The organism is Acinetobacter sp. WCHAc060033 (assembly GCF_004209125.1).
Lineage (GTDB): Bacteria > Pseudomonadota > Gammaproteobacteria > Pseudomonadales > Moraxellaceae > Acinetobacter > Acinetobacter wuhouensis.
In genome coordinates, this window is the sequence record NZ_SGSW01000005.1 from 1 (window position 1) to 115,343 (window position 115,343).

99 protein-coding genes, 3 tRNA genes, 1 other RNA gene and 5 pseudogenes (1 of these 108 running past the window's edge) are annotated in these 115,343 nt (G+C 38.3%); 49 read left to right on the forward strand and 59 right to left on the reverse strand.

Features of this window, described 5'->3' with window-relative positions; genetic code table 11:
- Positions 1 to 19: 19 nt before the first annotated feature.
- On the reverse strand, positions 20 to 613 hold the full coding sequence (locus EXE10_RS02920) for a TetR/AcrR family transcriptional regulator (protein ID WP_130112297.1): 594 nt from the start codon (positions 611 to 613) through the stop codon (positions 20 to 22).
- Positions 614 to 863: 250 nt separating this feature from the next.
- Here EXE10_RS02920 and EXE10_RS02925 point away from each other — a divergent pair, with 250 nt between their 5' ends.
- Together EXE10_RS02925 and EXE10_RS22050 are read left to right on the forward strand one after the other, a co-directional pair.
- Positions 864 to 2,090, forward strand: a complete 1,227-nt coding sequence (locus EXE10_RS02925) for an MFS transporter (RefSeq protein ID WP_068973935.1) — start codon at positions 864 to 866, stop codon at positions 2,088 to 2,090.
- Positions 2,083 to 2,217: a hypothetical protein gene (locus EXE10_RS22050; protein ID WP_264757108.1), complete on the forward strand. Its 135-nt coding sequence runs from the start codon at positions 2,083 to 2,085 to the stop codon at positions 2,215 to 2,217. Before EXE10_RS02925 ends, EXE10_RS22050 begins: the two co-directional genes overlap by 8 nt.
- 21 nt (positions 2,218 to 2,238) lie before the next feature.
- Here the strand turns inward: EXE10_RS22050 and EXE10_RS02930 are convergent, their stop codons facing one another.
- On the reverse strand, positions 2,239 to 3,177 hold the full coding sequence (locus EXE10_RS02930; protein ID WP_130112298.1) for a LysR substrate-binding domain-containing protein: 939 nt from the start codon (positions 3,175 to 3,177) through the stop codon (positions 2,239 to 2,241).
- A 107-nt stretch (positions 3,178 to 3,284) separates the two neighbouring features.
- Between EXE10_RS02930 and EXE10_RS02935 the strand changes: the two genes are divergently transcribed.
- Positions 3,285 to 4,151, forward strand: coding sequence for a pirin family protein (locus EXE10_RS02935; protein ID WP_130112299.1), 867 nt, complete (start codon positions 3,285 to 3,287; stop codon positions 4,149 to 4,151).
- A gap of 331 nt (positions 4,152 to 4,482) precedes the next feature.
- Here EXE10_RS02935 and EXE10_RS02940 read toward each other — a convergent pair whose 3' ends face one another.
- The 7 genes from EXE10_RS02940 to EXE10_RS02970 form a co-directional block, all read right to left on the reverse strand.
- Positions 4,483 to 5,373, reverse strand: coding sequence for a hypothetical protein (locus tag EXE10_RS02940; protein ID WP_130112300.1), 891 nt, complete (start codon positions 5,371 to 5,373; stop codon positions 4,483 to 4,485).
- Positions 5,374 to 5,859: 486 nt separating this feature from the next.
- A complete protein-coding gene (locus EXE10_RS02945) occupies positions 5,860 to 7,104 on the reverse strand; it encodes an NADH:flavin oxidoreductase/NADH oxidase family protein (protein WP_130112301.1) in 1,245 nt (414 codons plus the stop codon).
- A 134-nt stretch (positions 7,105 to 7,238) separates the two neighbouring features.
- The gene (locus EXE10_RS02950) at positions 7,239 to 8,834 is read right to left on the reverse strand and encodes an ATP-binding cassette domain-containing protein (RefSeq protein WP_130112376.1); all 1,596 of its coding nucleotides are present in this window, start codon (positions 8,832 to 8,834) and stop codon (positions 7,239 to 7,241) included.
- Complete coding sequence (locus EXE10_RS02955) at positions 8,806 to 9,822, reverse strand: ABC transporter permease (RefSeq protein ID WP_130112302.1); 1,017 nt, start codon at positions 9,820 to 9,822, stop codon at positions 8,806 to 8,808. The genes EXE10_RS02950 and EXE10_RS02955 overlap by 29 nt, the downstream gene beginning before the upstream one ends.
- A complete protein-coding gene (locus EXE10_RS02960) occupies positions 9,822 to 10,892 on the reverse strand; it encodes a microcin C ABC transporter permease YejB (RefSeq protein ID WP_130112303.1) in 1,071 nt (356 codons plus the stop codon). The genes EXE10_RS02955 and EXE10_RS02960 overlap by 1 nt, the downstream gene beginning before the upstream one ends.
- A gap of 170 nt (positions 10,893 to 11,062) precedes the next feature.
- Entirely contained in the window at positions 11,063 to 12,907 is a 1,845-nt protein-coding gene (locus tag EXE10_RS02965) for an extracellular solute-binding protein (protein WP_130112304.1), read from the reverse strand.
- Positions 12,908 to 12,942: 35 nt separating this feature from the next.
- Positions 12,943 to 16,233, reverse strand: a complete 3,291-nt coding sequence (locus EXE10_RS02970; RefSeq protein WP_130112305.1) for a lytic transglycosylase — start codon at positions 16,231 to 16,233, stop codon at positions 12,943 to 12,945.
- 216 nt (positions 16,234 to 16,449) lie between these two features.
- Between EXE10_RS02970 and dnaQ the strand changes: the two genes are divergently transcribed.
- The 3 genes from dnaQ to nudC all read left to right on the forward strand — a co-directional run bounded on the left by dnaQ (position 16,450) and on the right by nudC (position 20,474).
- Positions 16,450 to 17,937, forward strand: coding sequence for a DNA polymerase III subunit epsilon (dnaQ, locus tag EXE10_RS02975; RefSeq protein WP_130112306.1), 1,488 nt, complete (start codon positions 16,450 to 16,452; stop codon positions 17,935 to 17,937).
- 126 nt (positions 17,938 to 18,063) lie between these two features.
- Entirely contained in the window at positions 18,064 to 19,704 is a 1,641-nt protein-coding gene (locus tag EXE10_RS02980) for a chemotaxis protein (protein ID WP_130112307.1), read from the forward strand.
- Complete coding sequence (gene nudC, locus EXE10_RS02985) at positions 19,704 to 20,474, forward strand: NAD(+) diphosphatase (protein WP_130112308.1); 771 nt, start codon at positions 19,704 to 19,706, stop codon at positions 20,472 to 20,474. The genes EXE10_RS02980 and nudC overlap by 1 nt, the downstream gene beginning before the upstream one ends.
- 40 nt (positions 20,475 to 20,514) lie before the next feature.
- Here the strand turns inward: nudC and EXE10_RS02990 are convergent, their stop codons facing one another.
- The 4 genes from EXE10_RS02990 to EXE10_RS03005 form a co-directional block, all read right to left on the reverse strand.
- Entirely contained in the window at positions 20,515 to 21,408 is an 894-nt protein-coding gene (locus EXE10_RS02990; RefSeq protein ID WP_068974842.1) for an alpha/beta hydrolase, read from the reverse strand.
- Complete coding sequence (locus EXE10_RS02995) at positions 21,392 to 22,096, reverse strand: BON domain-containing protein (protein WP_087552934.1); 705 nt, start codon at positions 22,094 to 22,096, stop codon at positions 21,392 to 21,394. Before EXE10_RS02995 ends, EXE10_RS02990 begins: the two co-directional genes overlap by 17 nt.
- A gap of 102 nt (positions 22,097 to 22,198) precedes the next feature.
- Positions 22,199 to 22,615 (reverse strand): YraN family protein, encoded by a 417-nt coding sequence (locus EXE10_RS03000; RefSeq protein ID WP_130112309.1) that lies wholly within the window; start codon positions 22,613 to 22,615, stop codon positions 22,199 to 22,201.
- A gap of 15 nt (positions 22,616 to 22,630) precedes the next feature.
- Positions 22,631 to 23,614 carry a penicillin-binding protein activator gene (locus EXE10_RS03005; protein WP_130112310.1) on the reverse strand — a complete coding sequence of 328 codons (984 nt, stop codon included), beginning with the start codon at positions 23,612 to 23,614 and terminating at the stop codon, positions 22,631 to 22,633.
- 10 nt (positions 23,615 to 23,624) lie between these two features.
- On the opposite strand from EXE10_RS03005, the gene rsmI reads away from it, so the two are divergent.
- On the forward strand, positions 23,625 to 24,467 hold the full coding sequence (rsmI, locus tag EXE10_RS03010; protein WP_130112311.1) for a 16S rRNA (cytidine(1402)-2'-O)-methyltransferase: 843 nt from the start codon (positions 23,625 to 23,627) through the stop codon (positions 24,465 to 24,467).
- 104 nt (positions 24,468 to 24,571) lie between these two features.
- Here the strand turns inward: rsmI and EXE10_RS03015 are convergent, their stop codons facing one another.
- The 4 genes from EXE10_RS03015 to ubiH form a co-directional block, all read right to left on the reverse strand.
- A complete protein-coding gene (locus tag EXE10_RS03015) occupies positions 24,572 to 25,195 on the reverse strand; it encodes a glutathione S-transferase family protein (protein ID WP_130112312.1) in 624 nt (207 codons plus the stop codon).
- Between the two features lie 66 nt (positions 25,196 to 25,261).
- Positions 25,262 to 25,510: a hypothetical protein gene (locus tag EXE10_RS03020; RefSeq protein ID WP_068974836.1), complete on the reverse strand. Its 249-nt coding sequence runs from the start codon at positions 25,508 to 25,510 to the stop codon at positions 25,262 to 25,264.
- Positions 25,511 to 25,684: 174 nt separating this feature from the next.
- On the reverse strand, positions 25,685 to 26,935 hold the full coding sequence (locus EXE10_RS03025; protein ID WP_130112313.1) for an FAD-dependent monooxygenase: 1,251 nt from the start codon (positions 26,933 to 26,935) through the stop codon (positions 25,685 to 25,687).
- A complete protein-coding gene (ubiH, locus tag EXE10_RS03030) occupies positions 26,932 to 28,143 on the reverse strand; it encodes a 2-octaprenyl-6-methoxyphenyl hydroxylase (RefSeq protein ID WP_130112314.1) in 1,212 nt (403 codons plus the stop codon). Before ubiH ends, EXE10_RS03025 begins: the two co-directional genes overlap by 4 nt.
- A 299-nt stretch (positions 28,144 to 28,442) precedes the next feature.
- On the opposite strand from ubiH, the gene EXE10_RS03035 reads away from it, so the two are divergent.
- Positions 28,443 to 28,952, forward strand: coding sequence for a ClbS/DfsB family four-helix bundle protein (locus tag EXE10_RS03035; RefSeq protein ID WP_130112315.1), 510 nt, complete (start codon positions 28,443 to 28,445; stop codon positions 28,950 to 28,952).
- Between the two features lie 213 nt (positions 28,953 to 29,165).
- On the opposite strand, the gene pepP is transcribed toward EXE10_RS03035, so the two are convergent.
- Together pepP and EXE10_RS03045 are read right to left on the reverse strand one after the other, a co-directional pair.
- Positions 29,166 to 30,488 carry a Xaa-Pro aminopeptidase gene (pepP, locus tag EXE10_RS03040; RefSeq protein ID WP_130112316.1) on the reverse strand — a complete coding sequence of 441 codons (1,323 nt, stop codon included), beginning with the start codon at positions 30,486 to 30,488 and terminating at the stop codon, positions 29,166 to 29,168.
- A gap of 143 nt (positions 30,489 to 30,631) precedes the next feature.
- Positions 30,632 to 31,264, reverse strand: a complete 633-nt coding sequence (locus EXE10_RS03045; protein WP_087552926.1) for a UPF0149 family protein — start codon at positions 31,262 to 31,264, stop codon at positions 30,632 to 30,634.
- A gap of 64 nt (positions 31,265 to 31,328) precedes the next feature.
- Between EXE10_RS03045 and EXE10_RS03050 the strand changes: the two genes are divergently transcribed.
- The 3 genes from EXE10_RS03050 to ssrS all read left to right on the forward strand — a co-directional run bounded on the left by EXE10_RS03050 (position 31,329) and on the right by ssrS (position 32,449).
- Positions 31,329 to 31,880: a hypothetical protein gene (locus tag EXE10_RS03050; protein WP_130112317.1), complete on the forward strand. Its 552-nt coding sequence runs from the start codon at positions 31,329 to 31,331 to the stop codon at positions 31,878 to 31,880.
- Between the two features lie 2 nt (positions 31,881 to 31,882).
- A complete protein-coding gene (locus tag EXE10_RS03055) occupies positions 31,883 to 32,167 on the forward strand; it encodes a cell division protein ZapA (RefSeq protein WP_130112318.1) in 285 nt (94 codons plus the stop codon).
- A 100-nt stretch (positions 32,168 to 32,267) separates the two neighbouring features.
- A non-coding RNA gene (gene ssrS, locus EXE10_RS03060) (6S RNA) lies at positions 32,268 to 32,449 on the forward strand.
- A 207-nt stretch (positions 32,450 to 32,656) separates the two neighbouring features.
- On the opposite strand, the pseudogene EXE10_RS03065 reads toward ssrS, so the two are convergent.
- The 3 genes and pseudogenes from EXE10_RS03065 to EXE10_RS03075 all read right to left on the reverse strand — a co-directional run.
- A pseudogene (locus EXE10_RS03065) lies at positions 32,657 to 32,923 on the reverse strand (Arm DNA-binding domain-containing protein); the annotation flags it as partial.
- Positions 32,924 to 33,117: 194 nt separating this feature from the next.
- Positions 33,118 to 33,207: transfer RNA gene (locus EXE10_RS03070), tRNA-Ser, on the reverse strand.
- A gap of 98 nt (positions 33,208 to 33,305) precedes the next feature.
- Positions 33,306 to 35,339 carry an NADPH-dependent 2,4-dienoyl-CoA reductase gene (locus tag EXE10_RS03075; protein ID WP_130112319.1) on the reverse strand — a complete coding sequence of 678 codons (2,034 nt, stop codon included), beginning with the start codon at positions 35,337 to 35,339 and terminating at the stop codon, positions 33,306 to 33,308.
- 235 nt (positions 35,340 to 35,574) lie between these two features.
- On the opposite strand from EXE10_RS03075, the gene EXE10_RS03080 reads away from it, so the two are divergent.
- Positions 35,575 to 36,405 (forward strand): hypothetical protein, encoded by an 831-nt coding sequence (locus EXE10_RS03080; RefSeq protein ID WP_130112320.1) that lies wholly within the window; start codon positions 35,575 to 35,577, stop codon positions 36,403 to 36,405.
- Positions 36,406 to 36,462: 57 nt separating this feature from the next.
- Positions 36,463 to 37,278, forward strand: a complete 816-nt coding sequence (locus EXE10_RS03085; RefSeq protein WP_130112321.1) for a hypothetical protein — start codon at positions 36,463 to 36,465, stop codon at positions 37,276 to 37,278.
- Between the two features lie 58 nt (positions 37,279 to 37,336).
- Here EXE10_RS03085 and dld read toward each other — a convergent pair whose 3' ends face one another.
- From dld to EXE10_RS03110, 5 genes and pseudogenes are all read right to left on the reverse strand, one after another.
- A complete protein-coding gene (gene dld, locus EXE10_RS03090) occupies positions 37,337 to 39,031 on the reverse strand; it encodes a D-lactate dehydrogenase (RefSeq protein ID WP_130112322.1) in 1,695 nt (564 codons plus the stop codon).
- 274 nt (positions 39,032 to 39,305) lie between these two features.
- Positions 39,306 to 40,460, reverse strand: coding sequence for an FMN-dependent L-lactate dehydrogenase LldD (gene lldD, locus EXE10_RS03095; protein ID WP_068974950.1), 1,155 nt, complete (start codon positions 40,458 to 40,460; stop codon positions 39,306 to 39,308).
- Positions 40,461 to 40,462: 2 nt separating this feature from the next.
- Positions 40,463 to 41,206: a transcriptional regulator LldR gene (gene lldR, locus EXE10_RS03100; protein ID WP_087553548.1), complete on the reverse strand. Its 744-nt coding sequence runs from the start codon at positions 41,204 to 41,206 to the stop codon at positions 40,463 to 40,465.
- A gap of 61 nt (positions 41,207 to 41,267) precedes the next feature.
- The gene (gene lldP / locus EXE10_RS03105; RefSeq protein ID WP_171457607.1) at positions 41,268 to 42,938 is read right to left on the reverse strand and encodes an L-lactate permease; all 1,671 of its coding nucleotides are present in this window, start codon (positions 42,936 to 42,938) and stop codon (positions 41,268 to 41,270) included.
- Between the two features lie 544 nt (positions 42,939 to 43,482).
- A pseudogene (locus tag EXE10_RS03110) lies at positions 43,483 to 44,399 on the reverse strand (DMT family transporter).
- 358 nt (positions 44,400 to 44,757) lie between these two features.
- On the opposite strand from EXE10_RS03110, the gene EXE10_RS03115 reads away from it, so the two are divergent.
- On the forward strand, positions 44,758 to 45,612 hold the full coding sequence (locus EXE10_RS03115) for a LysR family transcriptional regulator (protein ID WP_068974946.1): 855 nt from the start codon (positions 44,758 to 44,760) through the stop codon (positions 45,610 to 45,612).
- Positions 45,613 to 45,774: 162 nt separating this feature from the next.
- On the opposite strand, the gene EXE10_RS03120 is transcribed toward EXE10_RS03115, so the two are convergent.
- Together EXE10_RS03120 and EXE10_RS03125 are read right to left on the reverse strand one after the other, a co-directional pair.
- Positions 45,775 to 46,122 (reverse strand): hypothetical protein, encoded by a 348-nt coding sequence (locus tag EXE10_RS03120; protein WP_130112324.1) that lies wholly within the window; start codon positions 46,120 to 46,122, stop codon positions 45,775 to 45,777.
- A gap of 261 nt (positions 46,123 to 46,383) precedes the next feature.
- Entirely contained in the window at positions 46,384 to 46,704 is a 321-nt protein-coding gene (locus tag EXE10_RS03125) for a hypothetical protein (RefSeq protein ID WP_130112325.1), read from the reverse strand.
- Between the two features lie 195 nt (positions 46,705 to 46,899).
- Between EXE10_RS03125 and argG the strand changes: the two genes are divergently transcribed.
- Positions 46,900 to 48,243 carry an argininosuccinate synthase gene (argG, locus tag EXE10_RS03130; RefSeq protein ID WP_068974943.1) on the forward strand — a complete coding sequence of 448 codons (1,344 nt, stop codon included), beginning with the start codon at positions 46,900 to 46,902 and terminating at the stop codon, positions 48,241 to 48,243.
- A 105-nt stretch (positions 48,244 to 48,348) separates the two neighbouring features.
- On the opposite strand, the gene EXE10_RS03135 is transcribed toward argG, so the two are convergent.
- The 4 genes from EXE10_RS03135 to icd all read right to left on the reverse strand — a co-directional run bounded on the left by EXE10_RS03135 (position 48,349) and on the right by icd (position 51,454).
- On the reverse strand, positions 48,349 to 48,585 hold the full coding sequence (locus EXE10_RS03135; protein WP_068974942.1) for a hypothetical protein: 237 nt from the start codon (positions 48,583 to 48,585) through the stop codon (positions 48,349 to 48,351).
- Between the two features lie 122 nt (positions 48,586 to 48,707).
- Positions 48,708 to 49,082, reverse strand: a complete 375-nt coding sequence (locus EXE10_RS03140) for a DUF4124 domain-containing protein (protein ID WP_130112326.1) — start codon at positions 49,080 to 49,082, stop codon at positions 48,708 to 48,710.
- Between the two features lie 342 nt (positions 49,083 to 49,424).
- The gene (locus EXE10_RS03145) at positions 49,425 to 49,985 is read right to left on the reverse strand and encodes a sugar O-acetyltransferase (RefSeq protein ID WP_130112327.1); all 561 of its coding nucleotides are present in this window, start codon (positions 49,983 to 49,985) and stop codon (positions 49,425 to 49,427) included.
- A 212-nt stretch (positions 49,986 to 50,197) separates the two neighbouring features.
- On the reverse strand, positions 50,198 to 51,454 hold the full coding sequence (gene icd, locus EXE10_RS03150) for an NADP-dependent isocitrate dehydrogenase (RefSeq protein WP_130112328.1): 1,257 nt from the start codon (positions 51,452 to 51,454) through the stop codon (positions 50,198 to 50,200).
- Positions 51,455 to 51,654: 200 nt separating this feature from the next.
- Here icd and EXE10_RS03155 point away from each other — a divergent pair, with 200 nt between their 5' ends.
- On the forward strand, positions 51,655 to 52,443 hold the full coding sequence (locus EXE10_RS03155) for a pseudouridine synthase (RefSeq protein WP_130112329.1): 789 nt from the start codon (positions 51,655 to 51,657) through the stop codon (positions 52,441 to 52,443).
- Positions 52,444 to 52,602: 159 nt separating this feature from the next.
- Positions 52,603 to 53,001 carry a hydroxyphenylacetyl-CoA thioesterase PaaI gene (gene paaI / locus EXE10_RS03160; RefSeq protein ID WP_130112330.1) on the forward strand — a complete coding sequence of 133 codons (399 nt, stop codon included), beginning with the start codon at positions 52,603 to 52,605 and terminating at the stop codon, positions 52,999 to 53,001.
- A 115-nt stretch (positions 53,002 to 53,116) separates the two neighbouring features.
- On the opposite strand, the gene EXE10_RS03165 is transcribed toward paaI, so the two are convergent.
- A complete protein-coding gene (locus tag EXE10_RS03165; protein WP_068975261.1) occupies positions 53,117 to 55,348 on the reverse strand; it encodes an NADP-dependent isocitrate dehydrogenase in 2,232 nt (743 codons plus the stop codon).
- 395 nt (positions 55,349 to 55,743) lie between these two features.
- Here EXE10_RS03165 and EXE10_RS03170 point away from each other — a divergent pair, with 395 nt between their 5' ends.
- The gene (locus tag EXE10_RS03170) at positions 55,744 to 56,130 is read left to right on the forward strand and encodes a carboxymuconolactone decarboxylase family protein (protein ID WP_068975262.1); all 387 of its coding nucleotides are present in this window, start codon (positions 55,744 to 55,746) and stop codon (positions 56,128 to 56,130) included.
- Between the two features lie 86 nt (positions 56,131 to 56,216).
- Here the strand turns inward: EXE10_RS03170 and EXE10_RS03175 are convergent, their stop codons facing one another.
- Positions 56,217 to 56,471: a hypothetical protein gene (locus EXE10_RS03175; protein ID WP_068975263.1), complete on the reverse strand. Its 255-nt coding sequence runs from the start codon at positions 56,469 to 56,471 to the stop codon at positions 56,217 to 56,219.
- 109 nt (positions 56,472 to 56,580) lie between these two features.
- Here EXE10_RS03175 and EXE10_RS21860 point away from each other — a divergent pair, with 109 nt between their 5' ends.
- On the forward strand, positions 56,581 to 57,051 hold the full coding sequence (locus EXE10_RS21860) for a hypothetical protein (protein ID WP_228256771.1): 471 nt from the start codon (positions 56,581 to 56,583) through the stop codon (positions 57,049 to 57,051).
- Between the two features lie 135 nt (positions 57,052 to 57,186).
- A complete protein-coding gene (locus EXE10_RS03185; protein WP_130112331.1) occupies positions 57,187 to 57,711 on the forward strand; it encodes a tetratricopeptide repeat protein in 525 nt (174 codons plus the stop codon).
- A 46-nt stretch (positions 57,712 to 57,757) separates the two neighbouring features.
- Here the strand turns inward: EXE10_RS03185 and EXE10_RS03190 are convergent, their stop codons facing one another.
- Entirely contained in the window at positions 57,758 to 58,714 is a 957-nt protein-coding gene (locus tag EXE10_RS03190) for a DUF4424 family protein (protein ID WP_130112332.1), read from the reverse strand.
- 53 nt (positions 58,715 to 58,767) lie between these two features.
- A complete protein-coding gene (locus EXE10_RS03195; RefSeq protein ID WP_130112333.1) occupies positions 58,768 to 59,586 on the reverse strand; it encodes a hypothetical protein in 819 nt (272 codons plus the stop codon).
- Positions 59,587 to 59,862: 276 nt separating this feature from the next.
- On the opposite strand from EXE10_RS03195, the gene ahcY reads away from it, so the two are divergent.
- The 7 genes from ahcY to EXE10_RS03230 all read left to right on the forward strand — a co-directional run bounded on the left by ahcY (position 59,863) and on the right by EXE10_RS03230 (position 70,263).
- Entirely contained in the window at positions 59,863 to 61,245 is a 1,383-nt protein-coding gene (gene ahcY / locus EXE10_RS03200) for an adenosylhomocysteinase (RefSeq protein ID WP_087553530.1), read from the forward strand.
- Between the two features lie 182 nt (positions 61,246 to 61,427).
- On the forward strand, positions 61,428 to 62,264 hold the full coding sequence (gene metF, locus EXE10_RS03205) for a methylenetetrahydrofolate reductase [NAD(P)H] (RefSeq protein ID WP_068975269.1): 837 nt from the start codon (positions 61,428 to 61,430) through the stop codon (positions 62,262 to 62,264).
- A gap of 36 nt (positions 62,265 to 62,300) precedes the next feature.
- On the forward strand, positions 62,301 to 63,011 hold the full coding sequence (locus EXE10_RS03210) for a 16S rRNA (uracil(1498)-N(3))-methyltransferase (protein WP_130112334.1): 711 nt from the start codon (positions 62,301 to 62,303) through the stop codon (positions 63,009 to 63,011).
- A gap of 819 nt (positions 63,012 to 63,830) precedes the next feature.
- A complete protein-coding gene (locus EXE10_RS03215) occupies positions 63,831 to 66,017 on the forward strand; it encodes an EAL and GGDEF domain-containing protein (protein WP_228255449.1) in 2,187 nt (728 codons plus the stop codon).
- A gap of 140 nt (positions 66,018 to 66,157) precedes the next feature.
- Positions 66,158 to 68,428: an NADP-dependent malic enzyme gene (locus EXE10_RS03220; protein ID WP_087553526.1), complete on the forward strand. Its 2,271-nt coding sequence runs from the start codon at positions 66,158 to 66,160 to the stop codon at positions 68,426 to 68,428.
- 86 nt (positions 68,429 to 68,514) lie between these two features.
- A complete protein-coding gene (locus EXE10_RS03225; RefSeq protein ID WP_087553525.1) occupies positions 68,515 to 69,756 on the forward strand; it encodes a multifunctional CCA addition/repair protein in 1,242 nt (413 codons plus the stop codon).
- Between the two features lie 60 nt (positions 69,757 to 69,816).
- Complete coding sequence (locus EXE10_RS03230) at positions 69,817 to 70,263, forward strand: GNAT family N-acetyltransferase (protein WP_130112336.1); 447 nt, start codon at positions 69,817 to 69,819, stop codon at positions 70,261 to 70,263.
- A gap of 24 nt (positions 70,264 to 70,287) precedes the next feature.
- Here the strand turns inward: EXE10_RS03230 and EXE10_RS03235 are convergent, their stop codons facing one another.
- The 10 genes from EXE10_RS03235 to EXE10_RS03280 all read right to left on the reverse strand — a co-directional run bounded on the left by EXE10_RS03235 (position 70,288) and on the right by EXE10_RS03280 (position 79,197).
- Positions 70,288 to 70,572 carry a hypothetical protein gene (locus EXE10_RS03235; RefSeq protein ID WP_087553523.1) on the reverse strand — a complete coding sequence of 95 codons (285 nt, stop codon included), beginning with the start codon at positions 70,570 to 70,572 and terminating at the stop codon, positions 70,288 to 70,290.
- Positions 70,573 to 70,602: 30 nt separating this feature from the next.
- Positions 70,603 to 70,675, reverse strand: a tRNA-Gln gene (locus EXE10_RS03240).
- A gap of 5 nt (positions 70,676 to 70,680) precedes the next feature.
- Positions 70,681 to 71,988: a hypothetical protein gene (locus tag EXE10_RS03245; protein ID WP_130112337.1), complete on the reverse strand. Its 1,308-nt coding sequence runs from the start codon at positions 71,986 to 71,988 to the stop codon at positions 70,681 to 70,683.
- A gap of 123 nt (positions 71,989 to 72,111) precedes the next feature.
- Positions 72,112 to 72,582 carry a hypothetical protein gene (locus EXE10_RS03250; protein WP_087553521.1) on the reverse strand — a complete coding sequence of 157 codons (471 nt, stop codon included), beginning with the start codon at positions 72,580 to 72,582 and terminating at the stop codon, positions 72,112 to 72,114.
- A gap of 71 nt (positions 72,583 to 72,653) precedes the next feature.
- Positions 72,654 to 73,634, reverse strand: a complete 981-nt coding sequence (gene epmA / locus EXE10_RS03255) for an EF-P lysine aminoacylase EpmA (protein ID WP_130112338.1) — start codon at positions 73,632 to 73,634, stop codon at positions 72,654 to 72,656.
- The gene (locus EXE10_RS03260) at positions 73,631 to 74,698 is read right to left on the reverse strand and encodes a 4-phosphoerythronate dehydrogenase (RefSeq protein WP_130112339.1); all 1,068 of its coding nucleotides are present in this window, start codon (positions 74,696 to 74,698) and stop codon (positions 73,631 to 73,633) included. The genes epmA and EXE10_RS03260 overlap by 4 nt, the downstream gene beginning before the upstream one ends.
- A gap of 137 nt (positions 74,699 to 74,835) precedes the next feature.
- Positions 74,836 to 75,756, reverse strand: a complete 921-nt coding sequence (locus EXE10_RS03265; RefSeq protein ID WP_130112340.1) for a GGDEF domain-containing protein — start codon at positions 75,754 to 75,756, stop codon at positions 74,836 to 74,838.
- A gap of 24 nt (positions 75,757 to 75,780) precedes the next feature.
- On the reverse strand, positions 75,781 to 76,074 hold the full coding sequence (locus EXE10_RS03270; RefSeq protein ID WP_130112341.1) for a hypothetical protein: 294 nt from the start codon (positions 76,072 to 76,074) through the stop codon (positions 75,781 to 75,783).
- A 414-nt stretch (positions 76,075 to 76,488) separates the two neighbouring features.
- A complete protein-coding gene (locus EXE10_RS03275) occupies positions 76,489 to 77,856 on the reverse strand; it encodes an MFS transporter (RefSeq protein ID WP_130112342.1) in 1,368 nt (455 codons plus the stop codon).
- Between the two features lie 429 nt (positions 77,857 to 78,285).
- Positions 78,286 to 79,197: a LysR family transcriptional regulator gene (locus tag EXE10_RS03280; protein ID WP_087553517.1), complete on the reverse strand. Its 912-nt coding sequence runs from the start codon at positions 79,195 to 79,197 to the stop codon at positions 78,286 to 78,288.
- A 355-nt stretch (positions 79,198 to 79,552) separates the two neighbouring features.
- Here EXE10_RS03280 and benA point away from each other — a divergent pair, with 355 nt between their 5' ends.
- The 8 genes from benA to EXE10_RS03320 all read left to right on the forward strand — a co-directional run bounded on the left by benA (position 79,553) and on the right by EXE10_RS03320 (position 89,342).
- On the forward strand, positions 79,553 to 80,950 hold the full coding sequence (gene benA / locus EXE10_RS03285; RefSeq protein ID WP_130112343.1) for a benzoate 1,2-dioxygenase large subunit: 1,398 nt from the start codon (positions 79,553 to 79,555) through the stop codon (positions 80,948 to 80,950).
- Complete coding sequence (gene benB, locus EXE10_RS03290; RefSeq protein WP_130112344.1) at positions 80,947 to 81,447, forward strand: benzoate 1,2-dioxygenase small subunit; 501 nt, start codon at positions 80,947 to 80,949, stop codon at positions 81,445 to 81,447. Before benA ends, benB begins: the two co-directional genes overlap by 4 nt.
- A 135-nt stretch (positions 81,448 to 81,582) precedes the next feature.
- A complete protein-coding gene (gene benC, locus EXE10_RS03295) occupies positions 81,583 to 82,599 on the forward strand; it encodes a benzoate 1,2-dioxygenase electron transfer component BenC (RefSeq protein WP_130112345.1) in 1,017 nt (338 codons plus the stop codon).
- A 291-nt stretch (positions 82,600 to 82,890) separates the two neighbouring features.
- Positions 82,891 to 83,676 carry a 1,6-dihydroxycyclohexa-2,4-diene-1-carboxylate dehydrogenase gene (locus EXE10_RS03300; protein ID WP_130112346.1) on the forward strand — a complete coding sequence of 262 codons (786 nt, stop codon included), beginning with the start codon at positions 82,891 to 82,893 and terminating at the stop codon, positions 83,674 to 83,676.
- A gap of 48 nt (positions 83,677 to 83,724) precedes the next feature.
- Positions 83,725 to 84,912, forward strand: a complete 1,188-nt coding sequence (gene benE, locus EXE10_RS03305; protein WP_130112347.1) for a benzoate/H(+) symporter BenE — start codon at positions 83,725 to 83,727, stop codon at positions 84,910 to 84,912.
- Positions 84,913 to 85,501: 589 nt separating this feature from the next.
- On the forward strand, positions 85,502 to 86,446 hold the full coding sequence (gene catA / locus EXE10_RS03310; RefSeq protein WP_130112348.1) for a catechol 1,2-dioxygenase: 945 nt from the start codon (positions 85,502 to 85,504) through the stop codon (positions 86,444 to 86,446).
- A gap of 89 nt (positions 86,447 to 86,535) precedes the next feature.
- Entirely contained in the window at positions 86,536 to 87,795 is a 1,260-nt protein-coding gene (locus EXE10_RS03315; RefSeq protein ID WP_130112349.1) for a GTPase, read from the forward strand.
- Complete coding sequence (locus EXE10_RS03320) at positions 87,792 to 89,342, forward strand: dynamin family protein (RefSeq protein WP_171478482.1); 1,551 nt, start codon at positions 87,792 to 87,794, stop codon at positions 89,340 to 89,342. Before EXE10_RS03315 ends, EXE10_RS03320 begins: the two co-directional genes overlap by 4 nt.
- A 79-nt stretch (positions 89,343 to 89,421) precedes the next feature.
- Here EXE10_RS03320 and catM read toward each other — a convergent pair whose 3' ends face one another.
- A complete protein-coding gene (catM, locus tag EXE10_RS03325) occupies positions 89,422 to 90,339 on the reverse strand; it encodes a cis,cis-muconate-binding transcription regulator CatM (protein ID WP_130112351.1) in 918 nt (305 codons plus the stop codon).
- A 116-nt stretch (positions 90,340 to 90,455) separates the two neighbouring features.
- Here catM and EXE10_RS03330 point away from each other — a divergent pair, with 116 nt between their 5' ends.
- The 6 genes from EXE10_RS03330 (at position 90,456) to pcaD (ending at position 95,671) form a co-directional block, all read left to right on the forward strand.
- Positions 90,456 to 91,562: a muconate/chloromuconate family cycloisomerase gene (locus EXE10_RS03330; RefSeq protein WP_130112352.1), complete on the forward strand. Its 1,107-nt coding sequence runs from the start codon at positions 90,456 to 90,458 to the stop codon at positions 91,560 to 91,562.
- A gap of 17 nt (positions 91,563 to 91,579) precedes the next feature.
- Positions 91,580 to 91,870, forward strand: coding sequence for a muconolactone Delta-isomerase (gene catC / locus EXE10_RS03335; protein WP_065992825.1), 291 nt, complete (start codon positions 91,580 to 91,582; stop codon positions 91,868 to 91,870).
- Positions 91,871 to 92,071: 201 nt separating this feature from the next.
- Positions 92,072 to 92,755, forward strand: a complete 684-nt coding sequence (locus tag EXE10_RS03340; protein ID WP_130112353.1) for a 3-oxoacid CoA-transferase subunit A — start codon at positions 92,072 to 92,074, stop codon at positions 92,753 to 92,755.
- 20 nt (positions 92,756 to 92,775) lie between these two features.
- Positions 92,776 to 93,426 carry a 3-oxoacid CoA-transferase subunit B gene (locus EXE10_RS03345; RefSeq protein ID WP_130112354.1) on the forward strand — a complete coding sequence of 217 codons (651 nt, stop codon included), beginning with the start codon at positions 92,776 to 92,778 and terminating at the stop codon, positions 93,424 to 93,426.
- Between the two features lie 206 nt (positions 93,427 to 93,632).
- Positions 93,633 to 94,838, forward strand: a complete 1,206-nt coding sequence (pcaF, locus tag EXE10_RS03350; RefSeq protein WP_130112355.1) for a 3-oxoadipyl-CoA thiolase — start codon at positions 93,633 to 93,635, stop codon at positions 94,836 to 94,838.
- 53 nt (positions 94,839 to 94,891) lie between these two features.
- Positions 94,892 to 95,671, forward strand: a complete 780-nt coding sequence (gene pcaD / locus EXE10_RS03355; protein WP_130112356.1) for a 3-oxoadipate enol-lactonase — start codon at positions 94,892 to 94,894, stop codon at positions 95,669 to 95,671.
- 464 nt (positions 95,672 to 96,135) lie between these two features.
- Here the strand turns inward: pcaD and EXE10_RS03360 are convergent, their stop codons facing one another.
- The 3 genes from EXE10_RS03360 to EXE10_RS03370 all read right to left on the reverse strand — a co-directional run bounded on the left by EXE10_RS03360 (position 96,136) and on the right by EXE10_RS03370 (position 99,398).
- The gene (locus EXE10_RS03360) at positions 96,136 to 97,380 is read right to left on the reverse strand and encodes a hypothetical protein (RefSeq protein WP_130112357.1); all 1,245 of its coding nucleotides are present in this window, start codon (positions 97,378 to 97,380) and stop codon (positions 96,136 to 96,138) included.
- A 234-nt stretch (positions 97,381 to 97,614) separates the two neighbouring features.
- A complete protein-coding gene (locus tag EXE10_RS03365; RefSeq protein ID WP_130112358.1) occupies positions 97,615 to 97,899 on the reverse strand; it encodes a hypothetical protein in 285 nt (94 codons plus the stop codon).
- A gap of 353 nt (positions 97,900 to 98,252) precedes the next feature.
- Positions 98,253 to 99,398, reverse strand: a complete 1,146-nt coding sequence (locus EXE10_RS03370) for a helix-turn-helix transcriptional regulator (protein WP_130112359.1) — start codon at positions 99,396 to 99,398, stop codon at positions 98,253 to 98,255.
- Between the two features lie 200 nt (positions 99,399 to 99,598).
- Between EXE10_RS03370 and EXE10_RS22120 the strand changes: the two are divergent.
- Positions 99,599 to 99,752 (forward strand): annotated as a pseudogene (locus EXE10_RS22120) (transposase); the annotation flags it as partial.
- A 62-nt stretch (positions 99,753 to 99,814) separates the two neighbouring features.
- A pseudogene (locus tag EXE10_RS03375) lies at positions 99,815 to 99,997 on the forward strand (IS5/IS1182 family transposase); the annotation flags it as partial.
- Between the two features lie 65 nt (positions 99,998 to 100,062).
- Here EXE10_RS03375 and EXE10_RS03380 read toward each other — a convergent pair.
- From EXE10_RS03380 to EXE10_RS03400, 5 genes are all read right to left on the reverse strand, one after another.
- On the reverse strand, positions 100,063 to 100,839 hold the full coding sequence (locus EXE10_RS03380) for an energy transducer TonB (protein ID WP_171478483.1): 777 nt from the start codon (positions 100,837 to 100,839) through the stop codon (positions 100,063 to 100,065).
- The gene (gene tolR / locus EXE10_RS03385) at positions 100,836 to 101,282 is read right to left on the reverse strand and encodes a protein TolR (protein ID WP_130112360.1); all 447 of its coding nucleotides are present in this window, start codon (positions 101,280 to 101,282) and stop codon (positions 100,836 to 100,838) included. Before tolR ends, EXE10_RS03380 begins: the two co-directional genes overlap by 4 nt.
- A 12-nt stretch (positions 101,283 to 101,294) precedes the next feature.
- Complete coding sequence (gene tolQ, locus EXE10_RS03390) at positions 101,295 to 101,993, reverse strand: protein TolQ (RefSeq protein ID WP_068974782.1); 699 nt, start codon at positions 101,991 to 101,993, stop codon at positions 101,295 to 101,297.
- Positions 101,994 to 102,095: 102 nt separating this feature from the next.
- Positions 102,096 to 104,075, reverse strand: coding sequence for a phytase (locus EXE10_RS03395; RefSeq protein WP_130112361.1), 1,980 nt, complete (start codon positions 104,073 to 104,075; stop codon positions 102,096 to 102,098).
- Between the two features lie 79 nt (positions 104,076 to 104,154).
- Positions 104,155 to 106,641 carry a TonB-dependent receptor gene (locus EXE10_RS03400; RefSeq protein WP_130112362.1) on the reverse strand — a complete coding sequence of 829 codons (2,487 nt, stop codon included), beginning with the start codon at positions 106,639 to 106,641 and terminating at the stop codon, positions 104,155 to 104,157.
- A gap of 323 nt (positions 106,642 to 106,964) precedes the next feature.
- On the opposite strand from EXE10_RS03400, the gene EXE10_RS03405 reads away from it, so the two are divergent.
- From EXE10_RS03405 to EXE10_RS03430, 6 genes are all read left to right on the forward strand, one after another.
- A complete protein-coding gene (locus EXE10_RS03405; RefSeq protein ID WP_130112363.1) occupies positions 106,965 to 107,891 on the forward strand; it encodes a diguanylate cyclase domain-containing protein in 927 nt (308 codons plus the stop codon).
- On the forward strand, positions 107,888 to 108,889 hold the full coding sequence (locus tag EXE10_RS03410) for a helix-turn-helix transcriptional regulator (protein WP_130112364.1): 1,002 nt from the start codon (positions 107,888 to 107,890) through the stop codon (positions 108,887 to 108,889). Before EXE10_RS03405 ends, EXE10_RS03410 begins: the two co-directional genes overlap by 4 nt.
- 321 nt (positions 108,890 to 109,210) lie before the next feature.
- On the forward strand, positions 109,211 to 110,626 hold the full coding sequence (antA, locus tag EXE10_RS03415) for an anthranilate 1,2-dioxygenase large subunit (protein WP_130112365.1): 1,416 nt from the start codon (positions 109,211 to 109,213) through the stop codon (positions 110,624 to 110,626).
- Positions 110,627 to 110,628: 2 nt separating this feature from the next.
- Positions 110,629 to 111,120 (forward strand): anthranilate 1,2-dioxygenase small subunit, encoded by a 492-nt coding sequence (gene antB / locus EXE10_RS03420; RefSeq protein ID WP_087514449.1) that lies wholly within the window; start codon positions 110,629 to 110,631, stop codon positions 111,118 to 111,120.
- 11 nt (positions 111,121 to 111,131) lie between these two features.
- Positions 111,132 to 112,163 (forward strand): anthranilate 1,2-dioxygenase electron transfer component AntC, encoded by a 1,032-nt coding sequence (antC, locus tag EXE10_RS03425; protein ID WP_130112366.1) that lies wholly within the window; start codon positions 111,132 to 111,134, stop codon positions 112,161 to 112,163.
- A gap of 570 nt (positions 112,164 to 112,733) precedes the next feature.
- On the forward strand, positions 112,734 to 113,792 hold the full coding sequence (locus EXE10_RS03430; RefSeq protein ID WP_130112367.1) for an AraC family transcriptional regulator: 1,059 nt from the start codon (positions 112,734 to 112,736) through the stop codon (positions 113,790 to 113,792).
- Between the two features lie 19 nt (positions 113,793 to 113,811).
- Here EXE10_RS03430 and EXE10_RS03435 read toward each other — a convergent pair.
- From EXE10_RS03435 to greB, 3 genes and pseudogenes are all read right to left on the reverse strand, one after another.
- Positions 113,812 to 114,405, reverse strand: a pseudogene (locus tag EXE10_RS03435) (dienelactone hydrolase family protein); the annotation flags it as partial.
- Between the two features lie 645 nt (positions 114,406 to 115,050).
- Positions 115,051 to 115,140, reverse strand: a tRNA-Ser gene (locus EXE10_RS03440).
- Positions 115,141 to 115,230: 90 nt separating this feature from the next.
- On the reverse strand, positions 115,231 to 115,343 hold the 3' end of the coding sequence (greB, locus tag EXE10_RS03445; protein WP_130112379.1) for a transcription elongation factor GreB. 382 nt of this gene lie beyond the right edge of the window; only the last 113 of its 495 coding nucleotides appear in the window; the start codon falls outside the window, past its right edge; it ends in the stop codon at positions 115,231 to 115,233.

The following is a 115,343-nucleotide window of genomic DNA, read 5'->3' on the forward strand; positions in this document are numbered from 1 at the left end:
TATTACTGCGGAACATCCGTTATTCTGTCGTTTGAGATTGAATCAAAAAATCTTTGACTGTATCCAAAATATTCAACGCCAAATCATGGTCAACAGATCTAGCCAAAGTCAGTGCACCAGACAATAAACTGAGCTGAATAATCGCTTGTTCTGAAAGTTGAGTATTTTCATGCTTAGGATCATTTAATGTTGTTAAAATTTTTAATAAAGTTTCAACACCTTGATGAAATGTTTGCTTGACTGCCTTTCCCTCCTCTTCTCTTGCTACATCCATTGACAAAGAAGATAGAGGACAACTTTTTCCTGGATCTGCTAAATTTTTTTCAGATAAATATCGCGTAAAAATTAGATTAAGCGCCTCTTGTTCAGAACCTGTCTCCGCAATAATACTGTTCCACTTTTGTTCAGATTGCCGAAAAGTATCTTTGCAAGCAATGTCAATTAACTCATCTTTATTTTGAAAATGTTTATAAAAACCGCCATGTGTTAACCCAACAGCTTTCATAAGATCAGAAACACTCACAGAAAAACCTTTATCACGGATTAACTGAGAAGATATATTTTCAATATTTTTACGATTTTCTTGCGCTAATTGCTTTGAGACACGAGGCATAGTCACTATTCCCAATCAGAATTTCATTTACTCACTGAGCCAATCAGCTTGAGCCTGTACATTTTTCAAATAAAAAAATGTATTTTTATTATAGATTATGATTATAATCTATTTACTGTATTTTTGTATAATCAGTTTCAGAATTGCTCCATAAAATATTCCTACCTATTATTCAAAAACCATCAGTTGATTATCAACAATGTCTAAAAATGCTTAGTTTACAATGTATCAGTCACATAAAAGGTAATATATGGAAGCAACGCAACAACAGCAAAAATTTTCTAAGCCTTTGATCTATATGTTGATTGGCAGTGCATTTATTTTAGCACTTTCACTCGGTGTACGTCATGGCTTCGGGCTTTATTTAGTTCCAATGAGTCATGAGTTTGGTTGGAGTCATCAAGTATTCAGTTTAGCGATTGCTTTTCAAAACCTATTGTGGGGCGCTGTACAACCATTTACAGGCGCTTTGGCAGACAAGTACGGTAGTAAGAAAGTTGTTGCAGTCGGTGGTGTGCTCTACACCATTGGTCTATTACTGATGTCGATCAGTTCAAATGCTCTCCTGCTTGATTTTAGTGTTGGATTGATTATCGGTTTAGCATTATCAGCAACATCATTTTCTGTATTACTTTCCGCAGTTGGGCGAGCAGCTCATCCAAGTAAACGTAGTATGGCAATGGGGATCGCAAGTGCGGCAGGCTCTTTCGGTCAGTTCATCATGTTGCCAACAACCTTACTCCTAATTAAAAACTTTGGATGGTCTTCTGCACTCATCATCACTGCAATTCTCGTTGTATTGATTGTGCCTTTAGCGTGGATGTTAAAAGCACCGATGTATGTCGCTCCCAATGCAGTTAGTCAAGCAACTCGTCCAAACTTAAGTTTCAAAGAAATTCTAAAAATCGCATTTAATCATAAACCCTTTTTATGGCTTGCTTTGGGTTTCCTTGTATGTGGTTTCCAAGTGGTATTTTTGGGAATTCATTTACCTGGATATTTAATCGATCATGGTTTTGATGCTTCAACAGGAACTGTCTTCTTAGCACTGGTCGGGCTTTTTAATATCGTGGGAACTTATGCGGCTGGCTGGCTCGGTGATAAATATTCTAAACCACATCTACTCATGGGCTTATATGGCTTACGCGGTGTCGCCATCGTCGCATTTTTAATGCTACCCCTCAGTATTTGGACAGTCTATGCCTTCGGTATCGTGATGGGTATTTTATGGCTCTCCACAGTTCCGCTCACCAACGGGATTGTTGCCAATATGTTTGGAGTCAAATACCTGACCATGCTCAGTGGGATTGTGTTCTTTACCCATCAAGTAGGTTCTTTCTTTGGTGGCTGGCTTGGTGGTCTCAACCATGATATAACAGGGAACTACAATATCATTTGGGCGCTATCCATTGCGCTCAGTGTCCTTGGCGTGTTGGTACATTTCTTTGTTAACGAGGAGGCTGTCGTCGATGACTAATACATTTTCATGGCTAAAATGTAGCATCTGGATGGGGCTGATTCTACTTTTTGGATTGTCGATGCTGTTGTGGTTGAACACCCCTGAATTATTTGAATACTTCAATATGGCATTCTGCGCACATTAAATAATGTTATATGCCAGTGCCTTAATCATGTTTAGGGCACTGCTTGCTGATCTCGTCGAGATTTAATTGTTTAAATTGTTCAATTAAAAATTCTAAAAATTTACGTACCGCAGGCAACATCCCTAACCGAGACGTATACACCACATAAATCACGCCTTTAGGTAAATAATATTCAGGTAAAATTTCAATCATTTTTCCGTTTTTTAATTCCTCATAGACATAAACCTTCGGCAATGATGCAACACCAACCGCTTTTAACACGGCGGATTTCATCGCATGAAAATTGTCTGTGCGTAGTTTTGGATGATGTTCAATATCATGAAAAACATTCTGTTCAGTACGCTTTTGTAACATCCAAACTTGTTTCGGTGTTTGAAAACCAATACTTGGCAATTGCTTTAAATCATCCAAATGCGAAGGTTTGTTATAATGTTTGAATAGTTCTGGAGATGCCACCAAAACATGTTCCCATGCATCCAATTCACGAATGATTAATTCACTGTCTTCCAAAGGCGTACTTACCACGCGAATGGCTAAATCAATCCCCTCTTCAATCAAATCCACTCGACGATTGGTTGATAATAAATGAACTTGAACATCAGGATAGTGGTGCATATATTCTGCGACCATTTCCCCTACAGGCGTATTCACTAATGCTACGGGGCAAGACAATCGAATTAAACCTGAAGGTTCATTGCTCAAAGTATGCTGAATAAAGTTTTCGGCTTGATTGACATCATCTAAGATTTTTAAACAATGTTCATAGAACTGTTGTCCAACCTCAGTGACCGCAAATTTACGAGTATTACGCTGGATTAAACGAACCTCTAAACGACTTTCTAAGTCAGAAATACGGCGTGAAAGCTTAGATTTTGTAATACCCAACTCTTCACTGGCTTTGGTAAAGCCCTGATATTTCACAACTTGAACAAAATAGTAATAATCATTGAGATTCTGCATCATTGTTCCATTTTTAGAAAAATCTGTTGTCTAATTTACGCTGTAATCCTGCATTTATACCTCAATTAATACAATTAAGCGAAATAATAAATTTGAGGAATTAAAATATGAATGCAATTGAAAAAACCTATACCAGTAACCGTAGCACATGGGTAGGTGATGGTTTCCCGACCAACTCTATGTTACCTATGGAAGAAATGGGCAATCAAACCAGTCCGCTTTTGGTCATGGGTTATACTGAACAATATCTTTTCAGTCCTAGTGATGAACATCAACGTGGTGTTGGGATGCATCCACACCGTGGTTTTGAAACAGTGACCATAGTTTATGATGGCGAACTTGAACATCATGATTCTAAAGGCAATAGTGGCACGATTGGTAAAAATGAAGTGCAATGGATGACTGCGGGTCGTGGCATTATGCACGCAGAGTATCATTCCAAAAACTTTGCTCAAACAGGTGGAAATTTGGACATGATTCAGCTTTGGGTCAATCTACCAAGCCATGCCAAAATGACGGAGCCTCGTTATCAGGAATTAACTGAACAGAATATTCCTGAAATACAACTTGAACATGACCAAGGGATTATTCGTGTGATCTCAGGCACATATTCAAATGGTAATCGCACTGTTAAAGGTCCTGCACAGACTTTTAGCCCGATCAATTTATTGGATATTCGTCTAAATAAAGATGCCAAACAGCATTTTGAGTTAAATCCTACGTGGAATAACATCATCTTTGTTTTAAGTGGTGAAGTGAAAGTAGATGGTCAGATTTTCCACAACCTACAAACACTTTATTTAAATCATGATGTTGATCAGGTTGAAATTGAGTGTTTGCAAGATGCTAAGTTATTGATGATGAATGGTGAACCTTTGAATGAGCCTATTGTCGCGCATGGTCCATTTGTCATGAATACTCAGGCTGAGATTCAGCAGGCTTTTGTTGATTTTCAAAATGGCCAGTTTGCTTAAATATGAGTAAATCATTATTGAATTTCAGTAATGATCATAAATAGAAATCACAGTGATGTGGTTTCTATTCTTACAAAAGTGATTTATCAAAATTTAACTGTCTGATTGATAGACATCAATTCAGTGATCGCGGGATAATTCAAAAGCCTGCACGATCTTCATAACAAATCGTTTTTAAATCACTTGATCATGATTTATGTGAAACAATGAAATTTCATGTAAAAAGCCTAGTTTAAGAAAACTAGGCTTTTTTGTGGATTACAACTTATTGAAATAAAATAATTAACGTAACCGATTTCGCATAAGGTGTATTATGTTAATTTTAGAAATACTAATCAGAGGCTTTAGTTAAATCAAAAAGGAATTTTTCGCCATCTTCGTAAAAAATTGCTGATACAACCCTATAAACCTCTGTCTTAAGACCTTTAAACTCAAAAGGAATAATTTCATCATAAACGATGTCAAAAGAGGGTAATTTATGGGATGAAATCTTAATCATTTTATCTAAATATTCAATTGTTATCTGAGTACTTTTACTTAATTTATTCAGAAAATCTTTTTCAATAAAAAAACCATTTACTACAAATCCTGCTTTTGTTCCTTGAGAGTCAATTGAATAAGCCTTAGCAAAAGCCGTATTCATCTGAAATTCAGCTGGGTTATATAAGTAATTCTGTTTTAACATTTTTTCTGTAAATGGACTAATCTGTTCAGCATTATAATGGGATATAGAGTATCCAGTTTTTTCGTTATAAGAGTATTGGATTCTTTCTCCACCAGCTACGACTGTTCTAACACCTAATCTATATTTTTTTGTGATCGTCAAAAGATGATAATGAGCAATAAGTAGTTCCTCTACATATTTCGAAATGAAGATTCCATCTGTATGTTCTAAATTAGTTAAATCAACTGTTTTAGCAACCCCATCATTTATAATAAGAGTTGTTTCAAATGGAAATGGCGGTACGCCTATCCAAAATGGACTAGATAACCTCAAATAAACAGAACTTAATAATTTTAATAAATGCTGATCTTGTAATTCTCTAAGACTCCAACCAGCTTTTTCTAATTCAGATCCAAAGCCACATATATCAATCCAAGCAGCTACACAAGGTTGTGGGGTCAAATTATTATTTTGGGCATTCTCATACCATTCCATACTTTTTTTATACTCTGGATGGTCAGATGGGCTTTTCATAGGATTATCATCGACAGGATTCATAATAGACATGCAAATTTATAGGGAATTAATATTATCTATCTGTTATAAAAAACAATGAAGTAGCTACCAAAAATAATTCCATATTTAATATAAACAACGGTTACCCCCACTCCGAAATGAACTCAACTTACTCTAAGAGCAGTCGAATAACTCCTATTAAAGTATTGCAGATCTTCCTAATATTTTCGCTTCGGAGCCACGTATCTAGATCGTATCTACACAAAGGGTAATATTGCTTTCCCTTATAGACTGAGATTTCGATTTCACACACTGCTTCGATACACTACTAGATCTCAGTCTATTTAACATAATGGGCGTTATGCGAAATTGAATTTAAATAGTTTATATTTTTCAATAATTTATTTAATTTAAAAAACGTCACTCATCCTCAAAAAGAGCAACTCAGAAACAAGTCGCTTTCTTTTTGAGCAATTTTGATACATTTTGCAACTAAAAAATGGCTTTTGATTTTAATCCATCAATGTTTCAAGCCGACTTACGTGAATTGACACGACCTTGAATCACAGCTTTAACATTATTCTTGGCATAATTAAAGAATACTTTTAAAGGCGACAACTTAGGATTCGGTTTCTTCCCTTCACCAATCGCTTTGAATTGTGCTGCATACCAAAGAATTTCCATAATCGCCATTTTATCGACAAAAGGAATACCTGTTTTAATTTGCTCAACTGCATAACGTACATCACGCCCTGCAATAAGATTATTGGTTACATCGGTTTCAACAGCCAAAGGACGTGCAATTCCGATAAATTCACATGCCCCACTATCTAAAGCAGCATTCATGCCTTGTGCGGTACGGAAACCGCCTGTCACCATCAACGGACACTTCACTTCCTTACGAATTTTCTCAGCAAAATCGAGGAAATAAGCCTCGCGCGCAATCGTACTTTCCTTACGCTTATCAGCTTTCGCCCCTGCCATTGCAGGTGCTTCATACGTACCACCTGAAACTTCGATCAGGTCAATACCCGCTTCATCAATTGCTTTAAACACTTGAATCACTTCTTCTTCAGTGATGCCACCACGTTGGAAATCTGCCGAATTCAGTTTCACGGATACAATGAAATTTTCAGAAGTTTTGCCACGTACAGCTTTATAAATTTCTAATAAGAAACGCATACGATTTTCAATCGAACCACCCCATTGGTCAGTACGCTTATTGGTCAATGGTGAAAGGAATTGGCTAATCAAATAACCATGCGCACCGTGTAATTGCACACCTTCAAAACCTGCTTTTTCACAAATACGTGCTGACTCAGCAAAACGCTGAATTAAATCTAAAATTTCACTTTCTTCAAGTGCACGTGGTGTACCAAATGTAGAAGCCAATAATGGACTAAAAGGAACAGCCGACGGTGCAACAGTTTCCGCATTTAAACCACGCGGACACTGACGTCCTGGGTGTGAAAGCTGAATTAACTGTACCATTTTGTGCTTTTTACCGACATTTGCCCACTCAGTCAATTTTGCTAAATCACGTTCAGTTTCAACAACAACAACACCTGGCTCATTCTTGGCACGAAAATCCACCATGACATTACCAGTGATTGCACAACCTAAGCCACCTTTGCCCCAAGCATCGTACAAACCTAGATGTAAATGATTCGGTTGACCTGCATGATTGGCAAGTGCTTCACTCATTGCACCTTTGATGATGCGGTTTTTAAATGTGGTCTTTTTTATATCGAATGATTGTGCAAGATGGCTCATGATCAAATCTCTTTTTAGTGATTAGAGTTTTTACTCTAAATTAATATTATCCTAAATCAAGAGTAATTTTGACAATGCATTTTGTCAACTTTGTAAGTGAATATAAAAAAGAATATTGAGGAAATGACCCAGAATTAATATTGACTAGCTGCGATTAATCTTTTTGTATAATCGTTCAAAGGCTTATCAAATAAGGCTTGTGTATCCTGAAACTCAATCATTTTTGATTCTTTTAACACTAAAATTTTCTGACAAAGAGCTTTTACAACTTGTAAATCATGACTAATAAATAAATAACTGATTTGATAGTCACGTTGCAATTGGCGCAATAATTTTACAATTGTTCGTTGTGTCGTTCGATCTAATGCTGAAGTTGGTTCATCTAAAATCAGCAATCGTGGCTTTAATGCAACCGCTCGAGCCAATGCCACACGTTGTCGCTGCCCTCCTGACAATTCATGCGGATATTTTTGCTTCACTGTGATCGATAATTCAACTTTATTCAAAATTTCATTCATTTGAATAATAATATCTGATTCTTTTAATTTCTGAAGTTCCAAACCTTCACGGATAATCTGTTCAACAGTCATGCGAGGATTCAGACTACTATAAGGATCTTGAAATACGATCTGAAAACTGGAACGTAATGGGCGAAGTTTGCGTTGACTTAAACGATTTAAATCTTGATTGAGTAAGACAATATTCCCAGAGCTTTCAATCAATCTCGCAATTGCCAATGCTAATGAGGTTTTTCCAGAACCACTATCCCCAACAATTCCAATGGATTCTGCACGATGTAAACGTAAATTTATTGGTTCAACAGCAACGAAATACTCATTTTTTCGACTGAATATCCCCTGCTGAATCGGAAATTTAACCCCTACCCGATGCAAGGATAAAACCAAATGGTTTTCAGAATCTGACTTATTCGCTTCACCAAAATCTTGATTCAATAAAAACTTGGTATATTCAGCTTGAGGATTGTTAAAAATATTTTTAACCGCGCCTTTTTCTTCTACTTTCCCTTGATTCATCACGATCACATGGTTGGCATATTTACGCACTAAATTTAGATCATGACTCACTAAAATCATTGCCATATTGTGATTGAGAATAAGCAATTGTAATAAATTCAGTACTTGTGATTGAAGCGTTACATCGAGTGCTGTCGTTGGCTCATCAGCAATGATAATTTCGGGTTTCTGTGCCAATACCGAAGCAATTAGAACACGTTGTCTTTGCCCGCCAGATAACTCGTGTGGATAACGATCTAACTTTTCCTCGGGGTCATCCATTCCCACATCACAGAGTAAATCATAAACACGTTTTCTGACTTTATACTTAGACATTCCTTCTAAAAGCAAAGCTTCGCCTACAATTTTTTCAACTTTGTGCAAAGGGTTCAATGCTGTCATGGGCTCTTGGAAAATCATCCCAATTTTTTTACCCCGAATATTGAGTAAAGCATTGGAATCTAGATGTAAAAGATCTTGCTCATGGTAAACTGCTTGACCCGTGACTTTTAAATTTTCAGCAAGCAACCCCATCAGTGCCAAACCACTAATCGACTTCCCTGAGCCACTTTCCCCTACAATCGCGACCGTTTCACAGCGATGTAAATCAAAATTGAGGTTTTCCACCAATACCGTTTTTTGCTCATTTTCAATATGTAAATTTTGAACTGAGAGCAACAAATTTGGATCATTTTTGGCGTCTTGGATCGAATGCATCACGTGTTGCCTCCCCAATGTAGATCAATAATGAAAGCACCAAAGCCAAACTAAAAAAACCAGATAAAGCCAGCCACGGCGCGTTTAAATTATTTTTCCCTTGCAATAATAATTCACCTAGAGAAGCAGCATCTGGTGGTAAACCATAGCCTAAAAAATCCAAAGCTGTCAGTGCAGTGATATTTGCAGTAAACATAAAAGGAAGCTGCGACAAACTAGAACTTAAGACATTAGGAAGAATATGTCGGAACATAATCATCAGATCACTCACACCCAAAGCCCGTGCAGCACTGACATACTCTAACTTTCGGGCTTTTAAAAATTCGGCACGTACAATGCCAACTAAACCTGTCCAACCGAAAAGCAACATGATCAGAAATAACCAATAAATACTGGGTGTAAATATGCTGACGAGAATCATCACCATGAATAAAGTCGGTAATCCCCCCCAGACTTCTAATATTCTTTGACCGATTAAATCAACCCATCCACCGTAATAGCCCTGTATCGCACCAACGATGATTCCAATCACCGAAGCAAACAACGTTAAGACAAGTCCAAAGAGTAATGAAATACGTAGTCCATATAGAATACGTGCTAAAACATCACGCCCTTGATCATCTGTTCCTAACCAATTTTGTGTTGTCGGTGGCGATGGGACTGGTACGCTTAAATCCAAATTTGGCGTTTGATAGGAATAACGTAATATCGGCCAAATTGCCCAACCTCTTTCGTCAATGAGCTGCTGCACTACAGGATCACGATAATCTGCTTCAGTCTCAAATACACCACCAAAAGTTGTTTCCGGATAGACGTTAAATACTGGCGCGTAATAATGTTGATTATATTTCACCAATAATGGTTTCTCATTTGCGATTAACTCTGCTGAGAGAGAGAGCACAAAAAGAATGATAAATAAAATAAAAGAGAAGTACCCTAATCGATTGCTTTTAAATTTTTTTAACCGTGCGCGTAGGATCGGTGACATTATTTCGCACCTCGCGATTCAAAATCAATTCGAGGGTCAATCACACTATAAATCACATCACAAATCAGTCGTAAAACCAGCCCAAACAAAGTTAAAAAGAACAATGTCCCAAAAATAACAGGATAATCACGCTGTTGAATTGCTTCAAAACCAAGTAACCCGACTCCATCTAAATTAAAAATAATTTCGATGAGTAAATTGCCAACAAAAAATACGCCTACAATCACTTCAGGCAAACCTGCAAGAATCACCAATATTGCATTACGAAATACATGTCTATACAGCACATAATTTTGCCCAAATCCCTTAGCGCGTGCGGCTAAAACATATTGCCGTTCCATTTCTTCCATAAACGAGTATTTGGTCAGATAAGTCAAACTGGCAAAACCACCCAATACCATAGCCAGTAAAGGCAAAGTCATATGCCAGAAATAATCAAAAATTTTGCCCCATAAACTGAAACTTTGAAATTGTTCAGAAACAAAGCCTTGCAATGGAAACCATTGAAAATAAGAACCACCTGCAAAAAACACGATCAACAAAATTGCAAAAACAAAAGCAGGGATCGCATAACCGACTGCGAGCAGTAACGAGGTCGATTTATCAAACAATAAACCATGTTTTTTGGCTTTTTTAATTCCAAGTGGAATCGAAATCAGGTAAATCAGTAAGGTGCTCCATAAGCCCAATGAAATCGTGACTGGCATTTTTTCTAATAATAATTGCGTCACGGCTTTATCTTTAAAAAAACTGTTTCCAAAATCAAAAGTTAGATAGCTTTTTAACATTAAAAAAAATCGTTCATGCGCAGGTCGATCAAAGCCATATTGTGCTTTGATTTTATCGACCATCTCCTCACTTAATCCCTGAGCACCGCGGTATTCTTGACGATTGACTGAAGTAGATAATCCCGCCGTCGTTCCATCAACACCTTGAAAGTTTTCAGCTTGCTGAATCGCTTGTTCAACAGGGCCGCCTGGCGCAATTTGCGTAATCGCAAAATTGATCAATAACACAAAGAACAATGTTGGAATGATCAAAAATAATCTTTTGAGTATATATCTGCCCATTAAAACATTGTTCCTTATAACCTCATTACAGCACTGTATAATTGTATTATTTTATAACACCAATAATCCAATGATGCTGATTAATACCTATACACAATTATTCTTCTAAACATTGATTTATACAAATTTCATTGAAAAGCACCATGATTTTAAATCATCAACTTTTTAAATCACCTATTTTTTAAATAATGAGCCACTTTATTTGTTTGAGTAGAATCTGACCACCAATATTCTAAACCTAAAGATAACTTAGGTTTAATATCAGGTTGACGATACATATTCCAATAAGCATACCAATTTTGATCATTGCCATAGGTCAATATCTGGTAATAACCCGCTCTCAAAACACGATCTAAAGCACGCGTATGTAGTACCAATTGCTCTCTACTCGGTGCACGAATAATCTGCTGTATTAATTGATCCACAACAGGATTTTTAATGCCTGAATAATTATAATTGCCTATCTCGTCTGCCGCTTGACTCCCCCACATTTGCGCCTGTTCAGCCCCTGGGCTTAAAGACTGTGGCATATTCATCGGTGTCATTTGAAAATCTAAACGGCGCATGCGCTCCGTATATTGTGGCGTGTCCACTTGACGAATCGTCGTTTGGATGCCTAATTTTTTTAAATTGCGAATATATGGCAACAGTGTTCGTTGTATACCATCTTGATGAATTAAAAATTCAATTTGAATTGGATTCCCTTTACGATCTACCAATTGTGCGTTTTTAAACTGGTATCCTGATTTGAGTAAAATTGAACGTGCAATCAACAAATTTTGGCGATTAAAACCACTGGCATCAGAAACTGGATATTTCCAATTGCTCAACGTGCCTTGACGTTGTAGCGGATTAAGTTGGTGAAGATAAGGTTTGAGAATATCTAACTCTTTAGCACTCGGCGCACCAGTCGCTGCCAATTCACTATTTTGAAAATGGCTTTGCAGACGAATATTTTGACCATAGAGCAATGCTTTATTGATCCATTCAAAATCGTAGGCATAGGTTAAAGCTTGTCTAAAATGAATATCATTGAATGGCGCTTTTCGAGTATTAAAGACCAAACTTTGTGTGAGGGCTGGTGTTTCAATTTTCGCTGTGTATTTCTGTACCAAACCCGATTTAACTGCGGGGAATAGATATTCCGCGACCCAGTTCCGTGCATTTTTTTCTTGGTAAAAGCTATACTGTCCAGACTTGAATCCTTCAAATGCAATCTCAGGGCTTCGATAATAAACAAACTTCATTTGATCAAAATTATAGCGCCCACGATTTACCGCTAAATCTTTCCCCCAATAATTTGGATTTCGCTTATAACGAATACTCCGTCCCGCATCGATCTGATCAATCAAATAAGGTCCTGAACCTAAAATTGGTTGTAAAGTGACTTTGGTATAGTCTTTATTTTTCCAATCTGCTTTTGAATAAATCGCAATCCTAGCCAAAATCAGGGGCATATCTGGATTATGTTCAGATTTGAACGTCATTTTAACTTGGGTTTGAGATAAAACTTCGGTCTTGGCTAAGTCCGATAAATACATTTGGAAACCAAGATTGGCTTTGCTCTGAATCGTATCAAAAGTAAATTTAACATCTTCAGCGGTGACTGCTGTGCCATTACTAAAACGCGCTTTTGGATTTAAATGGAAAATCACAAAATTGGTTTTTTGTGGATCAAAAGTGACTTTCTCTGCCAATAATGGATAAAGCACGCCCGCCTCATCTAAAGAACTATCCATCAAAGTATCAAACAGATAGTTAATCCCTTCAGTTGAACTACCTTTACCATTCATACTATTGAGATTATCAAAAGTCCCTAAGCTGGAAGTGCTGATATAACCGCCTTTGGGGGCATTAATATTGGCATAAGGCATCGCCTGAAACTTGGCATAATGAGGTGTATTGTGAATGGCAAGATAAGCTGTTGTCTGCACAGCAGCATGCAAATGCATCGTTGCCATGCACAAGCCTAATGTAAGCCCGATTGGACTTACATAGATAGAATTTAGGTACATTCCCCTAATTTCCTTTATTTAGAATAAGCTGTTAATTAAAGGCTTGGAACTTTAATCACGCTACCAATACGCAAAGAAGCTGTAGGTTTAAGATTATTCATTTCCGCAAGTGCGCTTGAATCAATACCATATTTACTTGCAATACGAATCAAAGAGTCGCCACTTTTCACTTTGTAATCCGATACAGTTTTTGGAATACGAATGGTTTGTCCACGTTGTAAACCCGCACGCGATTTTAGATCATTTAAATCAGCCAATTCTTGCACAGACAAACCGACACGACTTGCAATCGCATTCAACGACTCACCTGATTTCACCGTATAACTTTCAGTGTCTTTACCTGTCAATTTTGCAACCGTTTTGGCAGATGCTTTGACATCTTCACGATCTTTTGCTTCTTTAATTTGATTGGTTTTCGCAGTTTCACCTTCTAGCTTCAAATGTTGACCAATATTCAAAGATGCATTACGCGATAAACCATTTAAATCAGCTAGATAAGAAAGCTGTAGCTTATATTTTCGTGCAACACTTGCCAAAGTTTCACCTGATTGCACGACATGTACATCTTTGCTTGCAGCTTGAGCTTTCACTTCATTTTTAGAATGTGCTTTATCTTTTACTGTTGGTTCAGGTGTACCTGTGAGTTTCAACTTTTGTCCAACAAATAAGCCCGATGTAGTGTTTAAACCGTTTAAATCTGCAACCTGACTGACTTGTAACCCATATTTATTGGCGACAGCGGTTAAGCTATCTCCTGCTTGAACAGTGTAACTGTCTGGTGTGGTACTTCCTTCTGGAATCTTAATCGTCTGTCCAACAAGTAAGCTTTTTGACGGAGAAATTTTATTCAACTCTGCCAATTCAGAAAGTGTTAACTTAGACTGAGTTGCAATACTGGATAATGTATCCCCACGCTGAACTTTATAATTTTCAGTCTTGTACTCAGTTTCAGCTTTCACATTTTTAAATTTACTTTGATCAACCACTTTAGATTCAAGTTTTGAATCAATTTCTTTTACTTCATTGACTGGTACATTAATTTTTTGACCAACATACAAACTCCTAGAAATATCGAGTCCAGGGGTTAAATCAGCAAGTTCATTTACAGATAAAGCATAACGATCAGCGATTACTTTTAAGTATTCACCGCGCTTAACTTGATAAGTCTTGGTTTTGATTTTGGCAACAGGTTTAGATGTATCTGCACGAACCACAGTTTTATTAATTTCAGACAATTTATCTTCAGCAGAATCTTTCAATTTCAACTTCTGCCCAACAAATAAATTACTACTCGTCGTCAAGTTATTGTAACTCGCCAATTGCGAAACAGATAAATCAAACTCGTTTGCAACACTGGTTAAACTGTCATTCGGTTTTACAACATAGGTTGTTGGTGCTGTATCTGTAGATTTTTTTGTAGGTGCATCAACTTGAGGTTTCGCATCATATAAATATAAAGTTGCGCCAACAAACAAAGTACCATTTGGATCAACTTGGTTCCATTTGGCAATATCTCGCCAATTCACACCATTTTTTAAGGCAATCGTCGCTAAAGTATCACCAGATAATACAGTGTAAGTACTACGTTTACCTTTTGGTGGTTCAACTACAACTTCGCTGTCAGTCTTTTTAAAGTTTTTATCTTTATTTAATTTTGCTTCTTCAGAATTGGCTGGCGTTGTATCCGCTAAACCTTTTGGATAAGCAAAACCAACCGTATTTTCCTTACCTTGTACATTGGCAACAGATTGACTGGTTTGAATTGCCGTTAACTTAATTTTGCCATCGTACGGATCTAAAACTTCCGTACCTTGCGGTGCAATGGCTTTAATCTCATTCACAACTTCTTCTTTCTCGGCTTGCGTTGCTTGAGGTTCTAAAACTTGTTTGACTGTTTCTTTCTCTCCTTCAGCTTTTACGGCTGCAAGAATTTGCGCTTTTTCATTGGCTGAAATTGGTGGTTCAATCGCAACTGGCTTGACATTCGTAGCAGGCGTCACTGCCACAGGAATACGTGGTGCGCTTGGAATGTCTGCATTGGTCGCAAATTTTGCTAAAGCATCAGCATTCGATGGTGTTGTTTTTAAAACACTTAACGGACTGGCTGAACTCGACGATGAATAAGATGTCGTTGGTTTAGGATTACTTGTTAAGACTGGTGGAACCGCTTTTGCAGGGGTAATAGATTGAGTAACACCAGAAACCGTTGTAGGAGACAAGGTTTGTGTTGCTGTCGATGGACTATTATTACTCGCCCATAAACCGCCATCATAGCTTGATTTAAGTGCTTTTAACTTACTGTCAATGGTTGGACTTAAATCAGCAGGAATTAATACACGTAAAGTACTATTTGGATCAACTGCTTCACCACGATGCCCTGGATTCAGTGCATACAGTTCAGCACGACTTAATCCAGTAATCGAGGCAATTTGATTCAATTGCACACCAGGTGGTACAGCCACTTCTCTAAAGTGTGGACGATTGGCAATTGGCGGTAAAGAAACACCATATTTAGAAGGACTTTTAATAATTTGCGCTACAGCCAAGAATCTTGGCACATAGTTCATTGTTTCTTGTGGTAAACGTAAAGACCAATAATCTGTAGGTAAACCCGCAGCTTGGTTACGGTTAATCGCTTGTTGAATACGACCTGGTCCTGCATTATAAGCAGCCAAAGCCAATTCCCAAGAGCCGAATTGATTGTATAAACTTCCTAAGAACTCATAGGCTGCACGGGTAGACTCAACTACGTCACGACGTCCGTCATATAAACTGGTCTGTCTTAATCCGTAAATTTTCCCTGTACTTGGAATAAACTGCCACATCCCCGCTGCTGCCGCACTACTCGTCGCAGCAGGGTCATAAGAACTTTCAATAATTGGCAATAAAGCTAATTCTGTTGGTAAACCACGACGTTCTGCTTCTTTTACAGTGTGGTATAAATAACGTGATGCACGCGCACTCACGCGGTCAATATAAGGTTGACGTGCAGCAAACCAACTCCGCTGTGCATCAATCCTCGGATCCCAGCGGTCTTCATTCATTTTAAAACCGACAGACATCCGTTTCCAAACATCACCATGCTTTAAGATCAGTAAACGATCACCCTCTACTGCACGCATATCTGTTGCAGAAAGTAAATCTTCGAGCGAATCTAAACTATTCGCATCCAACATTCCTGCGGTTGATGTTTGAACTTTTGACGATGTTGGCGTAGAAGAACACCCAGCAGTCAAACCTAGTGCCGCGAATGCAGATGTTAATAATGATAATTTAAAGAAAACAGACGCAGTAGGTTGCCACACCATTGTGGTAGGTTTAAACATAAGGGTTCCGAACAACATATTAGTAAATTATTTTATCTTTGCCATTTTAGTAGAGCTATACGCGCATACAAGGCAAAATTTGAATGCTTATTGCATACAAATGTTACAAGAAATTAAAAAAATCTCTGTTCATGCGTAGAAAACGCCGATTTGCGTATACAATAAATTGTTCACCTACGATGTTCAACGCTTAATTCACTTTCATTGGTTATATCTATGTCGCAAACACTCACCCTTTATGTCGATGGCGCTTGTAAAGGCAATCCTGGTCCTGGTGGCTGGGGAGCATATATCATCACGCCAAATGAAGAACATAAACTATGTGGTGGCGAGTTAGACACAACCAATAATCGTATGGAACTTACCGCAGCCATCGAAGGTATTGCTTTTTGCCCTATTTCTGAAAAATTGATCATTTGGACAGATTCTAACTACGTTAAACGTGGTATTACTGAGTGGATCGAAGGTTGGAAAAAGAAAAACTGGAAAGATGTCAAAAATCCAGATCTCTGGAAAAAGTTAGATGCTACATGCCAAGGTCGTGAAATTGAATGGAATTGGATCAAAGGACATGCAGGACATCCAGGTAATGAGATGGCAGATCAGTTAGCCAACTTAGGTACTGAGCAAAGACTTGCAGGTAAAACGACAACTTCCATTACAACTAGTCCAAAAACTGGCAGTCAGCAAGATTCGATTGAACAACAGAACCCTATAGAAAATGATAAAAAAAAAATTGAAAAAGATTGGTTACTAGATGACCCTTTTGGTTTTGATTTCGTAGATTCTGAGGATGAAATGATGTCAAATGAAGAAAACCAGTCAACAAAAAATATGTTACAGAAAAATCTGCAAGTTGACGAACAAGCAGCTGTTCAAGTTGATAATGAAAACAATATGGTGAATGATCAAGTCATGGGCTTAGATATCGAACAGAACGAAACACTTCATGTAGTAACGAATATTCACCCACAAATCTTCATTACGCCTGCAACCATAAAATTACATGGATCTCGTCAATTTATTCTCGATACAGAAACCACTGGTTTCTACTATCAGGATAGTGACCGTATTATCGAAGTCGGTGCGATTGAAATGATCAATCGTAAACTCACAGGTAGTTCGATTCATATTTATATCAATCCTGAAAAACCTGTAGGTGACTCTGAAGCCATCCATGGTATTACAGACGAATTCTTAAAAGATAAACCTAAATACGATGAAATTGCACAAGTGCTTTTTGACTACCTAAAAGGCAGTGAAATTATTGCGCATAACGCAAGCTTCGATATGAACTTCTTAGATATGGAGTTCAAACGCAGTGGTTTACAAGCACTGTCTGAAGTCTGTGAAGTGACAGATACCTTGGCAATGGCGAAAAGCAAACATCCAGGACAGAAAAACTCTTTGGATGCATTAGTGCGTCGTTATGAAATTCCGCAACGTGACCGTACCTTCCACGGTGCATTACTCGATGCAGAGATTTTATCTGACGTCTACTTGGCAATGACTGGTGGACAAGTATCCTTTGACATGGATGCAATTTCTGAACATACTGAACAAGCTTTGGGGAATACCGCACGACAAAAAATCGAAATCGAAGTTCCTGTTATTTTAGCTTCAGCTGAAGAACTTGAAGCGCACGATAACTGGATCAAACAATTCCAAGAAAAGCATGGGGAAGCTTGCATTTTTGCAAAATAATTTTTGACATAAATCATTATTTTTTTATGTAAAGATTCTGTTCTTCAGCTATATTAAACTTAGAAAATCGAACTTCTTTGAGAGCTCGATATAGAACATTTAGATACCCAGGATAGGTGCAGATCAATGTCTTACCAAACCTCTATACATTTTGATCCGACAGCATTACTAATTATTAAAAAAGAAGTTGATAATTCAATTTTACAAGTAGAATCTGCTGTCAGTAGTTTAGTTGAAGATCAAACATTACCTTTTGGTATTGATGATGCATTACTTCAATTTGAACAATGTGCCCATGTACTGATGTTAATTGATATGCCACAAGTCGCAAAAATTACCGAGCTTGCGGCATTATTGATGCGCAAAATCATGCAAAATCCACGTGAAGTAAATACCCAAAATGTGATTGCATTGAGCGAAGGGACAACCATGCTCAAACGCTATATCGAGTTTATTTGTTTACGTGAAGTCAAGGTACCTCAATTCTTACACGACACACTGAATCGTTTAGAACTCGCTCTAGGTTTAGAACTCACACCTGAAGGGCAAGCGATTGCACCACTTCTTGACTGTGTAACACCGAATTTCACTTTGCCACAACCTCCAGAATTGGAAAAATCAGTTTATGTGCATAAACTGTATAAACTCAGTTTGCATAAACTTCTGAAACAACAAGAAACTGAATTAGATTTACAAGCAATTAAACTGGTCGGTGCATATCTTGCCAATGAAGCGAAAGACCAAACCAGTGCTCAATATTGGGCATTAACTTCTGTAGCCTTCAATCAAATTGACAATTTAATTCTCAATGATACACGCCTGAGAACCTTAATCAGTATTGAAACTAATATTTCAACTTTCTTCAAAAATCAAAATGATTTCAAAGCATCATTAACTGATTTAGCCAATATACTGAGTCTTTGTATTAGCCAAGAAGATGAAATTTCACAACATATCCGTGATCAAATCAATATTGGTGAAGATATTCTCACAGATACACAACTACAAATTTTTAGCCGTCATTTGTATGGCCCTGATTTCAATACTGTGCATAGCATCAGCCAGCTCATTACAGATGAAATGTCACAGATTCGTAATGATATTGAGTTTAACTATCAAAATATGAGTGATGAAAAAACTCAAGAATTGAAAACTAAACTGACTGATCTTGCACATGTGTTTAAGGTCTTGAATTTGAACGAAGCATATATTGAACTGAAACAACAAGCTGATCTTCTTTCTCAAGACAATATGCTAAAAGATGAAAACTATGCGCAACAACTGATGAATAGTATTCTTTCTGCGATGAATTCTATTGGTATTCTTGAGCGAAACTACACCTCGAATCGTTTACAGCTTAAAGTGAATAATTTACAAATTTCTTTAGATCGTTTAGATGAGGCACATGATGCCCTACTGACTGAAACGAAAGCCTTGGTAGATTTGAGTGCGCAATCACTGGTGCAATACCTACAAGAACCACAGACCAATCTAGAATCTATTCCATCGCAATTCCGCGAAATCGGCGGTGCGCTGATCTTCCTTGCAGCACGTGATGGTCAAAAAGCTCTACTTCAATCTGCTGAATTTGTTCAAAAAAGCTTAGAGAAAGAGCAAGTATTGAACAAAGAACAAGTTAATAAACTTCTCGATGTCTTGGCAAGTGCAGATATGATGATTGAAAACCTACAAAACAAACAACCTGTTTTGCAGAAAATGTTTGATGTCGCACCAACAAGTAGTCAAAACTTAAAAACGGTAGCTTAATGTCTGACCAAAATTCAGAACTATCACTTGCTTATATCTTCCACCATCATCAACTGTTGGTGGATGAAAACCTACAACTTCCTAAAGTTGAAAAGTTAGCAAATGATCTTAGCTTTAACTCGGGTGATCAAATCATTGCCCGAGATCTTTTTATTGAAGATCAAATTCCGGCAGGCTACCAACTTATTCCGATTCGTCAGTTGATCTCACAATGGACAAAAACTGAATTTGAACAAGCCAGTCGAGCTTTACAACTGCTTGAATGGCGTCGAAATCATAAATTTTGTAGCCATTGTGGGCATGAAACAGAAGTCCATCCTACTGAATATGCTATGGTTTGCCCTGCTTGTCGTTATCATCAGTATCCACGCGTACAACCCTGTATTATCACTGTGATTACCCGTGGCGATGATGAAATTCTTTTAGCAAAAAATGCGAAAAATAAAGGCAGTATGTATGGACTGATTGCAGGTTTCGTTGAGGTTGGGGAAACACTTGAAGAAGCTGTAAAACGAGAAACTTTGGAAGAAGTTGGTTTAAAAGTTAAAAATGTCACCTATCTTTCTAGCCAACCGTGGCCATTTCCAAGCAATCTCATGCTGGCGTTTAAAGCTGAATATGAATCAGGTGAAATCGTACTGCAAGAAGAAGAAATTAGTGATGCACATTTCTTTAAATTTGATAATCTACCTGAAACACCATTCTCAGGTAGTATTGCACATGCCATGATTGAACATGTCATTCACAATACACCTATGCATCAAGAATGAATGTATTACTCAAAAAATAATGTTCAAAAAAATCCCCAATTTATTGGGGATTTTTCATTTCACGATCCAAAATTTGAATAATCTCAGAACGTGTTTTAAAGAAGCGACTAAACAGGCTTGAGACACTACCCATAATTGAAATATGACCTGTTTTGGGAATAGTCACAATTTCACAATGATTACCTTGTGCAATAAGCTGCTGTTTAAAGTCCAAAGAATTTGTATCTTTCACGATTTGATCATTCTGTGCCAAGAATAAGTAATGTTTCACCTCATTCTTTTCGACAAAATAATAAGGCATCACTTGTTGATAGGGTACAGCTTGATCAAAAGCATCTTCTGCTAATGGATCACCTTTATAATCAAAATGATAAGGCCCAGCAATGCCAATTAATGCTTTAATATTTTGCTTTATCGCCAATGAATAATGTTGCGGGTGATAGAGTAAGGAGGCAATATTAAAAGCACCAGCTGAATGCCCAATCAAGGCAATTTTTGCCGTTGAAATCCCCAATCGAGACTGTTGTTGCTCCAAAAAGTTTAAAGCAATCGCCAGATCATCAATATAACTTGGAAATTTATGTGTTGGTGCTAAATGATAATTCATCACTGCAACATCATAACCAAAACGACTAAATGCCTCACCAACAAATTTATACGCTGTCTTATCACCATGACTCCACGCACCACCATGTACAAAGACAATTAATGGCTTAAGTTGAGTTTGATTAGAAACATAGAGGTCTAAACGCTGTCTTGCTTTCAAACCATAAGCAACATTGTGTTTAATGGAATAACCCTTTTTCGGAGTTAATCCATTAATCGTAATGCTGCCTAAATCGTATAAACGAAAATCTTGGTACTGCGACTTTAATACATCAAACTGTTTAAGGAGTTTCTTTTTTAAAGGCTGTAATTTACTGCTGAATAACATTATTTGATGGCTCTGCCGCATTCGGATCAATTGCAACTGGTGTTTGTACATCAGGTTGCTGCACATTGCCGACTACCGGTGCTGTAAAAGCTGAAGGCTGAAGTGAATTATTGGCTTGTTCGATATTATCAATCAAAGTCACAATTTTAGTCACATTGCCAACCTTTTGTAAAACATCATTTAAATCATTAACTTCAGCATTATTCAAACGACCCAATATGTATAGCACCCCATCTTCAGTATGTACAAGAACCTTATTATCTGAAACTACAGGCGCTTTCATGATCAAACCACGTGTATTTGCAGTCACTGTAGCATCTTGCATAATGGTGCTATAACCAATTTGGCTACCGACAGTAATATAATTATGTACCGTCTTAACATCACTCATTGCACGTAAGTTATCTTCAGCCAATTGTTTTAAATGTGCATCTGGAACTTGCCCAGTGAGTAAAACATTACTATGAAAACTATTGATATTCACTCGCGATTGCTTAAAGCGAACATCTAATTTATATAAGTTAATTTTAGCAGTACGTTCAATAGAAGAATCAATAAAAACTTGCCCTAAAGATCTCACACCACTTTCTGTTCCGACTGGTGCAGAACCTGTACCACCGGATATAAAACTTGCGCAACCAGACAAACTTGCTACACACATCATGGTGATGACAATACGCTTTAACACTCAGCAAGACTCCTATTGATTTTAGCCTGTATAACAATGCTTTTATATTGTTAACATGCTGGAAAATATCTTATTTTTTAAATAACTGTGCCTAAATATACATCACAGATTAATCAAGTCTGCATCTAAAGTAAATGCATTTTCAATCCAAGATAGATCATAAGAGATTTTACTCAGGTCTGGCTGTACGTTTTTTGCAATTTTATGATGTAAATCAAAACCAATTACATCAAAACGGCAATAATATTGTGCAAATTGTGGATACTCTTGTAAAAATAGCAGTGCTGTTTTCAACATTTTCCGTTGTTTAGATAAACTCACCACTTCAAAAGCATGCCCCATCTGAGTGGGTGTTCTTGCTTTCACTTCAACAAATACCAGATCTTGTGCTAATTTAGCAATAATATCAATTTCACCAAAACGTGAAAAATAATTCAATTTTACAACTTCATAATGATGCTGAATCAGTAGTTCGACTGCCTCATGTTCAGCCCACGCTCCGAGAGAAAAAATCGTCATTTCAAACTAATTTAACTATTTCACATCTTTCGATCTTTCGAAGAACATATACAAAGGCACCAAATTCGCTTTTGAACGTTCAAAGCATTGTGGAATACGTTCAACACGATTTCCATCAATTTTAATTTTACCCGTTCGACCATTGAAGCTTAATGTTTTAATTTGTGGGTCAAGTACAAATTTTTGCGCGATATACCATGCATCGCCACCAAATGCGTACAATCGTTGATACGCTAGAGATTTAGGTAATTCTTTATTTGCCTTAACGACCTCTTTCCACTCTTTTTCATAAATTGCAGGAACATCACAGAACTTCATGCCTTTTGGTAAAGTCTTTTGTTCTTCGATTGCAATGGCTTGTGTATAAATACGCTTTTCCTGTAGTCGAGGTATACTCGACAACCAATTATTGGTTCCAAGCAACAATATCCCCTCATTTCTTCCAATGACTTTAGGCATTTCATCGATAGGATCAACCTCACCAGAGAAGTTAGAAAAAAGTGCATTGAGGAAGTTAATGGATTCGGTTTCTGTACCTTTTTCACGAACAATATAGAGTTTCGTCACTTTATCATTTTGGATAAAGTCTAATAACGCCAAAGCATCATCATTTTTGGACAGGCTGAATTGCCACACATTCTTATCAGACTGATATACTTCATTTAGCGCTAAAACAGGAATTTTAGGTTTTGTACTCACCAAAACTTCAACATCTGGTCTCGCCAATGGTCCAATGATCATCTCGGTCTTTTTATTGACCTCTTTCTTTAAAATTGATTTTATCGGAATTTGATCAGAATTGACGAATTTCAACGGAATTTCATTTTTTGATGCTTGTGAAGCATTCAATATTCCTTGTTTAATCGTTAATCCAGCTCGCGACATAGGGCCTGTTTCAGGTAAAATGACCAGAATCTCTGCGTGAAGTTGGACGGCAAATCCAACTATTCCCAATAGCGCCACTCTTTTTATACTGTTCAATACTAATTTATTTTTCATGGAGACCTTTATGAGTGCTCAATTATTTGTCGTAGCGACCCCAATTGGGCACTTAGATGATATGACTTTTCGTTCTATTGAAGTATTAAAGTCTGTTTCTATTATTGCGGCAGAAGATACACGTCAATCTGCTCAATTATTAAAGCATTATAATATATCAACTCCGCTCACAGCGTGTCATGATCATAATGAAAGTAACAAAATTGATATACTTGTAGAAAAACTAAAAAATGGTGCGGACATTGCTTTGGTGAGTGATGCAGGTACACCATTAATCAGTGATCCGGGGTTTAAATTAGTTCGTGCTGCGCAAGAGAATGGTATTCGTGTGATTCCTGTACCTGGTGCTTGTGCTGCAATTGCGGCATTGAGTGCGGTCGGTTTACCCAGCGATCGCTTTAGTTTTGAAGGCTTTTTATCATCGAAACAATCTCAACGATTAATTCAGCTCGAGAAGCTTCAACATGAAACCCAAACCATGATTATCTATGAAGCGCCACATCGTATTTTAGATAGCGTAAAAGATATGGCGAAAGTGTTTGGGGCGGATCGTCCTGTTGGTTTTGCACGTGAAATTACCAAAACTTTTGAAACCATTAAAAAAATGACTTTGGGTGAATTGGTGACTTTTATCGAAAATGATCACCATCAACAAAAAGGCGAAATTGTTTTAGTGATTGGTGGTGCACCAGAAGAAAAAGATATGGATCAAGAGAAACTCGATAAGCTACTTAATCGTTTACTTGAAGACCTTTCCGTAAAAGCTGCTTCTCAATTGGCTGCAGATTTAACTGGGATTAAAAAGAAAGTTGCGTATCAACGTGCTTTAGAATTAACACAAAAAGAAGACTAAATTCTGAGCTATTCAGGCTAAAAATGAATTAAATCGTATCTTTAAAGTGGCTGAGTTTAAAAAAACTCAGCCACTTGTTACATAATTTATGATGTAAACATTTATTAATTCTGACCATTATTTCCCCAACGGAGATAGGCAGGTCGTTGACTGAGTAGATCATAGTATTTTTGAACATTGTCTAAAACTGGATGTTCAAGTGGTGTGAGTAGCCATCGTTGAACAGATAGACCAATAGGAATGTCGGCTAGTGTAAACTCATTGCCTGTAACAAAGGCTTGGGTCTTTCCTAACTGAGCATCCAATATTTCCATATTTTTTGTCCAAGCTTGGATACTATTTTCCACTTGAATCTTGTCCTGATGCAATGGTGAATCTCGCACTAAATGCATCAATGCATAAGTCCAACTGTTATTCAGTTCAATGCCCTGCCAATCGATCCATTGATCAATCAACGCCCGTTTTTGAGGATGCTCTGAATACAATTTTTCCCCAGTATATTGATTCGCTAAATAACGAATAATGCTATTCGACTGCCAAAGAACAAACTCTTGATCAATAAGAACAGGAATGGTTGCATTTGGATTCAAGTGTATAAATTCAGGTGATCTTGGAGATTGGAACCCTCGTCCCCAGTCTTCTCGTTCATACGCTAAATTCAGTTCATCACATAGCCACAGGACTTTTCTAACATTAATTGAATCAGCACGCCCTAAAATTTTAAGCATTATCCAACCTCATTTTTCCAAATAAAAAGCACCACTAGTGTGATGCTTCATTTTAAAATTTTATGACTATTCAGCAGACTCATCTGGTGGAACTTCTGTTATTTTTCCACCACGTGCCAAAAATGCAGCCACTTCATCTTCTAGGGCTTCACGTTGTCTTTTCTTAGCTGTTACTGTCAAAGTTTCAGCCTCGGCAAGATCAGAATCACTTACGGTAGAATCACTAGCAGCAGCACCTTTTTCGGCAGCTTTTGCCTCATCATCATCTACAACGCTGTCTTCTGAATTATCATCATAATCATTTGAATCTGTCATCTTGCACTCCCCATCAATGACTTTGATATACCAACTGAAAATTGGTGATCTTTAGCAAGAAATGTATCAAGCTCTTTCCGATTCGACTAGTATCTAAATGCACAAAAGTGAATTTTTTTTAATCAAAATCGTAATTTTATTTAAGTGATTGTTTAAAAAATATCACCAATAGATTTAAACTGCATATTGAGTACGATTTAACGTTGCCAAACCATTTGCCTGAGCCATAAATTGGTCTTTCAAAAATGGTTGTTTCTCAACTTGTTTCAAACCAAAATTACGTGCCCACACAAATGGGAATAGTTCAGCAGACTCTAAAAATCCAATCGCAGACATACTATGCATCATGGCATCGTTCTGCCCTTTACGCTGATGTTCATAACGTTTTAAAGTTTGCTCATGCGCCCAAACACCGCGTTTTTTATCTTTTAATAACACATCGCATAAAACAGCCGCATCTAAACAACCAATATTGACGCCTTGCCCTGCCAAAGGATGAATCACATGTGCGGCATCTCCGATCAATGCCAATCCATCTTTCACATAACGTTGCGCTGCTCGTGCTTTAAGTGGGAATTTAGCTCGTGGAGTCGCTTCTAATACCTCACCGAGCATGTGGTGACTTTCACGTGTTAATAATTGACAAAAATCTTGATCATTTAAACCTGAAAACTCATCTGCATAATCATCAGGTAATGTCCAAACAATCGAAATCCAATGTTCCGCTTGTTCAGGCTTTAAACTCGCCATCGGTAAAAATGCCAAAGGCCCTGTCGGGTGGAAAATCTGACGTGCCACATACTGATGCGGTTGAGTAGTCCGAATCGCACATGTCAAACCTGCTTGTTTGTAATCTAGAACATCTAAATCAATGAAAGCTTGTTCACGAACAAACGAATTTGCACCATCTGCACCAATGACCAATTTAGTTTTAAGCTCAGTACCATCCGCTAATTTAATGATCCAACAACCGACACCTTGTTCCACTCGAACCACTTTAACTTGAGTACGATAATCTTGCAGTTTTTCCAGCATTTGTTGCTGAATTACTAGATTCAACAAACTTGGCTCAACCATTGAACCTAAAGCTTGTTCAGCAGTTGGAAATTTTTCAGAGGCTTGTCCGAAGTTAATTTCACCATAACCATTTTTATTCCAAACTTGCATGCCTGTATACGGCATTTGACGAGCAAGTTTATCCCAGACATTGACTGTTTTAAGTAAATGGATCGTGGCTTGACTGAGCGCTAAAACACGTGGATTTGCAACGGATAATGTCTTTTCAGCATCCAAAATTGGCGCAGCATCTAATACCGTCGCTTGAACCCCACCCTGTGCTAATAACAACGCAGTGAGTCCACCGACTAAGCCACCACCAATGATGACTACATCGAGTAAATTTGCGTGTCGATTTAAATCACTCATGCTTTTAACCCCATCGCATAGTTGGCAACAAGTGGTTTAATGCCAGGAATCACGTCAAAAGCCACTAAACCTGTATTACGTAATAATTTCAGCATCGGGTTTTGATTACTAAACCCACGCACGACTGAATCACAGAATTTAATCACACGTCTTTGATCTGCTAAACGTGACTGCTCATAGGCTTTAAGCATTTCAGGTTCGCCAATATCATCGGATTTGGCAATCTGTTCAATGATATAACGCACTAATACATCTGCATCGCGCATACACAAGTTAAAGCCTTGCCCTGCCACTGGATGAATGGTATGTGCCGCATTACCCATTAGGATCACACGTCCAACTGCTTGTTTCTCTGCCAAAACTTGTGACAATGGGAAACTAAAACGCTTACCTGTTTTTTGGAACTTCCCTGCGCGGTCGCCATAGGTTTCTTGTAAAGCATCTAGGAAATGTTGATCATTTTCATCACCTAACCATTCGCCTTCTGTGCCTTTTTGCACTGGCCAAACCACAGAACGACGACATTCACCAGGTAATGGTAATAATGCCAATGGACCTAAATGGCTAAAACGTTCAAAGCCAACCTGTTGATGTGGTTTAGAGGTTTGTACTGTAGTCACAATTGCAACTTGGTCATAATCATGCACATCGACACCTACACCAAGTGCTTGACGACAGAATGAATCTCGTCCATCAGCAGCAATCACCAATTTTGACTTGAGTGAATGGGTATAGTCGTCATTTCGGGTTGCTTCTACATAGACAAAATCACCATCTTGTTTTAATGATGAAACTTGCACGCCATCGATCAATTCAATTAATGATTGTTGACGAACTTGTGTAAGTAACACGCGTCCTAACCAAGCATTTTCAATCACTTGACCAAAGCTTTCGACTTTTTCTTCATCAGCTTTCAAACGTGCTTTACCAAAGCTTCCTTGTTCGGTGATATGTACTTCAAGGATTGGGGTCGCATGTTCTTGTAAGGCATCCCACAAACCTAGTTTTTGGTAAATTTGTACGGTACGGCGGGATAATGCAGTATTTCGTGCATCGAAACTTGAATGATAAGGTGCAACAGTTCCATCATCATAATTTGGGTATTTCACAGCTTCTAAAAGTTTTACTGCAATATTGGCTTTTGCCAACATCAGAGCCAAACTCAGCCCAACCATTCCACCGCCAACGATGATGACTTCTTGTTGCATGCTTTGATCCTTTCTATACACGATTCAGCGAACTGAATCCTTATAATCTTGATTGATTTCATCTTACATGAAGCACGATTATTTTTGTATGGAAAATCAATATTGTTGTTTTGAATTGGTACACAACCATCAATTTTCGCATAAAAATCATCTGAATCCTTTTTATAGAACAGAGCAATTTCACAGAAAACTAAGTTTGAGTTAAAATCAGTTTTGAATAGATACAAGCTTTTGAAATATCTTAACAAACACGTATATTTCGCATAAAGTGTTTATGTTAATTTTAGGAAAAGTTAAACATGAAGATTTATGAATCCAAAGAAGAATTAATAGATGCGATTAGAAACTCGTTTAACAAATATTTAGCAGAATTTAGTCATGTTTCAGAAGACGATAAAAATAAAATAATTAATGGTGTTGATAAGACTCCTTCGCAAAATATTTCCTACCAATTAGGATGGGTCAATTTACTATTAAAATGGGAAAAGGATGAAAAGGCAGGAATACAAGTTATAACGCCTAAAGAAGGGTTTAAATGGAATAATTTAGGTGCTCTATATCAAGAGTTTTACCAAGAATATGGTCAGCATTCTCTTGATGAAAATACAGTTTTATTATCAAATAAAGTAGATGAGGTTATAGATTGGGTTCAAAGCCTAACAGATGATGAATTATTTTCAATCAACCAAAGAAAATGGGCAACGACACCTGCTCAATGGCCTGTATATAAATGGATTCACATAAATACAGTTGCTCCTTTTACTAATTTTAGAACGCAAATTAGAAAATGGAAAAGACTTCAAAAATAACCACCCTCTTGAATACAACGAGCATCATGAAAAATATTAATTATTTTAAATTAGTAACTTATAGCAAAGAAATAATTGATTAGATTCTTTCATTTCATGTTTCTTAAACTAAAGTTTCCCAATTTTCAATTTAAGAAAGCTCAAATAGTATAATACCAATCAATTTCTAAACTGACTGGTATTAAATCTATGGCTAATTTCACAACTCAAAACTTATTTTGACTGTGCCATCAACGCTTCAATATCATCAACTGACTTCACGACATTTTTGGTCAATACCAATGGACCATGTGCAGTCGCAACAACATCATCTTCGATACGAATACCAATCCCACGCCATTTGGCATCTACAGTTTCATCATCAGGTGCAATATACAAACCAGGTTCAACCGTAATCACCATACCTTGCTCAAACAGACGAGCATTGCCATGCCGATCTTTATAAGCACCGACATCATGCACATCCATACCCAGCCAATGCCCTGTGCCATGCATATAAAACTGACGATAACTTTCAGATTCAATGATTTGATCGACATCACCATGCATAATGCCAAGTTTGACTAAACCCTCAACCATGATTCGTACAGCGATGTTATGCGGTTCTCTATAAGAATTATCGATTTGAATGGCATCAATCGCAGCAAGTTGAGCATCTAAAATAATTTGATACAGTGCTTTCTGCTCAGGGCTAAATTTCCCATTCACAGGGAAAGTTCGTGTGATGTCTGAGGCATAACATTTATATTCACAAGCCGCATCAATTAAAACCAAATCACCATCTTTGAGTGATTGATTATTTTCAACATAATGCAGAATACAGCCATTTTTACCACCACCAACAATACTGTTGTACGACGGCACACAACCATTCTGACCAAACACATAATTCAATTCAGCTTCGAGTGCATATTCCATCATATTTGGACGGACGTGTTGCATGGCACGCGTATGCGCTTCAGCACTGATATTTGAAGCGATTTGCATCAATTCAATTTCTTGTTCAGATTTATGCAAACGCATTTCGTCGAGTATTTGATCGAGTTGAATCAATTGTGTAGGTACACCAAAACCACGACTCGCATCATGTGCTTGTTTGATCCAAGCACTGACTTTGGCATCAAATTCTGTGCGTTGCCCAATTCGATAAAATAATTTTTCTTTATTTAAAATTTTGGCAATAATTTCTTCATCAAGCAGATCAATTGCATAGGCTTCATCTGCTTCATAATCATCCACAGCACCATCTACACCTGCACGGTAACCATTCCAAATTTCCATCTCACGGTTACGTTCACGACAGAATAAACTATAAATATATTCTTCACCGTCAGCATCGGTTTCAATCACTGCAACGGCTTGAGGTTCGGCGAATCCTGTAAGATAGAAAAAACTACTGTCCGCACGGAATTTATAATCTGCGTCAGCATTTCGCATCACTTCAGGACTGGTTGCGATAATGGCAATACTATTGGGACCCATTTGCTCTGCGAGGCGGTCACGACGTTCCTGAAAATCGACTTGAGTCAGTTTCATTCTAGATCAGCTTTTGTTTTAAATTTGGAGTAATAAGGCAATATTTAACTTACATCTGCATGATGATGAATGCAAATATTGTCCTCATTTGTGGTTTACACCTCTCACAGATGCGAAAGGTGTAATAGAAGAATGTTCAACAATTAACTTGGACGATGCGGAGTAAACATTTCCACAACGCTGTTACTTTCTGTGGCATCAATTGCTTGTTTCATCTTGCCATGAAAGTTTTGCAATAAAGGGCTTTCCGCAACAGCAACTTTTTTACGCCCCATTGACAATGACACCGGAATTAAACGCACAAATTCGTATAATTCTTGATAGCTTTCTTCGCCTTCTTCATCATCGTCAGATTCATCAAATTCGACAGAAGCCACATCTTGTAAACTTTCAATCAATTCTTGTTCATCTGAACGGATATGACCTGAAGCCAGACCAAAACCTAGTACAACACCTGCACACCAATCTGCGAGCGCTTGTACACGTTCTGCCAATGTATGTTCATCATCTGGCAGCATCGGTAAATAGTCCAATTCATCTTCTGAAAGCGCATGTGAAACATCTTCTGTTTCATCTGCTAAGATTTCTAAAGCTTGATCGGTTAATTTTGGTACATCGAGTGTAGATAAAATTTGTAACCATTCATCAGGGGTTGGTATTTCTGTAACACAAACTATACCTGTCAACAAACCATGTAACTCACTCGGGCTTGAAATTTCTTCAATCCCTTCAAAATTTTGCTTCCAATCTGACCAACCTGAAATATCGTCTTGCATTCGCTTATCCAATCTCTATACTTCTCTATATATTACCTTTGATTGCAAATCTGTGCGACCCGTTATGTTAGAACAATTACAGCGTCTACAGACGCATATTGGTGTTTTAAAAACACGAATCGAAACACTTGAGAAAGAAAATGCATCGTTGTTAAAAGAAAAAGATAACAGCGAAGAGCAAGCTCACTCTCAAATTAGTCATAAAAACAGCCTGATTACCCAAAAACAAGATGAAATTGAAAATCTGACTGAACAACTAACACAGTTACAAAATCAGCATGCTTCCCTAAATACTGATGCTACGGCCTTGGCTGAACGTTATGCTCGTTTAGAAAAAAGTTGTACTGATCTAAAAAATCGTTTTCAGGAAATTTTAGCTGAACGCAATGAATTACGTGTCATCAAAGAAAAGATGGCAAATGAAACCCGCCATCATTTACACGATATTAAAAGTCTTCAAGATGAACGTGAACGCTTAATTCAGAAAAATGAACATGCGAAATCTAAGGTTGAAGCGATTATTCAACGTTTGGCTATTTTAGGCACTGAACAAGATCATCATGCGCAAGAAATTCAACAGCTTGCCCATCCATCTGAAAGCAATGAGGAAGTTTAATCATGTCAGAACAAGTAACTGTGGAGCTTCGTCTGATTGAACAAATTTTTCGTTTGGCAACGACTTCAGATAAAAAGCCTGATTTGGAAAAAGCTGGACAATTGTTGAATAATAAATTTCAAGAATTTCGTCGTAAAGCTCCGAATGTTGAACATAATAAATTGGTGATCATGGTTGCTCTTGAACTGATGCAAGAAGTGCTGACCATGAATAAAACGTTACAAGAATATGCACAATGTGAACGTTTGCTTGAAAGCATGTTGGAAGATGTTGAAAAAGCGGGATAAACCGCTTTTTTTTCATGCAAATGATATGAGTTTTCGCTTCAATATTATGAAATATGGGTACTAATGATTTGCCTCATCCCTCAGATTATGTATACTTAATATAACTCTGGGATGTTCGCCAGTACGTCTATTCCCCTGCCGATACTTAAACTTACGGATGCGTTCTGTGTATTTTGAGTGTATGCCCACCCCGAGTGGGAAACCCATTAAGTACGCGTCGTGTCCACCTTGAACTCATCGGGTTCAGGGTAACGACCATGCAGCGGCATCTTCGGAGTGTTTTATTTTAATAAATAACAATAAGTTAAGAATAATAATTTTAAATCTAACTAAACATTCACCTAAAATAAATCCTGTAACCAATATGTAACCTTTAGAAATATCACATAATATTCTAATGTATGGTTTCAGTTATTATAAAAATAATCCAAAGATTTAAACTCACGAAAACTTTTTAAAATAACCTTCCTTTAGAAAAATCAGGTAAAAAGGCTTTATTGTAATTCTTTTTTGCTTTTTATACTCATCACGAATTTCTCTTGCCTGTTCTAATGTGATTTCAGGATATGTCCCAAGAGATAAGTCATTTTTTCCCGTGGACGGTCGCGTGTAATTAAAGATCCAATATTTGCTACCATTAGAATCTATTCGTAAATAAAGACTCCCACCATCTGAAAGTTTTATCACATTCTCAGAATCAGGTTTCGACTTCTTTACTTGTAACGCAGTTAATTTATTTATTGCACGCGCAACCATAAAAGTACACACATAAAAAAGCAGTAAGAAAAATCTTACTGCTTTTTTACTACTTTATAACGACCAATTGTCACGGTTTGACAAACCACAACACAAAGTATTCCCTAATTTTAATATTGAAAATGATCATTTTTCTAGCATAGAAAAAACTCAGGTAATAAAAAGCCCTTGTTTACACAAGGGCTTTTTGAATTTGGCGGAAGCGGTGAGATTCGAACTCACGGAGGACTCGCGCCCTCGTCGGTTTTCAAGACCGGTGCATTAAACCGCTCTGCCACGCTTCCATGTGCGCCATAATACGAAGCTTTTTCGATTATGACAAGTAAAAATTACAGCCAAAGCATTCAAATGCATAATGTTTCATCAAATGCCTCAGTTTTTCTTAAAGTTTGGCTGCTATTTCAGCACCTTCACGAATTGCACGCTTTGCATCAAGCTCACCGGCTAACTTCGCACCACCAATAATATGATACTGTGCCAAGGTTAATTCACCCTCTTGCGGCATTAAATCTTTTACAGATTCCTGTCCTGCACACACCACGATTGTGTCTACACGAAGCAATTGATCATGCCCATTGGTTTCGATCCATAAACCTTCATTGGTCACTGCTTTATACTGCACACCACGCATCATACGGACTGCATGCTTTTTCAACTGCGCACGATGTACCCAACCTGAGGTTTTTCCTAAGCCAATACCCAATGGTGTGGTTTTACGTTGCATCAAATAAATCTGACGAATTGGTGCTTCAACTTCAGCAGGCACAGAACCGCCTTCGGTCATATAGTTTGGATTTGGGTCTACGCCCCATTCACGTTGCCAATCTGCCAAAGGCTGTGGTTGCGGCTGATGTTCAGGCTTTAACAAAAACTCAGATACGTCAAAACCAATCCCACCTGCACCGATCACAGCAACACTATGACCCACAGGCGCACCGCGCAATACTTCTGCATACGACAACACTTGTGGTGCATCACTGCCTTCAATTTTCAAACCACGCGGTACAACACCTGTTGCAATCACCACTTCCTCAAAACCTTCACGTTCCAATTGTTCACGATTCACTTTGGTATTTAAGCGTAAGTCCACACCTGTTTTTTCGATTTGAACTTTAAAATAACGAATAGTTTCATGGAATTCTTCTTTGCCTGGCACAACTTTCGCCAAATTAAACTGCCCGCCCACTTCACTCGAAGCTTCAAACAAAGTCACTTGATGGCCACGTTCAGCTGCCACAGTTGCCGCAGACATCCCTGCAACACCACCACCAACAACTGCAATTTTCTTCGGTTTTTTAACTTTTAAATAAACCAATTCAGTTTCATGTGCTGCACGAGGGTTCACTAAACAACTTGCACGTTTATTTTGGAATGAATGATCTAAGCAAGCTTGATTACAGGCGATACAGGTATTAATTTCATCAACACGATTGGTTGCTGTTTTATTCACCCAAAATGCATCGGCAAGTAATGGACGTGCCATTTGCACCATATCCGCTTTGCCTGCTGCCAAAATTTCTTCAGCAGTTTCAGGCATATTGATACGATTCGATGCAATTACAGGTACAGAAACATGCTTTTTCACTTCTGCGGTGTAATCAACAAATGCCGCTCGAGGTACCGAAGTCACAATCGTAGGAATGCGTGCTTCGTGCCAACCAATACCTGTATTTAACAAGGTAATGCCTGCTTTTTCCAAAGCCTGCGCAACAGTAATCACTTCATCCATGGTGTTGCCATCATGGACTAAATCAAGCAATGACAAACGGAAACAAATAATAAACTTTTCACCGACTTTTTCACGGATCGCTTTCACGATTTCCACAGCAAAACGCATACGGTTTTCAATCGAACCACCCCAACGGTCTTCACGCTGATTGACATGGCGACTTAAAAATTGGTTCAGTAAATAGCCTTCTGAACCCATGATTTCCACGCCATCATAGCCTGCTTTTTTCGCTAAACTCGCTGTTTTTGCATAATCATGAATAGTATCCAAAATCAGACTATCGCTCATTTGACGTGGTTTAAACATCGAAATCGGTGATTTTATCGGGCTTGCAGACACCACAAATGGCTGATAGCCATAACGTCCTGAATGTAAAATTTGCATCAGAATTTTAGCGCCATGCTTATGTACTGCATGCGTCACGAGGCGATGTGGTGCAACATCACCCAAGGTATTCATCGTACCACCTGCGGGTAACAACCAACCTTGGCGGTTTGGCGAAATACCACCTGTGATGATCAAGCCAACGCCACCTTTGGCACGTTCACCAAAATAGGCTGCAAGTTTTGGATAATTATAAAAACGGTCTTCCAAACCTGTATGCATCGAACCCATCACGACACGGTTTTTAATGGTCGTAAATCCCAAATGCAATGGTTTTAAAATATGTGCATAGCTAGTTGTCATGATGAATCCTTTTAGTTTGGCTTTGCAACTTGTTGCATATTACTTTATCGAGTTTTAAAAATTTTGTGATGACTATTTATGATATTTTCATGGTTGATTGTGTCAATTCAGCCAATCCTGTCAAGTCCAATCGCAGTCTTTTCAAAGAGATCAATACAGCTTTACAACAATCACATATAAAAGTTCAGTTAGGCTAAACACACGAATAAAACTTAGAAATGAGACGATTTTCCCGATGAGCCATCCTGTTTTTTTAACACATTCAATCTTTAACCACATGCCAATGGGCAGTGAAAATCAGTGGCATGAATTTTTTCATACTGCTTCCTTTGAATTGGAAGCTGATGCTTTTATTCCGATTTTATGGTTAATGCTATTTCGTCAGGCAAATTTAAAATGGGCAAAATATACGGATGAATTTGATATTTCTAATGCCGATGTTCAAGTGGATTTAGCAGAATACCACGATCAATTTGGCGATGCACAATATGCCTATTTGGTGATTGATCAACAACAAGCTTTGGCAAATTTAACTGAACAAAAATCTGTATTTATAGAAATTTTTGGTGCTGAGAATATTGTACATTTTGAACAGTTTAAAACACTCATCGAACAACATTTCCCACAATATATTTTACTTCGACCAAGTGGTTTGGCTTTAGATTTAAATGATGCTGAATTTTTATTGCAACCTTTACAACAACTTGAATATTTTCAGCAAGATCCATCACAGCACTTAGGTTTTGCAGAGTTTCAACGCCAAGATTTCGCTCGTTTTGATGATCATCCTTATTATTTTTATGGCTCAAATCCGATGGAGATGATTACACCCTCTCTCAAAGAAAATGTTGATGAATTAAAAGATATTAAGGATATTAACACCACGACTGAATCATCAAATTGGGCGATTTGGATCTGCACAGCAATTGTTGTTTTAGCCACTTTAGCCGTTTATTTTACAACGCATTCAGTGCTTTACTCGGCTGTTGTATTTTTTGTCAGTGCATTTATTTTAGGTTTTATTTCATCGAAAATAGGGAACAAAGAAAATTCATCCAAAACATGAGAACGTGATTCGAAATAAACTCAATGTGAATTTCAAAATCAATATGAGAATAATAAGATGGGATTGTATGCATTTTTAGACAGCTGTGAATTGGATCATATGCCAAATGGCAGTCTGAATGAGTGGGATAGCTTAAAGCCGAATGCATTTTCATTGGAATGTAAGTCTTTTATTCCACTGATGTGGTGGTTACTCTATCAACAGAATAGTATCCAACATGCACGCTATGTCGATGAATTTGATATAGATGACCCACAATCCGATATGGCTCGTGAGGAATGTATCGAAGATTACGGTGATGCAACCTATCCCTATTTTGTTATTTCTCAATCTCAAGCCTTACACAATCTTATACGACGTAAACAGGGATTTTTAAGTATTTTCGGGCAAAATTTCTCTGCATATTATGATGATTTTTATCAGCTCATTGAAATATATTATCCGAACTATATTTTATTCAGACCTAATTATTTAGATTTATCTGAGCAATCAGAACAAGAGTTTCGAGATAAACTTTCTATTTATGAAGCCTTAGAATCCATGCAGATCGAAGCTCATCAAAATTATTGGGACACAGTTCAAACTGATCTATCACATTGGGAAAGCGATTTAAGATATTTTCTGTTAGGTACACGCTATTCAGGCGAAGAAATCGAGCAACTTCAATATATTCAAAACCAATATTATATTGAACCTGCATCTAAAAAGAATGAACTGCCCGAATGGTTATCATGGCTACTCGCTGTAATCATAGCAATCCCTGCCATCTTCGTTTGGTTCAAAACCCATTCTACTTTTTTTACTGTTATGGCTTTTAGTGTGAGTGCATTCCTCATCGGTATATTACTCATCCGATTTTCATCACATAAATAAAAAACAGTCTGATTAATCAAACTGTTTCGACTATACACAAACAAATATTAATGAACGACTATTTCCAATTTTTTAACTTCGATGTATACCCAATTCCCACATTAAAGCTATTGGTCGGATCGAGTTTCTGATAATGATTTTTCAGTGCAGGTTTCGCCACATATAAATGTCCGACATTATGTTCCGCAGGATATTCCGCACCACGATCATCGAGCAAATTCCACATTTCATGTTCCATTGCCAAAGGATCAACACCTTTTTGCACAATATAATCCTGATGAAACACATGACACAGAAAATGTCCGTAATACAATTTATGAATGATTTTTTCATCCATCGCTTTAGGCAAAGTTTCTACCCATTCACGGTCATTACGGCGTAGTGCAATATCAAGCGCGACAATATCTTCCACTTCGGAGCGATGCGTATCACGATAACGAATTGCTGCGCCTGCTACCGCAAAGCGATGTAAAAATGCTTTGCGTCCTTCTTCATCGGTGCATTTAAAATAATTGCCTGAAGTTTTATCGGAAAAATAAGTTTTTAAATATTGCTCAACCTGATCAACATCCTGATTTTCAATACGAATCATCAAATGATGTTCATACAGATCACGAAATTCATTCATACGCTGTGGTAAATGATTCGGTAACATTTTGGTGACTATCTGCAAAACCTTATCAGATAAACCACGTAAACCTACTTTCTCCAGATAGCCATCAACTTTATCTTTCATGGCAAATGCAGCAGGCACTTTTGCTGTACCGAATTTCTCAATGAACATAAAACTGTCTTTGCCGTATTCCGCACCTATGTCATAAGCAACACGATGAATATACTCACCAGCAATCGGCAATCGTGGCAAATCTTTCAATAAAAAACGACGAATTTCGGTCAAATCATCCTGTGAGTTTGTGCCTACATAAAACACCTGACTTGGAATCTTTTCAAAGGTATCCAGACGCACTGCAAATACACAGACTTTCCCTGCCGAACCTGATGCTTCGAATAGGCGTGATGGATCTGCATTAAAACGTGCAGGAGTATTTTCATCGACCTGTTTCACATCATGTGAATAACGTTGATCGGAAGCACAGCAACTTGAATTGTTAATAATGTCATGGCTTTGATAATTTTTATTTTCAAGCGCAGTTAAAATTTGCTCAGGTGTTTCACCCAAATTTACACCTAAATGATTTACTAACTCCAGTTCACCTGAATCATTGACTCGTGCATATAAAGCCAGTTCTGTATAAGCAGGACCACGGCGTACCAATGCACCGCCTGAGTTATTACACACTCCACCAAGCACCGATGCACCAATACATGAAGAACCAATCACTGAATGCGGTTCACGATTAAACGGTGCTAAATCTTTTTCAAGTTTATCCAGTGTCGCGCCAGGCAAGCAGATGACCTGTTTGCCTTCATTAATGACCTGAATCCCCACCAATCTTCGGGTACTGATCAACACCACAGGGCGGTCATAGTCATCACCGAATGGCGTTGAGCCACCAGTCAGCCCTGTATTGGCAGCCTGCATGATCACCACACAATCCGCTTCAACAGCCGTTTTTAAAACCTGCCATTGCTCCAGTAAACTGCCAGGTGCAACAACAGCAAGCACTTGCCCTGCACCATAACGACGACCTTGTCGGTATAGGCGTGTATCAGTATCGTCGGTTAAAACATGTTGTTTTCCAACGATGAGAATAAGGTTTTGAATTGTGTTTGAAGCTGATTGGGTTTGCATATTATTTCCTGCCCATTGATTTTTAGGCTTTTCAATAAAGCTTTACTTTTAAATAACACACTAATTGAAACTGAATTAATCACTATAGTTGCTATCGTGTGGCGGCATGGATGCCGCCGTTGGGCGGGGGTATAGGACATACCCCTCGCCCAACAAAGGATTTTTGTTACTTTTGATCCGTCAAAAGTAAGGCATAGCCTACACAAATCAATTTAAACTTTTAATACTACTTGGGGCAGTGCAAGCCAATAAAATTACAACTTATAGAATCAGATTATTCAGCTAACTCTTTCTCTAACTTCACCAAACAATCCTCAGTAATATCTGCAATTGTTTTCGCACCTGTTAAAGTCATCGCTACACGCATTTCTTTATCAATCAAATCCAATAGATTGGAAACGCCTGCACCACCTGCAGCACCTAAAGCATAGACAAATGCACGACCCAACATACAAGTATCCGCACCTAAAGCAAGCATACGCACCACATCCAGACCATTACGAATACCTGAATCCGCTAAGATTTTAATGTCACCTTTGACCGCATCCGCAATTGGAGGTAACGCACGTGCAGACGATAAAACACCATCCAACTGACGACCACCGTGATTCGACACCACAATACCATCTGCACCAAAACGCACCGCATCTTTAGCATCTTCAGGGTCAAGAATACCTTTGATCACCATTGGACCATCCCAGAATTCACGGATCCACTCAAGGTCTTTCCATGAAATAGAAGGATCAAAGTTATTACCTAACCAACCGATATAATCTTCTAAACCCGTTGGTTTACCGAGATATTTTGAAATATTACCCAAGTCATGCGGACGACCCATCATGCCGACATTCCACGCCCAATGCGGATGGAAACACGACTGCATATAACGGCGCATAGCTGCATTTGGACCACTCATACCAGAGTGTGCATCACGATAACGTGCGCCTGGTACAGGCATATCAACAGTAAATACCAATGTTGAACAACCCGCTGCTTTAGCGCGTTCCAAAGCATTTTTCATAAAACCACGGTCACGCAGCACATACAACTGGAACCACATTGGACGGTTAATTGCAGGGGCAACTTCTTCAATTGGACATACAGATACAGTTGATAAAGTAAATGGAATACCTTTTTTATCTGCTGCAACTGCCGCCTGAACTTCACCACGACGTGCATACATCCCTGTCAAACCAACTGGTGACAAAGCAACAGGCATCGACAAAGTTTCATCAAAAAGTTTGGTTTCTAAACTGAGCTGTGACATGTCATTTAAAACACGTTGTCTTAACGCAATTTTTGATAAATCTTCTACATTACGCTTTAAGGTATATTCAGCATAAGCACCACCATCAATATAGTGGAATAAAAATGGCGGTAAACGACGACGCGCGGCTTCACGGTAATCATTCGCAGAAGAAATAATCATAACTATATCCTGTTCAATCGGCTGGCACGCTGACGACGGGCTTCTTCCTCATCAATCATCCGCACCTGCTGTACTACAAATTCTATATGCCCACAGACTGCATTCCGCGCAGCTTCTGGATCATGACGTTCAATTGCATCCATTACCTGAAAATGTTGATCACGTAACTGATCATAACGACGTGCTTCGGTATAGACTTTGCGTCGTCCCAAAACCACGTTAAATTGCAACAAATCAAATAAACCACGCATCATCTGAATCAGCACCAGATTATGCGATGCCTCAGCAATAGCAAGATGAAACTCTGCATCCGCCATTGAGGCTTTATCATCATCACCCAGAGATTGGAAATGGGTAATCTGATCATAGCAATAGCGAATTTTTTCCAGATCCTGCTCAGTTGCCCGCTTGGCGGCATACCATGCTGTTCCACCTTCCAGTACCATTCGAGCTTCCTGCACATCAAAGCGATAAGCAGGATCTTCATCAATCAAATTACTTAATGGCTCAACAATTTGATTCTGTGACCAGTTCACAGGCAATTGCTGTAAAAAAGTCCCCGCTCCGACTTTGCTGACCAGCATGCCCGTACTGGTCAGTTGCGAAATGGCCTCTCTCAAAGAGGAACGGGATACACCGAGTTGCTCACACAACTTACGTTCCGCTGGCAGACGATCTCCGACTTGCATATTGTTTTCTTCAATCAACATGCGAAGGTTTTGTACCACTTTGTCGGAGACTTTCATCTGCTGTCCTCAGTTTTGCATCAGGTTTGTGCAATACCGTGAAAATTCATAATCATCAAGATCATGGAATCATCCACGGGAACACATAGGCTTGTAGAGTAATGATAATACCAATCATCACGGTAAATGAAATACTGTGTTTTACCGTAAAACGGAATAAATCAGACTCTTTACCCACTAAACCTACTGCCGCACAGGCAATTGCAATTGACTGAGGAGAAATCATTTTTCCTGTTACCCCACCACTGGTATTGGCAGCAACAAGTAATACTTCTGGCACACCGATTTGCTGTGCAGTGGTTGCCTGTAATGCTGAGAACAATGCATTTGCAGAAGTATCAGAACCTGTCAGGAACACCCCTAACCATCCTAAGAATGGCGAGAAGAAAGTAAACGCCTGACCTGTATGGGCAAGTGCCAAAGCAAGTGTTGCTGACATCCCTGAATAGTTTGCGATGAAAGCAAAAGCCAACACCATACCAATAGAATAAATTGGAATTTTTAACTCATTTACAGTTTCGCCAAATGTTACGATTGCTTCTTTTGGCTTCATTTTGAGGAAAATAATCGTGATAATCGCTGCAATCACGATTGCTGTACCAGTCGCAGAGAACCAGTCAAACTTATAGATCGCGTCGTAGTCCTTAATTTCAGGAACCACAGGCGGCATCTTTTGCACCATCTGATGCAAAAATGGCACTTTGATCGAAATCACCAAGTCAGCTAATGCACCATCTTTAGCAAATAAATCTTTAAATGGCTTAATACTCCAGACCGTCACCATTGCCGTTAAAATTGCAAATGGAGACCATGCTTTCGCGATTTGTGCGATGGTGAATTTCTTCTTACGTTCTTCAGCTAAATCAATCGCAGGCGTGCCTTCTTCATTTTCAAAACGGAAAATGTGTTTAGGCTGCCAGTATTTTAAAAGAATCGTTAAAGATACCAGTGATGCAATCGCAGCAGTAATATCTGGAAGTTCAGGACCTACAAAGTTCGAAGTTAAATACTGCGCCAAAGCGAAAGAACCACCACCCACAATCACTGCTGGCCACGTTTCTTTTACGCCACGCCAACCGTCCATAATCGCCATGATCCAGAACAATACGATCGGCACCATGAATGGCAACTGACGACCCACCATCTGACTGATTTCCATGGTGTCTACACCAGAAACCTGCCCTGCGACAATAATTGGAATACCCATTGCACCAAAGGCAACTGGCGCTGTGTTCACAATCAGACAAAGACCCGCAGCATAAAGTGGCTTAAACCCAAGTCCAACCAATAACGCAGCAGTAATCGCAACTGGCGCACCAAAACCTGCCGCACCTTCAAGGAAAGTACCGAAAGCAAAACCCACGAACAGCATCTGTAAACGTTGATCTTCAGTAATCGACATGATCGAAGAACGAATGATATCGAACTGCCCTGTTTTTACCGAAACTTTATACAGGAATACTGCGCCGATAATGATCCATGCAATTGGCCATAGACCATAAAGAAAACCATAGACCATTGAAGCCAAAGCCATTGCGATTGGCATTTGATAGGCAAAAAGCGAAACCAATAAAGCCAATACAACTGTAATTGTTCCCGCAACGCTTCCTTTCATGCGGAATACAGCAAGGGCTAAAAAGAAAAATACAATTGGAATAAGTGCGATGGCACTGGATACCCAGATATTGCCCATCGGATCGTAAATTTGTTGCCAATGTTGAAGCATTGTCATCTCCTTGAAATGCTTGCTAAAACGTCGAATGTGGTCTGATCAGCCAAGTATTTCACAACAATTGGTATGACCAATTAAAAATTTAAAACAAAAAAATAGCACTATGTGCGCCTTAATAATAAAATCTGGCATTTTAAAGATCAACAAATTATTAAAAATAAAATATTGGTCAGACCAATAAAAGTGTGTTTTTCGCCTATTTAATCACTATTTTTAATTGGTTCTGAACTCAACAAGTACTAAAAACCACTGTTTTTGTTTATATTTTCTATTTAAAGCAAGTTTTTATAAAACTTTAGTCGTATCTGGCTATTTTATTAAACAATTTTATAATGTGCTAAACATATTTCAAAGACTTAAAACTCAATAGCAATAAAATATTGGTCTGATCATTTAAAAAATCACACCAATCTTATGACATTCAACGCATTTAGAAATTAAGTGTAAATCTGCCAAAAACTGCTAGCACCAAAGTCCTAAGCAGTTTTTGACAAAAAATAAACTGGTCTAAAAATAATCCAAAACAGCTTTCTACTTAAACTCATCAATGTTGATGATCCAAAGATATCGTTTGAACTTTTTGCTTGGTTTTGAGCTTAAATGAACTCAAAATAATGCCTAGGCAAATAAAGACTGCACCAATCATAATATTCAAGGTTAATGGTTCATCCCAAAACACATAACCAAAGAACAAACTTAAAATTGGAATACTCATGATCGAAATTGAAGCAACAAAGGTATCAACTTGAGTGACAATCCAATTCCACAATGCAAAAGCAGCACCTGTACCTATGATTGAAACATAAAATAAAATCGAATCATTGAATGGATTCACCCAAATATGCAGATCAATAGGCTCAACCAGTAAAGCGCCGAATAATATAATGATGCCACCAATCAACATTTGCCAAATCGTCAGTTTCACTTTGTCATAAGATGCAAAATTTTTCTTGATATAGATCGTGGTCGCCGCCCACATAAAGCCAACAAAAATCAGCCCAAGTTCACCAAGTAATGTAACATTCATATGAATATCATGTAGCTGTGTCCAAAGAATTGAAACTAATCCCAAAACACCAAAAAACAAACCTACAATTTTCTGGGCATTCAATCGTTCTTTCAAAATGTAATGTGCCAAGACACCAATGAAGATCGGCATGGTAAATACCAATACGGCTGATAACCCTGAATCTACGAATTGCATGGCAAAAGTTTGAGTTGCATAAAAGCCAACACATAGCATTAAGCTAGAAATCAGTAATTTCCCCCAATCGCCTTTCTCAGGCAGGATTGATCTGTTTAAAAGCCGTTGGACAATTAACAATGTTAAGGCAGCGATGATTAAGCGTACTGAGATAAATTGAAATGGTGGGAAAATATGTAAACTGAACTTAATCAATCCCCATAAAGATCCCACACCAGACACAACACTGTGATTGCACTCACAACTCGAATGTTCATTTTTCTGTACTCTACAGATGGAATGTTTCTCTAGTGTAGAAAATTAATGACATCATGAATAATGCTATGTTTTAATAGATACATCATTTTTTTTGATGTAGTTTTTTTCATTTTATTAGCCGTCTTGCGTAAATGTTCAAATTTTCGATTAACAGGCTTATTCAAAAATGTATCGGAAGTTTCTTCTCTTGCGCCATATATGGCTCAGGGATAAAGAGGTAACTCCGCGAGAGGATGAGGGATTTTTAAATAAAAAACCTCTCCCTAACCCTCTCCTACAAGGAGAGGGAACATTTTAAATTGACCTAAATCAATCTGAAATTAACTTTTGCAAGAAGTCCATTGTTGAGGAGTTCACATGAATATTGATATGAGTGATATCCGTTCATTCATTACTGTGGCGGAGATGAAAAGCATTACAGCAGCAGCCAATAAGTTGAATTATTTACAGTCAAATATGACCGCTAAAATTAAAAAAATTGAAAATCATTATGATCGTCAAATGTTTATTCGCAAACCGAAAGGCGTTGAACTCACTGAGTCAGGGATCAATTTATATCAACAATACAAAAAAATGATGTTTACTTGGGAAGAAACTGAAAACAAAATTCATCAACAAGAAAAATTTTTACGTTTTGGCACCAATACCAGTTTAGGAGGCATGCGCTTCTACCCTTCAATCAGTCAGTTATATACAACTTACCCCGATTTATCTTTTTCCATCAAAACTGGTGCTACAGGCTTTTTGGAACAAGAGGTTTTACAGGGAAATATTGATTTTGCTTATGTACTCGGACATCCCGAACAAAAAAATCTACAATATATTCAAAAAGGTAAAGATGAATTGGTGCTTATTGGCAAAGATGTCATCAACTATGAAAATTTATATGAAGCATTGAATCAGCAAAATTTATTATTTACCTCATTAGAATGTTGCTATTCGACGATGCTTGATCAAATTTATTTAGATCACACATTAAATAAAGGTGAAATGATTCATATTAATGATTATGAAGCGCTGGTGAATTTCACACAGTTAGGCATGGGAGTTTCTTTGGTCACTCGTTCATTGGCTCAGAAATACAATGTTCAATATAAGATGGAAATTCCTGAACAATATCGCCACATAGGACTATATCTGATTGCGAGGAATGAGCATGTATTTACCCCAATTGAAAAACAGTTTATTGGGTTAAATGATCAGATAAAATAAGGCTTAACAATGATATTTTACGCCCTACTCAAAAATTATTGATCATGTTCAAAAGCAGACTTCAGCAAGCAACTCTGTCTGAATAAAACAAGATTCAATTTAGCCACTTAGCAAGCTAAAAAAGTTCACTTAATATCACTTGAATCATCTTGAACAACACCATCATTGCCATTGGGTCTTTGTGGTTTTCCATAAAGAAAACAATCCCAATAAAGTACCGATCGGAAATGATGGCAACATCAAAACAGCCATCACGCGAGATAAAATTTTCCCTTGATTATTGCCTTTTTTAACACGAATACATGCCAGAATATTTAAACCAAACATCAACAACATGATGGCACTCAATCCCCATAACTGCATTTCTGCCATGGTCTTCTGTTGATACTCTAAATACCAAACAATTGCTAAAGCACAGAACAACAAGCCTGCATAAATGCCATGAATTAAACTCAATGTTTCATTTTTACTTTTCGGTAATGTATATAACGGTGGTGGAGAATAATTCATGATTTTCCTTCAATTAGGATTCAGGCTAAAGGTCTATTGCTATCATAGATTTAAACGAAGATTGATCATCAAATCGTTTTTGAAAATTATAGGCATAATTTAATAAAGACTTTATTAAACATAAGAAAAATCAAGATAAAATTCAAGTTGAATTATCTTTTATCCGCTTATTGCAAATGTATTCCCCTTAAATCAAGAGCAATAAAGCGTCATGTTATTGTTAAAATTTATATTATTATTCACCTGTTTTTTTAAGAATCGTTAATTCTTCTCCCATTTAAAAATAGAGAAAAACAACATGAAAATACCAATTACTGTTCCAATCGGAAATGCAGCTAAGACAAATAATGTGAAGAAAATAGAGGCTATACGCCCAATCGTACTTCCATGTTGCACTTCTCTCGAACACATATAATGAATAACAATAAGGCAAAGCTTACCAACCAAGCCACCTGTTAAATAAGCTGCATCTTGAACACCATTACTGATGGACAGGTAAATTAAATAAAAAGTATCCATCGCCACGATCACAGCAACAAGAATATGCAAATATGAGAGATATTTATTTTTAAGATTGAGCATCAAATTTTCCAAGGATTATTTTTATCGTAAAAACGTATATTTCAGCGATATTAATCTAATTTTCAAATGAAAAAAAATAATTTCCATTCAGAACGTGAAAAAAATTGCTGTGAGAAGTGCTATAATACTGCGTTTATAAAATTCTTTCGGGCGACCCGCTTTTGTGGTGCCTATGTTAAATAGTTAGGACTAGCAATGACTGATAATGCAACGATCTTGCAGAATGTACCAGTAGGCAAAAAAGTTGGTATCGCCTTTTCTGGTGGTCTAGATACTTCAGCAGCTTTATTGTGGATGAAACAAAAAGGCGCAGAACCTTATGCTTATACAGCAAATTTAGGTCAACCTGATGAAGATGACTACGATGCAATTCCACGTAAAGCTGAAGCTTATGGTGCTGTTAAAGCTCGCTTAGTTGACTGCCGTTTACAACTTGCATTAGAAGGTATTGCTGCGATTCAATGTGGCGCATTCCATATCAGCACAGGTGGCGTTCCTTATTTCAACACGACTCCATTAGGTCGTGCAGTAACAGGTACGATGCTTGTTACAGCAATGAAAGAAGATGACGTAAACATCTGGGGGGATGGTTCTACTTATAAAGGAAACGATATTGAACGTTTCTATCGTTATGGTTTATTGACCAACCCTGCGCTTAAAATTTACAAACCATGGTTAGATCAACAATTCATTGATGAATTGGGTGGTCGTGCGGAAATGTCACAATTCCTTATCGACAATGGTTTTGACTACAAAATGTCGAAAGAGAAAGCATATTCAACTGACTCGAATATGTTAGGTGCTACACACGAAGCAAAAGATCTTGAGTACCTCAATGCAGGTATCAAAATTGTAGACCCAATCATGGGTGTTGCATTCTGGAAAGACGATGTAAAAATCGACGCTGAAGAAGTTTCAGTGACTTTCGAAGAAGGCTTCCCTGTTGCATTAAACGGCAAACGTATCGAAGATCCTGTTGAGTTCATTCTTGAAGCGAACCGTATCGGTGGTCGTCATGGTCTAGGTATGTCTGACCAAATTGAAAACCGTATCATCGAAGCGAAATCTCGTGGTATCTATGAAGCTCCAGGTATGGCACTTCTTCATATTGCGTATGAACGTCTTGTGACTGGTATTCATAACGAAGATACCATTGAACAATACCGTATCAACGGTTTACGTTTAGGTCGTTTATTGTATCAAGGTCGTTGGTTCGATTCTCAAGCATTGATGCTTCGTGAAACTGCTCAACGTTGGGTTGCTAAAGCAATCACAGGTACTGTGACTTTAGAACTTCGTCGTGGGAATGACTACACGATTATGAACACTGAATCTGAAAACCTCACTTATGAAGCTGAGCGTTTAACGATGGAAAAAGGTGATTCAATGTTTACACCTATGGATCGTATCGGTCAGTTGACAATGCGTAACCTTGATATTACGGATACACGCGCAAAACTTGGTATTTATACAAATTCAGGTTTATTGGCTGTAGGTACAGGTTCTGCTGTTCCTCAGTTAAAAGACAAAAACAAATAAGTTCTAACTTTTAGAACAAAAAGAAAACCGCCAAATTGGCGGTTTTTTATTTTCAATGTGAAAAATATATTCAGATTAAAAATCAAAAGAAATGAGAATGATAAATTAACTTTGATTTTGAGTATCTTCTAGCAACTTAGCTTGTTCATTTTTTCTTTGCTCTTGCTTGCGAAGTTCTACTTTGGCTTCTTGCTCTAAGCGTAACTTATCGTATTCTTTCTTGGTTTCAGCATCACTTTTAGCAGCAAAAAAAGCCATCGAGAGTATAAATATAGGAATCAACAAACCCAAAGTTGCTAAAATAAACAACTTCCTCTTCTTCTTTGCTTCTACTTGCGTCATCAGCTTCTGTCTTCAATCAATCACCATTTCGACTAATATAACAGAAGTGTAATGACAAAGCATCGCGTTGTTTAACCTAGCAATGCTTGTTTTAAAATAGCTTTAACTATATTTGAGGTCTATTAACGATTTTTGGTTTTTTGATAAGCATCTTGAGCAAGTGCCAAACTCTTCTTTTTACCTTCAACACTATCTGGAATCTGATTGCTTGTACCATTATCTGAACGGCGTTGTAGATGTTGTGATTGCGAATACTGATGTACAGGTTGAGCCTGAGCTTGATTCAACTTTTGGAGTTCACGCATTTTTGCATTTTGACTTGCTGTTCTCTGCACCAACTTTTGTTGCATTTGTTGTTGCTGATTAGGCGTAATGGTTCCAGCACATGGACGTGATTGATAAGTCACAGAACCATTCACAATACATTTATGCACATCTTTTGCAAAAACACTGTGTGAAAAAGCCAAACTCAAACCAATGAATAATATTTTTTTCACTGCCGAAACTCCCTATAAGTTTCGTCAAAATATCAAAAAATAGACTAAGCTGCTATTTACATTATTCTTTTTAATTTTGACTAACAATATGTGAGTTAAAATGACTTTTTTTGGCAACTTAGGCATTATTTTGTCATAAAACTTTTTATATCAAATAAATAGCACCGATGTTGAGAGGTCTATTTTACACTCAAGCAAAACACTTGGATAAAAAACCAAAGTACCTGAATAAAACCATCCAACCGTTCAATTGTAAAATCAATCATTATTTGAACACTTGATTCTGCTATTCGTTTAAAAATTTTCTTTAAGATCCAATCCTTTTAAACAAATTCTTTTATATCAACCTTCTATTGCTCGAATCACTCTGCAAGGGTTCCCTACAGCCACAACTTTTGATGGTATAGATTTAGTCACAACACTACCCGCTCCTATCACAGTATCATCACCAATTGTCACTCCAGGCATGATTGAAACACCCGCTCCAATCCAAACATTATTTCCTATGCTAATTGGATAGGCATATTCCAAACCTTGATTTCGCTGCACTTTATCAATTGGGTGTCCCGCTGTGTAAATCCCCACATTGGGCGCGATGAAAACATTGTCACCTATCGTGACTTTTGCACCATCTAAAATCACCAAGTTTACATTGGCATAGAAATTACGACCAATTTCAATATTGAAACCATAATCACAATGAAATGGACCTTCAATAATAAAACCATCCTCAATTTTCCCCAATAATACTTTTAAAATTCCCTCTCTTTCATTCTTTTTTTCTGGGCTTAAATAATTAAATTCATGCAATTTCACTTTAGCTTGATGTCGCATTTCTAATATAGGAGCATCATTATTTGCATCATAAAGAAGCCCAGCTGCTGCTTTTTGCATTTCATTCATAAATTAAACCTTGAACATACTTTTTAAACTTACAACTATTTCATCCTACCTCTACTGGATCAATTAGGGTATCCATTTTTAATGGAATAGTATCTTAATTTATCTTGTATGTTGATGTACTTCTAAATATCCTACGTGCTATAACCCGATCAATAAAAAGGCTTGCACATCGCAAGCCCTAAAAAACCATGATATTAAAATCAATATTTTAATCAATCTTCCATATGCTGAATTATGGCTTGTCCAAACTCAGAACAACGAAGCAATTTAGCACCTTGCATTAAGCGTTCAAAATCATAGGTCACTGTCTTTGCTGCAATTGCACCAGAAATACCTTTAATAATCAAATCAGCAGCTTCAATCCAGCCCATATCACGTAGCATCATTTCAGCAGAAAGAATAATCGAACCTGGATTTACTTTATCCTGCCCTGCATATTTAGGCGCTGTGCCATGTGTCGCTTCATAAACAGAAACAGCTCCGCCAATATTTGCACCCGGAGCAATACCGATTCCCCCAACTTCAGCAGCAAGTGCATCGGAAATATAATCACCATTGAGATTTAATGTTGCAATCACAGAATAATCCACAGGACGCATCAAAATTTGTTGTAAAAAAGCATCAGCGATAACATCTTTAATTACAATATCTTTGCCTGTTTTTGGATTTTTAATTTTCACCCAAGGACCTCCATCAATCAACTCGCCACCAAAGCGATCAATTGCAAGCTCATAGCCCCACTCTTTAAATGCACCTTCCGTATATTTCATGATATTACCTTTGTGAACCAACGTCACAGAAGGCTTATCATTATCAATAGCAAATTGAATAGCTTTACGAACCAGACGTTGCGTCCCCTCTTTGGATACAGGTTTAATCCCGATACCACAGTTTTCTTCAAAACGTATCTTGGTAACACCCATTTCTTCTTTTAGAAATTTGATCACCTTTTTCGCTTCAGGAGAATCCGCTTTCCATTCAATCCCTGCATAAATATCTTCAGAATTTTCTCTAAAAATCGTCATATCAGTTTGTTCAGGATGCTGTACAGGTGATGGAACACCTTTAAACCAACGCACTGGACGCACACAAACATAGAGATCTAATTCTTGTCGAAGTGCAACATTTAGCGAACGAATACCCCCACCGACTGGTGTGGTTAATGGCCCTTTAATTGACACAACATATTCACGTAAAGCTTCAAAAGTTTCTTCTGGCATATAACTGCCATATATTTTATCGGCTTTTTCACCACAATAAACTTCCATCCATTCGATCGAACGTTTACCACCATAAGCTTTGAGAATTGCCGCATCGACTACAGTTTTCATTGTTGGAGTAATATCTACACCTATCCCATCGCCTTCTATAAAAGGAATAATCGGATGATTGGGGACATTCAGTGATAAGTCTGCATTTACAGTTATTTTAGTTCCATCTGCAGGTACAACGATCTTTTGATAACCCATTGAGTAGGCTCTCCCTTTTATTATTGCTGGCTCATTCTAAAAAATATTTACCAATTCACATTACTTTCGACTGTACTTCACGCATAATAGTCTAATCGAATTCTAGTATTGTTTGAGATTTATACAGGGAATAACCACATTTCCCTTTTGAATAAAACTCAACTTACACCTTTTTTATGTAATTTAAGTAGTCATTTTTTATGAAAATCGTCATTCTCAATAAACCATACGGAGTCCTCTCCCAGTTCCGTAAAGACGAAGCACATATGACAATGTCTGACTATGTCAATGACTCGACTTTGCGTTTAGCGGGTCGTCTAGATATGGATTCCGAAGGCTTAGTCTTTTTAACAGATCATGGTGGTTTAAATCAGTTTATTACCAATCCTGCCAATAAAAAGTTTAAAACTTATTTGGTTCAAGTTGATGGTGATGTGACTGAAGAAGCACTGGAACAACTACGTAAAGGCATTGAACTTAAAGATGGTATGACACTTCCTGCAAAAGCAGAGAAAGTTGAACAACCTGAATGGTTATGGGATCGTGATCCTCCTGTTCGTTTCCGTGCCAATATCCCGACATCTTGGGTTGAGATCTCAATCTGTGAGGGTCGTAACCGTCAAGTGCGTCGTATGACAGGTGCTGTTGGTTTCCCTACTTTACGTTTAATTCGTACCAAAATTGGTGCAATCGATTTGGTTCAAATGGGTTTAAAACCTGGTGAAACTAGAGAAATTGAACCATTACTTTACCCAGACTTCCAAAATGTGCCTGCCGAAGAACCTTATCGTTCACGTTCTTATGTGAAAAAACCAGGCGGTACTGGTGGTAAGCCAATGGTGCGTAAGAACAAAGATGGTTCTGTGAAAAAATCTGGTACTAAACGTATTTGGCAGATGGATGACTCTGAGAAACCGAAACGTCGTACCAATGGTACAACTCGTCCAAATACCAAAGCACCGCGTGGTCGTGGACGTAATGGTCGTTAAGCCGAAATATTAATAGTTATTGAATGAAGCTCACGAAAGTGGGCTTTTTTATTGCTAATCAAAATTAAATAAAAATCTTGCTAAGTCTTTTCCAAAATGATAATTATGATACATTATTTTATTAAATAAAATATTTAAGTATCAATAAAAGGATTTACTATGACGCAAGATTTACAACAAGCTATTTTTGACAATGATACCGTAATGCAAAATTTAGGTATCCAACTCGATCATTACTCACATAAAGCCGCGCAACTTTCTCTTACAGTTACTCCTGCACATACCCAAGGACATGGCACTTGCCACGGTGGTGTTATTTTCACCCTTGCTGACGGTGCTTTTGCCCTCGCCTGCAATTCAGAAATGACAGCTGTTGGACAACATTGCAATATCAGCTATATCAAGCCTGGGAAAGTGGGTGACACATTAACTGCCAAAGCCATATTTAAAGCCCCTAGTGGGCGATCGGAAATTTATGACATCACCGTGACGAATCAAAATGCTGAAATTATTGCTGAGTTCCGAGGTGTCTCACGAATGATTCCAAATAAAATCTAGGCAATTTTTCAAAATAAAAAAAGCCGATGCATTTGCATCGGCTTTTTCGTACATCGGTAAAGTTTCTTAAAACGGTTACTTTACCAATGCCTTTTTAAATTTAAACTGAGTCAGCTTAGATTGCTTCAAGTGCAGTGTTAAATGTTGCACTTGGACGCATAATCGCGCTTACTTTCGCAGTATCTACTGCATAGTAACCACCGATATCTACTGATTGACCTTGAACAGCAGCAAGCTCTTCAAGAATTTTAGCTTCGTTTTCATCTAAAGCTTTCGCTAAAGGTGCAAACTTCGCTTTCAATTCAGCATCTTCGTCTTGAGCAACAAGTGCATCAGCCCAGTATTTCGCTAGGAAGTAATGGCTACCACGGTTGTCCAATTCACCTGTACGGCGTGATGGAGATTTATCATTATCCAACAACTGACCAGTTGCTTGATCTAATGTTTTCGCCAACAATTTCGCACGTGGATTGTTTTCTTTGATGCCCATTTCTTCTAAAGAAACAGCAAGTGCCAAGAACTCACCTAAAGAATCCCAACGTAAGTGGTTTTCTTCAACAAGTTGTTGTACATGTTTAGGCGCAGAACCGCCCGCACCAGTTTCGTACATACCACCGCCCGCCATTAACGGAACGATAGACAACATTTTCGCAGAAGTACCTAATTCCATGATTGGGAACAAGTCTGTTAAATAGTCACGTAAAATGTTACCCGTTACAGAAATCGTATCTAAACCACGCGCTACACGTTCAAGTGTATAACGCATTGCACGTACTTGAGACATGATTTGAATGTCTAAACCAGCAGTGTCATGCTCTTTCAAGTATTTTTGTACTTTCTTGATCAACTCATTTTCGTGTGGACGATACGGGTCAAGCCAGAAGATAGCAGGCATACCTGAGTTACGTGCACGAGTTACAGCAAGTTTCACCCAGTCGCGGATCGGTGCGTCTTTCACCTGACACATACGCCAGATATCGCCTTCTTCCACGTTTTGTGACATTAATACTTCACCAGTTTCTAAGTCAGTGATGTTCGCAACACCCGCAGCAGAAACTTCGAAAGTTTTGTCATGTGAACCATATTCTTCAGCTTTTTGAGCCATCAAACCAACGTTAGGTACAGTACCCATGGTACGTGGATCGAAGTTACCATTCCATTTACAGAAATTGATCATTTCTTGGTAAATACGTGCGAATGTAGACTCAGGCATGACTGCTTTACAGTCGTAAGGTTTGCCGTCAGCACCCCACATTTTACCACCACCACGAATCATTGCAGGCATAGAAGCATCTACAATCACGTCGTTTGGTGAATGGAAGTTGGTGATACCTTTAGCAGAATCAACCATCGCTAATGCAGGACGGTGTTCTTGGCAAGCGTGTAAATCTTCGATGATTTCTTCACGTAAAGATGTCGGTAAAGTTGCGATTTTTTCGTATAAACCAGCCATACCGTTATTTACGTTAATGCCAAGTTCGTCGAACAATTTACCGTGTTTTTCAAAAGCTTCTTTGTAGTAAATTTTCACACAGTGACCGAATACGATCGGGTGTGAAACTTTCATCATGGTTGCTTTAACGTGTAAAGAGAACAAAATGCCCGCTTCTTTACAATCATCTAATTCTTTTTCATAGAAGTCGCAAAGTGCTTTTTTGCTCATGAACATTGAATCAATCACTTCGCCATCTTGAAGTGCAACTTTTGGCTTAAGTACGATTGTTTCGCCAGCAGTTGTGATCAATTCCATTTTCACGTTACGCGCACGATCAAGTGTCATTGATTTTTCGCCATGGTAGAAGTCACCTTCGTCCATGTGTGAAACGTGAGTTTGAGACCACTGTTTCCATTCACCCATAGAGTGTGGGTGTTTTTTCGCATAGTTTTTAACTGCAGCAGGTGCACGACGGTCAGAGTTACCTTCACGAAGTACAGGGTTTACTGCTGAACCAAGACATTTGCTATAGCGTGCCTTGATTTCTTTTTCTTCTTCAGTCGTCGGATTTTCCGGATAATCAGGAAGCGCATAACCTTTTGCTTGAAGCTCTTTGATACAAGCAGTCAATTGCGCTACAGAAGCACTGATATTTGGAAGTTTGATAATGTTTGTGTCTGGATCTTGAGTGAGACGACCTAGCTCTGCGAGGTTATTTGGAACCTTCTGCTCATCACTGAGGTAATCTGTGAATTCTGCGAGCACGCGGATAGCAACAGAAATATCAGTTTTGACAATTTCTACGCCAGCTGGTTTAGTAAAGGTCTCAATGATCGGCAGTAGCGAGTAAGTCGCCAATAATGGCGCCTCGTCAGTCAGTGTGTAAATGATTGTTGACTTTCCACCAGCCATATATAGCCCCTTGCTTTGAGTATGTTGAGAGGACAGAACTTGTGATCCCATCCCTTACGAACCGAATTGCTTAAAATTAACCCTGAGAGTATCAGCCCTCAACGTTTCACAGTCAACGTACGATCTGTGATAACGACATTTCGAAAAAAAATGGTACATCATAAATACTGCACATTTATGATCAAAATACTCACAATTCACATTTATTGTGAAAAAAACTGCATTTTTAAGTCTTATTCTGTTTATTTGGTCAAATGCATGAAATTTCAAGCCCGCATTCTACACGGATTTCATCATTTATTTACAAACAATATAGACTAATCACTGATACGCGACTGAAAAAATCAGGTTTAGACTACTTTCGACATCATCAAAATTTATTTAGAGCACTTAATATGTCACAACAAGATTATGAAAATGGTTTAAAAGTCCGTACAGAAGTTATGGGCGAAAGTTTTGTAAAACGTGCGCAAGACAATACTGTTCCCTTTACCCAACCGCTACAGGACTGGATCAATGAGCATGCGTGGGGTTCAACTTGGCAACGTGAAGGCGTTCTACCTCGTAAATATCGTTCACTCATTACCATCGCATTTTTAACTGCACAAAAAAGCCCAACAGAGCTAAAAGGTCATGTTCGTGGCGCTTTAAATAATGGCGCTACTGTAGAGGAAATACAGGAAGTGCTTTTACATAGCCTTCCCTATTGTGGTGCGCCTGCAACACAAGAAGCATTTCGTGCTGCGCTAGAAGTGATTAATGAATACCAAAAGGCTGAATAACTTTTAAAGGTATAAACATAAATAGGAAGTTCAACTTGAGCTTCCTATTTTTCCAACCAAGATTAATTTTCAAACGAAGATTAGGATCAATTCCAAAACACATTAAATGTATAAAAAAATTCATCTACTTCAAATTTGATGTGATACCCCAATTGAGTCAACTCAGCAGATAATGCACGAATATCTTCGAGTGCTAAATGCTTCGGTAAAACCGTAAAGACTGCCGTATTGCCCTGATTGGCATTTTCAATAATTAATTGAGCTAACCGCGTTTTATAAAGTTCAATGTCTAAATTAGAATTGGCTGCCATTTTTTTAGCCTCCAAAGCATGAATGAACATAAAACACCTATATAATTTATTTTTGATTTCTTTCAAGATATAAACAAAATTCAAAAGTTAATGTACATTTTATGTACTGTTTTAGCATCATTAGATATGAGAAATAATAATGAAATTTACAATACCCACCTTATTTAGCCTTGCATTATTACCACAGTTAAGTTTTGCATTACCTGCTTTCAAAAATTATCCCGCTGCACCATTTACAGGAAAATACAAAGCGATAAAAATCGACCGTTCAAACCAGCTCTATAAATCCTTCTTAACTGAATTAAAAAATGAAAAGATCAATTTTGCAGGAAAATATGTATTGTCTCCTATTGGTTGTGGGGGCGGTTGTTCGAATATAGCTTTTTATAATGCACAAAATGGTCATGCCGGCTATTTTAAACAAAGCTTTTCAGACTGCTATTCTGAGAAGCATGGTTTTCAAATGAATGATTATGAGTATCAAGCTAACAGCCAGTTACTGATCGCCATGGGTCGTCGTTCAGAAAAGATAGAACAATGTGAAAAAGTTTATTATTTGATGAAAAATGATCGCTTGGTTGAAATTGCCCATCATCCTGTGTGGAAGTAAATCTCCATCCATCGAAGACAACTTATATTTTTAGTTTCGTTGATGATTATTTCAAAGCTTTCATTGCAAAATAGTGTTTTAAAATCAGCTATACTCTAAGTGTCTTGTCACTGTTTTGATTTTATTGGTACGTCTATGTCTAAACCACTTTCTATTTCTCCTGCACTTCTCAATCGTGCTGCAATGGGAAATTCTGCTGCTCAGTTTGAATTGGCTGAAATTTATATGGAAAGTGATGATGAAGAATATGTTCAACTTGCTGAAGAATGGGCGCTCAAAGCAGCTCAATTGGGGCATGTTGAGGCGATGTATTGGTTGGGTGAAGGTTATGCCGTCTATGCCAAAGACATTTTAGAAGAAGATCCTGAAGAAGCAAAAACCTACTTTGAACATGCGCATCGTTGGTTAGAACAAGCGGTCAAACATCAGCACCCTGCGGCAATTTTTGAATTGGCAAATTTCTACCGTCGTGGTGACGTGGTTGAAAAAGATGTAGCTAAATCCATTGAAATGCTTGAACAAGCAGCTAAATTAGGTGAAGTCCAAGCTATGCGTGATCTTGTTGCAATCTATGAACATGGTTTAGGTGTAGACGTAGATGAAGAAAAAGCGGATTTTTGGGCGGAAAAAGCAAATACTGCTGAAGACTCTACCGAATAATATAAATGCATCAAACTTATATTAAATGAGTTTGATGCTCACTTCTTTAATTGCGTAAGTTTACATAAATAATATCTAAGTCCTGTTTAGGAACAAAGTTCTTCTCCACCATCTGAAACTGTGTTGGACTAATTTTACTGACTTTCCCTTTCCAACAAAATGACACCAATTCTTTTGGATCACGTTCAATGGTTAATTTAAAATTTTCAATCGGTTTTGCCCAATTCGCCCCTGTCGTTAAAATATAGCCCAACGCACTGAATGAGGAATTTTCTGACTGCGCTTTTTTCAAACCTTTTTTAAAGTTAGCATCCATACAATATTGTTGATTATATTCATCTTCATACAATGCAACTGAACCACCAACCAGTGGTTTGTATTGATGCTTCACTTGTGTAACTGAATTGGCTTTAAATGTTTGCTTCCAGCTATAAATGACTTGCCCTGTCCAATAAATTTCCTGATCTTTTGTATAACCTTGTACCAGTTTTTGAATTTTTGGCATTTTACAATTAAAAATTTTAGATGAAAAAAACTTGCTTTCAGAAGCATCCATCCAAGGCGTCAACAAATCTTTTTCAGAAAAGCCACAATGCTTAAATTCATCAGTCACATCTGTTTCTTTTGCACGCTCATCGACTTCACCATTTTTCAATGGTTTCATAAACGCTCTGACATGCATTTGAGGCACTACAGTTTTTCCATCGACTTGAACTTTAAAACTTTTTAATAATTCTTCGGTATGAGCAAAGTCACCATCACGATAATTATCTAACTGAGGCAATGGAAATAAGATGGTTTCTGTCACATCCTGCTTACTGAGGTTTTTAAACTGATAATCAACTTTAATGATTTTTTTACTGATAAATAAATCCTCACTCTGCATCGCAATATTCTTATTTTTTAGATATTCGATTCCCCCTGTACTGACATAGCCAGTGGAATCATTGGCAAGTGCCAAAGTTGAAAAACATAAGCCTGAGAGTAAAATTATTCTTTTCATGATCATGTTCCATTTTTTTAATTTCAAATATTAACGCATTTAAAATACTAAACTTAAGGTGCATTTTTAAGATACATAAATAAAATCCAACCCGCAAATAAAACACTCCATGTGATGATAAAGAATATAGCAATAAATAAATATCTTTTAGGTTTAGACCATGTTTGAATCGTATTGTGTGGATTCACTACTTTTTTTACCGCAAGTCCAAACACAACCAACACAGCACCTGCTGACACTAGTTGTAAACCCCATAAGATTTTGGCTAACCATGAACCACGTAAATCAAACCAACGTTGTGAATAAAAATATATAGATTCTTGAGGACTTTCAGCATTCACTAAAACCACTGCTTGACCATTTAAAAACTCATTTTTCAGCTTATACGCTGACAGTTGACGCAAGACAGCAGGTTCATCTCCCAGCAATTTCAAAAAATACTGTCGCACCAAATCACTTTGTTCAGTCGAATACGTTTTACCTTGATATTCATACTGATAAATCACATTCATATAAGCATAACTGACACTACGTGAACGCCGATAAACTTCTGATTTTGTATCTACAAGTTGAACCTGACTGGCAGGTTGCCAATGCGGATGCGTCCACTCAAACTCTTTGAATTGTAATTTAGGCGAAACTCCCCAAACAATTTGTAAAAGCACATAAGCAATAAAAATAGAAAAGCTGTGCAATAAAATTCGATGGGTTTTAAAATATTTTCGAAGCAATAACAGATAAATAGGCAAATATAATACGATGGCATAAATCACCAAACATAGATTTTCTCTATAAAAAAATAATAAACCTAGCCCCAAAATTGCAAGGATTCCTCCCAATACAAAAACTAAGTTTTCTTTTAAATTATCCAACTTTTCATCCATCTATTGATTTCAGCTTTATTTTTATCGCCTGAGCAGTTTAAGGCATCATCCTGCTCCTGAATACAGTTGATACTTTTTAATACAATCTACATTGGAACAAAAGCAAAATGTCGGTACAATAGCTCGCAGTCGAGGGATGCTGCGACTTTCTTACAGGCACTAAATGGTAAGATCGCTAGGCTCGACCATCGGTATTCTGTTCAGAATCACCAACAACGGCATCCGCGAACATAATGATCAATTATCTATTTTAAGGAGATCGTGATGAACGCGGTTAATGCTTCATTTACAGATTATAAAGTTGCCGATATTTCACTTGCTGACTACGGCCGTAAAGAAATCAAACTTGCTGAAGCAGAAATGCCAGCTTTGATGGGTCTTCGTAAACGCTATTCTGCTGCGAAACCACTTGCTGGTGCAAAAATTTTGGGTTGTATCCACATGACAATCCAAACAGCGGTTCTTATTGAAACTCTGGTTGAATTAGGCGCAGAAGTTCGCTGGACTTCATGTAACATCTTCTCTACTCAAGACCATGCTGCTGCTGCAATCGCTGCTGCGGGTATTCCTGTATTTGCGTGGAAAGGTGAAACTGAAGAAGAATACAACTGGTGTTTAGAACAACAGATTAATGTAAATGGCACACCTTGGGATGCCAACATGATTCTGGATGATGGCGGTGACTTAACTGCACTTGTTCATGAAAAATATCCTCAAGTGATTGCTAAAATTCACGGTATTACTGAAGAAACCACTACAGGTGTTCAACGTCTGTATGAAATGCACCGTGACGGTACTTTAAAAGTGCCTGCAATCAACGTAAATGACTCAGTGACTAAGTCTAAAAATGACAACAAATATGGTTGCCGCCATTCATTAAACGATGCCATCAAACGTGGTACAGATATGCTTTTATCTGGTCGTCGTGCGCTTGTAATCGGTTATGGTGACGTAGGTAAAGGTTCTGCTCAATCACTTCGTCAGGAAGGCATGATTGTACGTGTAACTGAAATTGACCCAATCTGTGCTATGCAAGCATGCATGGACGGTTATGAAGTTGTTTCTCCATACAAAAATGGCGTACAAACAGGTAAGAAAGAAGACATCAATCTTGACCTTCTTCAAAACACTGACCTGATCGTAACAACGACTGGTAACTATCACGTATGTGATTCTGCAATGCTTGATTCATTAAAAGCAGGTGCAGTGGTGTGTAACATCGGTCACTTTGACACTGAAATCGATACCAACTACTTACGTGGTTACAAGTGGGTTGAAGTTAAGCCACAAGTACACCAAGTGTATCGTACAGAAAATGAAAACGATTACTTAATCCTTCTTTCAGAAGGTCGTTTGGTGAACCTTGGTAATGCGACTGGTCACCCTTCACGTATTATGGATGGTTCATTTGCCAACCAGGTATTGGGTCAAATGCACTTATTTGCTGAGAAATTTGCTGATCTTCCTGAAGATCAAAAACAAGCTGCGATCCGTGTAGAACTTATTCCGAAGAAACTGGATGAAGAAGTTGCCGCTGCAATGGTTGTAGGTTTCGGTGGTGTCTTGACTCAATTGACTCAAGTACAAGCAGATTACTTAGGTGTAACTGTTGAAGGTCCGTTTAAGTCTGAGTCTTATAAATATTAATTGATATTAACCCTCTCCCTAGCCCTCTCTTGCGCTGAACTTTAAAGCAATGCTTAAAGCACGCTCAGGAGAGGGAACATTCATTATCAAATGTATGTCATCGAGGGTAAGTCCTCTCCTTTCAGGAGAGGATTTAGGAGAGGTAAAATCAATCAATAATATTGATAAAAAAGGATTTAACCATGACCAAACGTGTCCCGATTTCTTTTGAATTTTTCCCGACCAAAACCGATGCAGGTGCGGAAAAGCTTAAAGTTGTACATCAAGAACTTCAGTTACTGAATCCTGAATTTTTCTCTGTAACTTATGGTGCGGGTGGTTCTACCCGTGAACGCACCTTGTCTACACTGGACGATTTCAACGGCAAAGGTACACCTGTTGCGCCTCACCTGTCTTGTATTGGTGACAGCAAACAACGTATTGCTGAATTGCTAGATTTGTATAAATCACAAGGCATTGACCGTATTGTAGCGCTTCGTGGTGATTTACCTTCAGGTCAAGTTGGTTTAGGTGAATTGCCTTATGCAACTGATCTGGTTCGCTTTATCCGTGAACATTCAGGTGATCATTTCCATATCGAGGTTGCCGCATATCCTGAAATGCATCCGCAAGCCGACAGCTTTGACAAAGACATTCAACGTTTTTGTGATAAAGCCCGTGCAGGTGCAAATGCAGCACTGACTCAATTCTTCTTTAATCCAGATGCATATTTCTACTTTGTAGACCGCATTCAAAAAGAAGGCATTGATATTCCAGTTGCACCAGGGATCATGCCGATTACCAATGCAAGCAATCTGATTCGCTTTGCTGATGGTACAGGCGCAGAGATTCCACGCTGGATTCGTAAGCAACTGGCTACCTATGGTGATGATTCTGCAAGTATCAAAGCCTTTGGTCATGAAGTTGTGGTGAAGCTATGTGAACGCCTGATTGCAGGTGGTGCGCCAAGTCTGCACTTCTATACCATGAACCACACTGAACCAAACCGTCAGCTTGTACTTGACCTTGGTTTAGCATAATTCAAAATTAAATCATCTATTTGCGAGTAAGACTGAATGCCCCGTTTTTATATTGAAACTGATTTAGCTGTTGATACTACGGTTGAACTGACTGAAACAGTTTTCCATCACTGGGTCAAAGTCTTACGTGCACAAGTCGGTGAAAAAGCCACTTTGTTCAATGGACAAGGTGGTGAATATGCAGTGACTCTGGCAGATGTTACGAAAAAATCTGCTTCAGTACATGTTGACACCTTTAATCCTGACAACCGTACACCACACTTCACTGCGCTACTTGGGCAAGTGATGAGTAAAGGTGACCGTATGGATTATGCAATTCAGAAAGCAGTTGAACTTGGCGTTTCCAAAATTCAGCTGTTGACTTCTGAACGCTGTGAAATGCGTTTAAAATACGACCGTGATCAGAAGAAAATTGATCATTGGCAAGGGATCGCAATTGCAGCCTGTGAACAATGCGGAATGAATATTGTTCCTGAAATACTTGCACCACTCAGTCTTGGGCAATGGTTACAAACAGAATTACCTGTAACAAAACTGGTTCTTGCACCTGAAAAAGAACAGACTGATGTGCTCAAAGATGCAAGCCAAGATATTGTGCTATTGATTGGTCCAGAAGGTGGACTCAGTGAAGCTGAAATCAGTCAGGCGAATGATTACGGATTTAAAAACTGGTGCATCGGGAACCGTGTATTGAGAACTGAAACAGCTCCAGTTGTCGCATTATCCATTTTGAATTATTACAAATAAAAAAGTAAAACAAGTCACATATCACTATTGCAATCTGATACATTTCACGGTATTTTAGCTTTAAAACAGCCTATTGATTAATAAAACTAAAAAATAAATTATTATTTCAATGCTTTTCTTAAAATGACAAAGGTGTAATGATAAATGAATGATGTTCAGGAAGAGCTTCTTTCATATGGTGTCAACTCATCCAATATAAGAAAGATCGCAAAACAGCTTAGAATTTTTTTTCTATGGCTACTTTTTAGCTGTGTTTCTGATGTATTCATTTATTTTTGTCTATTTCATAAAACGTCGAGTGCATTAACGATTTGGTTGGCACTTTCAAGTTTTTTTATTTTGTCTTTTTTTATTTTTAATACTTACGTCACATATCAATATAAAATAAAAAAATTTAAACATATCAATACATTATTTCAGGTTTTTTGTTTAATTTTAGGTAGTCTACTGGGTTTAGGTATTTATATACTTAACTTAGAAATCTCGTTGATGCCAAATACAGTTGCTCCTTTTTACTCTTTTCTATTATCTGGATTTTTATTAAGTTTCCCATCCATGATGGCTATGAACTTTCTAAATCAAAGATTCAGCTACTTTTTAGCTTTTTATATCCCTGCTGTTACCCCAATTTTTAGTGTGCCGCTACTTTTTCCCACAAATACAAATGAGATCTACAGTACAATTTTTATTATATGGTTCTTACTTTTATTTTTTTGCGCCTATGTCTCACATAAAATTTATATTCGTGCAGAAAACCTAAACACTAAAAATAAATTTCTGTTTAAACAATCACAGGAACGACTTGAAGAATCACAATATTTGCAACAACAACTCAAATCAGAGATTTCAAAAACTCAAGCAATGAAAGATGAATTGCAAATGCATAATCATCTACTTGAACAAACTGTGAAAGAAAGAATTTATGATTTTAAGCAAATCAATGACCGTTTGGAGAATCATCAAGCCAATTTATCTTTTGCACATGAAACGGCTGGAATCCACTCATGGGTGTGGAATATTGAAAAGCGCACCTTTGAAATTGCCAACTCAAAAAGTGATGTAGAGTTTAGACAATTAAATCTAAAACCAAATAGTATCAATGACTATATTCATCCTGATGATATTGCGAACTATAAAACCTTACTCATCCAGCATCTCAAAGGAAAAAGTGGGCGTTTCGAAGCTATTTACCGTATTAAACATGATGATCAATGGTGTTGGGTTCAAGACATTGGTAAAGTCGTTTCTAAAAACTCAAAAAATAAGCCGCTAAGAATGGTTGGCATTCAACGTAACATTCAAAAAGAAAAAACAGATCAGGAAAAATTAAAACTTGCAGCGAATGTACTAGATCAAGTTGCGGAAGGTGTTTTTGTTTTAGATAATAACCTATGTTATTTAGAGGTTAATCCTTATTTCGAAAAACTCTTAAATTATAAAGAAGAAGAAGTTATTGGACGACATCTATTTGATATTACAATAAATAACAACCCGAAAATTCAACAAGAATATACCCTAATCACTCAAGAATTAATCCGCGATGGAGAATACGAGTCTGAAATACAGGTCGATTTCACTTCAGGTAAAAAAGTCATTCTGTGGGTTCATATCAATGCGATTTATGATGAAAAAAATAAAGTTGCCAATTATGTTGGCATTATTACTGATCTAACTGATCGTAAAAAACAAGAGCAACGGCTATCATACTTAGAACATTATGATATTCTGACCGATTTACCAAATCGTTTTTATTTCAAGCAACAACTCCACAATTATCTGACACATTATTCTGATTCATTTAAAAGCTTTGCTGTTTTACGAATCAATATCGACCGTTTTAAACTATTTAATGAGTTTACAAGTCACAAAGATGGAGATGAATTACTCAAACAAGTTGCCAATCGTTTAAGACTCAGTTGTACTCACGCGTCCTTAATTGCTTATCTGAATAATGATGATTTTGCAGTTATCTATAATCTAAGTAGCTGTAATATTGATATTCACCAACAAACTCAAAAACTATTAGAAGATTTTAAACAACTCTTCGAAATCAATGGACAAGAACAGATTATTACCATTTCTATTGGTGCCGCTATTTATCCAGAACATGGTCTACAGTTAGATAGCTTAAATGGGCATGCTGAATCCGCACTGAATGAAGCCAAGCGTTTAGGTGGAAATACTGTTTATTTCTATTCAAACAAGAAAACAGCCATTCATAATCAAGAAGTCAACTTAGAAAATGAATTGCGTAAAGCCATAAAAAACAAAGAGCTTGCAGTACATTATCAACCTAAAATTTGTATTCGAACCAATAGAATATACGGCTTTGAAGCATTAATTCGCTGGTTACACCCTATTCATGGTTATATTTCACCCGACATCTTTATTCCGCTTGCAGAAGAAACCAGTTTGATTTCAGACATTGGGCTTTTCGTACTGCATGAAACTTGTAAGCAAATTCAAGAATGGCAAGGCTTAGGTTTTGATCACTTTAGAGTTTCAATCAATATCGTTGCGCAACAAATTTATCGTGGTGAGTTAGTCGATGAAATTGATTATGCACTTCAAAAATATAATATTTCTGGGGACATGTTAGAGCTCGAACTGACAGAATCTACATTATTTGATAAATCAGAGGATGTAAATATTCTTCTACAGCAACTCAAAGAACGCCATATTTCTATTTCTTTGGATGATTTTGGTACAGGCTATTCATCACTCGCCTATTTAACCAGTTATCCTTTCGATATTCTCAAAATAGACAAAGCATTCATTTCAAAGATTGGGCAAGAGAAAGATGAAGCGATCGTAAATGCAATCATTGCAATGGGCAATGCGATCGGGATTACTCTTGTTGCAGAAGGTGTTGAAACTAGAGAACAAATGTTGTTCCTAGAAAAACACGGTTGCTATATTTTACAAGGCTTCTATTTCTCTAAAGCGCTGTCCTCTGCGGATAGCACGAAATATTTAGAACAACATAAACTTATCACTATTTGTTAGGATATTTAGATTTCAAAGCTATAACTTTGTTTGAAATAAGCACATTTTGACTGTCGATATTGCTCAACAAATGGTATATTCAAGAAAATTTAGCCAAAATCACCAGCGCCCGCTGGTACATTGTAACAAACGAGATGTAAATGGACGATCAATCACTAAAACAGCAAGCTCTGTATTATCATGAATTTCCAACTCCAGGAAAAATCAGCGTCACTCCTAGTAAGCAACTCGTTAACCAACATGATCTTGCACTTGCCTACTCCCCAGGTGTTGCTGCGCCATGTTTGGAAATCGAGAAAGACCCATCAAAAGCGGCTCTTTATACAGCACGTGGTAACTTGGTCGCTGTGGTCAGTAATGGTACTGCTGTTTTAGGTCTTGGAAATATTGGTCCTTTAGCTTCAAAACCTGTTATGGAAGGTAAAGGCGTATTATTTAAAAAGTTCGCTGGTGTCGATGTATTTGACATCGAAATTGCTGAAAATGATCCAGATAAAATTGTTGATATTGTTGCAGCATTAGAGCCTACTTTTGGCGGTATCAACTTAGAAGATATTAAAGCACCAGAATGTTTCTACATTGAACAAAAACTTCGTGAACGCATGAATATTCCTGTGTTTCACGATGACCAACACGGTACTTCAATTATTGTTGGTTCAGCGTTAATCAATGCTTTGCAATTGAATGGCAAAAAAATTGAAGAAATCAAAATCATCGCTTCAGGTGCAGGTGCTGCGGCCCTCTCTTGCTTAGATTTACTTTGTGCGATTGGTGCGAAGAAAGAAAATATCATCGTGGCTGACTCACGTGGCTTATTGACCACTAAACGTGAAGGTTTGGATGAGTCTAAAAAGCGTTATGTGCAAGACATCGAAGGTACTCAACTTGCAGACGTAATCGCAGGTGCGGACATGTTCTTGGGGCTTTCTGCGGCAGGTATTTTAACCAAAGAAATGGTTAAAGTGATGGCAGCTGATCCGATTATCTTTGCATTGGCAAATCCAGATCCAGAAATTTTACCTGAACATGCACATGAAGTTCGCCCTGATGTAATCATGGCAACAGGTCGTTCTGACTATCCAAACCAAGTGAATAATGCACTTTGCTTCCCATATATCTTCCGTGGTGCTTTGGACGTTGGTGCAACCACCATTAATGAAGAAATGAAGATTGCATGTGTACATGCGATTGCACGTATGGCACACGTTGAAGCAGACGCTGCATCTTATGGTGAAAAATCTGCATCTTTTGGTCGTGACTATTTAATTCCACGTCCGCTTGATCAACGTTTGATTCTTGAAATTGCCCCTGCTGTTGCACAAGCTGCAATGGATTCGGGTGTGGCAAGTCGTCCGATTACTGATTTCTCTGCATATCGTCAACGTCTTTCTGAGTTTGTTTATAACTCAGCATTGATGATGAAGCCTATTTTTGCCCAAGCGAAATCTGCTCCTAAGCGTATTGCATACGCTGAAGGTGAAGATTTGCGTGTACTTCGTGCAGTTCAAATTGCAGTTGATGAAGGTTTAGCGCATCCGATCCTTGTGGGTCGTACTGCTGTAATTGAAGCAAATATCAAAAAATTAGGCTTACGTCTTGAAAATGGTGTGAATATCACCATCGTTGATCAAGAAAATAATCCTGATTATGAAAAATTTGCTGAAGATTATCACAGCATTATGCAACGCAAAGGCGTAACACCTGAGTATGCTCAACGTGAATCACGTCGTCGTTCTACTTTGATTGCTGCAATGTTAGTTCGTCACGGTCTTGCTGATGGTATGTTATGTGGTACCTATTCAAGCTATGACATCCATTTGGATTTCGTTAGCAATGTAATCGGGCTAAAAGAAGGTCGTAATAACTTCTTTACCTTGAATGCATTGATGCTTGAAGATCGCAATTTATTTATTGCTGATACCTATATCAACCGTAACCCAACTGCTGAACAGTTGGCTGAAATGACTATTTTAGCGGCTGAAGAAGTACGTCGTTTCGGTATGACACCGCGTGTTGCATTATTGTCTCACTCAAGTTTTGGCTCAGATCAAACTGACCCTAGCGCTCAAAAAATGCGTAAAGTGTTTGAAATTTTGTCTGAAATTGCACCTGAACTTGAAGTTGAAGGTGAAATGCATGCGGATGCAGCATTGGATGAAAATATTCGTCATTTTGCATTCCCGAACTCACGTTTCAAAGGTTCTGCAAACTTGTTGATCATGCCAAACCTTGATGCGGCAAACATTTCATTCAACTTGTTAAAATCTACATCTGGCAATAATGTGACCATTGGTCCAATCTTGCTAGGTGCTTCTAAACCAGTTCATATTTTAACACCGACTGCAACAACTCGTCGTTTGGTGAATATGACTGCATTAACAGTTGCTGAAATTCAACAAGCTGAAAGTTAATACATGAATCTTTAGTAAACTAAAGATCTGTACTTGAGAAAACCTCTATTCTGTTGCATGATGGCATTAAGAATAGAGGTTTTTTCATGCAAGTTTATTTAGTAGGCGGTGCTGTCAGAGATCATTTACTCGGTCATCCCTATCACGAAAAAGATTATGTTGTTGTGGGTGCAACACCTGAACAACTTCTTGCCCAAGGTTATCAACCTGTGGGTAAAGACTTCCCTGTTTTTTTGCATCCTGAAACCAAAGATGAATATGCACTTGCCCGAACCGAACGTAAATCTGGGCATGGTTATCATGGCTTCGAGTTTTATACCGATCCTGCGGTGACCTTAGAAGAAGATTTAATTCGTCGTGATTTAACCATTAATGCAATTGCTATGGATGCCGATGGTCAAGTGTTTGATCCCTATCATGGTCAGGATGATTTAAATAATAAAATCCTGCGTCATGTATCTATTGCCTTTGCTGAAGATCCTTTACGTGTACTCCGTGTTGCCCGCTTTGCTGCACGTTATGCGCAATATGGGTTTTCGATTGCTGATGAAACTTTGGCATTGATGCGTCAATTGGCGGAATCTGGTGAATTAGAAGCACTCACACCTGAACGTGTTTGGAAAGAAACCTCACGTGCCTTGATGGAAGATCGTGCTGATGTTTATTTTGAAGTTTTACGTGAATGCGGTGCTTTAAAAGTTTTATTCCCAGAAATTGATGCGCTGTTTGGTATTCCGCAACGTCCTGAATATCATCCTGAAATTGACTGTGGTATTCATACTCTGATGTCTTTGCAACAAGCTTGTAAAGCTAATTATTCTTTGGATGTGCGTTTTGCTGTCTTAGTTCATGATTTGGGTAAAGCTTTGACGCCTGAAGCAGAATTACCGCGTCATATCATGCATGAAGAACGTGGAATTAAGCCTGTGACTGAAGTCTGTGATCGTTTAAAAGTTCCTACGTTAACCAAGCAACTTGCTTTGGCAGTGTGTAAAGAGCATTTGAAATGTCATCAAGCTTTTACTTTAAAAGCAGGTACTTTATGGCGTTTGTTACAGCGTTTGGATGTATTGCGTCGTCCTGAGCGTGTTGAAGCTTTTGTGCAGGCGTGTGAATGTGATGCGCGTGGTCGTTTGGGTTTAGAGGATCGTGATTATCCTCAAGCGCAATATGTATTGGATGCAATGAAAACCGTTCGTACGATTAAAGCTTCTGACCTACCGCCTGAAATTCAAGGTGCAGATATTGGTGAGATGTTGATTCAGAAAAGGATCGAAGCGATTGGTCATTTGAAGCATGAGTTAGGTCATCATACACATACAGCATAAATGAAACATCCTCTCAAAAATGGGAGGATTTTTTAGGATACAGAAAAGTGGGAATCTAGCATGAATTTTATTTTACGACCTATAAATTTAGAACAAGACATTGAAGATATTACCAACCTCACTAAACAATTGGGCTATCCAACCAATGCTGAAAATTTATATGACCGCTTCAAAATAATCTCATTTGATAAAAATTATCATACTTTAGCTGTTGAATTTGATCATCATATTATTGCTTATACTGGTTTCATCCGTCTAAAAAGTTGGGAGATTGATGGAGAATTCATCAAAATTCAAGTTTTTGTCGTTGATGAAAATTATCGTAGTCAAGGTATCGGTAGATTGTTATTAAATGCGGTTGAAAATTTTGCAAAAGAACATCAAATTTTTAGGATTCTATTGAATAGTTCAAATCGTCCTGAACGTGAAATTGCCCATAAATTTTATAAAGATTTGGGTTTCGAAGCGAAAAGTATTGGTTTTCATAAATGGGTTAAGTTTTTATAATAATCATAATAAAACCCAAACTCATTATTCAAAACTGAGTACTAAATTTGAATCCAATTCAGATAATTTTTTTAAATCATTTCCACTTATTTTATCTACATTTTCATGCCATACAACCCACAACTCGATAAATCCCGAGCCTGTAATTGTTGAATCATCATGAAGTGTTGCACGTGTCAATGCACCATCTTCTTCATCTTCACCTTCAAGCCAATCAACATATTCAACATAAGGAAAAATTTTTTGAGGTGTTAATATACAATATCCTTCGCCAATATTTTTTAGAATGACTTTTTCAATAATACTCATAATTTATTACACTTTATTAAAATATATGGTCGATAGGTGCAGGGCTCGAACCTGCGTCCATTCGGTCCCAGAGCCGAACGTTCTACCACTGAACTAACCTATCAAAATTTATAATTTACCTGAAAAATATTTATTCTTTTTTAGATAATACGCTAAAAACGGATTATCAACCTCAACACCATTTACAAGTTCAGGTGTAGGTTTGAATTTTACAATAGCATGAATTTTAGGTGCTATCCAACCTGATTTTTCAGGATCTAAGTTTGCCAATATGCACTGTTGCACTACATCTGCCTTTGTACATACAACTTTATTCTGAAAAATTTCCCATGGAAAAGGAAGGTTACGCCATACAAGTGTATTAGGATCGAGCTGCCCTCTTGAATTAAAATGCCAAGCAGCCGCATCCCCCGCCATTAACCTAAGTACTTTACCAAAGCAGATATCATCAAGTAATGCTTCCAACCCCATTGCATAAATAAGTTGCATCCATTGATCTCTAGCTTTATTCCATGCACCCGCCACATGGTTCCATGTTGATGAATCATTCCCACGTTTAACAATCATTGTTTGCCTATTAATTTGATTGTTATTCCAAAGTTCCTCCAAAAAATTTGCTATATTTTCAAGAATGTTTGTCCATCGTCCTAATAAAGCTCCCTTTTGAAGATCTGACAAATGCCCCAAAACCTCTTGAGTCATATAAATTTGTGCAATAGCCCACCAATTCGTACTTTCATTATGCTTACAACGATTGAATAACATGTCACAAATTTCATCAAATGGGCGTTCTTGAGATTGATTTGTAAATACACTACGTAAATTACTCCGTGCATTAAAATACGCAATAAAACAGGCACTACTTAGGTCACTTGTAAAGTTGTCATATACGATATGGTGAGCTAAGCCATGCTTTGCAATTTTTTCGAACTCATTCTTCTCAAGTTCCTTTTGCACAGTCTTTTGCTTTTTTTCCAAACGCTTTGCTAGTCGCCATCTTTTATTATACTGCCGTTTGGACAACTGCAAATTTAGTAAATTACGCTCACTCTTATTCAGACGATCATGTACAAAATCATTCTTGCCTATTCGTTTTAATGAGGTATTTTCAATTTTTATTAAAACTTTTTGAATATCTTTGACATTACTATCATCTAAGTCTTGAAATTTTGAAAACTGAAATAATTCATTTACTTTCAAAATTTGTTTTTTTGCTCCAACGACATCTCTAAAATTTTGAGACATAGACGAATAAGAAATATTTCTACGAGAAAGTGCACCCTGAGCTGCTTTTTCTAAAATGATTTTTTCTTTACTACTTAATTGATCAGAAATAAGCTTTCGTATCAATTCTGCAACATCTTCAGGACGCATTCTCTTATCTAAAGAATAATATAACTCATCTACAAAATTCATTTTTATCCTTGTTCTACGAGTTTTATTCTGATAATAAAATCATATCTTGCCTAAAAATTTAAGCAAGATTTATCAAGATCACGATTTATCCGTGGTAAAACCCACTACCTTTTCTACTTCACCTTAAATAACTTCAAAATGTTCTGCTATCCAAGCTTGCGCTAATTCATCAGACTCAAATTTTTTAATCGTGACCTGATCTGAGTCAATATACACAATTTCAAAATACTGCAAAATATAGTTTTCATAGATTGAGTTGATATGCGAAATCTTATCAATATCTAGAGAGGTATGAATTTCTGTATTAATCAATTCTGACTTTTCAAAAACATATAACTCTTCATTTTCACAATTAAAAGTATTTCCAATCTTTTTGAAATTTTGAAATACTTGTAAAAAATTTTTCATCCATTCCTGAACTTCGTATGTATCAATATTTTTGATACTTTCAAGATTGCCAAATGTTTTTGCTGATTTAATAGCAGTAAATACAAAAAAAGACCCTACATTTGAAACTCTTACAGTAAAAATATCAAATAAGTATATTGGATTCAGATAATTCCCATCATCATCTTTGATAAAGTAAGGTTTCATTTTTCTCATTGCCTTTAATTATTTTATTAAAAATCATGCCCAATATCATCAATCAGGCATGTTCTAAGCCCTCATGACACATCTGCCGTAAAACTCACCACCTTTTCCAACTTCATTTGGTTGGTCACAACCATCAACAAACGATCAATTCCCAAAGCAATCCCTGAACATTCAGGCATATTTGGTAATGCGGCAAGCAAATACTCATCTATCGGCATCACATGTAAGCCCAACTTTTCACGCTCAGCATTATCCGCTTCAAAACGACCACGCAATACATTTGCATCAATCAGTTCATCATAAGCATTGGCAAGTTCCAAACCTTCGATGTACAACTCAAAACGTGCCGCAACCAATTCCCCATCTTCATCAATGCGTGTTTTGGCAAGTGACGCCATTTCAGGTGGAAAATCGGTTAAAAATACAGGTGTATCAAAACCCAAACTTGGCTCAACCATATGTGAAAATAAAAGGTCGATATAGCCTAAACGGTCATCGCCCAAATCCAAATTTAAACCCACACGGCGACAAGCATCTTTTAACTCTTTTAAAGTCGCTTGCAATGGATTTAAATCCAAACGATCCATAAATGCATGTTTATAGCTGTAAATGGTTGGACGAACTTCACCAAAACGCTCAGCCAAAACCACATTGAGTAAATCGGTCACTTCCAACATTAAATCTTTCAGTGAAAACTCAGGGCGATACCACTCCAACATGGTAAATTCACTATTATGTTTACGCCCATGCTCATCATCACGAAAGACTTTGCAGATTTGATAAATTGCCCCACTGCCACTCGCAAGCAAACGCTTCATGGCAAATTCAGGTGAAGTCTGTAAATAATGGATTTGTTTTTTGCCTTGTACATGACGCTGTGCCTGCACAGAAGCCAAATGCACATCGGTCACGCCCGCTTGAGAAAGTACAGGTGTTTCTACTTCCAACACATCACGCTCCGCAAAAAACTGACGAAGCTGTGCATACATTTTGGCACGAGCTTTTAAGGCTTTTAGATCACAGGTCGGCTGAAATTTTACAGATTCACTCATGCTTTTGGCCCACCATGTGCAGCCCATTCACGGCGCAAAGGATAAGTTTTACGGAGATAATCAAAAGCTTTTTGATCAACCTTTCCGTCTTTTAAACATGCTCGTAGATTTTGGTCATCACGTGAAATATTATAAATATCAGACAAATGATGCTTCAAAGTTTGTTTAATGCTATTACCATAGAAAAATTGGGCACATGCTGGAAGTTGCGACTCAAACTTTTTATGCGCAGGATAATCAAAGGTTTTACAAAAGGCGTCGTAAATCATTTGCGTACCACGTGCCTTCCCTTCCAAACTATAACCTGCAATATGTGGTGTAACTAATGTAATTAAATCGAGTAATTGTTGTGAGATTTCAGGCTCATGCTCAAATACATCTAAGACCACTTTACGTTGTGTATTTAAAATGTCCTGAATTAGCGCCACTTCTTCAACCACAGCTCCACGTGCTGAATTAATCAAAATTGTTTCAGGCTTCACCATTGCCAAAGTTTCTGCATTGATCAAATGATAAGTTGGATACTCACCTGATTTCGTTAATGGCACATGTGTCGTAATTGCATCTGAATCTTTTAATAATTGTTCTAATTCTACTTGTTGAATATTTTCATGCTGTACAAATGGATCATAACCGATGACATTCCAACCCAAAAGTTGCGCCATATAAGCTAAACGTGAACCAACATTTCCAAGACCGATAATCCCTAAAGTGAATTGTTTCCCTTGATCTAAAAACTCAGGATCTATGTGTAATAAAGCTGTGATGACGTACTCTGCAACAGCCTGAGCATTACATCCGGCTGCATTTGACCAAGCAATTTGCTGTGCTTCTATTGCTGATATTTCCAGATGGTCAGTACCAATCGTGGCACTGCCCACAAATTTAAGTTGTGTATTTTGAATAAGTTGAGGATTTACTTTTGTGACTGATCGTATCAATAATGCTTCAGCATCTCGAACATCATCATGACTTAAACTACGCCCTGCTTTTTGCTGAATCTCACCAAATTCTGCAAAAAAATAATCGGTAAATGCTAGATTTTCATCTGCAACAATTTTCATAGTGTAGTCCAAGGTATTGATGCAACTATGATACCGCGTTGTAGTTTTGAAAACTATGAAGAAGCGATGTTCTTCTAAAATCGATGCTGTAATTGCTCTGATTTTCTACGAATAAAAGTGTTGAATATCATATCCAATTAAATTTCTAAGTAGGTCAAACGATCTCGACCTAAACGCTTTGATTCATACAAAGCATTATCCGCGACATTTAAAATCTCATCATACGCCATCTGTTTATTTTTATATAAGGTCATACCAATACTTAATGTTAAGTATGCAGAAATTTCTGATTTCTCATGAACTATTTTTTGGTCTCGTATGTCTTGTAAAATGTTTTCAGCAATCTGTTTTGATTCTTGTAAATTCGTATTCACCAAAACAATGACAAACTCTTCTCCTCCATAACGAATCGCCAAATCATCTTCTGAAATATGTCTTTTTAAGGTTTGAGCAACACGTACTAAAGCCAAATCCCCCTGTTGATGCCCATAGACATCATTAAACATTTTAAAAAAATCTACATCAATAAATAGTACAGCTAAACTACTCTGAGATTGCTGTGTCCATTGAATCATTTCTTCCATTTGATACTTAAAACTACGCCGATTTCCCAATAATGTTAAAGTATCTTGTTGACTAATCGTGGTTAGATGTTTATTTAAAATTTCATACAATTTTTTATCTAGTTCAATAATTCGTGACTGTAAAAAGCGTACTCGTTCTGTTGAGACCGTTAAAATAGCAAGCCCTAAGCCCACTAAATTTCCCAAGATCATGACATTAAATAATACCCATGGCGGGACATGCTTAGCAGTCAATCCCAAAACAATACATGTCAAAACCGCGGCAATAATCCCTGCAACAAAAGTATGTAATGGTCTTAGCCCAGAACACATATAAGCAAACATCAACGCGAAAATGATAATCAGCGTACCACGCCATGTCATAGCCAGTGATTGCGTTAAAAATAAAACACTTTGAACGATAGTTAAACTGATACAAATGACGGTACTCACGATAGCACTATAATTATTTTTCCAGATCGGATGCTTCGCCATGATATAAATGCACAACAAAGCCACCTATCCTGTTGTATATGAAATCAAGGTCATGAATACATCATGATTTCTAAATTGTGCTTCAGTGGTAAAATAATTGATCGGTAAACTAATGATTTCAAAAATCAAATAAAAAATACTGGCTGGAATGAATGCACTAATAATCAACTTACAAATTCGTGCTTGTCGATCATTCCAGAACTTTTCTTCTAATTCTTCTGAAAATTGTGATGCGATTTGTTTTTTTTGATGACCCAATAAAGTTTCAAATTCATGTCGCTCTTTCTGAATATCTTCAACTTCATTTTCTAAGGTCATATTCTTCGCTATTGAAAGTTTAATGATGTGCGAAAAATTATTATAGACAATTCGTTTTAATTTAAAACAATTTTATAAAATATATATTTGAATAATAATGTTTATATTTAATATTAACTAAACATAATATTAAGTTGTTATTTAAAGTAAATGGCACACTCGACTAGATTTTCTAAGTTATTCAATCACTCATAGAAACATTTTCAATCAGAGTCTTGTACCGTAAATAACTCATACTTTGAAATTTTGTGATACGTTTCTGTGTATCAACTTTTCAGAAAAACCTAATTATTGAATTAATATTACTGCAGAACATCAATTCAATAATATTCTATTTTATAATTTTGGGGGCAAATCATACTTCAAATCAATATCATTCAGACCGCCAAATTCACACTGTTTTTTAATGGCTAATCAAGACAACTCACTCACTGTTCTTTTTGAGTAATCTATGCTTTCAATTGTCTGCTTTTCGACTGAAGCTTTTAAATTCACCAAGAAAATTGCGAGTGCTGCGATAAAACCAGGAATTGCAATCACTAAAAAATTCATTTGATGTGGTAATTGTAAAGTCAATAAAGCACCAGTTAGGACAGGTCCAACGATTGCACCGATACGACCAATGCCAGAAGCCCACCCCATACCTGTTGAGCGTACTGCTGCTGGATAAAATTGTGCGACAAAAGTGTAAAGTAGTATTTGTGATCCAATCGTTGCAGCCCCTGCAATCGCAATCAGGCTATACAATAAAATTTGGTGGCTCTTAAATCCGAGTAAAATTAACGCCACAGCACCCACACTAAACATAATGGTTAATACAGGTTTTAAATGGAAACGGTCGGCCAAAACACCACCACCAATCGCACCAACCATGCCACCAATATTTAAAGCGAAAAGGAAAAGCATACTCGCGCCGAGTGAATAGCCTGCTTGGATCATTAGTTTCGGTAACCAACTTCCAAGCGCATAAACCATTAACAAACACATGAAGAATGCCACCCAAAACATCATGGTGCTAAAAGTGCGACCTTGTTGAAATAAAGCTTTGAGCGGTGCTTCATTTTCACGACTTGCTTCATTTAAACTAAATTCAGTACTTGTTGTTATAATCTGCTGTGGTGAAATTTTTTGCACGATTTCAGCGACTTTATCTCTTTCACCCTTTTGGGTTAAAAACATCAATGATTCAGGTAAAAATTTCCAAATCAAAGGTAAGCAAATCATTGGAATAGCGGCAATATAGAACATGATCTTCCAACCATAATCCGCAACCAACCATGCACCTAATAATGCAGAAGTCATGCCCCCTATCGCATAACCGCTAAACATCACCGCAACCAAAGTGCTACGTATTTTTTTCGGTGCATATTCAGTCATTAAGGCAACGACATTCGGCATCACACCACCAATTCCAAGCCCTGCGAGAAAACGTAAAATTCCAAACTCAATTGGTGTAGAAGCAAATGCACCCAGAAAAGTAAAACCGCTGAAAATAGCGACACAAATCATAATGGTCTTTTTACGCCCCAATTTATCTGACAGCGTCCCAAAACTCATTGCACCAAACATCATGCCAAATAGTCCTGTACTGGCTAGCAATCCCGCTTGAACTGCTGTTAATCCCCATTCTTGCATGAGTAATGGCAAAGCGACTCCATAAATCACCAAATCATAACCATCAAAAATAATGATCATTAAACACCACAACAAAACACTCCAATGAAATGGTGTAAATTTAGCGTCATCCACGATGCTATTTATATTTAATTTATTCGTTTGCATAATCAGCCTCCTGCTGAGAAACGTGATAAAAATTTCCCAAACAATGGATGAAGCCCTTTTTTTTGTCCAAAACCGATTACATATAAATCCATACCTTAAAGGTCGGTTTATTAAAATTAATCGAATAAACAATGTCTTAAAACTTATTTATACATAATGTTGGCGGATATTTTTCTTTAAGTTTTTTTAAAATGATTCTGGAAAAGAGCTTTAATCGTGTTTTTATTTAAAAAAAGAACAGAAGTTTCTAATTTTCAATACATTACTTTTCACATTAATTTTATTTATCTAACACCAATATAATGCTAAATCATCATTATCAATATCACTTTTAAGTCATGATATTTAATCATAGAATTAAATCAATCAACGATTAAATATCTCTCATTTCAATATTGATTAGCAAAATTTTGACTTACGCACCCATCTTCAAATACTCGCTCGATCATATTGAAAGCCTTCCAAATCGTAGACTTGGTAAATGCAATCAAATAAAGAATGAATATCCTCGCTTTCATCCATGCAACGAATCGCCATAAAAATAGGACTTTTCGCAGAACTATCTAATAGTGGTATATATTTCAAATTTGGCAATTGAATGGTTTTTGCACTTTCAGGAACGATACACATGCCTTCACCTGCGGCAACTAGTCCCAAAGCCAATTGAATTTCACGAACTTCTTTTAAGTTTTTAGGGTCTAAACCATGTTCAGAAAATAAATTGCGAACTTGAGTAGAAAAGTTCGGCTTAGGATGACTCGGATAGAGAAATAAATTTTCATCCTCGATATCGGCAAAATATGTACCTTTTGAATCTGCTAAAGAGTGGCTGGTATGCACTGCCAACATCAGTGGTTCTTCTCTGAGCAATACTCGACGTACCGCAGGATCTGAAATTTTTAAGCGTCCAAATCCAACATCAATCCGTCCTTCTTTCAGTGCTTGAATTTGATCTTTCGTGCTCATTTCCACCAATTCAATTTTGAGGCGTGGTTGTTGCTGACGAAACATATAAACAATTTTGGGCAATAATCCATACAACAAAGACCCGACAAAGCCCATGGTCACCGTCTTTTCAATCAGTCCAATGCGCTTGGTCATAGTTTTGACCTCTTCCGCATTAGACAAAAGTTTAACTGCATGCTGATAGAAAAATTGCCCAGCTTCAGTGGTTTTTAGCGGGCGGCTTCCTCTCTCAAATAATGAGATTCCAAGCTCACTTTCAAGGTTTTGAATCTGTCGACTGAGTGGTGGTTGCGCGATAAAAAGTTTTTCAGCAGCTTTAGTAAAACTTTGCTCTTCCACAACAGCAACAAAATAGCGTAAATGCCTGAGTTCCATCTCAACACCATACCTTTAAGATATAAAAAAATGCAAATTTGATCTTAGACAGCGACCATCCATTCTTTTAAGGTATATCAAACACAAGATGTAAATCAAGTTTGTTCGTAGTCGATTGCTCCAGTCTGAGAATTAACGCTGAAATATGACTCAACTAAGTAGCATTCGAAACTGAAAACCTTATGTCTTTTAAACAGGGATGCGTTATTTGCTCGCTACACATCATCCGCTAGCAAAATAACGATACTCACAGAATTTAAGTCGTGAAAGCATTTAACAAAACTCAAAGCGTTGTCAATTCATCGTTCAAAAAATCCTTTGAATTGCCCACCACATGGATAGTCGGAGAACGGACATGCCTCGTATTCCAGTGATAAACACCAGTCACCTTGATCGTATAGATGAATTACTTGTCGATAATTTTGAAACAGGTGAATTTAAATTACATCGTTCAGTATTTACAGATCAAAGTCTGTTTGACCTTGAAATGAAATATATTTTCGAAGGCAATTGGGTGTATTTGGCACATGAAAGCCAAATCCCAAATAACAACGATTACTACACCACTTATATGGGTCGCCAACCGATTCTGATTGCGCGTAATCGCAATGGTGAACTGAATGCCATGATCAATGCATGTTCACATCGTGGTGCGCAGCTTTGTCGTCATAAACGTGGCAATAAAGCAACCTATACTTGCCCTTTCCACGGCTGGACCTTTAACAACTCGGGTAAATTATTGAAAGTAAAAGACCCTGCTGATGCAGGTTATTCAGATTGTTTCAATAAAGATGGTTCACACGATCTTAAAAAAGTGGCTCGTTTTGAAAACTATAAAGGTTTCTTATTCGGTAGCTTAAATCCAGATGTACCAAGTCTAGAAGAATTCCTTGGTGAAACAACCAAAGTGATTGACATGATTGTTGATCAATCTGAACAAGGTCTAGAAGTTTTACGTGGTGCATCGACCTATACCTTTGAAGGCAACTGGAAACTGACGGCTGAAAATGGTGCAGATGGTTATCACGTTTCAGCAGTACATTGGAACTATGCAGCAACCACGCAACAGCGTAAAGAAAAAGAAGCCGGTGACAATGTTCGTGCAATGAGTGCTGGTTCTTGGGGCAAACAAGGTGGTGGTTCTTACGGTTTTGACAATGGTCATATGTTGTTATGGACTCAATGGGGCAATCCTGAAGACCGTCCTAACTTTGCCAAAGCGGATGAATATACAGAAAAATTCGGTGCGCCAATGTCGAAGTGGATGATCGAACGTTCACGTAACCTTTGCTTATATCCAAATGTATATTTAATGGATCAATTCGGTTCACAAATTCGTGTGGTTCGCCCGATTTCTGTCAACAAATCTGAAGTCACAATTTACTGTATCGCGCCAGTTGGCGAAGTACCTGAAGCACGTGCACGTCGTATCCGCCAATATGAAGATTTCTTCAATGCTTCAGGCATGGCAATACCAGATGATTTAGAAGAATTCCGCGCATGCCAAGCGGGCTATGCAGGCATCGAATTGGAATGGAACGACATGTGTCGTGGTTCTAAACATTGGATTCAAGGACCTGATGATGCAGCCAATGAAATTGGTTTAAAACCTGCAATTAGTTGTATCAAAACGGAAGATGAAGGGCTTTATTTGGCACAGCATCAGTATTGGTTAAAAACCATGAAACATGCAATTTCTGCTGAAAAAGAACTGGCTGAATTAGAAGCGACAACACAAGGAGAAGTGGCATGAGTACACAAGATAAAACTTCTTTGGAGAATATCTGTCAATTTCTCTATCGTGAAGCTCGCTTTTTAGATGATGAACAATGGGATGATTGGTTGGCTTGTTATGCACCAAGCGCGTCATTTTGGATGCCTGCTTGGGATGATGATGACAAATTAACAGAAGACCCACAGTCTGAAATTTCACTCATCTATTATCCAGATCGCCAAGGGCTTGAAGACCGTGTGTTCCGTATCAAAACTGAACGCTCATCTGCAACCATGCCTGATACACGAACTTCACACAACATTGCCAATGTAGAAGTGATTGAACGTGATGGTGATAAAGTGACGGTACGCTTCAATTGGAACACGCTCAGTTTCCGATATAAAAATTCGTACAGCTACTTTGGTACCTCGAAATACGAAATTGATTTTTTAGGTGAACAACCAAAAATCCTCAGTAAATATGTCGTACTGAAAAATGACTACATCAATCAAGTGATTGATATTTACCACCTCTAGAATTCGATTCTTCTCAAAAGTCGATTCAAAAACCACCTCTAAGACTGGGTTGATCAACTCAGCAAGGTCGCCGTTCAGCCATATGGAAATTTGACTGGGCGGCAGAAGATTTAGATACATTAAAAGGATTCTGCCATGTCAAACCATAATGTTGCACTTCAGTTCGAAGATGGCGTCACTCGCTTTATTTCCGTTGCACAAGATGAAACCCTTTCTGACGCAGCGTATCGTCAAAAAATCAATATTCCACTGGATTGTCGTGATGGCGCTTGCGGAACATGTCGTGCATTTTGTGAATCTGGTAGCTATGACATGCCAGAAGAAAATTATATTGAAGATGCACTTACACCAGAAGAAGCTGAACAAGGCTATATTTTAGCTTGCCAATGTAAACCGACTTCGGACGCGGTGTTTAAAATTTCGGCATCATCGGATGTTTGTAAAACACAAATTCACCAATTTCAAGGCACACTCTCCCGTGTTGAAAATCTGTCTGACTCAACCATTACTTTTGATATTCAGTTGGATGAAGATCAGCCAGACATCAATTTCCTTGCTGGTCAATATGTCAATGTCGGCATTCCTGGTACAACAGAAACACGTTCATATTCATTTAGTTCTAAACCAGGCAATCGTTTAACTGGTTTTGTGGTACGTAATGTACCAAATGGAAAAATGAGTGAGTTTCTGAGTAAAACGGTTAAATCAGGCGACAAAATGACCTTTACAGGACCATTTGGTAGCTTCTATTTACGTGATGTTGCGCGCCCTGTCCTCATGCTCGCAGGCGGTACAGGTATTGCCCCATTTATGTCAATGCTGCAAGTTCTTGAAGAAAAAGGTTCAACACAACCTGTACGTCTAGTTTTTGGTGTGACCAATGATTTTGACTTAGTCGCGATTGAAAAACTCAATGTACTTCAAGATAAGCTTCCATGGTTTGAATACCGTACTGTGGTTGCACACGCAGATAGCCAACATGAACGTAAAGGCTATGTCACAGGTCATGTTGAAAATGAATGGTTAAACCAAGGTGATGTCGACATTTACCTATGTGGTCCAGTACCAATGGTTGAAGCAGTCCGTGGTTGGTTAGATACCGAAGGTGTTAAACCGAAAAACTTCCTCTTTGAAAAATTCTCTGCGAATTAAATAGAGTCATCCCAACAAACCCCGTTTTCATAGAACGGGTTTTTAGATTGATAGATTGGACCTCTTGCGTAAGACAAAACTGATCATGAATTGACAATAAAATGAATATTGCAAGTCCCTCCACCTGTGCCATAGATGTTTTGAAATGAGAGGATTGTAAAGGTGAAATTTTTTTCCAAATAAATCCGCACTCTCTTGCGAAATCCTATTTCTCATCCTTTAAAAAGAGAGGAAATTTTCATTGTTCAGTAATCAACTTCCGCATGCGGTCTATAAGGAATGGAGCATAAAATGTCAGATCGTCAAAGATTTTTAAATAAAGTGGTTATTGTTACAGGTGCTGCACAAGGCATTGGTCGTGGCGTTGCCCTACAAGTCACCGCAGAAGGTGCGCAAGCAGTACTCGCAGATCGTTCTGAATATGTTGAAGAAGTATTAACAGAAATCAAAAGCAACGGTGGCAATGCAGTTACGATCAATGCAGATCTCGAAACCTACGCAGGTGCTCAAGCCGTTGTCGAAAAAGCCATTGCGACCTATGGGCATGTTGATGTACTCATCAATAATGTCGGTGGTGCTATTTGGATGAAACCTTTTCAGGAATTTACTGAAGAAGAAATCATTAAAGAAGTCAATCGCTCTTTATTTCCAACCATGTGGTGCTGTCGTGCTGTCTTACCTGAAATGATCAAGAATCAACAAGGTACGATTGTCAATGTATCTTCAATCGCGACGCGCGGCATTAACCGTATTCCCTACTCTGCTTCTAAAGGCGGCGTGAATGGTTTAACCGCGTCATTGGCATTTGAACATGCCAAAGATAATATCCGTGTCAATGCGATCGCGACTGGTGGCACAGAAGCACCGCCACGTAAAGTTCCTCGCAACAGTAATCCAATGTCTGAACACGAAACGCAATGGATGCAAGAAGTGGTTGATCAAACGATTGATCGTACTTTCTTAGGTCGTTATGGCACAATCCAAGAACAAGTGAATGCAATTACTTTCCTTGCTTCCGATGAATCTTCATATATTACAGGTACAGTAGTTCCAGTCGGTGGTGGTGATCAAGGTTAATTCATCTATTTAATCAATCACTCAATCCATTACGCAAGGATGCATACAATGGCAAATCTTTTACAGACTTTAAAAGAAGACTGGTCACTATCAGCCACAGTTGCAGGATTTTTAGCAGTTCTGATTTCATATTCAGGACCTCTGATTATCTTCTTCCAAGCCGCGCAACAAGCCCATGTTTCAACCGCCATGATGATTTCATGGATTTGGGGCATTTCGATTGGCGCTGCGATTGCGGGAATTTATTTATCAATTAAGTTTAAAGTTCCTGTGATTACCGCATGGTCTGCGCCAGGTACGGCACTGTTGGTCACACTCTTTCCCCATGTTTCATTGAATGAAGCTGTCGCGGCTTATCTCACGACCGCCGTTGTGATTTTCATCATTGGGATTACAGGCTATTTTGATAAATTATTGAAATGGATTCCTCAAGATGTTGCCGCAGGAATGATGGCAGGGATTCTATTTCAATTTGGTCTTGGACTATTTAAAGCGACTGATAGTATGCCTTTGATCGTCTTTGGCATGTTATTGGTATTTTTGATTGCCAAACGCTTTACACCACGCTATGCCATGCTATGGGTACTGGTTTCAGGTATTACTCTCAGCCTAATCATGGGCAAAATGAATCCTGTTACGGTTGATTTGAGCCTTGCCATTCCACAATTTATTGTGCCTGAATGGACATTGAACTCTACCTTAAATTTAGCCTTGCCTTTAATCCTTGTGAGTTTAACAGGGCAATTCCTACCAGGTATGGCGATTATGCGTTTGAGTGGTTATGACACACCTGCAAAACCCATCATTGCAGTAACCAGTATTGCATCCTTTGCGGTGGCATGTGTTGGAGGAATTACCATTGTATTGGCATCCATTACAGCAGCCTTATGTATGGGCAAAGATGCGCATGAATTAAAGGACAAACGCTATATTGCAGGCATTGCCAATGGAGTATTTTATATTTTAGGGGGTTTATTTGCAGGCAGTATTGTCATGCTGTTTAGTTTATTACCCAAAGAATTGGTAGCAGCATTGGCTGGCTTGGCTTTACTCGGTGCAATTGCGACGAATATTTCAGTGGCAATGAAAAATGAAGCGCAACGTGAAGCTGCGCTGATTACCTTTTTGGCGACTGCATCTGGAATGCATTTCCTAGGACTAAGCTCTGTATTTTGGGGCATTTGTATTGGTGTACTTGCACATTTGATTTTAAATAAACGCCATGCTTCTTCCTAAGTCTTTCAACATGCTTGTAATCAGTCAAAAAAATCATTACATCTATAAGTTATTTCTAGTGGTGTTTATTGATTAATTTCAATTCTCACTGCTTCTCATGGTATTAGTAATTTTCAATAAATCACCAAACCATATGTTTGATTTTTTGACAGCCCTCTTACGCCCCACCACGTCAAATTTCTACGATTGTATTCAAATCTGTGCAATATACTGTTTGAACTTTCCCTAACTCTCCGATTTTTACAGGTCGTAAATCGTCCTAGAATCATTAAATTCTCAATAATATCTTTTACTTTTAAATCTGATGAATTGTTTAAATTTAGATCAGGCATCATTTTTATGTGACATTGGTAATACTTTACTCTTCGAGCATTATCACAAAGTCGTATAAATCGCTAAATTTCACAACAATATACTTTTTAAGTATCTAAAGATACCGAATTCGGACTGGTTAAGGATATTACATTAAATTAAGGTATATATAACGATTATTCACAAAGCAATATCAGGATTAATGCTGAACAAACGCATAAGATGATTTTAAAAATATGACGTGAATCAGCATTATGGCAATATTAAGGAGATAGCCATGACAGCCAACAATGTTAGAATTTTCGAGACGGAAGAAGTACAAAACTTCATCAACTTGCTTAGTGGACTTGAGCAAGAAGGTGGAAACCCACGTACTAAGCAAATCATTCATCGAGTGGTTTCTGACTTATTTAAAACTATTGAAGATTTAAACATTACTTCTGATGAATATTGGGCTGCGATTGCATATCTAAACCAATTGGGTACAAGTCATGAAGCTGGTTTACTTTCTCCAGGTCTAGGTTTCGACCATTTCCTTGATCTACGTATGGACGCTGCTGATGCTGCTTTAGGCATTGACAACCCAACACCACGTACAATCGAAGGTCCTCTTTATGTTGCAGGCGCACCTGTTGCACAAGGCTTTGCTCGTATGGATGATGGTAGTGATCCAAATGGTCATACTCTGATTTTGCACGGTACAATTTACAATGCAGATGGTCAGCCTATTCCAAATGCGCAGGTTGAAATCTGGCATGCCAATACTAAAGGCTTCTATTCACACTTTGACCCAACTGGTGAACAAACACCGTTCAATATGCGCCGCACCATTATGACAGATGCGCAAGGTCATTATCGTGTACAGACAATTTTACCAGCAGGTTATGGTTGTCCTCCAGAAGGTCCAACACAACAATTGCTTAACCAATTAGGTCGTCATGGTAACCGCCCAGCACATATTCACTTCTTCGTGTCTGCAGATGGTCATCGTAAACTTACCACGCAGATTAACGTTGCTGGCGACCCGTACACTTATGATGACTTTGCTTATGCAACGCGTGAAGGTCTTGTTGTAGATGCGATTGAACATACAGATGCGGCAGCAAGCCAAGCGAATGGTGTTGAAGGTCCTTTTGCTGAAATGGTATTTGACCTTAAGCTGAGCCGTCTGGTTGATGGTGTAGATAACCAAGTGGTAGACCGCCCTCGCCTAGAAGTTTGATATTCTCAAACTTGATCTGTTGAATATTAAAATCAGGCTGGCTGTAACGGTTTAGCCTGATTTTATTTTATGGAAAGATAGAAAATAATATGGATATTCATACTTTCGATGCTGCAACCCACGATATTTTAGCCATTCTCCCAGAATACGATATGCCATTGGCTCGGTTGCGTGCCATATTACAGGCAGGTCAGATCCCAACAGTTACCGTCACTGGCAAATATAATCATGGTAAAAGCCGACTGTTAAATGAACTGATTGGTAATGATATTTTCTCTGTGGCAGATAAACGAGAAACAGTAAATCTCTCTGAACATTTGCAACATAATATCCGCTGGTTAGATGCACCTGGCTTAGATGCCGATGTAGCAGCAATTGATGATCAGTATGCTCAGGATGCCATGTGGAATAAAGCGGATATTCGCCTGATGATCCATTCTGTGCGTGAAGGTGAATTTGATCCTTTTGAATTACAGTTATTTCAACAGTTCGAACAGGATGCAGAGCAAACACAACGCCAAAGTATTTTGGTACTAACACAAATTGACCAAATCCCAGATCAAACTGTCTTAGCTCACATCATTGACAGTATTCAAAAACAAGCCCCTGCTGCAACTATTTTACCTGTATCTGCGACACGCCATCGTCAAGGTGTAGAAAACTCGAAACAGCTTTTAGTACAGCGTAGCGGTATCCCTGAGTTACAACAGAAACTCAGCAATCTGGTAAATAAAGTTCCGACAGTACGCCAGTTTGAAAAAAGTAAGATTTTTGCAGATCTCAAAAAACAACTGTCACAGCAACGAGAAACCACTGAAGCAAATATTCAGCAACTCAACACTACACTTCAACAGCAACGCCAGGCTTTTGAACAGGATCTGAATCAGATCCTGGATAAAGTACGTCAGGACTTACAACCCATTTTGTATATTTCTGGACAGGATAACTCATTAGAGCCTGATTCATTTGCCAATATGTATAAGTTGACTGCGGGCAAGCGTGATCGAAACCGCATTCAAGTGGCTTACTCCCGTGCATGTATTGAAATCAACAGTCATCTGGTGCGTTATGGTGTGGTGGGTTTACCTGATACACAAAAAAGTAATGTGCGTAGTTTAGACACGGTCATGGTTGCAGTACTGGGTATCTCAGTCAAACTTCGTAAGGACTTAAAGCTCATTTTTGACGATGAATCCGGACGTGAACGTTTACGCCGTGAATTTGCCCATTATTTTGAATTATCCACCGATCGAATGCATCTGAAACAGCAATTACAGGATTTACAGCAACAGCTTCAACGCATCATGCAAGCTCAACAGGCATCAAAGATACTGGAGCAAACATCATGATCCATAACTCAATTCAAACTTTCATTCATGCCACCGAAGCCTTTGATCAGCCTGAAAAAGATATTGTTACGCATTTAGATAAAATGCATACCTGGCATCAACAACTGGCGCGCAATCTCAATGATCAGCGTTTAAACAGTCATGGGCTAACTTCAGAAAGTTCGATAGCGCTCGATATTGCGACACTTAATGCCCAACTTGACCGTTACCTCAACCATTGGGAAACTCAGTCAGATACCTTGCATGCTGCCCAATCCGTCGCAGATCACTTTGACGACAAAATTATTTTGCTGATTTTTGGAAAATTCAACGCCGGTAAAAGCTCTTTATGTAATGTATTGGCAGAATGTTTTCACAGACATCAGCAAAGTGTTGAGTATTTTTATCTTGAAGATGGAAAAATTGTTGAAAGTCAGGATCGTTTTAAAGAAGGTGCAACTGAAACTACTACACGTTTACAAGGTGTCTGTTTAGGTAAGAATTTAATCCTATTAGACACCCCAGGATTACATTCAGTAACACCTGAAAATGCAGACCTGACCCAGCGCTTTCTGGACAGTGCGGATGGCGTACTCTGGTTAAGCAGTTCATCTTCACCTGGTCAGGTCAAAGAGTTAGCCGCTCTGGGACAGGAATTACGTCGACATAAACCTTTATTACCTGTGATCACCCGTAGTGATTATTTTGAAGAAGATGAGATTGATGGTGAGATCTGCCAGGTCTTGTGCAATAAAAATGCTGAGCAGCGCGATTTACAGGAAAATGATGTACATACCCGTGCAACAGATCAACTCATTGAAATGCACGTTGATCCGAGCCTGCTGCAATCCCCGATTTCCACATCCTCACAGATGCTAAAAAATGCTGACTTTAATGATCAAGCAATGCAAAGTGCTGGTTTCGATCGTTTATTTAATGCATTAATGCATTTGATTCAATCTGCTTTAGCTTATAAGCAACGTAAACCCGCAGAAGCTTTACTCCACCATTTGCAAGAACAGATTTTAACTCCATTACAGGTGGAAATTGTCCCTCAATTGCATCAATTACAACAAAATCTGAACCATGCTAGTGATACATTGGTGCAAAGCAAAGAGCAAATCATGACCCAAACTTGGCGCGGTATGATTGCAACGCTACCAAGTCTATTGGAACAATTTGCTGAACAACAGGCTGTAGATGAGCTTTACAGCACTTTGACACAACAGGCGGAACAATCTCTGTCTCAACAGATTTCAGATACCTTAGTCGATTATCAACTGCAGAGTCTTCCATTTGAACCACTAAAATTTGCTAAGCATCTCACCTATGAAGTCATTTATGCTGATGATACAAAAGAAATCTTAGCCATTGGACATGACCGTTTGTACGCTGAAATTTCACAAAGCTTATGGCAAAAACTAGATGTGCATACAGATGAAGTTATTTCACAATGCCAAAAAATACTGAACAACATTCAAACGCAAATTGAGGTTATTCAGCAAGGCTTAAATGATGATGAACAAGCCTTACAACAGATTGCTCATTGTTTAAGAATGAAGGATTAAAACGAATTTAATCACGATGTAAAAGATGATCATTATTGAGTAAATATCATCATGAACTTATTCAACTCAATGAACTGTATTAATCCTCATTGAGTTGAATTGGCATATCATTTTCTTCAAATACTTGCTTAATGCACTCTAAAATATCGGGAATATATGCACTTTGATCCATATTTCGAACCGATAAAGAAATTGGACTGTATGCTTCTAAATCCAGTATTGGGATATAAATTAAATTTTTCATTCCAATATCACTAGCACTCTCAGGAATTAAGCAAATTCCCTCCCCCGATGATACCAATCCAAGTGCTAAATGAATTTCACGGACTTCTGTAAACTTTTTCGGCACTAATCCCAATTCTGTAAAAACAGACTGAATTAATGTTGAAAAGTTCGGTTTAGGCGTAATTGGATAGGAGAATATCGACTCATCTAAAATCTGTGATAAATACACACCTGTATCAATAGACTCTGCCAAATGATGATTTTTATGTACAGCAAGTTTAAGACGTTCTTTGCGCAAGAATAAACGCTTAATGGATGGATCCGTTAATCTCAATCGACCAAATCCAATATCAATTTTTCCTGCTTTTAAAGCTTCGATTTGATCTCGTGTCCCACACTCAATAAGTTCCACATGAATGTCTGGGTGTCGCTGTCGGAATAAATAAATTATTTGGGGTAATAAGGCATAAAGCAACGAACTAACATAACCAATTCGTACCGTTTTATCTACCGCATTAATACGTCGAGCCATTGAAGTTGCTTGTGCAGTATGGGTCAATATTTGCACAGCATGTTCATAGAAGAACATCCCTGCCTCAGTAGTTTTAACTGGGCGAGAACCTCGTTCAAACAAGGTAATACCTAATTCTTCTTCTAATTTTTGAATTTGTCGACTTAAAGGCGGTTGAGCAATACACAACTTTTCTGCAGCCTTGGTAATACTTTGCTCTTCAACAACAGTAACAAAATATCGTAAATGTCTTAACTCCATGACTAGAACCCCTTTATATACCTTATAAGTATCTAAAAATACCATTATCAGCCTAGTTAAAGATATTACATTAAATTAAGGTATATAAATAGTTAAACACTGAAGAAAAATTTGCAATGTATACATCCATAGAAACATTGCTTGTTGAGATTCCAACCATCCGTCCGCACAAGATGGCGGTTGCAACAATGCAAACACAAACCTTAGTACTGGTCAAAGTAAGCACGGAAGATGGCTTTATCGGCTGGGGTGAAGCGACCACAATCGGTGGCTTAGGCTATGGTGAAGAAAGTCCAGAAAGTGTTAAAACCAATATTGAAACTTATTTTGCGCCCTTATTAAAAAGCTTAAACGGCTTAAATGTCGCACAAACGATGCAAATGATTAACCGCAATATCAACGGCAATCGTTTTGCAAAATGCGCAATTCAAACAGCACTACTCGATATCCAATCACAACGATTAGGTCTACCTTTAAGTGAAGTCTTAGGCGGACGTTTACGTGACAGCATTTCAGTCCTTTGGGTTCTTGCCTCTGGCAATACTGAAAAAGACATTGCTGAAGCGCAAAAAATGATTGAAAGCAAACGTCACAATGTCTTCAAACTAAAAATCGGCTCTCGTCCTGTAGAACAAGATGTTGAACATGTTTTAGCGATTAAAAAAGCATTGGGCGATGACATTTCAATTCGTGTCGATGTCAATCGTGCTTGGTCTGAGTTAACTGCGATTAAAGGTATTCAAATGCTGCAGGATGGTGGCATTGATCTCATCGAACAGCCTTGCGCCATTCACAATATCGATGCAATGGAACGACTGACGCGTAAGTTTGATATTGCCATTATGGCTGATGAATCTTTAATGGGACCACAAAGCGCTTATGAACTGGCTAAACGCAATGCGGCTTCTGTTTTTGCAGTTAAAGTTGCACAGTCTGGCGGTTTAATTGAAGGCTGCGAAGTTGGGAAAATTGCCAATTTAGCAGGGATCGACCTTTACGGTGGCACCATGCTTGAAGGTCCTGTGGGAACAATTGCATCGGCTCACGTATTTTCTACATTCAGCAACTTAGCTTATGGCACTGAACTTTTTGGTCCGTTACTGCTCACTGAACAAATTTTAAAAACACCACTTCAATACGAAAATTTTGAGCTCAAAATCCCAACGGGTTTAGGCTTAGGTATTGAATTGGATGAAGACAAAATCGACAACCTACGTCGCTAATAATTGAAGGAGTCGTCATGCTTTTCCAAGTAAAAATGGATGTTCATATCCCACTCGATATGCCAACTGAAAAAGCCAATGAAATTAAAGCCGTTGAAAAAGCATATTCTCAAGATTTGCAACGACAAGGAAAATGGCGTCACATCTGGCGCATAACGGGTCAGTATTCCAATATCAGTATTTTTGATGTTGAAAGTAATGAAGAGTTACACAATATCTTACAAGGCTTACCCCTCTACCCTTATATGGATATTCAGGTGACTGCTTTAAACCGTCACCCGTCTTCTATTCGTGAAGATGATACCTGATCAGAAATCAAGCCACTCTAGCATCTTAGGGTGGCTTGAACCCACTTTAGAACGTAACGTCAGTTGAGTGATTCAATAACAATGCTTCCGATTTAAGGCTTAATTTCTAAAGTTATCGCAACACCACAATTTCTACGCATAACTATTCAGAAGCGATATTTATGCATAGAAATTCATGAAAATGCAGATAAGGTTAATCACATGATTGATAAAAGCACACTTGCACTTAAGCAAGTTCTCTCGCAGATTAAAGATGGCGCAACCATCATGATTGGTGGGTTTGGCACAGCAGGACAACCCGCTGAACTGATTGATGGCTTGATCGAACTGGGTGTGAAAGACCTTGTCATTATCAATAACAACGCAGGCAATGGCGATTACGGTTTAGCCAAACTTCTAAAAGCAGGTGCTGTGCGAAAAATCATTTGTTCGTTCCCACGTCAGTCAGACTCTTGGGTGTTTGATGAACTGTATCGTGCAGGAAAAATCGAACTCGAACTTGTACCACAAGGCAACTTAGCTTGTCGTATCCAGGCTGCTGGCATGGGTTTAGGTCCAATCTATACGCCAACAGGTTTTGGAACAATGCTTGCTGAAGGCAAGCCGACCTTAAATTATGAAGGCAAAGATTTCGTTTTAGAAAATCCAATCAAAGCTGATTTTGCTTTAATCAAAGCGCATCAAGGTGATCGTTGGGGCAATTTAGTCTATAACAAATCTGCACGTAACTTCGGTCCAATCATGGCAATGGCAGCAGATGTGACGATTGCACAAGTGTCAGAAGTGGTTGAACTCGGTGCGCTTGATCCTGAACATATCGTTACTGCTGGGATTTTCGTTCAACATGTTGTGGCTGTCGGTTCTACTGACAATAACGCACAGTAATTGGATACGGAGAAATTAAAATGAGTTATACAAAACTAAGCCGTGATCAAATTGCTGAACGAGTAGCCCAAGATATTCCAGATGGTGCTTATGTCAACTTGGGCATAGGTTTACCGACCAAAATTTCAAACTATCTCCCATCTGACAAAGACGTATTTTTACATTCTGAAAATGGTTTACTGGCTTTTGGTCCCCCACCTGAAGCTGGACAGGAAGACCCAGAACTGATCAATGCTGGTAAAGAATTTGTCACCATGCTCACAGGTGGTTGCTTCTTTCATCATGGTGATTCATTCGCCATGATGCGTGGTGGTCACTTAGATATTGCTGTTTTGGGTGCATTCCAAGTGGCTGAGAATGGTGATCTAGCCAACTGGCATACAGGTGCACCTGATGCAATCCCTGCTGTTGGCGGTGCAATGGATTTAGCGGTTGGGGCAAAGAAAGTGTTTATTACCACTGATCATGTCACTAAAAAAGGCGAACCGAAAATCGTCGCGGAACTGTCTTATCCAGCAACAGGTTTGAAATGTGTAGACCGTATTTACACCGATCTTTGTGTGATCGATGTGACTGCTGAAGGTATGAAAGTCATAGAAAAGGTAGACGGTTTAAGCTTTGACGAATTGCAGTCGATGACGGGTGCAAAGTTAATTGATGCAACAGTTTAATTACCTCCCTTAATCCCTCCTGAAAGGAGGGAAACTTTCATTACAAAACTATTGAATGCAAGTTTAAAAGATTGTTAAAAATACTGAATTAATAATGGAAGTTCCTTCTCCCTCAGGGAGAAGGCTAGGATGAGGGGATTCTATAAACATCCTCTCCCTAACCCTCTCCTTCAAAGGAGAGGGAACTCTAGGAAAAGAGAACCTCTATGAAAAACGCATACATCATTGACGCCATCCGTACCCCATTCGGACGCTATGCAGGTGGACTCGCCCCTATTCGTGCTGATGACCTCGGCGCATTACCAATCAAAGCTCTAATGGAACGTAATCCAACAGTGAACTGGGAACAGGTCGATGACGTGATCTACGGCTGTGCCAACCAGGCAGGTGAAGATAACCGTAATGTTGGACGGATGTCTGCACTTTTGGCAGGTGTTCCCTACCAAGTGCCTGCAACCACAGTAAACCGTTTATGTGGTTCATCACTTGATGCTGTAGCAATGGCAGCCCGTGCAATTAAAGCAGGTGAAGCTGATTTAATCATTGCAGGTGGCGTAGAAAGTATGAGCCGTGCCCCCTTAGTCATGAGTAAATCTGACAGTGCATACGGTCGTAGCCAAAAACTTGAAGACACCACTATGGGTTGGCGTTTTATCAATCCAAAGCTGAAAGAAATGTATGGTGTTGAAACCATGCCACAAACGGCTGAGAATGTAGCTGAACAATTTAATATCAACCGTGCAGATCAGGATCAGTTTGCATTAACCAGTCAGCAACGTACCGCAGCTGCACAAGCCAAAGGTTTCTTCGAAAAAGAAATCATTGCTGTCACAATTCCACAGCGTAAAGGCGAAGCGATTGTGGTGGATATCGATGAACATCCACGTGCATCAACCACACTTGAAGGTTTAAACAAGCTTAAACCAGTCGTCAAAGCTGATGGTACTGTCACTGCGGGTAATGCGTCAGGTATTAACGATGGTGCTGCTGCACTTTTGATTGCTTCAGATGAAGCCATTGAAAAATATGCTTTGAAAGCTCGCGCTAAAATTATTGGTGCAACTACTGTTGGTGTTGAGCCTCGAATTATGGGCTTTGGTCCTGCACCTGCAATCAAAAAGTTACTTGCACAAACAGGCTTAACTTTAAGTCAAATGGATGTGATTGAACTCAATGAAGCTTTTGCAGCACAAGCTTTAGCAGTCACTCGTGATCTAGGTTTAGAAGATGGTGCAACGCACGTCAATCCAAATGGTGGTGCAATTGCGATTGGTCATCCGCTCGGTGCATCAGGCGCACGTTTAGTCACAACCGCATTGAATCAACTTGAAGCGATTGGTGGCAAATACGCCCTATGTTCAATGTGTATCGGTGTCGGTCAAGGCATCGCTTTAATTATTGAAAGAGTTTAAAACAATTAATAATCCCCTCCCTTTTATAAAGGGAGGTTGGGAAGGATTTATACATGCCAAAATTTACATCCGACGATGCCGAAATCAATTACCAAACTTTTGGTGATGCGAGTAAACCTACGATTGTATTTTCAAATTCTCTAGGTACAAAATACAGTATGTGGCAAGTGCAAATTGAGCATTTTCAAAAAGATCATTTTGTAATTTGTTATGATACACGTGGTCATGGACAATCTTCTGCCCCTCAAGGTCCATACACCATCGACCAATTAGGGCAAGATGTAGTGAATCTTTTAGATCACCTTAATATTCAAAAAGCAGACTTTTGCGGAATTTCAATGGGTGGCGTAACTGGACAATGGTTAGCGATTCATCATTCTGCACGATTTAACCATGTGATCGTCTGCAACACTGCTGCAAAAATTGGTCAGGAACAAGCATGGTTAGACCGCACCAAACTTGTTCGTGAACAAGGCTTAAAACCAATTGCAGAAACAGCAGCATTACGTTGGTTTACAGAACGCTTTATCCAAAGCCAATCAACAATTGTAGAATCCATGAGTAACGACCTCGCAGCTGGCAGCGCAGAGGGTTATGCAAGTTGTTGTGAGGCTTTGGCTAAGGCGGATTTACGTGAAGATTTAAAGAATATCAGCGTGCCTGTTTTGGTGATTGCAGGTCTGCAAGACCCAGTAACCACAGTTGCTGATGGACAATTCATGGTCGATCGTATTGCCAATGCAGAGCTATTTGAAATAGATGCTTCTCATATTTCCAATGTAGAAAAGCCTCAAGAATTTAACCAAGCTTTGGAAAATTTCTTAGCTAGATAGTCTCTATCCGTTCACGCTGTACAATAAATGTAAGGTACTGAATTGTACGTAAAAGGCTTATTCATAACTCTCTATGAATAAGCCTTTTACATTATTTTCTCTTATTGAAATTAAAAATGTATTTACAGAATCGTTTTAGATGAAAGATGTCCGCAAAATCTATATGAATTTTTATTATAAATCTTAAATAACAATCATTTTCCAAACAGTCATTCACAACTTAAATCTATCAATAATCGCTTAAGCCTATAAAACAGTCCCAAAACTTTAAAATTAAGTTTTCAAATTTCTCTTTTATATTTATACGATGAATGGCCATTTCAAAAAAAAGGCCACATTGAGGATTAAATGTAGCCAAAAGCACATCTTAAGTTTTAATTAAAGATTCAGAATACAATCAATGATGTATCCTGAGCCTGATTAAAATTTATTTTTGAAATACAAAGAATAGACTTCTTCAAAATTTAGAAAGTATAGCCTGCATTAACTGTAAAACCTCTTAAATCTTTGTCTGCATAGGTATAAGTAAAACCGATACGATATTCATCAATCCAAGCTTTTGGCTTCTTATTTTTAAACCCTATAGAGCCAGAAAAATCATGTGACAATTCAGAAAATAGTTGATCTCCGCTAAAATCAGTACGTGCATATGCAAGTTTTGCAATCAATGGACTACCTGCAACTGACTTATGCAAAACATGACTATATTCTACGCCATTACGCAAAATGGTATTCTGCAAATCATATCCACTGTCAAAATCACCGACCTTGATTGAATCAGTTTTATAATAAGACACCATATTGATGATTGAAACTGCTGAATTTTCATTTAAAGGGAATTGAGCATTACTACTTAAACCACCACCGTAAATTAATGCCGCTGTTCCAAAATCTTCAGAACCAGTTACACCACCTCTAATTTGTGGCATGAGGTACCAGTTTACTGATTCAGTTGATGCTAATTTAAAATTTAAACCAACACCAAGATTTAAACTTCCTGATAATGCCCCATCCGATGTTTTAGAAACAGTAATCGGTAAATCTAAAACTAGACCTGTTTTATTTGATTCAAACCAATGTGAATAAGTCAGTGGCAAGTTATAGACATTAATATCATGTCCTTGCTGAGTATAACGTCCGAAACGAGGCATCATGCCGAAATTTGATGAAGAGTTTTCTTTTAGTCCATACATTTGATCAGATGCCATATCCGATAAATTATCGGTCATTGAACCTACCATCATAGAAAGTAAACTGGTTGGGTTGCCTGCAACTGGATCAATCGGTGAGTTTTTCACCCATTCTGCAGTAAGTTTCTTTAATAATTCTTTATCTTCGCCTTTTAACGCATCAAGGAACATGTCCTTACTTTCTTCACGAGTTGCACCTGTATAAGTACGTTCAATACCAAGTGACGGTATTTTAAATGTTAAAGTCGAAGAGTTTTGTGCATAGCTTAAATTCACAGGTACATCACGTAAATTGACTTTTGCATTTACAAATGAAGTTTCTGTATATGTTGGGAACATAGCTTTCATATTGTATGAATCATACTGATCAGCCACGTCAGAAATACTACTATAACCAAGCACCTGTGATTGGTTATCGACTTGGATTTCAGATGTAAATACATCTTTTGCATATAAATTCATTGAGCTAAACGTAACTAAAGCCATCCCCAATTTAATGATTAATTGTTTTGTATTCATTTACTTGTTTCCATTGTTTGTTCATTATTTCTTGTTTGTAATTTTATATTTATTTTTGTAATTAAAATATTCCTCAGATGAGGAGTTGACTTTTATAAAATTTTATTTTTACGAATAAGAATAAATACTCTTAGTAAAGTTTTCATCATCCTCAGTTTAGCTGTTACTTAGTTTTCTTTGCTTCAACAAAAAAACTAATTCTTAACTAGATCATCTGGATATGTAGTCTATCTTTCACAAGCGACACGTATAAAATAACCATGATTTGAAGGCTGATCGAGCTTGGTTCGGGTTATAGAAAAGAATAACTGCGTAGATTTCTAAAGGCTGTCCTCGAACAATATTCAAATTTTGGGGTGTAATTCTCTTCCATTCTGAAGGCCAAATACCTGTTATAACCGCACAGCCTGTCAAAACGCTAAAAAAACCACAAATTGTAAAAATACGGATAATGTACTGTCTTAAAAGTTTATTTTTGAACTTTTGAATATAATTGCCAACATCTGATTTTTTATTCATATTACGTTCCTTTAAATAGTTATTTTCAAATCCATCATTGATATTTTTAAAAACAGTATTAATTAAAATATATATTTATATCAGAAAGATATAACTTTATTCCAATTCCAAAAATGGAATTATGAACTACCTTTTTCATTGATTTTTGTAGTGTTGCGGAATATCACAAGTATATTCACCATGCAAATTCTCAGACACTCCCAAATGGGAATGTCATGCATAAAAAAACATTGCTACAGTACTTAAGACTAAATTCTTTTAGTTAAGCAGTATGCTATTCAGCATTTCCCCCACATGAATACATACTGCGCTTAATATCAAAGCTTTAAGGAAAATAATAAAATGAGAAAAGGTTAAATATGCTCAAAATCAAGTGTAAGTCCCATGAGCAACTGCATCAGTTCAGTCTGAGAACTACATGCTGTTTTGGCGAAAATATTTTTAATATACATTCTAACCGTGCCATAGGTAATATTCATTTGAAGACTGATTTGCTCAAGATCCATACCATTGACAAATAAATAGCAGACTTCTATTTCCCTTTTCGCCAGTTTATATTTTTGTTGTAAATAGTCTTCTGCCAAACGTTGTGGTTGATCTGTTTGTGTTATAAAAATAATCACTTTTTTAGGATGATGACTGATATTTATTTCCGAGAACGGCAATATACTCAACATTAATGACGCTGTATTATTATGATCATAAAGTGCCAAAACACCACCAGACTCATGAGTTACATCGCCTATTTCGAATAATGAACTACGAATCAAATCAGCCAATTTTTGTTGAAATTCTAAGCACGTTTTTAAATGATTCTTTTGATCAAGCTGTAATAAGCTTGAACGTTCCAAAATTTTTCGAGCAATGGCATTACTATAACTTAGACCATAATCTTGATTTAGCAGAATCACGCCTACTTTAAAATGATCTAAAACATGGTAAATATTATCTCGATCATCTTTCAAAAACGTCATTTGACGATAAATCTGCAATGCACGTCGCATGTGGATACCTAATCTCTTAAGAATCAGGTCTTCTGTTTCACTATATTCTTTTAATTGTGGCGCACGATGTACAGCCAATACAGCCCAACTGTATACGCTACGCTCTAAAAGTACTGCAGCTACATGACTGACATTGGTCGGTTTGGCACATTTCTCATAAAAAAGAAACTCATCTGTCCCCACTGGCATATTTGCATAGCGCGCAAAGGAGTTCAGCACCGTATCCCCTAACGCTTTTTCTGCCCAATACGGTGCATGTAAACGTATGTCCAATACTTTCACTTGTTCGTCTTGATACGCATGCATGCTTTCAATAGGTATATTATGTGTAAAAACAAAGTCATAATTTGGACTGAGCTGATCCGTTGCAGTAAATATAGCCGTCGTACTTTTTGTAAAATCTGCAATTTCAGACAAGACATCTTGCCACAACATCGGATTAAGCGCGGCATCGTAAATCATGCCGATGATTTTATTCTCATGTTCTGCCAACATTTGCATTTCCCCACAAAATTGCAAAGTTATTGGCTTATATTATCGAAATTGTATAGCTTGCACATATTCCCATATGGGGAGGGGTTTTTAGTTTTTTATGCTTTTAAGGGCCACTAAATTTAATTGTACTAAGCATATGGGACATGAAGTCTTCTAAAAGACTATATCTACAGACGATAAATATAAGGATAAATATACAGAAATTGTTTGAGCGTTTTTTAGATTTTAGAAATGAAATTGGGGGCCGTCATTTTGGGCAAGAGGTTATTTTTGTGTTACCTCGGGTATAGTACAAAAGAGATGATAAAGAATTATTTTGGGCCTAAAGGGGATGATAATTTTTGGACGGAGTAACCTGACAGACGTTTGCCCCGTATCCAAACTTTAGTTCTTATTTCACCCCATCTGTTTTAGAAACAAAAGCTAATATTCCAAGGAAATCACATAATAAACATATAGTTTGGCATTTATAAAAAATCAGACACTTAGTTAAAAATGCATTTTGTGGGTTGAAGCAATTCAGAGGAATTGCTACTAGATATGATAAGCTAAAATATAGTTATAAAGGGGGCTGTTGCATTAGCAACATTTTTATTTGACTCATTTTCACGGGTAAATTCTATGCTTAAAGTATCAATGCCCCCTGAATATTCATTCAATAAAATTAACTTTCAATACGATATTGGAAGGTATTTTTAACATTCGATACGCTGATCGGTTTGCCATCGACTAAACGAGGCTGATATTTAAAAGCGAGCGCAGCCTGAATCGAAGGTCGTACAAACATCGGATGACAGTCACCTTGTGCCTTTGGATTTTCTACCCGCCCTTTTTCATTCACGCTGTACACCACTGTACAATCCCCCTCCAGCTTACGATCCAGTGCCGATTCAGGATATGCAGGTGCAATTTTTGAAACAGGTTGATAATTTTTAATATCAAATGATTCAGGCTGAGTTTGTGTTTTAGGTTCTACTGTTTTCTGGGTCTTCGTCTGAGTTGAGGTTTCTGTCTTCGCATGGCTCTCAACAACTTTCTTTGTTTCCGTCGTTGTACTTTGCTCTTCCGTCACAACTTGCTGCGATTGCTTTTTGGCTGTCTTTGTAGCTGTAGTGACACTTTTGTTGCTCTGCGACTCTACAAATTTTTTTGGGGTTTTCTGCTGGGCTTCGGCAGGCATTTCTTTCTGTTTTTGGAAGGCAGGCTTATTTACAACTTTTTCTTCAACCATTGGTTCAGTCTTTTTAGGTTCAGGTTGTTGTTTGGCAGGAGGTGGTATTTGCACAAATTGCAATTGAATGGTTTTCGGCTTGGGTTCCGCCAATGTTTCATGCATCTCAACCGTACATAACCATGCAATTAACGCAATATGCAATCCAGCCGTGACCGAAAGTGCCAGACCCTGATCACGGAACCTGATTCTGGAGAGGGTTGCCATCATGATTGTGGTTCCTCTGTCACTAGCCCTAGGTCCGTTACACCACTTTTTTGCAAGGATGCAATCGCCTGAGCAACCAGTTGATAATCAGCATCCTGATCAGCACGTATATAAAACTGCAGGCTTTTATCTTTTTGAATCATTGGAATCAGCTTTTGTTGCATACTGGCTAAATCAATGGCTTGATCTGTAACTTTCTCAGTGTTCACTTCTGTACCAATATTCCAGTAATACTGACCATTGGCCTGAATCGACAATGTCACGATACGCTGCTGTTGTGACGCAGGCATGACACTGGCATCGACTTTGGGTAAGTCAATCTGAATACCTTGTGTCAGCATTGGCGCAGTCACCATAAAAATTACCAACAGCACCAACATGACATCTATATAAGGAACGACATTCATTTCAGCATTGAGTTTTAATTTTTGAGGACGCTTAATCATGGCTTTTGCTCCTTAACGCGAAGTGCGCTCAGTGTGCCCCAGCAAGCGATAAATACGTGTCTGCAATTCATTGGCAAAACCGTAATAACGACTGGAAAGCTTGTCAGCACGTGCCGAAAAACGGTTATATGCCACCACCGCAGGAATAGCGGCAAATAAACCAATGGCTGTTGCAATCAGCGCTTCTGCAATCCCTGGTGCAACTGTATTTAAAGTCGCCTGTTCAACACCAGACAGTCCAATGAAAGCATTCATAATGCCCCAGACTGTTCCAAACAGACCAATATAAGGGCTGACTGAACCCACTGTTGCAAGAAAGGTCAGATTTTGCTGAAGCTTTTCTTCTTCTTCACTGATGCTGCTGAGTAAGCGTCGCTCTACTCCATCAATCACATCACTCGTAGTGAGTTGTTCATCTTTAATCAATTGGTTGTACTCATCCAGACCATGATGAAAAATGCTGACAACACCTTTTTGCTGTTCAGGCTGCTGGTAATCCTGATGTAAAAGATTAAGATCTTTCTGCTGTCTAAAATTTTTTAAAAAGCGGTTCCAAAGCTGTTCCTGCCCACGAAGTAACATGCCGTGACGCACAATCAGATACCAGCTTACGACTGAGGATAAAACCAAAATCAACATCACCACTTTAACCAATACACTGGCATGGCTGATCAACATCCAGACTGACATTTGATCCATTGTTGCTTGCATAACGCACTCCAATTTTTTACTGCATTGTGCAGCACATATATTTTTAAAATGGGCTGAGATTCTTTAACAGCCCATATACTCACCTAGGTACTGAAGCGTTATTCAGTCCAGGTTCAGGGCTTGAGCGATTTTGTCCCACGGCACATATTTGAAGTTCTGATTGGTTTCAGGCATACGTTTACGTCCATCCTGTACCACCAATATGCCTTGCTTCCATTTGCCACCAAAATTGTGTGAACTTACATCCAGCCCATCTGTTTCAGACACAGCATCAATGCCTTTGTCGGTATTAATCCCGATACGAAATACACCACGAACTGTATAAGGCGCATCAGCATCCATCACTACAAAACTGTCATTGCCCTGGCTTGAAACCACCAGATAACTTTGGTTTTTGCCGTGATAAAGCCCCATGCCTTCAATGTCATCATGCATCACGTCTCCAACAGCAATTACCTTTTGCATTGGAAGCTGAGTTTCTGGATTGAGATCTTTTACCCACACCGCGACATCTTCTTCACCTAAGAAAATGCGTCCTGTAGCATCATCTACAACACAACCTTCCGGTTGGGTTTTCACTGAAAAGCGTTGCACTTCTTCAGCGCTTAATTTTTGTTGTGTTGCCGTAATATGGTACTGAATGAAAGTCCCGTTTTTATCGTTTGGAATCGCATAGATTTCACCCTGAGCATCGCGGTACATGCAAATGCCATAGATATCTTCCAAAGTGGTTGGAAGCTCGCCAAGCACAGACACCTTGCCCGTTTTCGGTTGAATCGCAAAAACATGCAGGCTGTTATGATCTCGGTTTGATGCCACCGCCAGATCGATGGTTTGATTACCCCATTTAAAACCGTGGCGTACATCAACATTATTCAAGCGCCCTACTGGCAAATACTGAACAGTTTTACCCTCTAAGTCATTCACCTGTAAGCCACCTTGTTTATCTGTGGCTAAAATGCGCGATTGACTCGGCTGCGCTGCGTTATGCCAAATCGCAGGGTCGTCAGCTGCATCACCTGTACTTGGCACACCTTCCGTCTGCACTTCCGCAGGAATGGTGATGATATTTTTAGACTTCGTAGTTGCCTGTGTTTCCCACTCTGCCTCTGTCACTTTTACAGTTTTGTCGTCCAAAATCAGCAGGGATTTATTGCCAAAATCACCTTGAATACTAAGCGTCTCTGCTTCTTTTAAATGATCCAGTTGCAAAGGAGTTAAAGCTTTCCAGTGCTGATCCTGCTTTTGATAACGGTAAAGCAAAGGTTTTTCTGCATCCAGTACTGCGATCTGATTATCTGTGATTGCAATTGCAGACGGTGAACCCTGAGTCGAACCAAAAGGTTGCACGAGATCCACCGCTTGACGCACCATGTCAGCTTCAGAATGCGCTGGATATACCCAGACGCCAGTATTCTCTTCATTAATAAACAGCTCAGCAGTGGCATCATTCACTTTGCACACAGTACTGGCAGGTGGAAAACTGAGACGACGTACCAACTGTGGTTGAGCCAGAACTTTTTCCTGCTTTGCTACAAGCCACTGTTCTCCAATGCCTTCTTCACCCACTAGAAAAGCAAAACTCAGCCCCTGAGTATCGGTATACAGACAGACATCTTCAGACTTAAATGAGCGTTTTGGGATGAAGCCTGGTTTATCCCATGCTTTATTTTTTAAATTCATACTCATCAATCGAATTTGCTGTTGTTGCAAATCCGATGCAGCAATCAATAAATGCTCCGAACCGATCCGATAATCAAAGCGTCCGAACTGACCCTGAATCTGATGAAGTACAGTCTGTTCACTATCTAAAAACTGTAGTCCTTTGTTCTTACTACTCAGTAAGACTGAAACTTCTGTCCATGCACTCAAGCTCAACCATTGTACATCCTCAGTTTTCGCCCCATTCGTGTCAATTTCACGCAATTGCAGCTTAGGTTCGCTCGGCAGGTCAATCTGCACTTCAGCGGATGTGAGCGGATGACTGCCCTGTGTAGCTTGAGGCATATTGTGTTGACTACATGCAGTCAACAGCAGTAAACAACTGCTTAAAATAGACAGTTTAAACAATGAAACATTCATAGAGATACTCAAAATCTGGCAAAAAATCCTCAAGGCTTTCTGCTGGAGAGAAAACCTGAGTACTGAAATTTAATTCGGTTTAAAAGTGGGTATAAGTCAGTGCCAGTTTGTAGGCTGGACCATATTCTTCATATTGCGAGTTATGAGCTTTAGAACCCGCATAGTTGTAATAGTGTTCATCCGTGATATTTTGCACATCAAACTTAAGCTGTAAGTTTTTCGATAAATTCACATGGCTACTCAAATCGAGGAATACCTGATCATCGGTATAGATGTCTTTTTCAGGTGTATCAATGTCACCCAGTTCATATAAATAATTTGATTTATAGTTTGCTGAAAGACGGACACCAAAGCGTTCATTTTCCCAGCCAATCATGGCATTGCCCACAATATCTGATTGATTTGGCATATGAATACGACGGCTCAATAATTCACCATCTTTCATTGAATCAATATCTGCTTCTGACTTACTGAATGTCGTATTGAAACCTAACAGAAGACCATTCCATGGCGCGCTTAAATGCTCAAACTTTTGCGAGTAAGCAAACTCCATTCCATACAGTTTGGCTTGATTACCATTTTTATAGGTAATTGCCTCATCAAAGTCAGCCCACTGCCCCGTGCCTGCAATATTGGTACTGTAAATAAAGTGATCAATATCTTTATAGAATGCATAGAAGCTCACCATGCTGGCTTTGCCAAAATACTTTTCTACCCCTAAGTCAAAATTGGAAGACTCAAGTGGTTTCAGCATTGGATTACCAAATTCTGCTTCATCACCATCTATATAAACACCTGGCGCACTTTGTGCGAAATTTGGTCGCACGACACTGTTTGTCCATGCCGCACGAAGATAGGCGTTATCTGCCAGCTGATAGCGTAAATGTAAGCTTGGCAACCAGTGATCATAGTCATTTTCATATCTGATTGCGGTAATCACATCATCATTAAACTCAAACCCACGTGCTTCAAAACTGGTGTTTTCATAACGCAGACCCGCAATCACACGCAGTTGATCAAAATCAACCGTATTCATGACATAAGCCGCCTGAATATCTTCATTTGACTTAAAATCGTTAATGATTGAGCCGTCTGCAACAACATAGTCGTTTGGATTTAATCCGCTGATTTTGTCTTTGATGGCATTTTCGTTAATCGTGGGACCAAACTGACCCAGTTCATAATGACTGTTGTGATTAAAGTCTGAACCGGATGTACTTAGATCTTCATACTTCCACTCATCAGTATTACTGGTTTTTTCACGCTGACTGATCTTGCCACCGAACTTCAATGCAGCAGCATAATTTCCTAGCATATAGTCTTTTAAAAAATCTAATTTACCGTTGTATTCTTTATCGGTAGTTTTAGACTTTTCCCACGACACCGAATCCAGCTCATAGTTGGCAGCATCATAAAAGTCCTGATCTGCAGTAATAACAGGTTTTTGGGTATTGTTAAAACCGACATTGCTGAATTCACCTTTATATTTTGCTCCAGAAATACCACCTGGATTTTCTTCCGATGCTTCGCTATAACCAAGCTGACCTTCTACCGTCCATGTGCCAAAACCTTGTTTGCCGCCTAGAACAAAAGACTGTATTTCTTGCATTTCGACACGGCTTTTTAAAGCACGAGCGGCTTCGGCATCACCCTGTTGCCCTGCGAATTGCGGATCGGCAAATTCAGCAGACACTTCCTGACGCGATTCGGTATCTTTAAAACGGCTGTATAAAGTTCTTAAATAGTATTCGCCTGTGTCATTCGGACGGTAGTCAAAGTTTAAACCCGCACCAATGCGCTCTCGCTCAATGTCATACTGACGCATTGCGGTTTCTTCAAGTGCCTCCCCATCCCAGGCACCACCTGTCTCGACATTATCTGAGCCAAATTTTCGGTTTTGATAACTGAGCGCCAGTGCGACCCCAAGATTATCTTTTCCCTCACCGACACTGAAACGGTTACTGATGGCACCAGATGCTTTCGGGCTATATTTTTCCCGTTTTTCATCATAACCACCTTCAACCGTTCCTGTATAAAACAAACCGTCATGGTCAAAAGCCGATAAACTTTCGACCTGAACCGTACCACCCAATGAATTGGCATCCATATCAGGTGTCAGTGTTTTCACCACAGCCAAAGACTGCACCAGCTCTGAAGGTAAAACATCCAGTGCCACGCCACGGCGGTCACTTTCAGGCGCAGGAACCAAAGTACCATTGATGGTTACTGCATTCAGGTCTGCCCCTAAACCACGAACCGAAACAAAACGTCCTTCACCCTGATCTCGTTCTGTAGAAACCCCTGGTATCCGTTGCAGAGCTTCTGCGGCATTGTCATCGGGTAACTGTCCTATGCCATCGGCATGAACCACACTACTGATCTGGTCAGCACGTTTCTGTTCTTTGAGTGCTTTATCCATACTTGCAGCTTGACCAATGACCTGTACATATTCCACCGCGTTATCTTCGGCATACAGTTGAGTCATGCTGAGCATTGACAGAACCAGTGTGCTCAGCTGGAAAGCCGCACGTTTATTTCTCACTGAACGGTTATTCGCATTTTTCATTTTGTGTATCCCCTCAAGCCAAAGTGGCATGGTTTGGAGGCACAATAAAAACTGAATATGAATATGATGTGACAGTCAAAATTTAAACCCTTCAATTTGCAGGTTTTCGAGACTTTCTTCTGGGTAAATGAGCTGATTTGATCTGTACAGAGAAAAAATTGAGCTGACTGAATACTGCATATTTACCGTAAAGGCAGGGTTTTTCAGCATTTCTCCCGACCAGAATTAAAAATAGTCTGATCTGTTTTGACTCCAGTCCTTGCCATGAAACTGTCATCTGAATCTGTTTAGCTTGGGCGAAAATAAATCATTTCCCAAATGCTATGCCTAAATACTTTGCTTACTACCGCTGGCCTCTATGCTGTATAGCGATTGCCTGTAGCGTATCGCTATGGCTATTTATCCTGCTTGGTCAGGTCAAATCATTCGCAGAATGGAACTGGGTCGATATTTTAGGTGAAGGAGGGGCAACTGTTTTTATTGGCATCTGGATTTTCTTTATTATTAAAAGCCGTCCTTTGGGTCGTGTAACTAATTATATCTTTTATGGATTATGTTTTATTTTTTTCCACATGTGGATGGACAGTTTAGATGAATTTATTCGCATGCCCAAAGAAATCATGTGGGATGCATGGCTTGAGTCCATTCCTTTTCCAATTGGACTGTTCCTGTTTACCCTTGGGATTTATTTCTGGCATCAGGAAGAACTGGCAATTTCCAGACACATGCAAAAACGGGAACGCATCTATCGGGATCACCGTTTATTCGATGCACTCACTCCTTTGGCAGATGCACATTATTTTAAAACCCAGCTCAAAGTGGCAATCGAACAAAATCTGCATGAACCAGCCGATATGTCCGTTGTTCTGCTGGATATGCATAATTTTAATCAGATTAATCAAACATATGGATTTGAGGAAGGCACATCTATTTTACAGCACGTTTCACAATTGATCAGTCTGAACTTACGCCCACACGATCTGCTCTGTCGCTTCGCTGGGGATCGTTTCATTATGCTTTTACCGGAGACCAGCCTTCAGCAAGCTGAAAAAATTGCTACACAGCTTGAGCGCATGCTGATGGTCAGTGCTTATTATCAGCGGGATTTATCGGTACAGATTCCCTTAAAAGCGATCACAACCTGTTGTTCAGTCGAGCAATATCAGTCTGTTCAGCAATTGTTAAGTACCTTAAATCAGCAATTGATCCAGAAGAAACAATACTATTCACCTAAGCGAGCGATGGTATGAACTTCGAATGCGACTACAGCTACATTCCTGCACATCATCAATTATCTATTTTAATTGATTTAGCAGCCAGCCATGAAGTCGATCATCATATTCTACTCAGCGGTAGTGGTATTTTCCTGGAAGATATATTTTCAGGACAAAAGCTGATCAATCAGCAACAGTTACAGCAGGTTTTAAAAAATGCGGAACTGCATTTCCGCAATCAGGACATCAGTTTTTTATTCGGTCAGCGTAGCTTAACCACCCCCTTTAATGATGCGATTAAGTCCATGCTCTATGCATCGACCTTCGATGAGGCGCTTAGCCGTTATTTAACATTTTCCGCATCCGTTTCACCGTGGTTATGCCCCCGACTCATGTATAGCCAAGACTATGTTCATATTTACTGGTTAGATGAAAACAAGCTTGAAAATCGCTTTTCAATCGAGAGCGCAATGAGTGCAATACAGGCGTTTAGCCGTCAACTGTACCAGGCCAAATTAGCGTGGAAATTTGAATTTAACTTTTCTGAACCGGATTATATTGAACAATACTGGACGCATTTAGGCAGTACATTAGAGTTTAATCGCCCGATCAATATGATGAGCCTTCCCCGTGACATCATCCATGAAAAACTTCCCAATGCTTCTTCTACCTTAGCTGCAATCAGTTATCAACACGCGCTGAAAGAAATGACAGCCCAGAATATCCAGCAGAGTTTTTTGCTCAGTCTGTATCAATACTTAATGCAGAATATCCAGAATAATATTCAACTCGAACAAACAGCTGACTATTTTCAGATGAGTTCAGCCACCTTAAAGCGAAAACTGAAAAAGCATCAGACCCATTTTCAGGCCCAGCTCGATCAAAGCCGCTTACATACCGCCATCATTTTATATCGTGTACATGGTTTTAAAACAGAACAGATTTCTCAGCATTTACAAATTAACGATGCCACCAATTTTCGACGTGCGTTTAAACGCTGGAGTGGTTTAACTGTACAAGCTGCACAGTCCTAATTACTTATTCTGAAGTACCTCAATCACTTAATTTCTCAATATATATCCAGATTAAAACAATTCAAATTAGAAAATCTGGCAATTTACTCACACAGGTTATAACAGCACTTATTCAGGATTACGCTTAACCCTGTAAAACTGTATATAATTGAATTTTATTAAATTTAAATTAAAAAACTCAAAAAATATAAGCTCCTTATTTTACAACTTGGCTGTAACAAACTGCATAAAGTGGATAAAGACACGGAAAATCTGGATAGAGCCCTTCTCAGATTCGCGGTTCAATCAGACAAAAGCACTGATTGGATAGAGGAAGATCCCATGACTGCACGTAACCTCGCCGAATGGCAAAATTTTGTACAGGGTTGTCTCGATTTTCGCCCAAATGATGGAGTCTATCGAATTGCTCGCGATATGTTTACTGAGCCAGAATTATTCGAACTCGAAATGGAACTCATTTTTGAAAAAGTCTGGATTTATGCCTGTCATGAAAGTGAAATTCCAGCTCATCATGACTTCGTCACCGTACAGATCGGTCGTCAACCTATCATTGTGAGCCGTGATGCCAAAGGTGAATTACATGCAATGGTCAATGCCTGTGAACATCGTGGTGCGACACTGACACGTGTTGCCAAAGGCAATCAGTCGGTATTTACCTGCCCATTCCATGCATGGTGCTATAAATCTGATGGTCGTTTAGTCAAAGTTAAAGCTCCTGGCGAATACTGTGAAGATTTTGACAAATCAAGCCGTGGCTTAAAACAAGCTCGAATCAGCAGCTATCGTGGATTTGTATTCGTCAGCCTAGATACTCAGGCGACAGATTTACTTGAAGACTTTTTAGGTGATGCCAAAGTATTTCTGGATCTGATGGTCGATCAGTCTCCGACAGGTGAACTTGAGGTTCTACAAGGTAAATCTGCATACACCTTTGCAGGTAACTGGAAACTGCAAAATGAAAATGGTCTGGATGGCTACCACGTCAGCACAGTGCATTATAACTATGTATCTACTGTACAGCACCGCCAGCAAGTGAATGCAGCCAAAGGCGATGAACTTGATACACTGGATTACAGTAAACTCGGTGCAGGCGATGCCGAAACCGATGATGGCTGGTTCAGCTTTAAAAATGGTCATAGCGTATTGTTCAGTGATATGCCAAACCCAACAGTGCGTCCAGGCTATGATGTGGTTATGCCTTACCTTGTGGAAAGGTTTGGTGAGAAACGTGCTGAATGGGCAATGCACCGCTTACGCAACTTAAATTTATACCCAAGCCTGTTCTTTATGGATCAGATCAGTTCTCAACTACGGATTATTCGCCCAGTCGCATGGAATAAAACTGAAGTCATCAGTCAGTGTATTGGTGTTAAAGGTGAGTCCAGAGAAGCACGTCGTAACCGTATTCGCCAGTTTGAAGACTTTTTCAATGTGTCTGGTTTAGGCACACCTGACGATCTGGTTGAATTCCGTGAGCAGCAAAAAGGCTTTCAGGGACGTCTGGAGCGCTGGAGTGATATCTCCCGTGGCTATCATCAATGGACATATGGTCCAACACAAAACTCGCAGGATCTGGGTATTCAGCCCGTCATTACAGGTCGTGAATTTACTCATGAAGGACTGTATGTCAATCAGCATGGACAATGGCAACGCCTTATTTTAGATGGGTTGAATAAGAAAATGCTCAAAATGCACGATGTTACTTTTAACAATCAATCTGTTACGGATGAGGTGTAATTATGTCTCTCGAACTTCATTTTGCAGTTTCACAGTTCCTCTATAAAAAAGCTGAACTATGCGATAACTACGATTGGGATGCTTACATCAACCTATACGATGAGGACAGTGTATACCACATCCCACAATGGATTGATGATCACAACTATGTTCAGGATCCAGATCAGGGTTTATCTTACGTTTATTATGAGGACCGTTCTGGTCTTGAAGACCGTGTATTCCGTATCCGTACCGGTAAAGCAGCTTCAGCAACGCCTCTGCCACGTACACAACACAATATTCATAATGTGCAGGTAAAAACACTGGATGATGGTTTGGTTGAAGCCAGAGTCAGCTGGCGAACGCTGTATAACCGTCAGGGACTGGAGGGCTGTTTTTATGGACGCGCAACCTATTTATTACGTCCAACAGAAGACAGTTTCCGTATCCGCCGTCAGCACAGTGTACTGTTGAATGACAGGATTGATTCCGTTCTTGATTTCTATCACGTTTAAGGGGAGTCAATATGGATCATTCTGTTGCACTCAACTTTGCTGATGGCAAAACTTTTTTTATTTCTGTCCAGCAAGACGAATTGTTGCTTGATGCAGCAGTTCGTCAGGGCATTAATCTACCTTTAGACTGTCGTGAAGGCGTTTGTGGAACCTGTCAGGGGAAATGTGAAACGGGTGTTTATGAACAGGAATACGTGGATGAAGATGCATTAAGTGAACGTGATCTGTCCGAGCGCAAAATGCTGGCGTGTCAGACCCGCGTCAAATCCAATGCCGCTTTTTATTTTGATCATAACTCCACCATTTGTAATACCGGTGAGACTTTAAAAATTGCGACCGTTGTGACGGGTGTAGAACTCGTTTCAGAAACTACCGCTATTCTATATTTGGATGCCCGTAGCCACACCAGACAACTGGACTTTTTACCAGGTCAGTATGCACGTTTACAGATTCCAGAGACAGATGACTGGCGTTCTTATTCATTTGCCAATCGTCCAAATGCCAGCAATCAGCTTCAGTTTTTAATTCGCCTCCTCCCAAATGGTGTGATGAGCAATTATTTGAGAGAACGTTGTCAGATTGGGCAAACTTTGATGATGGAAGCACCTTTAGGCAGCTTTTATCTTCGTGAAGCGGGACGTCCTTTGGTATTTATTGCAGGTGGTACAGGGTTATCCGCATTTTTAGGTATGCTGGATAATATTGCAGAACAACCGTGTCAGCCACCGGTTCGCTTGTATTATGGTGTAAATACAGAAGCTGATTTATGCGAACAGAACCGCTTAACTGCCTATGCAGAACGGATTAAAGACTTCAGTTATCATCCGATTATTTCTAAAGCATCGGAACAATGGCAAGGCAAATCTGGTTTCATTCATGAACATTTAGATAAGAATCAACTGGCTGAACAAAGCTTTGATATGTACTTATGTGGTCCGCCGCCCATGATTGAAGCAGTCAAAACATGGCTGGATGAACAAGCGATTGAGGACTGTCACATTTACAGTGAAAAATTCTTACAAAGTAACATAGCAAAAACTTAATCCCCCTTACTGGCTCAATGTCATATTCCAAAATATGACATTGACTATCACCCTGCGCTGATACATTCGCTATTTAAGTCATATATGCATAAATAAACATAACTGATAAAAACGATACCCGCTCATTTTTCTGAAACTCAGTATGTCTTTCAACATATTTTATATAATTGATTCAATCTGTTTTTTCTGTATAAAAAAATTACAATTTAATATAAATAATGCAATAAATTTCAATTATTTAAAAAATACCATATAGCTGAAATAAATTGATCATTTTAGTCAGATTTGCTATATATTAAAGACTGACCTTAAGGAATAAGGTCATATAAAGAGCTCAAGGTATGATCATGTTTTTCTCTTTAATTTGAAATAAAAACTTCTCATTTTTAATTTGATTGATCATGTCCTGACAGGCTTAAAAATAGTATTAAAAGTATATTAACTGGTCTATTTTTTGCTTAATTCTTTATGTTATTGCGAGCCACTTAAATGTTTAAGTATTACTGATAATATTTCAATCTGGTTGACACAGTTGCGATATTTTCAGTGAGCCAGCCAAAAGGAATATGAATGAGTCAGGTCAATCCCACTATTGAATTAAATGGACGTCATCTACAGCAATGTTCCATTTTTTCATCACAAAACTTAGTGTTCCAGCATCAGGATCTGGGTGAAACCTGCAAAAGTGTGGGACAAATCTTTAAACCACACCTGTTAAAAATCGTGCAGCAACGTAACGATTTTTACTCGTCCATGCACCATCTGACGGCTGGGCGTTTATCCATCAGTCGTCTTGAATACGGCGCTGATGTTTATATTGAACCTGATCATCTGGATAATTTTTATCTGATTCAAATTCCAACACAGGGTTATGCTGAAATTGAAATTAATCAGCAAAAATTTATTTCTTATACACAAGTTGCATCGCTCATTTCCCCAGATCAGTCGTTTAAAATGCGCTGGCATGCAAACTCTCCGCAACTCATTCTAAAAATAGATAAAGAGGATTTGCTCCAGCATTGTCGTCAGCATCTTCCAGATGTTCCTCATCACTTACCGTTATTTGAACCAAAACTTGATTTTTCGACGCAAGGTGGTGGTTACTTTTTACAACTTATGCGCACCCTTACCGATGCTTTAGCTTGCGAACGACATCCATTACATCATCCAATGGCTTTTAAACAGTTTGAATCCAGTCTGTTCAACGCACTGATTTATGGTCAGCAAAATACGTTATTACAACGTATTGAACAAACCAAAGAACAGGCGATTTCACCTTATTTCATCAAACGTACCGAAGCATTTATGCGCGAAAATCTGCATGCGTCGCTCACCATTGAACAATTGGCCGAACATGCTGGTGTCAGTGTACGCACCCTGTTTGCAGGATTTAAAAGCTTTTTGAATACTACGCCAATGTCATACTTAAGAGAGCTGCGTTTTGAACAGGCGCATATTGAATTGTTGCGTAACGAGCATATTTCCGTTACGGATGTCGCATTTAAATGGGGCTTTACACATCTGGGACGTTTTTCTCAGGAATACAAACGCCGCTATGGTGAATTACCATCCAGTACTCGCCGTACTTCTATAGAACATCAAGATATTGGCTTAAAAGCATATTCATAATCGGGCTAAAATATTTCAAGACATAAGCATTGACGTTCTTATATTGTGCAGCAGCATCCAGAATCTGTTGCCGTGCTTCTGGTGGGGTAAATTTATCTAATTCGGCTATATGTAAAACCATGCGGCCTTTAACATTTGCAAGCTCATGCAATGCCTTTTCGATTCCCACACCGTAATAACCGACTGTACAAGCAACTTCGGGAATACGGCAACCGGACAGATAAGCCACTTTTCCACCCAGACAATACCCAACAACCCCCAAACCAGCATCTGCATCACAAGCTACAAGTGTTTTTAAATGGTTCAAGCTATCCTGAATATCTTCCACTCCTAGGTCTTCATCGTAATTTTGATAAAGCTCAAACGCTTTTTGAAAATCCTGTTCGGTATAACCGAGTTCAATACGTGGTGCAGTACGCCAGAATAGATCTGGCACGATGACTGTATATCCCTCTTCTGCCAGGAAATCTGCTTTGGCGCGCATTGCAGCGTTAATACCAAAAATCTCCTGACACAGTACGACTCCTGGACCTTTTCCACCTTCGGCAATTGCTAAATACGCAGCAAATGACTTCCCTGTTTGTGTTTTTACGTCAATATATTGACCTGCCATTTCACTGACTCCAGACCTAACTCTTGCAGTTATCATGTCTGTGAAAGGAGAGTAGCGTCTGTCCAGAATCTGCGAATATTATCCAGCTTCTGCGAAATGTTGCGTCAAACTGCAAAAAAACTTCCCTGAATCAGTCTTTTTGTTCTGATCTCATCAAAGTTAAATCATGTGGAAAATATGGATGAAGATATAGGCTTATCGGATAGTGGCTTACGGTAAAAAAAGCTTTAATCAAAGCATATTAGAGAACCACCGCTCTTTTAATCCAGCTTAGAACAAAGTTTAGAAAACTCTCAGAATAAATTCCATGGTTCTAGACTAGTAAAATTTCACTTAATTTTATGTAATTAGGTTCCAAAGCTCTTCAGCTAGCTCAGCAAGTTTAATGTCCAATCTGAGTTTATAAGCATCCAACAAGTATGCTTCTATCCAAATTTTTATATGGGGGTAAAGTACACAGATAAAAAAGCCGTAATAAAGATCTTACTGCTTTTTTACTACTTTATAACGACCAATTGTCACGGTCTAACAAACCACAACACAAAGTATTTTCTAATTTTAATATTGAAACTGATCATGTTTCTAGTATAGAAGAACTCAGGCAATAAAAAAGCCCTTGTAAATACAAGGGCTTAATTAAATATTTGGCGGAAGCGGTGAGATTCGAACTCACGGAGGACTCGCGCCCTCGTCGGTTTTCAAGACCGGTGCATTAAACCGCTCTGCCACGCTTCCAATGGCGGCTATCATATAAATAAAATTGCGACTTGGCAAATCTTTTTCAGCATTTTCTCAATCAAATGTACAAAATAAAATCAAATATTATTAATTTGCTGAATTTTCAGGCTTTTCATAACGAATTGAATTGATATACCACTGTTTTTTACCCAATGGCGTGATCACTTCGACTTCATCATAAACTTGTTTAGACAACAAAG

What these genes read in the sequence shown, in the direction of transcription:
- metF (WP_068975269.1), top strand. Translation starts at nt 61,428, where the DNA reads ATGACCAAACGTGTCCCGATTTCTTTTGAATTTTTCCCGACCAAAACC.
- EXE10_RS03080 (WP_130112320.1), top strand. Translation starts at nt 35,575, where the DNA reads ATGAGCCATCCTGTTTTTTTAACACATTCAATCTTTAACCACATGCCA.
- EXE10_RS03075 (WP_130112319.1), bottom strand. Translation starts at nt 35,339, where the DNA reads ATGACAACTAGCTATGCACATATTTTAAAACCATTGCATTTGGGATTT.
- EXE10_RS03055 (WP_130112318.1), top strand. Translation starts at nt 31,883, where the DNA reads ATGTCAGAACAAGTAACTGTGGAGCTTCGTCTGATTGAACAAATTTTT.
- EXE10_RS03050 (WP_130112317.1), top strand. Translation starts at nt 31,329, where the DNA reads ATGTTAGAACAATTACAGCGTCTACAGACGCATATTGGTGTTTTAAAA.
- EXE10_RS03405 (WP_130112363.1), top strand. Translation starts at nt 106,965, where the DNA reads ATGCCTAAATACTTTGCTTACTACCGCTGGCCTCTATGCTGTATAGCG.
- EXE10_RS03265 (WP_130112340.1), bottom strand. Translation starts at nt 75,756, where the DNA reads ATGGCGAAGCATCCGATCTGGAAAAATAATTATAGTGCTATCGTGAGT.
- antC (WP_130112366.1), top strand. Translation starts at nt 111,132, where the DNA reads ATGGATCATTCTGTTGCACTCAACTTTGCTGATGGCAAAACTTTTTTT.
- EXE10_RS03315 (WP_130112349.1), top strand. Translation starts at nt 86,536, where the DNA reads ATGGATATTCATACTTTCGATGCTGCAACCCACGATATTTTAGCCATT.
- EXE10_RS02945 (WP_130112301.1), bottom strand. Translation starts at nt 7,104, where the DNA reads ATGAGCCATCTTGCACAATCATTCGATATAAAAAAGACCACATTTAAA.
- EXE10_RS03120 (WP_130112324.1), bottom strand. Translation starts at nt 46,122, where the DNA reads ATGAATTATTCTCCACCACCGTTATATACATTACCGAAAAGTAAAAAT.
- catA (WP_130112348.1), top strand. Translation starts at nt 85,502, where the DNA reads ATGACAGCCAACAATGTTAGAATTTTCGAGACGGAAGAAGTACAAAAC.
- tolQ (WP_068974782.1), bottom strand. Translation starts at nt 101,993, where the DNA reads ATGCAAGCAACAATGGATCAAATGTCAGTCTGGATGTTGATCAGCCAT.
- EXE10_RS03035 (WP_130112315.1), top strand. Translation starts at nt 28,443, where the DNA reads ATGAAGATTTATGAATCCAAAGAAGAATTAATAGATGCGATTAGAAAC.
- argG (WP_068974943.1), top strand. Translation starts at nt 46,900, where the DNA reads ATGACTGATAATGCAACGATCTTGCAGAATGTACCAGTAGGCAAAAAA.
- epmA (WP_130112338.1), bottom strand. Translation starts at nt 73,634, where the DNA reads ATGAGTGAATCTGTAAAATTTCAGCCGACCTGTGATCTAAAAGCCTTA.
- EXE10_RS03340 (WP_130112353.1), top strand. Translation starts at nt 92,072, where the DNA reads ATGATTGATAAAAGCACACTTGCACTTAAGCAAGTTCTCTCGCAGATT.
- EXE10_RS03145 (WP_130112327.1), bottom strand. Translation starts at nt 49,985, where the DNA reads ATGAATGAAATGCAAAAAGCAGCAGCTGGGCTTCTTTATGATGCAAAT.
- EXE10_RS03175 (WP_068975263.1), bottom strand. Translation starts at nt 56,471, where the DNA reads ATGTTCATTCATGCTTTGGAGGCTAAAAAAATGGCAGCCAATTCTAAT.
- EXE10_RS02965 (WP_130112304.1), bottom strand. Translation starts at nt 12,907, where the DNA reads ATGTACCTAAATTCTATCTATGTAAGTCCAATCGGGCTTACATTAGGC.
- EXE10_RS03165 (WP_068975261.1), bottom strand. Translation starts at nt 55,348, where the DNA reads ATGGCTGGTGGAAAGTCAACAATCATTTACACACTGACTGACGAGGCG.
- EXE10_RS03370 (WP_130112359.1), bottom strand. Translation starts at nt 99,398, where the DNA reads ATGTTGGCAGAACATGAGAATAAAATCATCGGCATGATTTACGATGCC.
- EXE10_RS03210 (WP_130112334.1), top strand. Translation starts at nt 62,301, where the DNA reads ATGCCCCGTTTTTATATTGAAACTGATTTAGCTGTTGATACTACGGTT.
- EXE10_RS03085 (WP_130112321.1), top strand. Translation starts at nt 36,463, where the DNA reads ATGGGATTGTATGCATTTTTAGACAGCTGTGAATTGGATCATATGCCA.
- EXE10_RS03185 (WP_130112331.1), top strand. Translation starts at nt 57,187, where the DNA reads ATGTCTAAACCACTTTCTATTTCTCCTGCACTTCTCAATCGTGCTGCA.
- EXE10_RS02930 (WP_130112298.1), bottom strand. Translation starts at nt 3,177, where the DNA reads ATGCAGAATCTCAATGATTATTACTATTTTGTTCAAGTTGTGAAATAT.
- EXE10_RS03365 (WP_130112358.1), bottom strand. Translation starts at nt 97,899, where the DNA reads ATGAATAAAAAATCAGATGTTGGCAATTATATTCAAAAGTTCAAAAAT.
- EXE10_RS02990 (WP_068974842.1), bottom strand. Translation starts at nt 21,408, where the DNA reads ATGTTATTCAGCAGTAAATTACAGCCTTTAAAAAAGAAACTCCTTAAA.
- EXE10_RS03245 (WP_130112337.1), bottom strand. Translation starts at nt 71,988, where the DNA reads ATGAATTTTGTAGATGAGTTATATTATTCTTTAGATAAGAGAATGCGT.
- nudC (WP_130112308.1), top strand. Translation starts at nt 19,704, where the DNA reads ATGTCTGACCAAAATTCAGAACTATCACTTGCTTATATCTTCCACCAT.
- EXE10_RS03260 (WP_130112339.1), bottom strand. Translation starts at nt 74,698, where the DNA reads ATGAAAATTGTTGCAGATGAAAATCTAGCATTTACCGATTATTTTTTT.
- EXE10_RS03360 (WP_130112357.1), bottom strand. Translation starts at nt 97,380, where the DNA reads ATGAATACAAAACAATTAATCATTAAATTGGGGATGGCTTTAGTTACG.
- rsmI (WP_130112311.1), top strand. Translation starts at nt 23,625, where the DNA reads ATGAGTGCTCAATTATTTGTCGTAGCGACCCCAATTGGGCACTTAGAT.
- EXE10_RS03275 (WP_130112342.1), bottom strand. Translation starts at nt 77,856, where the DNA reads ATGCAAACGAATAAATTAAATATAAATAGCATCGTGGATGACGCTAAA.
- icd (WP_130112328.1), bottom strand. Translation starts at nt 51,454, where the DNA reads ATGGGTTATCAAAAGATCGTTGTACCTGCAGATGGAACTAAAATAACT.
- EXE10_RS03190 (WP_130112332.1), bottom strand. Translation starts at nt 58,714, where the DNA reads ATGAAAAGAATAATTTTACTCTCAGGCTTATGTTTTTCAACTTTGGCA.
- antB (WP_087514449.1), top strand. Translation starts at nt 110,629, where the DNA reads ATGTCTCTCGAACTTCATTTTGCAGTTTCACAGTTCCTCTATAAAAAA.
- EXE10_RS02935 (WP_130112299.1), top strand. Translation starts at nt 3,285, where the DNA reads ATGAATGCAATTGAAAAAACCTATACCAGTAACCGTAGCACATGGGTA.
- EXE10_RS03020 (WP_068974836.1), bottom strand. Translation starts at nt 25,510, where the DNA reads ATGACAGATTCAAATGATTATGATGATAATTCAGAAGACAGCGTTGTA.
- EXE10_RS03300 (WP_130112346.1), top strand. Translation starts at nt 82,891, where the DNA reads ATGTCAGATCGTCAAAGATTTTTAAATAAAGTGGTTATTGTTACAGGT.
- EXE10_RS02925 (WP_068973935.1), top strand. Translation starts at nt 864, where the DNA reads ATGGAAGCAACGCAACAACAGCAAAAATTTTCTAAGCCTTTGATCTAT.
- pcaF (WP_130112355.1), top strand. Translation starts at nt 93,633, where the DNA reads ATGAAAAACGCATACATCATTGACGCCATCCGTACCCCATTCGGACGC.
- EXE10_RS02960 (WP_130112303.1), bottom strand. Translation starts at nt 10,892, where the DNA reads ATGGGCAGATATATACTCAAAAGATTATTTTTGATCATTCCAACATTG.
- ubiH (WP_130112314.1), bottom strand. Translation starts at nt 28,143, where the DNA reads ATGCAACAAGAAGTCATCATCGTTGGCGGTGGAATGGTTGGGCTGAGT.
- EXE10_RS03155 (WP_130112329.1), top strand. Translation starts at nt 51,655, where the DNA reads ATGAAAATCGTCATTCTCAATAAACCATACGGAGTCCTCTCCCAGTTC.
- EXE10_RS03330 (WP_130112352.1), top strand. Translation starts at nt 90,456, where the DNA reads ATGTATACATCCATAGAAACATTGCTTGTTGAGATTCCAACCATCCGT.
- benC (WP_130112345.1), top strand. Translation starts at nt 81,583, where the DNA reads ATGTCAAACCATAATGTTGCACTTCAGTTCGAAGATGGCGTCACTCGC.
- paaI (WP_130112330.1), top strand. Translation starts at nt 52,603, where the DNA reads ATGACGCAAGATTTACAACAAGCTATTTTTGACAATGATACCGTAATG.
- EXE10_RS03400 (WP_130112362.1), bottom strand. Translation starts at nt 106,641, where the DNA reads ATGAAAAATGCGAATAACCGTTCAGTGAGAAATAAACGTGCGGCTTTC.
- EXE10_RS21860 (WP_228256771.1), top strand. Translation starts at nt 56,581, where the DNA reads ATGAAATTTACAATACCCACCTTATTTAGCCTTGCATTATTACCACAG.
- EXE10_RS03270 (WP_130112341.1), bottom strand. Translation starts at nt 76,074, where the DNA reads ATGACCTTAGAAAATGAAGTTGAAGATATTCAGAAAGAGCGACATGAA.
- EXE10_RS02955 (WP_130112302.1), bottom strand. Translation starts at nt 9,822, where the DNA reads ATGTCACCGATCCTACGCGCACGGTTAAAAAAATTTAAAAGCAATCGA.
- catM (WP_130112351.1), bottom strand. Translation starts at nt 90,339, where the DNA reads ATGGAGTTAAGACATTTACGATATTTTGTTACTGTTGTTGAAGAGCAA.
- EXE10_RS03395 (WP_130112361.1), bottom strand. Translation starts at nt 104,075, where the DNA reads ATGAATGTTTCATTGTTTAAACTGTCTATTTTAAGCAGTTGTTTACTG.
- tolR (WP_130112360.1), bottom strand. Translation starts at nt 101,282, where the DNA reads ATGATTAAGCGTCCTCAAAAATTAAAACTCAATGCTGAAATGAATGTC.
- EXE10_RS03000 (WP_130112309.1), bottom strand. Translation starts at nt 22,615, where the DNA reads ATGACGATTTTTTCTCTCGGAGCGTGGGCTGAACATGAGGCAGTCGAA.
- EXE10_RS03280 (WP_087553517.1), bottom strand. Translation starts at nt 79,197, where the DNA reads ATGGAACTCAGGCATTTACGCTATTTTGTTGCTGTTGTGGAAGAGCAA.
- EXE10_RS03410 (WP_130112364.1), top strand. Translation starts at nt 107,888, where the DNA reads ATGAACTTCGAATGCGACTACAGCTACATTCCTGCACATCATCAATTA.
- EXE10_RS03005 (WP_130112310.1), bottom strand. Translation starts at nt 23,614, where the DNA reads ATGAAAAATAAATTAGTATTGAACAGTATAAAAAGAGTGGCGCTATTG.
- catC (WP_065992825.1), top strand. Translation starts at nt 91,580, where the DNA reads ATGCTTTTCCAAGTAAAAATGGATGTTCATATCCCACTCGATATGCCA.
- EXE10_RS03115 (WP_068974946.1), top strand. Translation starts at nt 44,758, where the DNA reads ATGAATATTGATATGAGTGATATCCGTTCATTCATTACTGTGGCGGAG.
- antA (WP_130112365.1), top strand. Translation starts at nt 109,211, where the DNA reads ATGACTGCACGTAACCTCGCCGAATGGCAAAATTTTGTACAGGGTTGT.
- EXE10_RS03220 (WP_087553526.1), top strand. Translation starts at nt 66,158, where the DNA reads ATGGACGATCAATCACTAAAACAGCAAGCTCTGTATTATCATGAATTT.
- EXE10_RS03250 (WP_087553521.1), bottom strand. Translation starts at nt 72,582, where the DNA reads ATGAAACCTTACTTTATCAAAGATGATGATGGGAATTATCTGAATCCA.
- EXE10_RS03125 (WP_130112325.1), bottom strand. Translation starts at nt 46,704, where the DNA reads ATGCTCAATCTTAAAAATAAATATCTCTCATATTTGCATATTCTTGTT.
- pcaD (WP_130112356.1), top strand. Translation starts at nt 94,892, where the DNA reads ATGCCAAAATTTACATCCGACGATGCCGAAATCAATTACCAAACTTTT.
- EXE10_RS03135 (WP_068974942.1), bottom strand. Translation starts at nt 48,585, where the DNA reads ATGACGCAAGTAGAAGCAAAGAAGAAGAGGAAGTTGTTTATTTTAGCA.
- lldR (WP_087553548.1), bottom strand. Translation starts at nt 41,206, where the DNA reads ATGAAAGTCTCCGACAAAGTGGTACAAAACCTTCGCATGTTGATTGAA.
- benB (WP_130112344.1), top strand. Translation starts at nt 80,947, where the DNA reads ATGAGTACACAAGATAAAACTTCTTTGGAGAATATCTGTCAATTTCTC.
- EXE10_RS02980 (WP_130112307.1), top strand. Translation starts at nt 18,064, where the DNA reads ATGTCTTACCAAACCTCTATACATTTTGATCCGACAGCATTACTAATT.
- EXE10_RS02970 (WP_130112305.1), bottom strand. Translation starts at nt 16,233, where the DNA reads ATGTTTAAACCTACCACAATGGTGTGGCAACCTACTGCGTCTGTTTTC.
- EXE10_RS03430 (WP_130112367.1), top strand. Translation starts at nt 112,734, where the DNA reads ATGAGTCAGGTCAATCCCACTATTGAATTAAATGGACGTCATCTACAG.
- EXE10_RS22050 (WP_264757108.1), top strand. Translation starts at nt 2,083, where the DNA reads ATGACTAATACATTTTCATGGCTAAAATGTAGCATCTGGATGGGGCTG.
- benE (WP_130112347.1), top strand. Translation starts at nt 83,725, where the DNA reads ATGGCAAATCTTTTACAGACTTTAAAAGAAGACTGGTCACTATCAGCC.
- EXE10_RS03225 (WP_087553525.1), top strand. Translation starts at nt 68,515, where the DNA reads ATGCAAGTTTATTTAGTAGGCGGTGCTGTCAGAGATCATTTACTCGGT.
- lldP (WP_171457607.1), bottom strand. Translation starts at nt 42,938, where the DNA reads ATGACAATGCTTCAACATTGGCAACAAATTTACGATCCGATGGGCAAT.
- EXE10_RS03345 (WP_130112354.1), top strand. Translation starts at nt 92,776, where the DNA reads ATGAGTTATACAAAACTAAGCCGTGATCAAATTGCTGAACGAGTAGCC.
- EXE10_RS02940 (WP_130112300.1), bottom strand. Translation starts at nt 5,373, where the DNA reads ATGAATCCTGTCGATGATAATCCTATGAAAAGCCCATCTGACCATCCA.
- pepP (WP_130112316.1), bottom strand. Translation starts at nt 30,488, where the DNA reads ATGAAACTGACTCAAGTCGATTTTCAGGAACGTCGTGACCGCCTCGCA.
- EXE10_RS03380 (WP_171478483.1), bottom strand. Translation starts at nt 100,839, where the DNA reads ATGATGGCAACCCTCTCCAGAATCAGGTTCCGTGATCAGGGTCTGGCA.
- EXE10_RS03015 (WP_130112312.1), bottom strand. Translation starts at nt 25,195, where the DNA reads ATGCTTAAAATTTTAGGGCGTGCTGATTCAATTAATGTTAGAAAAGTC.
- EXE10_RS02920 (WP_130112297.1), bottom strand. Translation starts at nt 613, where the DNA reads ATGCCTCGTGTCTCAAAGCAATTAGCGCAAGAAAATCGTAAAAATATT.
- dld (WP_130112322.1), bottom strand. Translation starts at nt 39,031, where the DNA reads ATGCAAACCCAATCAGCTTCAAACACAATTCAAAACCTTATTCTCATC.
- EXE10_RS03235 (WP_087553523.1), bottom strand. Translation starts at nt 70,572, where the DNA reads ATGAGTATTATTGAAAAAGTCATTCTAAAAAATATTGGCGAAGGATAT.
- EXE10_RS02950 (WP_130112376.1), bottom strand. Translation starts at nt 8,834, where the DNA reads ATGCATTCGATCCAAGACGCCAAAAATGATCCAAATTTGTTGCTCTCA.
- EXE10_RS03045 (WP_087552926.1), bottom strand. Translation starts at nt 31,264, where the DNA reads ATGCAAGACGATATTTCAGGTTGGTCAGATTGGAAGCAAAATTTTGAA.
- ahcY (WP_087553530.1), top strand. Translation starts at nt 59,863, where the DNA reads ATGAACGCGGTTAATGCTTCATTTACAGATTATAAAGTTGCCGATATT.
- EXE10_RS03230 (WP_130112336.1), top strand. Translation starts at nt 69,817, where the DNA reads ATGAATTTTATTTTACGACCTATAAATTTAGAACAAGACATTGAAGAT.
- EXE10_RS03320 (WP_171478482.1), top strand. Translation starts at nt 87,792, where the DNA reads ATGATCCATAACTCAATTCAAACTTTCATTCATGCCACCGAAGCCTTT.
- dnaQ (WP_130112306.1), top strand. Translation starts at nt 16,450, where the DNA reads ATGTCGCAAACACTCACCCTTTATGTCGATGGCGCTTGTAAAGGCAAT.
- lldD (WP_068974950.1), bottom strand. Translation starts at nt 40,460, where the DNA reads ATGATTATTTCTTCTGCGAATGATTACCGTGAAGCCGCGCGTCGTCGT.
- EXE10_RS03170 (WP_068975262.1), top strand. Translation starts at nt 55,744, where the DNA reads ATGTCACAACAAGATTATGAAAATGGTTTAAAAGTCCGTACAGAAGTT.
- EXE10_RS03025 (WP_130112313.1), bottom strand. Translation starts at nt 26,935, where the DNA reads ATGAGTGATTTAAATCGACACGCAAATTTACTCGATGTAGTCATCATT.
- benA (WP_130112343.1), top strand. Translation starts at nt 79,553, where the DNA reads ATGCCTCGTATTCCAGTGATAAACACCAGTCACCTTGATCGTATAGAT.